88 protein-coding genes and 1 pseudogene (1 of these 89 running past the window's edge) are annotated in these 115343 nt (G+C 58.3%); 36 read left to right on the top strand and 53 right to left on the bottom strand.

The features are described from left to right. On the top strand, positions 1-707 hold the 3' portion of the coding sequence (locus tag WM40_RS11880) for a TetR/AcrR family transcriptional regulator (protein ID WP_024905278.1). 7 nt of this gene lie to the left of the window's left edge; only the last 707 of its 714 coding nucleotides appear in the window; its start codon lies beyond the left edge, outside the window; it ends in the stop codon at positions 705-707. A 44-nt stretch (positions 708-751) separates the two neighbouring features. Here the strand turns inward: WM40_RS11880 and WM40_RS11875 are convergent, their stop codons facing one another. Next, complete coding sequence (locus tag WM40_RS11875; protein ID WP_024905277.1) at positions 752-1918, bottom strand: 4-hydroxybenzoate 3-monooxygenase; 1167 nt, start codon at positions 1916-1918, stop codon at positions 752-754. Between the two features lie 144 nt (positions 1919-2062). On the opposite strand from WM40_RS11875, the gene WM40_RS11870 reads away from it, so the two are divergent. Next, the gene (locus WM40_RS11870; RefSeq protein WP_024905276.1) at positions 2063-2974 is read left to right on the top strand and encodes a helix-turn-helix domain-containing protein; all 912 of its coding nucleotides are present in this window, start codon (positions 2063-2065) and stop codon (positions 2972-2974) included. Positions 2975-3030: 56 nt separating this feature from the next. Here the strand turns inward: WM40_RS11870 and WM40_RS11865 are convergent, their stop codons facing one another. The 5 genes from WM40_RS11865 to WM40_RS11845 all read right to left on the bottom strand — a co-directional run bounded on the left by WM40_RS11865 (position 3031) and on the right by WM40_RS11845 (position 8501). Further along, on the bottom strand, positions 3031-4119 hold the full coding sequence (locus WM40_RS11865) for a porin (protein WP_046152975.1): 1089 nt from the start codon (positions 4117-4119) through the stop codon (positions 3031-3033). Positions 4120-4242: 123 nt separating this feature from the next. Further along, positions 4243-5136, bottom strand: a complete 894-nt coding sequence (locus WM40_RS11860; RefSeq protein WP_024905274.1) for an acetoacetate decarboxylase family protein — start codon at positions 5134-5136, stop codon at positions 4243-4245. Positions 5137-5165: 29 nt separating this feature from the next. Then, the gene (locus WM40_RS11855; RefSeq protein ID WP_096349173.1) at positions 5166-6623 is read right to left on the bottom strand and encodes an aldehyde dehydrogenase; all 1458 of its coding nucleotides are present in this window, start codon (positions 6621-6623) and stop codon (positions 5166-5168) included. Positions 6624-6667: 44 nt separating this feature from the next. Continuing rightward, positions 6668-7531 carry a fumarylacetoacetate hydrolase family protein gene (locus WM40_RS11850; protein ID WP_046152943.1) on the bottom strand — a complete coding sequence of 288 codons (864 nt, stop codon included), beginning with the start codon at positions 7529-7531 and terminating at the stop codon, positions 6668-6670. A gap of 37 nt (positions 7532-7568) precedes the next feature. Further along, on the bottom strand, positions 7569-8501 hold the full coding sequence (locus tag WM40_RS11845) for a VOC family protein (protein WP_024905271.1): 933 nt from the start codon (positions 8499-8501) through the stop codon (positions 7569-7571). Positions 8502-8711: 210 nt separating this feature from the next. Here WM40_RS11845 and WM40_RS11840 point away from each other — a divergent pair, with 210 nt between their 5' ends. From WM40_RS11840 to WM40_RS11825, 4 genes are all read left to right on the top strand, one after another. Beyond that, positions 8712-9431, top strand: coding sequence for a GntR family transcriptional regulator (locus WM40_RS11840; protein WP_236693481.1), 720 nt, complete (start codon positions 8712-8714; stop codon positions 9429-9431). A 179-nt stretch (positions 9432-9610) separates the two neighbouring features. After that, a complete protein-coding gene (locus WM40_RS11835) occupies positions 9611-10855 on the top strand; it encodes an MFS transporter (RefSeq protein ID WP_024905269.1) in 1245 nt (414 codons plus the stop codon). A gap of 65 nt (positions 10856-10920) precedes the next feature. Beyond that, positions 10921-12537, top strand: coding sequence for a bifunctional 3-(3-hydroxy-phenyl)propionate/3-hydroxycinnamic acid hydroxylase MhpA (gene mhpA, locus WM40_RS11830; RefSeq protein ID WP_024905268.1), 1617 nt, complete (start codon positions 10921-10923; stop codon positions 12535-12537). Further along, the gene (locus tag WM40_RS11825) at positions 12537-12929 is read left to right on the top strand and encodes a nuclear transport factor 2 family protein (RefSeq protein ID WP_046152972.1); all 393 of its coding nucleotides are present in this window, start codon (positions 12537-12539) and stop codon (positions 12927-12929) included. Before mhpA ends, WM40_RS11825 begins: the two co-directional genes overlap by 1 nt. A gap of 89 nt (positions 12930-13018) precedes the next feature. Here the strand turns inward: WM40_RS11825 and WM40_RS11820 are convergent, their stop codons facing one another. From WM40_RS11820 to WM40_RS31370, 6 genes are all read right to left on the bottom strand, one after another. Then, positions 13019-13612 (bottom strand): malonic semialdehyde reductase, encoded by a 594-nt coding sequence (locus tag WM40_RS11820; protein WP_024905267.1) that lies wholly within the window; start codon positions 13610-13612, stop codon positions 13019-13021. A gap of 64 nt (positions 13613-13676) precedes the next feature. Further along, positions 13677-14108 carry a nuclear transport factor 2 family protein gene (locus tag WM40_RS11815; RefSeq protein ID WP_046152942.1) on the bottom strand — a complete coding sequence of 144 codons (432 nt, stop codon included), beginning with the start codon at positions 14106-14108 and terminating at the stop codon, positions 13677-13679. Positions 14109-14154: 46 nt separating this feature from the next. Further along, complete coding sequence (locus WM40_RS11810) at positions 14155-15756, bottom strand: carbohydrate porin (protein WP_024905265.1); 1602 nt, start codon at positions 15754-15756, stop codon at positions 14155-14157. A 72-nt stretch (positions 15757-15828) separates the two neighbouring features. Next, entirely contained in the window at positions 15829-17124 is a 1296-nt protein-coding gene (locus tag WM40_RS11805) for an MFS transporter (protein ID WP_024905264.1), read from the bottom strand. Between the two features lie 80 nt (positions 17125-17204). Next, on the bottom strand, positions 17205-17807 hold the full coding sequence (locus WM40_RS31375) for an acyl-CoA dehydrogenase family protein (RefSeq protein ID WP_236693480.1): 603 nt from the start codon (positions 17805-17807) through the stop codon (positions 17205-17207). Next, positions 17747-18499, bottom strand: a complete 753-nt coding sequence (locus WM40_RS31370) for an acyl-CoA dehydrogenase family protein (protein ID WP_236693479.1) — start codon at positions 18497-18499, stop codon at positions 17747-17749. The genes WM40_RS31375 and WM40_RS31370 overlap by 61 nt, the downstream gene beginning before the upstream one ends. 305 nt (positions 18500-18804) lie before the next feature. Here WM40_RS31370 and WM40_RS11795 point away from each other — a divergent pair, with 305 nt between their 5' ends. Next, positions 18805-20655: a tetratricopeptide repeat protein gene (locus WM40_RS11795; RefSeq protein WP_046152941.1), complete on the top strand. Its 1851-nt coding sequence runs from the start codon at positions 18805-18807 to the stop codon at positions 20653-20655. On the opposite strand, the gene WM40_RS11790 is transcribed toward WM40_RS11795, so the two are convergent. Together WM40_RS11790 and WM40_RS30915 are read right to left on the bottom strand one after the other, a co-directional pair. Further along, positions 20613-21164, bottom strand: coding sequence for a flavin reductase family protein (locus tag WM40_RS11790; RefSeq protein ID WP_024905261.1), 552 nt, complete (start codon positions 21162-21164; stop codon positions 20613-20615). The genes WM40_RS11795 and WM40_RS11790 overlap by 43 nt on opposite strands. A gap of 245 nt (positions 21165-21409) precedes the next feature. Further along, positions 21410-21658, bottom strand: coding sequence for a hypothetical protein (locus WM40_RS30915; protein WP_201779136.1), 249 nt, complete (start codon positions 21656-21658; stop codon positions 21410-21412). Positions 21659-21948: 290 nt separating this feature from the next. Between WM40_RS30915 and WM40_RS11780 the strand changes: the two genes are divergently transcribed. Continuing rightward, on the top strand, positions 21949-23244 hold the full coding sequence (locus tag WM40_RS11780; RefSeq protein WP_024905259.1) for an O-acetylhomoserine aminocarboxypropyltransferase/cysteine synthase family protein: 1296 nt from the start codon (positions 21949-21951) through the stop codon (positions 23242-23244). A gap of 113 nt (positions 23245-23357) precedes the next feature. On the opposite strand, the gene WM40_RS11775 is transcribed toward WM40_RS11780, so the two are convergent. Further along, positions 23358-24380, bottom strand: coding sequence for a LacI family DNA-binding transcriptional regulator (locus WM40_RS11775; RefSeq protein WP_046152970.1), 1023 nt, complete (start codon positions 24378-24380; stop codon positions 23358-23360). A gap of 202 nt (positions 24381-24582) precedes the next feature. Between WM40_RS11775 and WM40_RS11770 the strand changes: the two genes are divergently transcribed. The 6 genes from WM40_RS11770 (at position 24583) to WM40_RS11745 (ending at position 32216) form a co-directional block, all read left to right on the top strand. Further along, the gene (locus WM40_RS11770; RefSeq protein ID WP_046152940.1) at positions 24583-25722 is read left to right on the top strand and encodes an ABC transporter ATP-binding protein; all 1140 of its coding nucleotides are present in this window, start codon (positions 24583-24585) and stop codon (positions 25720-25722) included. Positions 25723-25841: 119 nt separating this feature from the next. After that, positions 25842-27095 (top strand): ABC transporter substrate-binding protein, encoded by a 1254-nt coding sequence (locus tag WM40_RS11765; RefSeq protein WP_046152939.1) that lies wholly within the window; start codon positions 25842-25844, stop codon positions 27093-27095. A gap of 65 nt (positions 27096-27160) precedes the next feature. Continuing rightward, entirely contained in the window at positions 27161-28066 is a 906-nt protein-coding gene (locus tag WM40_RS11760) for a carbohydrate ABC transporter permease (RefSeq protein ID WP_024905255.1), read from the top strand. Positions 28067-28085: 19 nt separating this feature from the next. Next, positions 28086-28937 carry a carbohydrate ABC transporter permease gene (locus tag WM40_RS11755; RefSeq protein ID WP_046152938.1) on the top strand — a complete coding sequence of 284 codons (852 nt, stop codon included), beginning with the start codon at positions 28086-28088 and terminating at the stop codon, positions 28935-28937. Positions 28938-28979: 42 nt separating this feature from the next. Continuing rightward, the gene (locus WM40_RS11750) at positions 28980-30944 is read left to right on the top strand and encodes a beta-galactosidase (RefSeq protein ID WP_046152937.1); all 1965 of its coding nucleotides are present in this window, start codon (positions 28980-28982) and stop codon (positions 30942-30944) included. A 111-nt stretch (positions 30945-31055) separates the two neighbouring features. Further along, positions 31056-32216 carry a glycoside hydrolase family 53 protein gene (locus WM40_RS11745; protein ID WP_046152936.1) on the top strand — a complete coding sequence of 387 codons (1161 nt, stop codon included), beginning with the start codon at positions 31056-31058 and terminating at the stop codon, positions 32214-32216. Positions 32217-32537: 321 nt separating this feature from the next. Here the strand turns inward: WM40_RS11745 and WM40_RS11740 are convergent, their stop codons facing one another. The 11 genes from WM40_RS11740 to WM40_RS11690 form a co-directional block, all read right to left on the bottom strand. Next, positions 32538-33008 carry an alpha/beta hydrolase gene (locus tag WM40_RS11740; protein ID WP_157685779.1) on the bottom strand — a complete coding sequence of 157 codons (471 nt, stop codon included), beginning with the start codon at positions 33006-33008 and terminating at the stop codon, positions 32538-32540. Positions 33009-33097: 89 nt separating this feature from the next. Beyond that, the gene (locus tag WM40_RS11735) at positions 33098-34057 is read right to left on the bottom strand and encodes a diguanylate cyclase domain-containing protein (protein ID WP_024905251.1); all 960 of its coding nucleotides are present in this window, start codon (positions 34055-34057) and stop codon (positions 33098-33100) included. After that, the gene (locus tag WM40_RS11730; RefSeq protein WP_269083089.1) at positions 34050-36539 is read right to left on the bottom strand and encodes a PAS domain-containing hybrid sensor histidine kinase/response regulator; all 2490 of its coding nucleotides are present in this window, start codon (positions 36537-36539) and stop codon (positions 34050-34052) included. The genes WM40_RS11735 and WM40_RS11730 overlap by 8 nt, the downstream gene beginning before the upstream one ends. Next, the gene (locus tag WM40_RS11725) at positions 36536-38572 is read right to left on the bottom strand and encodes a CHASE domain-containing protein (protein ID WP_052738294.1); all 2037 of its coding nucleotides are present in this window, start codon (positions 38570-38572) and stop codon (positions 36536-36538) included. Before WM40_RS11725 ends, WM40_RS11730 begins: the two co-directional genes overlap by 4 nt. Before the next feature lie 706 nt (positions 38573-39278). After that, positions 39279-39623, bottom strand: coding sequence for a hypothetical protein (locus WM40_RS11720; protein ID WP_024905249.1), 345 nt, complete (start codon positions 39621-39623; stop codon positions 39279-39281). A gap of 129 nt (positions 39624-39752) precedes the next feature. Continuing rightward, a complete protein-coding gene (locus tag WM40_RS31365) occupies positions 39753-39932 on the bottom strand; it encodes a hypothetical protein (protein ID WP_024905248.1) in 180 nt (59 codons plus the stop codon). Positions 39933-40428: 496 nt separating this feature from the next. Continuing rightward, positions 40429-41988 (bottom strand): methyl-accepting chemotaxis protein, encoded by a 1560-nt coding sequence (locus WM40_RS11710; RefSeq protein WP_024905247.1) that lies wholly within the window; start codon positions 41986-41988, stop codon positions 40429-40431. Positions 41989-42312: 324 nt separating this feature from the next. After that, entirely contained in the window at positions 42313-43095 is a 783-nt protein-coding gene (locus tag WM40_RS11705; protein ID WP_046152935.1) for a response regulator, read from the bottom strand. Positions 43096-43126: 31 nt separating this feature from the next. Beyond that, positions 43127-44332, bottom strand: coding sequence for a two-component system response regulator (locus tag WM40_RS11700; protein ID WP_186303557.1), 1206 nt, complete (start codon positions 44330-44332; stop codon positions 43127-43129). Continuing rightward, positions 44325-47975, bottom strand: coding sequence for an amino acid permease (locus WM40_RS11695; protein ID WP_024905245.1), 3651 nt, complete (start codon positions 47973-47975; stop codon positions 44325-44327). Before WM40_RS11695 ends, WM40_RS11700 begins: the two co-directional genes overlap by 8 nt. Before the next feature lie 2 nt (positions 47976-47977). Further along, the gene (locus WM40_RS11690; protein WP_046152965.1) at positions 47978-49654 is read right to left on the bottom strand and encodes a hybrid sensor histidine kinase/response regulator; all 1677 of its coding nucleotides are present in this window, start codon (positions 49652-49654) and stop codon (positions 47978-47980) included. Here WM40_RS11690 and WM40_RS30640 point away from each other — a divergent pair. Further along, on the top strand, positions 49653-49844 hold the full coding sequence (locus WM40_RS30640) for a hypothetical protein (protein WP_052738292.1): 192 nt from the start codon (positions 49653-49655) through the stop codon (positions 49842-49844). The two genes, WM40_RS11690 and WM40_RS30640, sit on opposite strands and share 2 nt — an antisense overlap. A gap of 116 nt (positions 49845-49960) precedes the next feature. Here the strand turns inward: WM40_RS30640 and WM40_RS27875 are convergent, their stop codons facing one another. The 5 genes from WM40_RS27875 to WM40_RS11665 form a co-directional block, all read right to left on the bottom strand. Continuing rightward, entirely contained in the window at positions 49961-51334 is a 1374-nt protein-coding gene (locus WM40_RS27875; protein WP_052738291.1) for a sensor histidine kinase, read from the bottom strand. Positions 51335-51511: 177 nt separating this feature from the next. Next, on the bottom strand, positions 51512-53734 hold the full coding sequence (locus WM40_RS11680; RefSeq protein ID WP_157685776.1) for a hypothetical protein: 2223 nt from the start codon (positions 53732-53734) through the stop codon (positions 51512-51514). A 67-nt stretch (positions 53735-53801) separates the two neighbouring features. Then, positions 53802-55736, bottom strand: coding sequence for a hypothetical protein (locus tag WM40_RS11675; protein WP_046152933.1), 1935 nt, complete (start codon positions 55734-55736; stop codon positions 53802-53804). Positions 55737-57040: 1304 nt separating this feature from the next. After that, positions 57041-57277 carry a hypothetical protein gene (locus tag WM40_RS11670; protein WP_036012496.1) on the bottom strand — a complete coding sequence of 79 codons (237 nt, stop codon included), beginning with the start codon at positions 57275-57277 and terminating at the stop codon, positions 57041-57043. 325 nt (positions 57278-57602) lie between these two features. Continuing rightward, complete coding sequence (locus WM40_RS11665) at positions 57603-58664, bottom strand: DMT family transporter (protein WP_046152932.1); 1062 nt, start codon at positions 58662-58664, stop codon at positions 57603-57605. Positions 58665-60433: 1769 nt separating this feature from the next. Here WM40_RS11665 and WM40_RS11660 point away from each other — a divergent pair. Together WM40_RS11660 and WM40_RS11655 are read left to right on the top strand one after the other, a co-directional pair. Continuing rightward, positions 60434-62071 (top strand): methyl-accepting chemotaxis protein, encoded by a 1638-nt coding sequence (locus WM40_RS11660; RefSeq protein WP_024905239.1) that lies wholly within the window; start codon positions 60434-60436, stop codon positions 62069-62071. A 207-nt stretch (positions 62072-62278) separates the two neighbouring features. Further along, positions 62279-64879, top strand: coding sequence for a 2-oxoglutarate dehydrogenase E1 component (locus WM40_RS11655; RefSeq protein ID WP_082102618.1), 2601 nt, complete (start codon positions 62279-62281; stop codon positions 64877-64879). Positions 64880-65006: 127 nt separating this feature from the next. Here the strand turns inward: WM40_RS11655 and WM40_RS11650 are convergent, their stop codons facing one another. From WM40_RS11650 to WM40_RS11635, 5 genes are all read right to left on the bottom strand, one after another. Further along, positions 65007-66137: a porin gene (locus tag WM40_RS11650; protein ID WP_046152931.1), complete on the bottom strand. Its 1131-nt coding sequence runs from the start codon at positions 66135-66137 to the stop codon at positions 65007-65009. Positions 66138-66598: 461 nt separating this feature from the next. After that, a complete protein-coding gene (locus WM40_RS11645) occupies positions 66599-67096 on the bottom strand; it encodes a P-loop NTPase family protein (RefSeq protein ID WP_046152962.1) in 498 nt (165 codons plus the stop codon). 93 nt (positions 67097-67189) lie between these two features. Beyond that, entirely contained in the window at positions 67190-67735 is a 546-nt protein-coding gene (locus WM40_RS32080) for a pyridoxal-phosphate dependent enzyme (RefSeq protein WP_269083088.1), read from the bottom strand. After that, positions 67708-68175, bottom strand: a complete 468-nt coding sequence (locus WM40_RS32075) for a pyridoxal-phosphate dependent enzyme (protein WP_269083087.1) — start codon at positions 68173-68175, stop codon at positions 67708-67710. The genes WM40_RS32080 and WM40_RS32075 overlap by 28 nt, the downstream gene beginning before the upstream one ends. 292 nt (positions 68176-68467) lie before the next feature. Next, positions 68468-69412, bottom strand: coding sequence for a LysR substrate-binding domain-containing protein (locus tag WM40_RS11635; RefSeq protein ID WP_036012522.1), 945 nt, complete (start codon positions 69410-69412; stop codon positions 68468-68470). Positions 69413-69651: 239 nt separating this feature from the next. On the opposite strand from WM40_RS11635, the gene WM40_RS11630 reads away from it, so the two are divergent. The 9 genes and pseudogenes from WM40_RS11630 to WM40_RS11580 all read left to right on the top strand — a co-directional run bounded on the left by WM40_RS11630 (position 69652) and on the right by WM40_RS11580 (position 78467). Then, the gene (locus WM40_RS11630) at positions 69652-70314 is read left to right on the top strand and encodes an aspartate/glutamate racemase family protein (protein WP_024905234.1); all 663 of its coding nucleotides are present in this window, start codon (positions 69652-69654) and stop codon (positions 70312-70314) included. Positions 70315-70363: 49 nt separating this feature from the next. Further along, on the top strand, positions 70364-71359 hold the full coding sequence (locus WM40_RS11625) for an N-carbamoyl-D-amino-acid hydrolase (protein ID WP_024905233.1): 996 nt from the start codon (positions 70364-70366) through the stop codon (positions 71357-71359). A 382-nt stretch (positions 71360-71741) separates the two neighbouring features. Then, positions 71742-71999, top strand: coding sequence for a helix-turn-helix domain-containing protein (locus WM40_RS11620; protein WP_024905232.1), 258 nt, complete (start codon positions 71742-71744; stop codon positions 71997-71999). Then, the gene (locus WM40_RS11615; protein WP_024905231.1) at positions 71992-73242 is read left to right on the top strand and encodes a type II toxin-antitoxin system HipA family toxin; all 1251 of its coding nucleotides are present in this window, start codon (positions 71992-71994) and stop codon (positions 73240-73242) included. The genes WM40_RS11620 and WM40_RS11615 overlap by 8 nt, the downstream gene beginning before the upstream one ends. A 797-nt stretch (positions 73243-74039) precedes the next feature. After that, a pseudogene (locus WM40_RS11605) lies at positions 74040-74474 on the top strand (nitrilotriacetate monooxygenase); the annotation flags it as partial. 176 nt (positions 74475-74650) lie between these two features. Beyond that, complete coding sequence (locus WM40_RS11595) at positions 74651-75754, top strand: ABC transporter substrate-binding protein (protein ID WP_046152928.1); 1104 nt, start codon at positions 74651-74653, stop codon at positions 75752-75754. Between the two features lie 92 nt (positions 75755-75846). Continuing rightward, a complete protein-coding gene (locus tag WM40_RS11590; protein ID WP_024905226.1) occupies positions 75847-76668 on the top strand; it encodes an ABC transporter permease in 822 nt (273 codons plus the stop codon). 73 nt (positions 76669-76741) lie between these two features. Further along, positions 76742-77602, top strand: coding sequence for an ABC transporter permease (locus tag WM40_RS11585; protein WP_081765147.1), 861 nt, complete (start codon positions 76742-76744; stop codon positions 77600-77602). Between the two features lie 79 nt (positions 77603-77681). Continuing rightward, positions 77682-78467 (top strand): ABC transporter ATP-binding protein, encoded by a 786-nt coding sequence (locus WM40_RS11580; RefSeq protein ID WP_024905224.1) that lies wholly within the window; start codon positions 77682-77684, stop codon positions 78465-78467. 99 nt (positions 78468-78566) lie between these two features. Here the strand turns inward: WM40_RS11580 and WM40_RS11575 are convergent, their stop codons facing one another. Further along, the gene (locus WM40_RS11575) at positions 78567-79541 is read right to left on the bottom strand and encodes a LysR family transcriptional regulator (RefSeq protein WP_024905223.1); all 975 of its coding nucleotides are present in this window, start codon (positions 79539-79541) and stop codon (positions 78567-78569) included. Positions 79542-79635: 94 nt separating this feature from the next. Here WM40_RS11575 and WM40_RS11570 point away from each other — a divergent pair, with 94 nt between their 5' ends. After that, positions 79636-81147, top strand: a complete 1512-nt coding sequence (locus WM40_RS11570) for a CoA-acylating methylmalonate-semialdehyde dehydrogenase (protein WP_046152927.1) — start codon at positions 79636-79638, stop codon at positions 81145-81147. Between the two features lie 157 nt (positions 81148-81304). Here WM40_RS11570 and WM40_RS11565 read toward each other — a convergent pair whose 3' ends face one another. The 3 genes from WM40_RS11565 to WM40_RS11555 are packed head-to-tail and all read right to left on the bottom strand — an operon-like array spanning position 81305 to position 84196. Beyond that, the gene (locus tag WM40_RS11565; RefSeq protein ID WP_024905221.1) at positions 81305-82324 is read right to left on the bottom strand and encodes a Gfo/Idh/MocA family oxidoreductase; all 1020 of its coding nucleotides are present in this window, start codon (positions 82322-82324) and stop codon (positions 81305-81307) included. Further along, positions 82321-83325: an inositol 2-dehydrogenase gene (gene iolG, locus WM40_RS11560; protein WP_024905220.1), complete on the bottom strand. Its 1005-nt coding sequence runs from the start codon at positions 83323-83325 to the stop codon at positions 82321-82323. Before iolG ends, WM40_RS11565 begins: the two co-directional genes overlap by 4 nt. Continuing rightward, entirely contained in the window at positions 83315-84196 is an 882-nt protein-coding gene (locus WM40_RS11555) for a MurR/RpiR family transcriptional regulator (RefSeq protein WP_046152926.1), read from the bottom strand. Before WM40_RS11555 ends, iolG begins: the two co-directional genes overlap by 11 nt. Positions 84197-84390: 194 nt before the next feature. On the opposite strand from WM40_RS11555, the gene WM40_RS11550 reads away from it, so the two are divergent. From WM40_RS11550 to iolB, 7 genes are all read left to right on the top strand, one after another. Further along, positions 84391-85440 (top strand): sugar ABC transporter substrate-binding protein, encoded by a 1050-nt coding sequence (locus WM40_RS11550; RefSeq protein ID WP_024905218.1) that lies wholly within the window; start codon positions 84391-84393, stop codon positions 85438-85440. A 156-nt stretch (positions 85441-85596) separates the two neighbouring features. Next, on the top strand, positions 85597-86754 hold the full coding sequence (locus WM40_RS11545) for an ABC transporter permease (RefSeq protein ID WP_046152925.1): 1158 nt from the start codon (positions 85597-85599) through the stop codon (positions 86752-86754). 14 nt (positions 86755-86768) lie between these two features. After that, positions 86769-87578, top strand: coding sequence for an ATP-binding cassette domain-containing protein (locus tag WM40_RS11540; protein ID WP_024905216.1), 810 nt, complete (start codon positions 86769-86771; stop codon positions 87576-87578). A 33-nt stretch (positions 87579-87611) separates the two neighbouring features. Beyond that, the gene (locus WM40_RS11535; protein ID WP_024905215.1) at positions 87612-89606 is read left to right on the top strand and encodes a bifunctional 5-dehydro-2-deoxygluconokinase/5-dehydro-2-deoxyphosphogluconate aldolase; all 1995 of its coding nucleotides are present in this window, start codon (positions 87612-87614) and stop codon (positions 89604-89606) included. Beyond that, positions 89603-91471, top strand: coding sequence for a 3D-(3,5/4)-trihydroxycyclohexane-1,2-dione acylhydrolase (decyclizing) (gene iolD, locus WM40_RS11530; protein ID WP_236693476.1), 1869 nt, complete (start codon positions 89603-89605; stop codon positions 91469-91471). The genes WM40_RS11535 and iolD overlap by 4 nt, the downstream gene beginning before the upstream one ends. A 4-nt stretch (positions 91472-91475) precedes the next feature. Further along, positions 91476-92381, top strand: a complete 906-nt coding sequence (iolE, locus tag WM40_RS11525) for a myo-inosose-2 dehydratase (protein WP_024905214.1) — start codon at positions 91476-91478, stop codon at positions 92379-92381. Continuing rightward, on the top strand, positions 92378-93196 hold the full coding sequence (gene iolB, locus WM40_RS11520) for a 5-deoxy-glucuronate isomerase (protein WP_024905213.1): 819 nt from the start codon (positions 92378-92380) through the stop codon (positions 93194-93196). Before iolE ends, iolB begins: the two co-directional genes overlap by 4 nt. Before the next feature lie 57 nt (positions 93197-93253). On the opposite strand, the gene WM40_RS11515 is transcribed toward iolB, so the two are convergent. From WM40_RS11515 to WM40_RS11475, 9 genes are all read right to left on the bottom strand, one after another. Then, on the bottom strand, positions 93254-93781 hold the full coding sequence (locus tag WM40_RS11515; protein ID WP_024905212.1) for a DUF3237 domain-containing protein: 528 nt from the start codon (positions 93779-93781) through the stop codon (positions 93254-93256). A gap of 23 nt (positions 93782-93804) precedes the next feature. Next, on the bottom strand, positions 93805-95553 hold the full coding sequence (locus WM40_RS11510; protein ID WP_157685775.1) for a tannase/feruloyl esterase family alpha/beta hydrolase: 1749 nt from the start codon (positions 95551-95553) through the stop codon (positions 93805-93807). Between the two features lie 82 nt (positions 95554-95635). Then, entirely contained in the window at positions 95636-96724 is a 1089-nt protein-coding gene (locus tag WM40_RS11505; protein ID WP_024903987.1) for a porin, read from the bottom strand. 275 nt (positions 96725-96999) lie between these two features. Continuing rightward, positions 97000-98205: a 3-(3-hydroxy-phenyl)propionate transporter MhpT gene (gene mhpT / locus WM40_RS11500; RefSeq protein ID WP_024903986.1), complete on the bottom strand. Its 1206-nt coding sequence runs from the start codon at positions 98203-98205 to the stop codon at positions 97000-97002. 175 nt (positions 98206-98380) lie between these two features. Next, the gene (locus WM40_RS11495; protein WP_390174011.1) at positions 98381-100264 is read right to left on the bottom strand and encodes a feruloyl-CoA synthase; all 1884 of its coding nucleotides are present in this window, start codon (positions 100262-100264) and stop codon (positions 98381-98383) included. A 14-nt stretch (positions 100265-100278) separates the two neighbouring features. Then, a complete protein-coding gene (locus WM40_RS11490) occupies positions 100279-101727 on the bottom strand; it encodes an aldehyde dehydrogenase (RefSeq protein ID WP_024903984.1) in 1449 nt (482 codons plus the stop codon). Between the two features lie 170 nt (positions 101728-101897). Next, the gene (locus tag WM40_RS11485; protein ID WP_024903983.1) at positions 101898-102728 is read right to left on the bottom strand and encodes a p-hydroxycinnamoyl CoA hydratase/lyase; all 831 of its coding nucleotides are present in this window, start codon (positions 102726-102728) and stop codon (positions 101898-101900) included. Between the two features lie 172 nt (positions 102729-102900). Next, positions 102901-103374, bottom strand: coding sequence for a MarR family winged helix-turn-helix transcriptional regulator (locus WM40_RS11480; RefSeq protein WP_024903982.1), 474 nt, complete (start codon positions 103372-103374; stop codon positions 102901-102903). Between the two features lie 121 nt (positions 103375-103495). Further along, the gene (locus WM40_RS11475; RefSeq protein WP_024903981.1) at positions 103496-104374 is read right to left on the bottom strand and encodes a hypothetical protein; all 879 of its coding nucleotides are present in this window, start codon (positions 104372-104374) and stop codon (positions 103496-103498) included. Positions 104375-104707: 333 nt separating this feature from the next. On the opposite strand from WM40_RS11475, the gene WM40_RS11470 reads away from it, so the two are divergent. Continuing rightward, entirely contained in the window at positions 104708-105913 is a 1206-nt protein-coding gene (locus WM40_RS11470; protein WP_024903980.1) for a glycosyltransferase family 4 protein, read from the top strand. Between the two features lie 13 nt (positions 105914-105926). Then, positions 105927-106670 carry a polysaccharide deacetylase family protein gene (locus tag WM40_RS11465; RefSeq protein ID WP_236693486.1) on the top strand — a complete coding sequence of 248 codons (744 nt, stop codon included), beginning with the start codon at positions 105927-105929 and terminating at the stop codon, positions 106668-106670. A 25-nt stretch (positions 106671-106695) separates the two neighbouring features. Here the strand turns inward: WM40_RS11465 and fhuB are convergent, their stop codons facing one another. The 4 genes from fhuB to WM40_RS11445 form a co-directional block, all read right to left on the bottom strand. Further along, positions 106696-108831, bottom strand: a complete 2136-nt coding sequence (fhuB, locus tag WM40_RS11460) for a Fe(3+)-hydroxamate ABC transporter permease FhuB (RefSeq protein WP_236693475.1) — start codon at positions 108829-108831, stop codon at positions 106696-106698. A 16-nt stretch (positions 108832-108847) separates the two neighbouring features. Continuing rightward, positions 108848-109996 (bottom strand): ABC transporter substrate-binding protein, encoded by a 1149-nt coding sequence (locus WM40_RS11455; RefSeq protein WP_052738288.1) that lies wholly within the window; start codon positions 109994-109996, stop codon positions 108848-108850. Between the two features lie 6 nt (positions 109997-110002). Then, positions 110003-112330: a TonB-dependent siderophore receptor gene (locus WM40_RS11450; protein ID WP_236693474.1), complete on the bottom strand. Its 2328-nt coding sequence runs from the start codon at positions 112328-112330 to the stop codon at positions 110003-110005. Positions 112331-112492: 162 nt separating this feature from the next. Continuing rightward, positions 112493-115343, bottom strand: a 2851-nt coding sequence (locus tag WM40_RS11445) for a condensation domain-containing protein (protein ID WP_046152923.1), incomplete at its 5' end; no start/stop codon positions are given.

The following is a 115343-nucleotide window of genomic DNA, read 5'->3' as shown; positions in this document are numbered from 1 at the left end:
GTATCCCCAAGATCGTCAATAAACCGGAAACCACCGGTTTACCCAAATCGCTTTTTTCTCGCAAGCCAGGTCGACCGCCCAACGCCATGGCGGGAGACGTGGATGAGCGGATACTGAATGCCGCAACAGCAACGTTTATAGAGCGTGGATTCGGTGGGGCGTCACTGGATCGTATTGCCGAGGCAGCCGGCGCAAGCAAGGCAACGCTTTATAGCCGATATGACGGCAAGGACGCGTTGTTCGCGGAAGTCGTACGCCGCAATTGCGAACAAAGCTTGCAACTTGCTTACGAGAAAAAGCGTTCGGGAACGCTCCCGGAGCAACTGGTGGCGATGACCCAGCTGTTCGCGGCACGACTGATCAGCGATGAAGTCATCGGTCTGATCAGGATGGTGGTAGCTGAAGCGCCCCGATTTCCGGCACTTGCCAAACTCACTCATGATGCCGGGCGAGCTCGCACGATCGATGCGGTAGCGACGACCCTTGCCGAGTACGGCCAGCGCACGAAGACGGAAGGCACGCGTCAGGCGGCAAAGCAACATGCACAGTTACTTGCTGTCCGTATTCATGAAGCCGTCGTCTCGCCGATGATTATTCGCGCCTTGCTTTCCGAAAACCTCGCTGAAGTCCGCGCGGAGATTCCCCAACACGCAAAAGAGACGGTTGATGTGTTCGCCGCCGCAGGCGCGTTGGCAGAATTTATGTAACCGGCGTTGACCTTCGCTTTACTAACGGCGCGTTCGCATGGCGGTCAAAATGCGCCTACGTAGTTCTCAGCGAGTGCCGTCGACAAAGCCCGGGAGTTCACGACGTTTTCAAGCTCCGCACGTTGTATCTGCTGCTGGAACGGCGAGGCGTCCGAGAAAGTGTGGAGCATACTTGTCATCCACCACGAGAAATATTCGGCACGCCAGATACGTTTCAAGGCGGTGGCGGTATAAGAATCCAGAAGATCGCTACGAGATTCCTTGTAAAACGCCTCAATGGCTTGTGAAAGCAGCTTGACGTCCCCCACCGCGAGGTTCATACCCTTGGCGCCCGTCGGCGGGACGATATGCGCCGCGTCTCCTGCCAAGAACAAACGACCATACTGCATGGATGACGAAACGAAACTACGCATGCCGATAATGCCCTTTTGAAAGATCTTCCCCTCTTTCACCTGCCACCCATCGGCGTTCTCCAATCGCGTATGAAGCTCGTTCCAGATGCGATCATCCGACCAATTGTCGGTATTGTCTTTCGGGTCACACTGGAAATACAAGCGCTGCACCGTAGGGGAGCGCGTGCTGACCAACGAGAATCCTCTTTCATGCTGCGCATAAATCAGTTCTTCGGAAGACGGGGCCGACTCCACAAGAATACCGAACCAACCAAACGGATAAACGCGCTGGTAGTCTTCGCGCACGGCACTGGGGATCGCGGGACGCGAAACACCATGAAAGCCATCGCAGCCAACGACGAAATCGGCATGCAGCTGGTACTTTTCCCCTTGATCGGTAAAGCAGACTGACGGCCTGTCCGTTTCGATTCCCACCGGCGCCACGTCGCTGACGTTGAATAAGATTCGGGCCTGCGCCGCCAGGCGCGCTGCGACAAGATCCTTGATTACCTCATGCTGCGCGTAAACCGTAATGGCCTTGCCAGTCAGTTCGGATAGCGCGATACGATGGCGACGTCCACCAAAAGAGAGTTCGACACCGCGATGCAGGGCGCCTTCCGCCTTCATGCGCTCGCCCACCCCGGTTTCGGTGAGGATATCCATCGTACCTTGCTCCAGCACACCCGCGCGGATGGTGGCCTCGATCTCCTCGCGACTGCGGTTTTCCAGTACGACGGATTCGATGCCGTTCAAGTGCAGCAGATGCGAAAGAAGAAGGCCGGCGGGACCGGCGCCAATGATCGCTACTTGGGTTTGCATTGCCACGTCTCCTTATTTACGGGATATCCCCTTACTTGGACCCATGGTAGACGTGCGGTTTCGAATTAGAAATGGATGATTCCGAAAAATACTTGTACTATTTTCACATCCTAAAAATAACAGATTCTCCGGAACGGAGGAGACATGATCGTGGGTAGAAACAAAACCAGCATCGGCGAGATACCGCAATTCTCCCTTTATGGCGAGATTGCCCGGCCAGATGGCGCCGAGTCCGTGCATATCGAATTGATCGAGACCCGCAGCCGGATACACGACTGGCACATCCTGCCGCATACCCATGCCAACCTGTTTCAGGTACTTTTTTTAATGTCAGGCCGTGTTACGGCACAAATGGAAGAGGATGTCTGGGAGCGCGACGGGCCCGTCGTCATCACCATTCACCCGTCGGTGGTGCACGGCTTTGACTTTTCGAAAGATGCGGTTGGCTTCGTGCTGACGGTCGACCCACCGGTGATATTTTCACTGGGCGACGGAAACGACCATAGCAGTCTTTTCTCGCCGCTTTTCCTGCGGCCGATGGCAATCGACCTGACGCGCGTCCCGGACCTGTGCCTGCGACTGGAATCTCTTTTGCGCCTCTTGATCGAGGAATCGGCATGGCCGCGCACCGGCCATACTCTGATGCTTGAATGGCTGGCGCGTAGCGTGTTGCTGCATCTGGTTCGGCTGGAGGCCGATCACCGTTCCGCCGCGCTTTCGGGGAACGGGGAGTTCGAACTGTTTAGCCGCTTCCGTGCACTCGTGGAAGAACACTTCAAGGAACAATGGCAAGTTGGCGTTTATGCCGCGAAGCTCCATGTGACATCCAGTCGCCTGCATCGGCTGTGCGTAAAACTGTGCGGCCAGTCCGCCTTTGATCTGATACAGCAGCGGCTGATGCTTGAGGCCTGTCGTAAGCTTACCTACGTGCCGTCAAGCATTTCGTCCATCGCATACGAGCTGGGTTTTCAGGATCCGGCGTATTTCAGCCGACACTTCAAGCGGCACATGGGGCTCACGCCAAAAGAATACCGGCGCACTAACGTACTGGATTAACGCAAACGCTGGTGCGCCAACAATCTATCTTACATCGACCGTGGCGCGGTTTGCTTTCAAAACATGGTGTGAACGCCCACGCGCGCAATGGCTTGAGATGCATTGCTCGACGAGCCTGACGTATCCATGATGCCATTGATCGCCGCTTGTGCGCCAGAGTTGGCACGCTGATAGATGCCCTCGACGTATACCGTCGTTCGCTTGGACAGCGAGTAGTTCGCAATTGTACTCACCTGATGCGCGTGGTTGCCATCAAGCACCTCGTTTCCTTTCATGTACATATAGCTAGCCCCGAGCGAAAACGCTGGGGTAAGATGCCAACTGGCTCCAGCCTGGGCGGCCCATGCCGTTGCACCGGACAATGCGTTTCGAACAGTTACAAGGTCTGCGACCAGATAGACCGGGCCAAGTACATAATGCGTGCCGACTCCCCAATTCCTGATGGGAATCTGAGGCGATCCGCCAGACGATCCGGCATATTTCTTCTCCGTGTAAGCAGCGCCGAGTCCGAACGGCCCTGCCACATAGTTCGCACCGAAACTCATGCCTGAATTCGCGCCAAACGATCCCGAAACACCCCCCGGCGCATACAATGCGCCAAAGGAGAAACCTGCAAAGACGGGTGACTCGTATTTTATGGAACTGTTCATCTGGATACCGCTCGCCCTGCTCCAGTCGAACCAACCCGTGGAGTTTTGCGGGATACCGAGTTTTTGAAAGGGTCCGGCGGCGAAGCTGTACAACCCACCGGTAAGCGCGCTGGGATTGTTTCCCTTGTCCAGCAACGACGCAGACATGAAGTCGTATACGTTACCCAACGTCAACTGTCCGAAGCGACTGCTTTTCAACCCAACATACGCATTGCGGCCGAAAATCCCTTGCTGAAGCACGCTTCCCGTACCTAACTGGAATTGACTCTGCAGGTTGAAGATAGCGCTGGTTCCGCCGCCCAGATCCTCGTTCCCCGTCAGGCCGAACATGCTTGGCGTATAGATCCCGTCATCGAATTTCGTAACCGAATGCCCCCCCTGATTCGATACGTATGAAATGCCTCCGTCGATCAGACCGTAAAGCGTGACATTGCTTTGTGCGTACGCTGTCGAACACATAAGTATACCTAAACATATTCCAACGAATCGCTTCATTTCCGTCTCCATTTTATTAGTATTTTCGACTACCTTTACAACGACATTTTTCGTACGCACCGTGCCATACGCCTTGTTTCACCCCCAACCCTGGCGCATTGGCACGCTTTGCAAACTCCCGCGTCAGCGGGCCGGCTCGACTGCACGCAGTACATTGGCCGACACGGCAATACCCGGACCACTGAACTCGACCATCTCAACGCTCAGATAGTCGAGAATCTCCAGATCCGCAACTCCATTGACGATATGAAACGTCGTGGGCAACTGCGCGAAGGTTGCCCGGTTCCATTTCACGACACCGCTCTCGCCCTTCCAGCGTTTAAAGTTCGCGTCGTTAAACTTGATTGGTGACACATCACCGGCTGCTTGCGGCAATGGCTGCGACGTGGTTGTGTAGGCGACATCGCAGCCACCACTTCCGTAGCTTCCGGTGCGCGGCATGTACTTGTAGAAAAGCGCCGCGCCGCCGGGTCCAGGTAACTTCTTTTCACCGCCCGCCTCAGTCAGCCCTTCAATCTGCATCTCAAAAAATTTGAAGTCGAACCATGATGCGTCCCCGCCCGCCAGACCGGTCTTGAGGTCGACACGCAAATCGGGCATATCAGCAAACAATTTTGGAAATCCCAACTCCTCGCGCCCGGTCATGATCGCATCTGGACGACCTTCCCATAAGACAGGGCAGAACGAACCGTCAATCGTTTCGTCCTTACCGGTATAGACGGCCGGCACTTCGACCATCAGAATGCCGTACCCTCTACCAGCCAGCCAATACAGATCGCTGAACTGGGCAAGCGAGACATGTACTTCAGGCTCACCGCGTAGCGCGAAGCCCGGCGGCAGAATGCGTTCCAGTTGCGCGCGATTCGTACGGTAGCTTACCGTCATCCATCGTGCATTCATCGTTCCCGATTCCTCGAGCGTCCATGGCGTGCCGTCCGCCTTTTGACGGGGCCCTGGCGCCGGACCGAACACGGCAGGCATGCGATAGCGTACGCCTGGCTTGAATTCTATGGTCATCGTATAACTCCTTATGTTTGATTGATGGGTCAGAACGGGTAGTGGCGCGGCGTGGTCTGCAACGTGATCCAACGCAGATCAGTGAATTCATGCACACCTGCTTGACCGCCAAAACGCCCCATGCCGCTTGCCTTCACACCGCCGAACGGCATCTGCGCTTCATCGTGCACCGTCGGTCCGTTGATATGGCAGATGCCTGACTCGATGCGCCTCGCCACTTCGAAGGCGCGGGCCGCGTCGCGGCCGAATACCGCCGCCGACAAGCCATACTCGTTGTCATTGGCGCAGGCGATTGCCTCTTCGACGCCCCGTACGCGCACAATAGGCTTCACGGGACCAAACGATTCCTCGCTGTAAATTCGCATTGCGGGGGTGACATGATCGAGCAGTGTTGCCGGCATCAGCGTGTTCGTGGATTTGCCTCCGCACAGCAGCGTCGCGCCTTTCGCCAGCGCGTCGTCGATAAAGGCATTGCAGCGTTCGACGGTGCTGACGTCCACCACCGAACCCAACACCACCGGCACCTGGCCACGCGGATCACCTACCGGCAGTGCACCGGCCTTCGCCGCGAGCCGTGCCACGAATGCATCGGCGATCGTTTCGTCGACGATGATCCGTTCGGTCGACATGCAAATCTGTCCCGAGTTGGCGAATGCGCCGAATGCCGCGCCGTTCACTGCGGCGTCGATATCCGCATCATCGAGCACGACAAGTGGCGCCTTGCCACCGAGTTCGAGCACCACCGGCTTTAAGTACTTGGCGCACGTGAGCGCAATGACGTGCCCCACGCGCGTCGAACCCGTGAAATTCACCCGGCGCACGGCGGGATGGCCAATCATCGTCTCCACGACCGCCGCCGCCGCGTCGGGCGCGTGGCTGACAAAATTGACGACACCGGCCGGAAAACCGGCGTCCCGGAACGCATCGGCGATAAGCCAATGCGTGCGTGGGCAGAGCTCCGAACCCTTGAGCACCACCGTGTTGCCACATGCGAGCGGGGCTGCAATCGCACGCACCCCAAGAATCACTGGCGCGTTCCAGGGCGCCATGCCGAGCACCACACCGGCCGGCTTCCGCACCGACAACGCGAGCGAACCCGGCAAGTCTGATGGGATCACCTCGCCATTTACCTGGGTCGTGAGCGCCGCTGCTTCGCGCAGGAAGCCAGTCGCGACCTCCACGTTGAAACCGGCCCATGCGGCACTCGCGCCGGTCTCGGCAGTCATTGACTCGACGAACTGCGGAAGTTTCGCTTCCAGCGCGTCAGCCGCCGCCGTCAGGAGTTTGCGTCGGGCGCCCGGCCCGAGTGTGGACCACGCGGGAAACGCCGTTCCGGCGGCCTCGACTGCCAGCGTGGCGTCCTCGACACCGGCCGCGGCCGCCTGCGTTACCGTCTCTCCGGAAAGTGGATTGCGACGCTCAAAGGATTTACCGCCCGCAGCCGGCACGGCCTTTCCGCCGACCAACAAATTGACTTCGTACACCATGTCTCGTGTCCCCTGATTTTTATAGGCCATGCCTCATCGGCCGTTCAGGCAATTTCGGCTGCGACCGCGTTCTCGATATGGCCTAGTCGTTCGATTTCGACCCGTACAACGTCACCGGGCTCAAGGAACTTGCCGAGCGCAATGCCCACGTTCGCGCAAGTGCCTGTCGCGATCAGATCGCCGGGCTGGAGCGTCATGACTTGGGAAAGCTCGTGAATCTGCTGCCAAATGTTATAGATCATGCCGCCAGTGCTCGCGCTCTGGCGCAAATCTCCGTTTACCCAGAGCTTCATTTCCAGGGCGTGCGGATCGGCAATCTCATCGGCGGTCGTGATCCATGGTCCGATCGGGCCATGCGTGTCGAACGACTTGCCCAGCGTGAAGGTGGGGCTTTTGAACTGCCAGTCGCGCGCGGTCACGTCGTTCGCCACAAAGTAGCCGCCGACCACGCTTGCAGCATCCTCGACGCTCACATAGCGGCAACGTTTACCGATGACGACGCCCAACTCGGCCTCGTAATCCATCTTGCTGGACACTTTCGGCTTGTATATCGGATCGAACGGGCCGGTAATGCAGGTGACCTGCTTGTTGAACCACAATTGGTTGGTCGGCACCTGTATGCCCGCTCGCGCCGCTTCCTCCGCATGATCGTGATAGTTCATGCCGATGGCCAGGTATTTCTGGGCATCAGGAATCGGCGCTTCAAGCTTCACGTCCTTAAGCGATACGCCACCCGACGCGTCGGAAAGCGCCTGTTCGAGACGCGCTAGCAGCGCCGGGCCAGCTGCAAGCACTTCGCGGATCGAGGCGGGTGCGGAAGCGTCGAGCGCCGTCAGTGGAATGACGCGGTCGCCGTCGATGACGCCGATGGTCGTGACGCCGGCGAGGGTGTAGCGGGCAAGTTTCATACTAAGCGCTCCTGCGGAATGCGTTTTGATGTAGGGTTCATTCAAAAAATTCTGGCGTCATGGGGGGAGCCCATTGACGTAGCTCGTCTGGCGACATCGGGGCATGCCCCACGGGCATGTTGTCGTTGACGAGATCGCCATCCGTCCAATGCTCTATCTTGTTTCCAAAAGGGTCACGCCAGTAATCAAAGATCTGGCTACCCTGAACGTGCCGGCCCACGCCCCAGGAATGTTGATAGCCGCACGACTTCAGGTACTCACCACCCAGCATGACGTCGTCGATATCCAGTACTTCGAAGGCGGCATGGTCGAACCGGGAGCGCCCGTCCTGAGCGGCAATCACCGCCACCGTGTGATGGTCTGTCCACTCATCGCCCAGTCCGCAGTGCATGAACGCCGCGATCGTGTTCTGTTGAGTGCCGGCCCAGTAGGTGTCCGACGCACGCAAGCCCAGAACATCGCGATAGAAAGCATGGGATGCCGCGAAATCGCTGACTTGAATGGCGATGTGTCCAAGCCGCATGACGCCGCTAGGACGCGGCTTCAGACGCACCGGCTTGCCCAGGCGTTGGGGCGCCCCCCCGAAGTTCACGGCGACCGACTCACGCAGCGGCAACGGCGCGTGCTGCGCCCCCCCATGTAATACGTCCACCAGGAACCCACTCGGATCGTGCATCCGCACGCGACGGCCACCACCGGGTTCCGGGTTATCTTCCACCTGCAGGCCGAGATGTGACGCGAGACGCTCCAGGTCCGCCGCATCGCGGGCATACAGTCCGAAGCCAACCGTCTGGTTGCTATCCCCAAGTTCACTGATATGCACGTGATGCGCGGGACCGGCGGCACGCATATAGAGCGCCCTTTCCGTGCGAGCGGCGCGATGCAGACCAAAATCGAGCAGAAAACGCTCCATGCGATCGAGGTCCGTGACCTGATACCGCACGAAGGCAATGTCTTGCACTGTAATCACGAAAGCGTCTCCTTCTTTTGTCATCCGACCGGTGTACCTCGACATGACGTCGGACACCCGAACAAATCCATGAAATCCGTGTTCACATATTATTCTAAATAAAATCGATAAAACATAGGGAATTCCATAATCTTGACCAACATGCATGATCAAGGCGAGAATCAGCCTACGCTTCATCACCTTGGAATCATTCATCTCATGCAAAACACCGTGTCATCTCCGAACGGCAAGAGCCTGACGTCGCTTGCGGTCGAACGTTTGCGCGGAGATATCCTTTCTGGACTGCTGCGCCCGGCGGAACGACTGCGGATCCAGGCGCTCAGTGAGCGCTATGAGATTGGTGCCACGGCCATTCGGGAAGCACTGTCACGCCTTGTGACCGATGGCCTCGTGGACTCCGAGGATCAGCGCGGTTTTTGCGTGACGCCGGTCTCGCGTGAAGATCTTGTGGATCTCACCGAAACGCGCGTCCAAGTGGAATGTGCCGGCCTGCGTCAGGCCCTCGTGCGTGGTGGCGTAGAGTGGGAATCGAATGTGCTCTCCGCGTTTCACCGTCTGCAAAGGACGCCGACGCCCAGTTCGCCGGATCTGCATGAAGCGTGGGCATCCGTGCATCGGCAGTTCCACGAAGCGCTGTTGGTGGGATGCGTATCGCCGTGGACGCTCCGCCTGTGCCGCTTGCTCTACGATCAGTCGGAGCGCTATCGCAATCTGGCTGAGCAACACACCTCCGGAGCAAACCGGGACGCCATGACCGAACATCGTGAGCTGATGGATGCGGCGATGGCCCGGGACGCCGATCGCGCGACACAACTGCTTGGCGAGCATTTCTGGGCGACCACGGGGATCATTCTGAAGGCGGTCTTCAACGAAGGCGAAACACCGGGTGACGTACAACGTCGCGGCGGCCGCAAAAAGCACAATCCATGATGCGGGAGCACTGATCCCGCAGGGTGCAGCCGCACCCTTCTATGTAAAGCCATTGACATGCTGCGCGACGTGCGGCAGGGCTCAATCTTGCCCGCGATTCGCTGACGAACAATAAGAATCATCTTGCAGGGCCGGATCAGGTGCGGAAGCGCTAGCCTGCCCAACACAGGAGACCTGTAATGCAACAGCATCTTCCCGCCACTCCCGATTCGGCTTATGAGTTCAAGGCCGTTGGCGTGCTGGCACTAGGCCTGGGAATGGTCGGACTCGATCGCTTTATCATCAATCCGCTGTTCCCGGTAATGCAGAAGGAACTCGGGCTCGATTACCAGGACCTGGGCATGATCTCGGCGGCGCTTGCGCTGACCTGGGGATTCGCATCGATCGTTAGCGGCCGGATCACGGATCGATTGGGACCCGCACGCGTGCTGGTGCCGGCCATGGTCATTTTTTCGCTGCTGGTGGCGACGACGGGATTTGCGACCGGCCTCGTGAGCCTGCTGGTAATTCGTTCGGTCATGGGACTGGCGGAAGGTGCCTATCTGCCCGCCAGCATCGTCGCCACGGTCAATGCGTCCAAACCTGAGCGGATCGGACTCAACGTCGGTCTGCAACAAATGGCGCAACCCCTCGTCGGCCTGGGTCTCGGGCCCGTCATCGCCGTAGGCTTGCTCAAGGTAATGCCGAGTTGGCACTACGTGTTCGCGGCGGTCGCGGTGCCCGGGCTTTTGCTCGCGTTCGTCATGGCCCGCGTGCTGCGCAACGCGCCGCGAGCGGCGCCCTTGCCGCGCGAGGCGCCCACACAATGGCGCAGCGTTCTGACCCACCGCGCGGTATTGATCAACACGGCGACCATGCTGTGCTATCTGACCTGCCTCATTACGTTGTCGGCCTTCATGCCCAATTACCTGACGGACCACATCAAATTAAGCCTGGACCAGATGGGCCTGGTGCTAAGCGGCCAGGGCGTGGGCAGTCTCGTCGGCATGGTCATCATTCCCGCGCTCTCCGACAAATTCGGACGCAAACCGCTGTTGCTGATTGCACTGATCGTGGAAGTGGTCGCGCTATGGGTTCTGCCATCAATCGGCGCCGAACCGCTCAAGCTTTTCGCCATCCTGTTCATTATTACTTTCATGAACGCCGGTGCCATTGCGATCACGGTCGGCCCCCTCACGAGCGCTTCCGTTCCCGCACCGCTGGCAGCGTCAGCCACCGGCGTGGTGGTCGGTGTCGGAGAGATTGTCGGCGGCGCACTGTCCCCGGCCATGGCCGGGGCCCTCGCGCACCAGATGGGTATCACGGTGATTCCGGTCATTGCCCTTATCGCCACCGTGTTCGGTGCAGCGATCGTTGCGATCGGGGTACGCGAGCCGCATCGTTCGAACGCCATCGAAGAACACGTGGTGAACACCTTGCCTTGACACATTGATGGCGAGGACCTGACATTGTCTTCGCCACATTTATGAAGACCTATTGGAGAAAGACAGTGGCATCCATCTCACAACATCGCGATGACGGCCTCTCGCCAAGCCAGGTGGATATGGCAGACGTCGCCATCGTAGGCTACGGGCCAGTGGGGCAAGCGCTGGCGCTCAAGCTCGCGCAGTGCGGACATCGCGTCGTCGTGGTCGAGCGTTGGTCGACTTTGTATGGACTGCCGCGCGCCGTGTGCCTGGATCACGAAGCAATGCGCATGCTGCAGTCACTTCGCGTCATGGAGGAATTCGAGGCCGCGACGTGCCTGAGCGAGCGGTACGAATGGCGCAACGGCGACGGCGAAGTATTGAAGGCCTTCCCGGCGCTCAATGAAGTGGTCGCCTCCGGTTGGCCGAGCCGCTGCGCGTTCAGCCAACCGGACCTCGAACGGCTGCTCGACAAGAAAATCCATGAGGGGTATGGCGAGCAGGTAACGGTGCATCACAATGTCACTGTCACCGGCGTCGTGGAGCATCTTGACCGCGTCGTCCTCGAAACGCACGTGACGGGCGACAATGGCGGCGAACCAACGTATGTCGCGGCGCGTTACGTCGTGGGATGCGACGGCGCGGGTAGCTTTGTCCGACAGGCAATGGGCTCGTCATTAGAGCGCATCGGCTTTGCCGCGGACTGGCTCGTCGTCGACCTGCAACCGCGCGACCCGTCACAATGGAACGCGGATGTCATCCAGATATGCGACCCTCAGCGGCCCACCACGGCGGTGCCGGGCGGACCCGGCCGCCGTCGCTTCGAATTCATGATGCTCGAGAGTGAACGCAAGGAAGACTTCAACAATGCGCAAGCCGTATGGCCGCTTCTGGAACGCTGGGGTTGGACACCCTCCAATGCGATTCTTGAACGACACGCCGTCTATACGTTCGGCGCTGCCGTCGCGCAGACATGGCGACGCGGCAGAATGATGATTGCCGGCGATGCAGCGCATCTCACGCCGCCCTTTGCAGCGCAAGGACTTTGCGCGGGCCTGCGCGACGTCTCGGCGCTTACGTGGCGGCTTGACGCCGTTCTGCGTGACCAGGCGCCGGACGGACTATTGGACAGCTATGGGGCCGAACGGAAGGAACACGCAACGGTATTTGTCGCGTTTGCCGTGATGCTGGGCAAGATTATTTGTGTGCTCGATCCCCGTCAAGCAGAGGAACGGGATCAGCAATTGCGCAACGATACCGGCCGAAGCGAGCAGCGCTGGCCGGCGCCGCGCTTGGGAGATTCGCCGTTCATTCGCGAGGGCGACGACCACACCGGTCTGCTTGGCGTGCAAGGGCGCGTTGCCTATCAGGGCAAAATCGGCCGTTTCGACGATATCGTGGGATCGGGCTTCGCCCTGATCGGCCATGAACACGATCCGTCGAATGCATTGAGCGAAGCACAGCGTCAGTTCCTGAGCGATATCGGGGCCATCGTGATCGGAGTCGGCGAGCACTGTGCGGCGCAGGACATCGACGGCACATACGCGCGCTGGTTCACGGAATTGGGCGGTAACACGGTTCTCGTGCGTCCGGACTTTTATGTATTCGGCCAAGGCGATGCGGCAAGCGTCGTGGATGACCTGATGAAGACGTGGCAACACTTGGCTGCGTCTCCCGTACGGCAAGCGCTGGAAGTATGATGACGACCGCCGCCCTGCGTCCCGGTCCAGCCATGGCCGCGGAGGACCGCCGTGTCGCACTTCTCGCGCAAGGCCAGTTGTCCGCGCTGGCTGATCTGTTCGACGACACGTTGATCTATGTTCACTCGACGGGCCTGGTTCAAGGCAAGGCTGACGTTCTGGAATTTTTCGCGAAAACGCTGCGTGTCGTTCGCATCGAACGTCAAATCGAACGGGTGACCGAGGACGGTCACCTCACCAGTATCGCCATGATCCAGACGATGCATGCCACGCTGCACGCTGATGAATCCAAGCACATCGCCACGCGCAGTTACATCCACACGCTCTGGCGCCTCACCGATGGCGATTGGCGCCTGCTGCACTTCCAGTCCACCGCCCTGCCGGCCCAATAAAGCCAACCGCCACGCAAGCCGGCGCTGGCAGGCCGCTGCGCGATGCACCTTGCCGACCATGGCGTTGGCGACATGCGTCTCGCCGTGCGTTATACGATACGCGCGACCTCATCGAAGGACAGGCGCGGTCCACGCGGGCGGAAACCGGCGGGATCGGCAACGCCCAGATTGAACAGGAAGTTGGCGCGCCACTCGGTGCCGGCGAAAAAAGCCGCGTCCACGCCGGCGCGGTCGAATCCGCTCATTGGCCCGACGGAGAAGCCAGCGAGGCGTGCGGCGATCATCAGATAGGCACCTTGTAGCGTGGCGTTGCGTAGCGCGGTCTCCTCCGCCAGCGCGGGGTTGGCCGCAAACATGCCCGCGGCGTTCGGCATGGCGGGGAATTGGCTTGCCATCTGCTCGTGGAACTGCTTGTCCATCGCGACAATGACGGTCACCGGCGCGGCCATGGTCTTCTCCACGTTCCCTGGTGCGAGTACGGCACACAGACGGGCCTTGGCCTCCGCGCCGCGGACAAAGATCAATCGCATCGGCTGGCAGTTCATCGATGTCGGCCCGAACTTGGCAGCCTCGTAGAGCATGTGCAGGGCATCGTCTGACACTGGCTCGTCGGTGAACCTGTTGGCCGTGTGGGCCTCGGTAAATGGCCGTGAAAAAATAATGGGGTCGATCAAGATGGTCATGATATAAGGCGTGGAAGAAAACGACGGCGCCATGCTTTCGCATGGCGTACGTGAAAACCTGCTATCAGGCGGACTCGGGATGCCGAGGCGGCGCGATCTTGTTAATACTGTTCCAGTGCTCGCACAGCTTGCCATCGCGTAGCCGGAAAGCATCGAAGACGTAATAGTCGTACATCGTGCCGGGCGCGTCCGGTTCCGGTTGTGGGGCGTAGCCGGCAATGACTACGAGATCGCCCTCGGCCACGAATATTGCCGGCGGGAACCTCATCTCGTCCTGAACCGGCAGCGGCGGCGCATCCCCGAACAGGCCGCGCAGGTACTGCTCCAGACCATCCGGGCCGTTTGGGATATGGTTGCAGTGCTGCTTGTAGTCGTCGGTGACGAACTGCCTTACGGCCGCCGGATTGCGGGCCTCGAGCACATGCCGGAAGAAGTCGAAGACGACCTGACGGTTCTTTTGCTCCAGCGTAGGCTCTGGCGAGGAATTCACGCTCATAAATGACGTACCTGTAGGTTAGGATTTAAGAAATGGCGTGCCGCGTTCACATTTTCGACAGACCGGTGAGGCGACCGATATCGATTACGAGAAATGCACCGACCATCCAGCCGCTGCGCGTCTGCGCTTGTGAAACGCTGGCCAGCACGGCCGTGTTGGGATGCAGAAAATATTGCGCGAAGCCCTGGACCAGCATGCCGGGCACGATGCCGAACTGCGCATGCACGTCGAACGTGAAGGTATTGCGCGCCACGCTGTTGTTGACCACGGGGACCGCCCCGCCGGTTGCGCCGTTGAGCATGCTAGTGAAGGCATACCGTGCTTGTTGCTCGTACAGCGCCCGCTCGCTGCTCAGACGGATGTAGCGCACCGTCGTACCGACCAACGCCACCGGATTGTTCTTCAGAAACCCGCCATATTCGATGCCGCTGTATGCTTCGATCGGATAGGCCTGACCCGGGCCGGGGGTGATGAACGCCCCGCCGTAAGCCGCGAGGTTGCGCGGCACCGGCCCCTTCGAGTCGCTGTCGCGCCAGAACACTTTCCGCCCCTGCCCATAGAAGCCCCACGTGCCACTGGTATGCTTGAGCGGCGTGCCGGTTGGATTGAGCGCCTGGCTCGTGCCGTCCGTGTTGTACAGTGAATCGGTGTACGGTGTGGTCTTGTGATATACGCCGACCTCGTATTTCGTCGGGAAGCGGCTGTCCTTGAAATCCGTATCGTGCGTGACGTTGGCGATGCCGATCAGGCCCGCGCGCGTTCTGGTGGTCCAGTTCCAGCCGCTCGTCGTGGTCCAGTTGTCGGAGTTGTCCTCAATGACGCCGAGCCCCAGCTTCGTGTACTGCGTCAATTGCCAGGCAACGCGTGCACCCCAGACCGACTTTGTCACCCCGGGTGCGTCGAGCGTGATGGCGGGCGTCGAGACAACGCAGCCGCTGCACATCGTGGGCACCATGAAGTTGTCGTTCGTATTCATGCGCCCATACTCGATGTGCAAGCGCTTGTCGAACAAGTCATGCGACAACGTGAACTTGACAAGATCGCTACTTTCCGACTGTACCGGGAAGGCAGTGAATGCCGAACCCGTTTGAAACAGGTAGGTCTTGGTATTGTGCGCCGGTCGGTTCCAGGCCTCGACAAAGTTGATCTGGGTATCGGGGATACCGATCAGCTTATCCAGGTCGATCGTCGCAGACATGAAAAGCGAGCCATAGTTGGCCGACTTACCCGGCGAAACGCCGGTCGACGGGTTATTGAAATAGCCGTTGGTGAGGAGCAAACCGAGGTCGACACCGTACTTGCCGAGCCAGTCGCCGAACCCGGCGAGCGGCCCCTGCCGTAGCCCCGGTGCATCACCATGCCCTCCCGAGGGAAGCGGCATGCCAATATTCGGCGTCGTGTCCGGCGTGACCACATTCTGGGCATACTGCGTGCCTTGCGCCGTAGTGCCGCCATGACCGTTGGCGACTCCCGTCGCGCTGGCGGCAGCAACCGGCGCAGCCGGCGTCTTGACCAACTGGGTTGCCCTGGTAGCCGGATCGGATGTACTGGCATCCCCGCCCTGGGTGAGCGCGTTCGATTGCGCGTTGGCCGTAACGGCGGCGAGCAACAGTACCTTTGTCGCGAGGACGTTATTGACGAATTTCATTATGATTATGGACTTCGCGTAGCGTTGTTTTAGGAGTAGTCAAAGCATTGGAAGATGCCCGGCGCGGCGTTATCAGACCTGGCGTTTCGGTTCGGGTTGCGCGGCCAGGCCTACCGCGATGGTGGCAAGCACCGACAGCGCGATGCACAGAACAAACACGGGCGAATAACTGCCTGTCTTATCGAACACCGCCCCTCCCGCCCCCACCAACAACGCCGCCGAAGCCGTACCGACGGCGAGCATCAGGCCAAACACCTGCGGGAACGCACGCGCCCCGAAATACTTCGCGAGCAGGGCCATCAGACAGACTTGGGACGCACCATAGCCAAGCCCCACCGGCACGGCGAAATACCATAGACCCGCATCCCCATGCGGATGCATCGCCGCACCCAGTCCGATCGTCAGCAAAAACATCGCCGCCGCGCCGATATACCGGGCCGAGATGCGATCCCCGAGCACGCCGGCAAGCACGTTGCCGGTCAGTGAGGCGGCCACCATGAGCGCCACCGCGAAGGCGGATGCTGACGATGAATATCCGCTGTCGTGCAGGTGGATCACGCCGTGGGCCATCATCAACATCCAGTCGAAGCCGGCCACGCAAGTGAAGATCATGATCATCCAGTACGCCCGGGTCCGCAGCGCACCACGGAACGTCCATTCCGCCTCGTCATCACGCAGAGGCACCGGCATGTCATGCACGCCGGTAGCCAGGGGGTCGGCTTCCCGCGCGCCATCGGGCCGGATCACCAAGGTGGTGATGATCAGCGCGATAAGTGCCGTAGCGGTCATCGCAAACCATCCCGCACGCCAATCGCCCCCGTTCAGGGCAATGAGTTTGTCGAGCGCGGGTGGCGCAACCATGCCACCGATGTCGATAGCGGACAGCACGATCGACGCCGCCAACGCGCGTTTGTCGGGGAACCATCGCGCCACGGAGGCCTGTGCGGGCAATACGCCGGCACAGGCGCAGCCAGCCCCCACGACCAGACCGAAAGCAAGCGGAAATTGCCAGCTACGCGTCACGCTCGTCGCCATGACGAAGCTGCCGACGGCCAGCAGGCTGCAGCCTGCCAGGAGAACGCGCTTGACACCAAAGCGGCGAATGGCCGCCGCAACGATGGGACCGGGTACCCCCATCGTCAACACGAACAGGCCGAAGCCGACGCCGATGACGGTACGATCGAAATGCAGTGCTTCGGCCATATGCGTGTTGACGACGCTCGCGCCCACGCTGGGTAATGCGACGGCGCAGACGATGATGATCCAGAGCGCGCAAAGCAGGCGCCATCGGTAACGCGTATCGTGTTGCAGCATGTCGGCCGTGGTGGGACGATCCTGTGCCGCGGCACCATCGTGGATGATGTCCATGCCTGTCTCCGAATTTCTTAAAGTTTTATAGGGGTACTGGGTGATGCCCGGCGTACCCGCGCCGTGTCTTGTCCTGGCGATCACCGCGCCGGTGGCGGTCCTTTCGCGTCCTTGGGGCCGGCCACGTCAGGCAACCCACCAGCGAACATGCCGAACGGCGGACGACCGAGCAGATGCCGACCGTGAATCTCGCTGAGCGGATCCACCCGCGTCGCGCCGTGCAGATTCGCAACGCGGATGTCGCGTACGAAGCGTTGGATAGGATTACTATCGCGCGCGGTGGACGAGCCAAGGCACAACTGGATCATCCCGACCGCGTCATCGCACATCTTGGCGCCATAGACCGTGTGCATCGTCATTTGCGCCTCGGTCTCCGCCGGTATCGCCGTGCCCTCGATGCCCGCGCGGTCCACCACCTCGGCATAGCGATGAATCATCGCCTGCGCCGCGCTGATCAGTGCATCGGCCTTGGCCGCCACCATCTGTGCCGACGGCATATCAGCCACCGTGGGATACGGCAGGTTAAACGGCTGTAACCGTTGCGTCTGCTCCATGAAGCACTCAAGCGCGCCGCGCGCCATGCCATGCACGACCGCCATCACCGTCAAGTGCGTGACGAGCATCAGACCTCGCATATCCATGCGGTAGGCCACGCCCTCGTACTTGCCACGCAGTGCGTCCATGCGCGGACCCAAGTCAGCCATGTCGAGGAAACGGTGTTGCGGGACGAAAACCTCCTCCCGCGCGGCAACGCTGTTGCTGGACGTACCCCGCATGCCCATGACGTGCCAGTCATCGAGAATCTCATATTGATCACGCTTGAGCAGCACCATACCGCGCCGCCCGTGGTCTTCGGCATCCTTGAGTTCAACACCGACAGTGGTCCAGCCCGCATGCTTGCAGCCGCTACCAAAATGCCAGACACCCTTGACCATGAAACCACCGTCGACACGACGTGCATCGCCGACCTTGGTCGAAAAACCGATGCGCCGGCAGCCAACGGGCCGACCCAACTGTCGCGTTCAGCAAAGACCTCCTCGACCGCCTGTGCCGGGAACGGCAGCAGGTTACGCGTACCACCTGCGACGAACGCCATCCAACCCGCCGCGCCATCCGCACGGCCGACTTCCGACACGATGTCAACCACGTCGCGAATGCCCAACGCATAGCCGCCAAGCTCGACCGGCGTCGTCAGCTTGAAAACGCCGGCTTCTGTCAGCGCGGCCACGGTCGGATCGGGAAGCGCACCCAGCTTCTCCCCTTCCAACGCATGCTTGCGAATCAGCGGCACCAGTTCGGCAACCCGTGCACGGATGTGACGCCCTCGTTCGGTAGTCAGGGCGGGGGCGCCATCGGCGGGAAACAACTCGGTCATGGTCATTACATTCCTCTCGGTCGGGCTGCCACTCGCCACTGCACACCGCAAGGCGAATGCGAGACCCTAATTTGCGCCAGGTCAAAAGCGACATGAAGTTACAAGATGTCTAATCAATGTTCCCGACTCCGATCAACAACGTCACGTCGTTCACCGCATCTCCGTGAGAACGCTTGCGTCATGCGCAGAGACAGGCGGCGTTGTTTATATGTCTACCGATGTGGGGTTTTCTCGGGGTAGTGGGAAACGAGGGGGCGCCCTAATATAAAAACATTGCCGATTATCGATTTTCCGGGGAAATATCATTGAAACGTGATGAGAAAATCGATCACGCATGTCACGGCGCTGGCACGATGCCCGACGCGGCGAGCGTGCGCGGCGAACTTGCCCGAATCCTTGTCAGCCAATGCTTCGCGACGTCCGAACGCATGCGCGCCTTGATCGAATACCTGGTCAACCAGACCCTCGACGGGCGGGCGGATCGGCTCAAGGAATATACGATCGCGGTCGAGGTATTCGGACGGGGCAAGGACTTCGATCCGCGCATCGAGACCGTGGTGCGTACCGAAGCGTGGCGCCTGCGCGCCCGCCTTACCCGTTATTACGAAACGGAAGGCGTTGCCAATCCAATACGGCTGCAATTGGCCAAGCGTTCTTTCGCGGTGCTGGCGTGGTCGATCCCCGAGCCATCACGTTCATTGAGCTTCGCGCCACGGAGCGTTTCGACGGTTGCACGCGTCGCGGTCCTGCCGTTCATGGCCACGGGCGACGACCCCTTGCTGCGCGGTTTTGGTGAAAGCCTGTCCGACGAATTCAGCCATGCCTTAAGCCGTCTTCCACGACTCGAAGTCGCCGCGCGATCGTCCTGTCGCGCCATGACCGCGCAGCCGATGGTCGATATCCGAGAGGCCGCACGACACCTTGGCGCAACGCTGCTCTTCGAAGGTAGCCTGCGACGAACCGGCAACGACATCCGCATCTTGTTGCAACTGATTGACGCCGTCACCGGCTGCCAGTTGTGGACGCATGCCAAGGTAGTGTCATGGTGTGACGAGGCCGGCTTCCTGGAAGATACCGCTGCCAGGCTTGTGACTGATTTGATGCGCAGTGCGCCTGTCTGGCAGACGTCGTTGGCTGAAACGTTCATCGAAAGCGTGCGGCTGGACTCGGACCTGCGACAGATCTTGCTCGTCGGGATGGGCTGCACGCCGACCGTGCTCGACATCATGCGACACAGCATCGGTTGGCTCGAAACACGTCTGCGCGACAACCCGAACGACGCCGAAATGCAACTGACGCTGGCCAATCTGCTGGCCGCCTTCATCACCATCGTGCCGGGCTCCGGTGCGGATCTCATGCCGCGCCTGCGACACGTGGCGCAGATGAGCACGACAGAGCCGCACCTGGCTACACAAGGCCTGATCGCATGGGGCATGGCATCGTTGTTCGTTCTGGATCTGGCGACAGCCCATGGTGCCCTGACGCGCGCGGTCACGCTTGCGCCGCAGGACTGCGGCGCACGCATGGCGCGCGGCCTGCTGCATCTGCAAGTGGGATGCCTGGACGGTGCGATGAACGACATTCGCCTGGCGCGCGAGTTCCATCCGCTGTCGGCCACCGTCACCGGAATGGCCGCGGCGGTGCTGATCAACTGTCGCCGCTATGGCGAAGCGGTTGAACTGGCGCGCCGGGCCGTGGCGCTCGACACCGAATTCAAGCCCGCGCAGGCGCTGCTTGCGGACGCGCTGTTCTGGGACGGACGCGTTTCCCAGGCACTCGGCCGATTCGAGGAACTGACCGAGATCGGGGGGCGCAGCGCCTACGCGCTCGGCAAGCTCGGGTACGTCAGTGCCCGCGCGGGTCTGACCGACAAGGCACGCGCGATACTGGAAGAACTCAACGATTCCGATGACGATCCTGCACGGGTGTCGATGGCACGCGTGCCAATCCAGCTCGGACTGGGCGATCACGACGCCGCGCTTTCCGCGCTGACTGTCGCGCTCGAAATGCCCACGGCGCCCGAACTGCTGCTGTGCAGTGCGCCGCAATTCGATCCCCTTCGCGGCGATAAACGCTTTGCCGCGCTTCTCGCGCGCCTGGGTGCGGGTGTGCATCAAGCGGCCACGGCCTGCGAGGCAACGCCCACGGCGGGTTGACCAGCGGCGTCGGCTGGCGTGGCCAGGCGGCGGTATCGTCCGCCGTGGAACACCAGCGGCGCGGCAGGCGCGTGCTGTTCCACCGCCAGCACCTTACCAATCAAAATAGTGTGATCGCCGCCTTCATGGAGCGACGCAGTCTCACACTCGAAACGGGCAGCGCAGCCGACGAGCAAAGGCGTTCCGCCATACCCGCCTAGCATGTCGAGACCGGCGAACCGGTCGATATCGCGCGTTGCAAAACGCCGCGACAGCGCTTCCTGCTCCTCTGACAGCACATGGACGGCCCAGTAGCGTGCCGACGCGAACACGGCATGCGATGTTGCCCGTCGAGCAAGGCTCCAGAGGACGAGCGGTGGATCAAGCGACACGGAGTTAAAACTGTTGGCAGTCATGCCGACAGGGCGGCCATCGACGTCGCGCGTCGTGATGACGGTGACACCCGTTGCGAAGTGGCCCAGCACGCGACGGAAGGTATCGGCATCGAAAGAAGGATTGATAGAGGTCATGATCGGAGAATCAGCGTGGTCTTGAACGTCATCATTTGCCCCGGCGGCGATGAACGGAAGTCACATGATGTCTCACGTCATCAGTGCGCATCATCCTCCGCGACCGCTTAATGACGCGTGCTAGCCGCCGTCGCAGGCGTAGGCGGCAGTGCTGACGCAGGGCTGGAGAAATCGCCGAGCTCGATCAGAATGCGCAGATCCGAGACGAACTTCTGCGCAATGGTCACCGACTGACGCGGATCGCTCTAACTGTCTTCGAAGGTATAGGCAAGCGGATGCCCCCGCACACCACCATCCGCGTCGAGCTGGGCGAGCGCCAGATCGAACCGTGCTCGCCATTGTTCGCCATACTGTGCATTGACATCGGTCATCGGGCCGCTGACACCCAGATAGTATGGCGTACCGCTTACTGTTACCGCCGCAACGGCTATCGCGCTGGTGATCAAGCCGGTTCGAGCTAGTCGCGCTATAAAAGACGCAATGCTTGCAGGCATTTCTTAATTTCCTCTTCTATTGTCGCGATTGCTTTTCGTCACCGTCCGAAATTCTAGGAGCAGGCGGATACCGCCTCTAAACAACAAATCGTTCCGTCGATAGCAGTGAGGGTCGTAAGCAGATATGTGACTTTGCTTATCTGCCTTCAGCAAACACATCCGTGTTTCGCCGCATGAAATCAAATCAGCTAAGCAAGCGACAAAACGTGCTAAAACGCACTGGCAAAGCGTTCAATAATCAGCTCCTACCACCGTGCCTCGACGGAGGACCTCACCACTGGAGACCGAACATGAGCGAGCCTGCATCCGCCAACTGGCGCCTTGAAACGATCGCCGTGCACGGCGGATACCAGCCCGACCCCACTACCCGCGCGGCAGCCGTACCGATTTATCAGACGGCCGCCTTCGCTTTTGACGATACCCAGCATGGCGCGGATCTGTTCGATCTGAAGGTGCCGGGAAATATCTATACCCGGATCATGAATCCGACACAGAACGTGCTCGAACAGCGCGTTGCCGCGCTAGAAGGCGGCGTGGGCGCACTAGCGGTCGCGTCCGGCCAAGCAGCGGTCACCTATTCGATCCTTACGATCGCCGAAGCGGGCGACAACATCGTTTCCTCGAGTACGCTGTACGGTGGGACCTACAACCTGTTCGCGCACACGTTGCCGCAATATGGCATCACCACACGTTTTGCCGATTCGCGTGAGCCAGCCTCTTTCAGCGCCGTGATCGACGATCGCACCAAAGCGATTTTCGTCGAATCAGTTGGCAATCCGCTTGGCAATATCACGGACATTGCCGCGCTCGCCGAGATCGCGCATCGTCATGGCGTGCCACTGATCGTCGACAACACCGTGCCCTCTCCCTATCTGCTGCGCCCGTTCGACCATGGCGCGGATATCGTGGTGCATTCGCTGACCAAGTATCTTGGCGGTCACGGCACCAGCATCGGCGGCGCGATCGTGGACTCGGGCAAGTTTCCGTGGGCCGAGCATGCGGATCGATTCAAGCGCCTGACCACGCCCGACGTGAGTTATCACGGCGTCATCTACACCGAAGCGCTTGGACCCGCTGCCTATATTGGACGGGCGCGGGTGGTACCGCTGCGCAACATCGGGGCCGCCATCTCTCCGTTTAATGCATTTCAAATCTTGCAAGGAATCGAGACACTGGCACTGCGCATGGATCGAATCAGCGAGAACACGCTGAAGATCGCGCAGCATCTGCAAAAGCACGGAAACACCGAATGGGTAAGCTATGCAGGCTTGCCAGACCATCCGGACCATGCGCTCGTCAAGCGCTACCTGTCAGGGCGCGGCCCCGGCATCCTGACGTTTGGCGTCAAGGGTGGGCGTGCCGCCGGTGCACGCTTCCAGGATCGGTTGAATTTGTTCACCCGCCTGGTCAATATAGGCGATGCGAAATCGCTGGTCACGCACCCGGCTTCCACCACGCACCGGCAGCTTTCATCGGAAGAACTGGCGCGCGCGGGTGTGCGTGAAGAGACGGTGCGGCTGTCGGTGGGTATCGAACATATCGATGATCTGCTGGAAGACCTCGATCAGGCATTGGCCACGCTTTGAGCGACGGAACCGCTTTCTCGAGGTGGGCGGCATTTGCTGGGGCGTGAAAGATGGACCATCCCGACGCCATTCGGAAACGCATAACGCGCGGTTGCATGGGCCCTCGCCCTGCCTCAGCGCGACCGGTTCGACTTCGGCCCCGTCGACGCACGCACGACCAGTTTGGGTGATGGTGCCAATACCATTCCCGGATGCATCTCGTGTGCATCGATCAGACGAATCAGACTGCTGACGGATAGCTCCGCGATCGCCGCCGTCTGGATCGCAACCGTGGTCAGCGCCGGATGAACCTGATGCGCAAGCTGAATGTCGGTGATGCCGATGACCGATACGTCGCCCGGCACGGACCGGCCGAGCGTGATCAAGGCCTGCACCGCCCCGATGGCCAGCAGATCATTGGTCGCGAAGATCGCGCTGAGGTGCGGGCAATTCGCCATCAATTGCATGCAGGCTGCGTATCCGGCATCGATCGAATCGCGAATTTGCAATACCGCGCCGGCATCCGTTTCGATACCGGCCTCGCGCATGGCGGCGCGAAAGCCGTTCGAGCGCGCATCCTGCAGGCCACCGCAGCCGTCGCCGATCAGCAGGCCAATTTCACGATGCCCAAGATCGAGCAGATGACGCGCGGCGAGCGCGCCCGCATGCGCGAAGTCCACCGCAACGCAGGGTAAGGCGGGGGGCGTCTCGGGATGTTCCCACATGGCGAGCAGAATCGGCGCGCTATGTATCGCCGACGCGCACAGATCATTGATCGCGATGTCCGTGTTCATCACAAGCACGCCGTCGGCCAGCGTGCCGGCAATCTGGTTCAAGTAGGCGCGGCCAATCTCGGCGTCGTCGTCGGTATTGCAAACCATCAGGAAACGGCCCGCCTTGCGCGCAGCACGCTCGGCCGCCAGCACGAACTCCGGATAAAACGGATTCGAAATATTCGACAGCATCAAGGCCAGCGTCGACGAGCGCCCCTCGGCGAGCGCGCGCGCGTTCAGGTTTGGCCTGTAGCCAAGATCCGTAATCGCTTTCAGCACACGTTCGGCGGTTTCAGGACGAACCTTTTCGCGGTTGCGCAGCACGTTCGACACCGTAGCGGCCGTCACATGCGCCCGTCTGGCAACTTCGGAGAGGGTAACCATGATCTCGCTATCCCACATTCAGGGAACGTTATTCAAATATTGCAAAGGATGGACAAGGTTGTGATATCTTGCTGAAAAATACAGCGGAGACACGCATTATGCCTTCTTCCACCGCCCTCGAATTTAAGCGATTAAATGCCGATCCTGCAAGGGTTTTCGTACTATTTTCGACAAAAATTTAAGCGGTTAAATCGGAGGGAAAATGGCGACAATTCGTCTGACGAACGTGCAGAAGTCGTACGGTGCCCATGCGCCGGTAATCCGGCAGGTCAACCTCGACATCGCACAACACGAATTCTGCGTGTTCCTCGGCCCATCGGGCTGCGGCAAGTCCACGCTGCTGCGCATGATCGCCGGGCTGGAGGATCTCAGCGAGGGTGAGTTGCACATCGGCGGCCGTCTCGTGAACGACGTGCCCGCCGCTGCCCGCGGCGTGGCGATGGTGTTCCAGAGCTACGCGCTGTTTCCGCACATGACCGTGTTCGACAACATGGCATTCGGACTGCGGCTCGCGAAACACCCCAAAGACGTGATCGCCCGGAAAGTGCGCGAAGCCGCACGCATTTTGCAACTGGACAGTCTTCTGGAGCGTTACCCGAAAGCGCTATCCGGTGGCCAGCGTCAGCGCGTCGCCATCGGCCGGGCGATCGTGCGCGAACCCGGCGTGTTCCTGTTCGACGAACCGCTGTCGAACCTCGACGCGGCGTTGCGCGGCCAGACGCGCGTCGAAATCGCACGTTTGCATCAGCGCTTTACCAACGCGAGCGTAGTCTATGTGACGCACGATCAGGTCGAAGCCATGACGCTCGCGGATCGCATCGTATTGCTGCACGCCGGTGCCGACGCGGAGCGCTTCGGCAGCATTGCACAAAGCGGCGCGCCGCTTGATCTCTATCACCATCCGACATCACGCTTCGTGGCCGGCTTCATCGGCTCGCCGCGGATGAATTTTATCGATGCCGTCGTCGAATCGAAGCTTGCAGGCGGCGTGCGCGTCAAGCTCACCGGAAGCGGCGAGCACCTTGAGGCAGCGGTGGACGGCCACCGTCTGCAAGCGGGACAGACCGTCACGCTCGGCGTGCGGCCCGAACATCTGCGGCTTGCCGGCGACGGACAGTTCATCCAGTGCGTGACCGTGCTGTCGGAACGGCTCGGCGAGCACAGCTACATTCACGCCGACCACGCCGACGGGTCGCTGATCGCCAAGACCGAGGGCGACACGTCGATCGGCGCGGGCGAGCACGTTCGCGTGCACGTCCCGCCATCCGCCTGCCACTTGTTCGACGCGGACGGAATCGCGATGCCACGCAACGCTTTCAAGCGTGAGCAGGCCGCCGCATAGCACGACACGCTGCCAGTGCATGGCGCGCGGGCAGCGCGCAAATGGATCCCGCCAGAGAGCGGGTTACATCGTCTGGCAGCGCCGAGTTGTCAGAGAAAAGGTAGTCAAGGAGACAAAACATGATTGCTCTTCGCCTTCGCCGTCTAGCGCAATGTTTCGCGGTCGCCGCGTTGGTTGTCGGCGCGTTTTCCAGCAGCATGGCCGACGCCGCGACATTGAACGTGAACGTGTCGGCACGCGGAAATCAGCGCTCGACCTGGCAAGAAGCGTTCGACAAGTTCAAGAAAGCCAATCCGGGCATCGACCTGAAAGTCACGTATGTCACCGAGGAAGTGTACAAAGTGCAGATGAGCGGTTGGCTTGCCACCGATCCGCCGGACGTTCTGTCGTGGCATGGCGGCGAACGCATGGCGTATTACGCACAACGCGGCCTGCTCGAAGACCTGTCCCCGGACTGGAGCAAGAACGGCTGGTCGCAGCAATATGCGTCGGTCAAGGAAGCCTCGACCTATAAGGGCAAGCAGTACGCCGCGCCCCTTGGCTATGACGCGTACGGATTTTTCTATCGCAAGGATCTGTTCGAGAAGGCGGGGATCAAGGGCGAGCCTAAAACATGGGACGAACTGCTCGACGCCTGCAAGAAGCTGAAGGCAAGCGGTGTCGCGCCGATCGCCGTGGCCGCGCGCGATAGCTGGACGCTCGCCGCGTGGTTCGACTATCTGGATCTGCGGATCAACGGCAACACGTTTCACCAGCAATTGATGGCAGGCGACGTTCCGTATACCGATCCGCGTGTGAAAAAAGTGTACACCGCATGGAAGACGCTGATAGAAAACCACTATTTCATCGATAACGCGCTCTCTTACGACCTCGATTCGATTGCGCCGTTTCTCGTCAATGGCAAGGCGGCGATGATGCTGATGGGCACCTTCTTTTCGGCGAGCATTCCTGCGTCGATCAAACCCGAGATCGGTTTCTTCCGTTTTCCCGTGATCGACGCGAGCGTACCAATGGCTGAGGACGGTCCGGTGAACGTATTGCTGATTCCGACAAAAGCAAGAAACAAAGCCGACGCGCGCAAGCTCCTGGCTTTCATGGAGACACCGGAGATCAATGCGGAGCTCGCGAAGGGTTGGGGTACGCTGCCATCGAACAATAAATCGCCCGAACCCGAGGACGCGATTTCGAAAGTCGGCTTCCAGACACTCGCGAATACGCAAGGCGGCATTGCGCAGTTCTACGATCGCGACATGACCAAGGAAATGGCCGACGAAGGCATGAAGGCGATGCAGCAGTTCTACAACGACCCGTCGCAGCTCGATGCCCTGCTCGCCCGCCTCGAAGCGACCCGCAAGCGCATCTACAAGAAGTAAGCCCCGCAGCGCCGGCACGACTACCCCGTCCGGCGCTCGCCATCGCATTCCGACGAGGCTTGATCATGTTCCATCCCGTAGCGCGCCGCCTGCCGGCGGCCCGGCATCGTCACGTCTCGACGACGCACCGGCATCAACATCGCGCGGCATTCTTCTTCCTGTTACCCGGCTGTGCACTGCTGTGTCTGTGCGTGATCTATCCGATCATCAGCAGTATTTCGCTCAGTTTCTACAGCTGGGACGGTATGACGCCGAAAAGCTTCGTCGGCTTCAGCAACTACGTCGAACTGTTTCATGCGGACACGTTCTATACGGCGTTGAAGAATAACCTGCTCTGGCTCGGGCTGTTTCTACTGGCACCGCCGCTCGGGCTGCTGTTCGCGCTTTATCTGAACCAGCACATCCGTGGCATGCGTGTTGTGAAATCGCTTTTTTTTGCCCCTTTCGTGTTGTCCGGCGTAGTAGTAGGGCTTGTGTTCAGTTGGTTCTACGATCCCGGTTTCGGACTGCTGCGTCTGCTCGTGGGACATGGCATTCCGGTGCTCGGTGATCCCCATACGGTGACTTTCGGGATCATTTTCGCCGCACTCTGGCCGCAAACACCGTTCTGCATGGTCCTGTATCTCACCGGTCTTACCGCCATCAATCCCGAAGTGGTGGAAGCGGCCCGCATGGAAGGCGCGAAGGGTGTACGTCTGCTGTGGCACGTGATCCTGCCGCAACTGCGCCCTGCCACGTTCATGGCTGTCGTGCTTACCGTGATCGGTGCGCTGCGCAGTTTCGACCTGATCGCGGTGATGAGCGGCGGCGGCCCGTTCGACAGCTCCACCGTGCTCGCCTATTACATGTACGACCAGGCCATCAAGTACTACCGCGAAGGCTATTCCGCGGCGATTGCCGTCGTACTGTTCGCCATCATGCTTGTCTACATCGTGTTCCATCTGCGCCGCATGCTGCGCGAAGAACGCTGATTTCAAGGAATTCCGTGCCATGTATCCGCTTCCCATTGAACGCTGGAAACCGCGTAATCGCGCGCTCTATAAAGCCTCGCTGCCGATCGCGCTGCTGATCTGGCTGCTGCCGATGCTCGCAGTGCTGGTCACATCGGTCCGTTCGTCCGACGAACTTTCGCGGGGCGACTACTGGGGTTGGCCCAGGCATTTCGCGTTGATCGAGAACTACGGCACGGCGCTTACGCAGACGCCGATGCTGCACTATTTCGCGAATAGCGTACTGATCACCGTCCCTTCGGTGCTTGGTGCGATCGTGCTAGCTTCGATGGCGGGCTTTGCCCTGGCGACGTACCGCTTTCCCGGCAATACGCTGGTGCTGTTCGCGTTCGTCGCGGGCAATTTCGTGCCGATCCAGATCCTGATGATTCCGGTGCGCGACATGGCGCTGAAAGTAGGGTTGTTCAACAGCGTGTGGGCGCTGGTGATTTTCCATGTGTCGTTTCAGACCGGGTTCTGCACGCTGTTTCTGCGCAACTTCATCAAGCAGTTGCCCTTTGAAATGATCGAAGCTGCGCGCGTGGAAGGCGCCGGCGAGTGGACCATCTATTTGCGCATCGTGTTGCCATTGATCCGTCCCGCACTCGCGGCACTGGGAATTCTGGTCTTTACATTCGTGTGGAACGACTACTTCTGGGCCTTGTGTCTGACGCAAGGTGACGACGCCGCACCGATCACGGTGGGTGTCGCCGCGTTAAAAGGACAGTGGACCACCGCCTGGAATCTCGTGGCGGCGGGCTCCGTTCTGGCAGCGCTGCCCTCCGTGCTGATGTTCTTCGTGATGCAGAAACATTTCATCGCCGGCCTGACGTTCGGGGCAAGCAAGGGTTGAGCGACTCGGCTTGCACCTTCACCTCTTCAGGAGACTTTTCTCATGCAACTTGGTGTCTGTTATTACCCGGAACAATGGCCCCGTTCGATGTGGGCCGACGACGCGACCCGAATGGTCGAAATCGGTATGACCCATGTACGCATCGGTGAATTTGCGTGGAGTCGCATGGAGCCGCGCGACGGCGAATTCGACTGGACATGGCTTGACGAAGCGGTAGACACGTTGTCCGCCGCGGGGCTGAAACTCGTGCTCGGCACGCCAACTGCATCGCCGCCGAAATGGCTGATCGATGCGCATCCGGACGTCCTCCCGGTACGCGCGGACGGCACGCGCTGGCACTTCGGTTCGCGTCGGCATTACGACATTTCAAGCGAGACATACCGGCGCGAATGTTTGCGTATCGTCACGGCGATGGCAGCCCGTTATGGACGACACCCGTCGATTGTCGCGTGGCAAACGGATAACGAACTCGGCTGTCACGACACCGTGCCAAGCTATTCGCACGCCGCGTTGCAACGGTTTCAAGCGTGGCTGCGGCAGCGCTACGAGCGCATCGCCGTACTGAACGAGGCATGGGGCAACGTGTTCTGGAGCATGGAGTATCCATCGTTCGAGGCAATCGAATTGCCGCATCTCACGCCGACCGATGCCAATCCGATACACCTGCTCGACTTTCGCCGCTTCATGTCCGACGAAGTGGCGAGTTTTCATCGCGAACAGATCGCGGTGCTGCGCACACATGCGCCCGGTGCGGATCTGCTGCATAACTTCATGGGCTTTTTCACGACTTTCGATCACTACCGCTTTGCTTCGGACAGCGCGCTTGATATCGCCGCCTGGGACAACTATCCGATTGCCCGCACCGAATCGATCGCGCTGCCCGAGGCGCAGAAAGCGTATTACGCAAGGACCGCGCATCCGGATGTATCGGCATTCGACCACGATCGTTATCGCGCGATCGGCGGCGGACGCCTCTGGGTGATGGAACAGCAGGCGGGTCCGGTCAACTGGGCACCGTGGAATCCGGTGCCGGCACAGGGCATGGTCAGGTTGTGGGCTTACGAGGCATTCGCACACGGCGCCGAGCTGGTGTCGTATTTTCGCTGGCGCCAGTGTCCGTATGCCCAGGAGCAGATGCATTCGGCCCTGAACCTGCCGAACAACGAATTATCGCCGGGTGGTCTGGAAGTACAGCAAGCGGCGCGCGAGATCGCGGGATCGGCGGTGCTGTCCAAGCTTGGCAAACCCTCCCGCGCGAGTGTGGCGATCGTCTTCGACTACGAAACGCAATGGATGTTCGACATCCAGCGTCACGGCACGCACTTCGATTATCAGACACTGGTGTTCGACTACTACGAAGCGCTGCGCGAGTTGGGGCTCGATGTCGATATCGTATCGGGTGGAACCGATCTCTCGCCCTACCGCCTGGTGGTGGTGCCCAGCCTCGCGGTGATCGACGACGCACTCATCGACCAGTTCAAAACCGGAGCCGCGCAATGGGTCTTCGGACCGCGCAGCGGCTCGAAGACCAGCGCGTTCGCCATTCCATCCAACCTGCCGCCGGGCGCGCTGCAACACGTTCTGCCGATGCAGGTGCTGGAGGTCGAATCGCTGCGCCCGACGCTCGCGCCTGCCGTGACGATTGGGGATACGCCGGGTGTCGCGCTGCATTGGCGCGAACACGTGCGTGCCAACGACGACACGCGCGTCGAGGCGCTCTTCGACGATGCGTGGCCGGCGGTGCTCGCGCACGCGCGCGTGCGGTATGTGGCGGGCTGGTTATCACATGCATTACATCGTGCGGTGCTTGCACAGGCTGCGCATGATGCCGGCATCGCGACACGACTTTTGCCGGAAGGCTTGCGCGTTCGCCGTCGCGACGGGTTGGTCTTTGCGTTCAATTTTGGCGCGCAAGCGGTGGAAGCGCCGGCGCCATCGAATGCGGCCTTCGTGCTCGGCAACGCATCGTTGAAAACCGGTGATGTCTGCGTGTGGAGGGACGCTTGAGAAAGGACGGTGCAACAGGCTGGATGCAATCGGGCGCAGCCATCGTGGCGCGTCAACCCGGAAAAGGCGGCCGTGTCTGAGAGCCGCCATTCAATCAATGGAGGATGACAAATGAACCGAAGAGACATGCTTGGATGGCTGGCCTCAGCGAGCGCCGCGGCCGCAACGGCGGGCGTAGGTACCCCGGCCTTGGCCGGCGGACTGGAACAGCTGATGGGCAGAAGGAACCGTTTTGCGATGGGAGCGGACGTGTCCACCCTCCTCGAACTGGAGGCGAATGGCGCGACGTTCTATGATCACCACGCACCACTGGACTGTCTGCGGATCCTGCGCGCGCATGGTGTCGACGCGATCCGCATCAAGGTCTGGAACGATCCCGGCAACCCGGATTTCTTTCCGGCCAATCAAAGTCCCGTTGCCGGCTACAATAATGCCGAGCATGTGCGCACGCTCGCTCGCCGCGCAGCAGCGCTCGGCATGCGGATATTGATCGATTTCCACTACAGCGACTGGTGGGCCGATCCCGGCAAGCAGTATCCCCCGCATGCGTGGGCCGGCAAGGACCTCACTGAAACCTGTGATTTGCTGTCCGCTTACACGTCGACGGTGCTGAAGATGCTGCGCAGCGACGGGGTGCATCCAGAATGGGTGCAGGTCGGCAACGAGATCACCGGTGGCATGCTCTGGCCGCTCGGTAAATATGATCAATGGGACAACCTCGCGCAATTACTGAAAGCCGGGCACGACGCGGTCAAATCGGTGGACGATCGCATCAAGGTGATGCTCCACCTGGACAGCGGCGGCAATAATGCAACGAGCCGATGGTGGTTCGATAGCGCCACGCAGCGCGGTGTCACGTTCGACGTCATCGGGCTGTCGTATTACCCGCAATGGCAAGGCTCACTCAACGATCTGCAGACCAACGCGAACGACCTCGCAACGCGTTATGACAAGGACGTGATTGTTGTCGAGACCGCTTTTCCGTGGACGACCAGTGACGGTGATTCGGAACCCAACGCCATGACCAACGTCGGTTCGTCGACCTATCCGCAGACGCCAGCGGGACAAGCGCAATTCCTGAACGCGCTGACGGATATCGTCCAGTCGATTCCCAACGGCCATGGCAAGGGCGTGTTCTGGTGGGAACCGGAATGGATCCCGACGCCGAACGTCGGCTGGAAACTGGGCGCCGGTGATCAATGGGACAACAACACATTGTTCGATTTTCACGGGAACGCACTGTCTTCGCTCGATGCGTTCCGCAGGCGCTGATCTGATTGGCACGTGGCGGCGGATAGGTCAGCCCTCGCGGATCGACCTTGAATGCCGAAAAAAGCTTCTGAAGCTGCCGCTCAACAGTGCGTAGTCGCAGCCGAGGGTGCCGTCGATCAGGCCATCTTGGCGTGTTCGCTGCTGCCGATTTCTCTAATGGTGCAAACCTCTCTATTTTCCTACGATAGAGTCTGATGCACACCCATGGTTGCCACCTAACAAATAATTAACACGACAGCGCCGCGACCCGGCGCGACGTCGCATACTCCAGTGTTGCAAGGCTATACAGTTCATGCAAAGCGTGTCAAAACACCCAATACGTTATTGCGATGCCGTTCGCGCGGCGTGATCGATCAACCTTGCAACGTCGTCGGGGCGAGATCGCATCAACATGTGGCTGGAGCGAATGGACATGACCGTGGCCCCAATGTGCTGCGCAACGGCTTGCTGCACGGCGGGCCTAAGCGCGTTGTCGCTGGTGGTGCGTAAATACCAGCTTGGCTTGTCGTGCCAAGCCGCGTGCTGGATCTTGCCAGTAAAGCACCCCGCAGCGATAGGCTGCTGAACCGATGCCAGCGAACGCCCGTCTTCGAACGGAATATCTGCCGCCATAATATGCTGGAACCGTCGAGGATCGTCGAGCCAGATCATGCCCTCCGCATCCGGCTCGACGCCCGACATTTGCGCGTCGAGCCGCTGCAGCAGGTCAGCGACGGACTGGTCATCATCCGGTACCAGCTCCGATAAATAGACAAGGCCCTTCACCTTGGCGGCATTGCCTTCCTGAGTGATGTAGGTTTAGCTAAGGACCTACCTGTAATAACAAGAAAGGGTTAGTCGAGTTCGACTCGGGCATCGAACTCGATTAGCAACTGTCCTGCTCACTCGAAGGCTCGGCTATATTCAGTAATGTCACAGATTCTAGCTTGGTTACGTCCCAAATTCTTTGCACGATACAGCGCGAAATCCGCAGCGGATTTCAGCCTCTTCGAATCAGCCGTGTCAAATATCGCTGCTTCAGCAACACCGATCGAGATGGTCGCATTTCTCGATACATCGGATCTACGATGTTCGATTTTCAAATTTCGTACTGCTTCTAACATTTTCTCGGCCACCAGACCCGCTTCTGCTCCACCAGTGCGCGGAAGTATAACGACAAACTCCTCTCCACCGTATCGTGCAATAAAGTCGTGAGGACGCTTGATGGCAGATGACAGGGTCGCAGCAATTCTTTTCAAACAATCATCACCCGCTAAATGACCATAAGTATCGTTGTAGCGTTTAAAATAGTCGACATCAATCATCAGCAGCGAAAGCGGCTCGGAGGTTCGCATGAAATGGCGCCACTCCTTATGAAATTGTTCTTCAAATCGACGGCGATTGGCAATGCCGGTCAGACCGTCAGTTTCCGCGAGGTCTCGTAAAATATCCGTCTGAAATTTTAATGCTAGATGATTGAGCAGTCTGGCTTTAAATATTACGGGATTAATTGGTTTATAAATAAAATCAGCCGCACCAACCTCAAATCCGGCAATTTCGTCAACCTCCTCGCGACTAGACGTAAGAAATATGACTGGTATGGTAGACGCATTATTGTCTTCTTTGATTGAGCGACAAACGTCCAACCCATTCAAATCTGGCATCTTAATATCCAGAATTACCAAATCAGGCAATGCTTCCTTGCACATCTTGAGTGCGTCACGTCCACTTGTCGCGAAAAATATCTCATAATGACTATCAAATATCGTTTGCAGAGAATAAATGATCGCAGGCTGATCATCAACAATCAAAATGCGTGGCAACTGACCACGTCGTTCAATTAATTCATTAAGATTACTCACGATGACCTTCGTTCAAATAATTTTCCAGAATATCAATCGCCTGATTAAAACGCAATTGCGATGTATGATTGCACAATTCTTGCATCCAAGCTTGATTGGTGACGTTTGATAATTTTGACAATTGCTCTGCTTCACTAATTGCCTTGATATTCCCTGTTTTCAACAAAGTCGTCAACATCTTCAGCCTATCTTTGAACTTCTCTTCCGATAATTCCAGCGGCGAATTTACCTCACTCTTTTCTTCTGCAACAGATATACCCACCTGAGCATGTAATGCCACTATAGTAGGTTCGACGAGAGCGCAAATCTCGTTACTTAAATCTCTTGCGATTCTCATGTAGGCGTCAGCGTCGCGCGCATTCCTGAGAGTCACTTCCGCGCTGCTTGCAACGGAGGCAATCTTTATCGCACCGACAGTTGCCGCAGCCCCCTTCAGGGCATGAAACTCATCGGCACTACTTCCTATATCAGCATTCTCTAAATGAGCTAGAATTTTATCGATTAGCAAACGGGCTTGCTCCGAAAAAGATTTCAGGGCAAGCCTGTACACTTTTGTATTTTGATTAAATCTTCTGGCAATACGTAACCAGGATTCAACCAGTGTTTGCGCCTCATCTTCCCTCGGATCTTGTTGCATATTGCGCTGCGGTGACAAATCCGAACTTAAAGGACGCTTCACATAGCGCAGCAATGTTCGCTCTACCTCTTCGATGTCTATTGGCTTTCCGATATGCGCATCCATCCCAGCGGCAATCGATGCCTCAACATCGGAAGGTGCGTTGTTTGCGGTCATGGCAATAATAGGAACGTTAGCACCAAACTGATGTGAACGAATACGCCTAGTTGCCTCGAATCCATCAATATCCGGCATTTGTATATCCATTAGGATAACTTCGAATTCCGAATCGTGATGTGTTGCAAGTCGGACACCGGACAGCCCTCCTTCAGCAAGCGTCACCCGCGCTCCTGATTCAAGAAGTAAACTTTGAATCACCTGACGATTCAGTTCATTGTCCTCAACGACCAAAACGCTTACGCCAGGAAGCTTCGGTCCGGCTAGCGCTTTGGTCGGCAATAGCACATTACTCTGGTCAGGATGCAGGCGAGCATTGGTTACCGCCCGTAATAAATCATCCCTCAGAATAGGCTTGGTCAAGACATCACTAAACGGCACCGATCTTTGCTTGAGCACATCCAACAGATCTTCATGTCCAAAAGCCGTTACCATAACGATAGGAGGACAATGCTTTCCAAGCAAATGGCGCAGCTTTTCAGATACCTGGATACCGTCCATGCCTGGCATCCGCCAATCCATGAAAATCACATCTTTTTGAGGCTGATCGCCATCCGCGATCCGCAAAAATCGATTAAGCGCTTCGTAACCACTTTGTGCAGTATCGACCTCCCAGCCCAATGAATGGCACATTGAGGCCAAAATACTCGTTGCTATCGCGTTGTCATCAACGATCATGACACGCAACGGCTCTTCAGTTCTTAACGTTTGGACAGGCGAGATATGGAGAGGTAGTTCAAACCAAAAATGGCTGCCTTTCCCGAGCGCACTGCTTAAGTGCAAGTCACCACCCATTAAATTGACTAGCCGCTTGCTTATCGCCAGCCCAAGCCCCGTGCCTCCATAATGTTTGGTCGTAGACGATTCAGCTTGTGAAAAAGCATCAAAGATAAATGCCTGCTGCTCTTCCGAGATCCCAATACCAGTGTCTTTCACCGAAAAGCGAACATGCGTTTGGCCGCCAACAGTTTCGACATAGGCAAGTGCGAGCAAAACGTAACCATGCTCAGTAAACTTTATCGCATTGCCGCAGATATTGACCAACACCTGCTTCAGGCGTAGCCGATCGGCAATAATCTCATCGTTTATTCGTGGATCAATGTCAAACAAGATCTCTAAGTTCTTGCCCGCGACATTGCCACTCAAAACAACATTTATTTCCTGCAAAAATTCACTAAGAGAAAATCGGTGAACATCTAGCTCTATCTTCTCTGCTTCAATTTTTGAATAATCCAAAATATCATTGAGCAGGTCCAGGAGCGATTGGGCCGCGCTTTTCGCTTTTTGGACATAGTCACCTTGGCGTTGGGTCAACATAGAACGTTCTAGTAATTGCAACATCCCCAACACCGCATTGAGTGGAGTGCGAATTTCATGACTCATATTTGCCAAGAATCGTCCCTTGACCCTATCTGCTTGCTCTGCTTGTTGCTTAGAATAAATAAGAGACTGCTGATATATATGATTTTGGGTTACGTCAAGGTTGATGCCTATCAAGCGTACCGCACGACGCTCGTGATCTCGCTCGACCATTCCCGCCGCTTGGATATATCTTACTTGTCCATTTCTGTGGAGCGCCCTAAACTTCGGATCGTAGATTTCGTCCTCTTCGATTGCACGGCGTAAAGCGCATTCCACGTATTCGATATCATCTGGATGAACCCGGATGCGCCATTGCTCGTAATCTATTTTTCATCACGTGATATTCCCTCGCAATCGTAGAGCTCGAACATTAACTTGTTCCACCTGAGCTCACCGGTGTCGATATCCCAAATCCATACACCAAGACGTGCGATTTGCGCTGCCAATTCGAGCTGCTCGTTGGCTGCACGAAGCATGTCTTTTTGAAGCTGATTTGTATGAAGCGCATCGGACAATTCAGCGCGTTGCTGGCTTAATTCAGTCACGTCATGGACGATTACAAAGAAGCCGCGTACTTCGCCATCTATTTTATCGGGGAGATAATGAGCAAGGGCAACTTTGGTGCCATTAGGTGTGACGATTTCTCGCTCAAACGTTTGAGGCTGACCAGCTAGAACGCCTTCAACATGCGGTATATTTTGGGTATATAAATCAAGGCCAAGAAGATCAGGAAGTCGTCGTCCTAATAGCTCGCCTGGCGTCACGCCGAACCAGTTGTGATACGCGATATTCGCCACTTGATTGACCAAATTCTTGTCCCAATAACCAATCATCGATGGCAGGGCGTCCATGACCGTACGCAACGTACGACGCGCTGACTCTAATTCGGACGTTCGTAACTTAACCTCATTTTCTAACGCGTCCTTCGCATCACGTATTGCCCGTTCTGCTGCCTTCTTGGCAGTGATATCTCTGACAGTCTTTGAGGCCCCTAGAATTACCCCTTGTGGTCCGAATATTGGTGACACGGAGACAGAAACATCGATCAGTTCGCCGCTCTTTGTTCGCCGCTTCGTCTCAAAATTCAGGCGACTTTTACCTTTTGATATGTCATCAAGGATATGTGCCTCTTCATCTTTCCGATCTAATGGCACGATCAGATCGAGCAATGGCCTCCCTATTGCCTCGGCAGTTGAGTAACCGAATATCTCTCTTGCACCTCTGTTCCAGGTGGTGATGACTCCGTTTAGATTCTTTCCAATAATGGCATCTATCGAGCTGTCTACCAGCAAAGCTAATTCCATACGGGCTTTGAAAAGTTCTGTCGCCTTACGGGCTTGTTCAAATCTGAAAAACAAGAATCCGTTGACCAGTGACGCTATCGCTACAAGAAATCCGAAGAGTGGCCACAGCGGGATAATCGACTGTTGTGCAATGTACGATTTCGAAAAATGCAGATCGATGGTCCACCTCCTACCATAAACGTTTATATCCCGTCGAATCTCTCCTCCATTTCCTTTGAACGTAGGGGAAACGATAGATTCGAAAAATGGAACGGGACGTCCAGGTTCCGAGGAATCAGACAAATTAAGTCGAACTTTGTCAGCGTCTAAACCTCCATTACACAAAACTTCGGCCATGGACAGCGGAGCATACGACCAACCGCGAAGGGAGCGGATTCGCTCATCCTCAGTTTTGTTCCCATCACCTGAATATACCGGCAATAGAAACAAAAAGGACTGTGTCGTTTTCGTTGGGTCTTGGACCAACGTGATCGGTGCGGTCAAGGTCGCTAGGCCGGTCTTGGCAGCCGATTCCGCTGCCTGGCGACGGCTGTGCTCCGAAGCGATATTCAACCCCATTGCATTAGCATTAGATTCGCGTGGGAAAATGTATTGAATAATAAACTTGTCACCCGAAGATTGAGATAAATCCCGAATTTCAATATTAAAATGATTTTTTTGAAAAAACTCTTTTTGAAATAAAAGCACGTCGCCTGCTTTGACAAAATTAATATAACCTATTCCTTTTGCCCCAGGGAACTCTTTTGGAAGATCTCGGGTTTTGCTATAGTCATTTAATTTTTTTTCTGTCACGATACCAGAGTCTGCGACAACGATCGCACCCCGCATACCGCGCAGACCATATTCGTATCTACCCAACCTTTCCAGAATATTATTTTCTGTTTTCCCAAGCGTTTCATGAAATGATTCTTGTACTATTTTTTTGTTGTGGTACCCAGCAAATACCATTGTTATGGTCAATAGCAACACTGACAATGCCAACGACACAACGATCTTCCGAAGGTCATTTAGGTCAAGCTTCTTGATTCTGCTAAAAATCGATACTCTTGCACTCATGCCTTCTCCGCTTCTATTTTCAAACGGCAAAATTGAATAACAGCGAAATTTATCCTAGAACAAATAACACGTTGAAATTGTCGATGTCAGCCATAGGCACCGCTGCTTTTACGCTATCCATTTTTGCCCCGTGAGGCATCTCGTTAATACCGACAAACAACAGTTGACCATTCGAAACAGCCAATCCAGTAAACTAAAAATTGATCCTTGAACAACATAAAACATAGCCTCGCCGTTCCTCTAATTTTCTTAGCAAACCTCATGTCTTGCATCAGCACTTTGCAATGAAGTATATCCTTCTATCCAGTTTCCGATACGAAGGATGCTTTAACGAAACGCGTTTGTTGCCTTCCTGCATGTAAACATATGTTCTTTTTCGAACCTAGCGTTGCGCCCGGGAGATCAACAGCGTTTCGTAAAAATCACAATAATGTGTCAGGCCAGACTTTACCTCGAAATTATTTAAGGCGATCTTGCGCCCGCCAGTAATAACGCAGCGCCGTAAGCAAGGGCGAGAGTCGCATATTCAGGCAAAAGCAGTTCTACAGCACGAATGCGTTCAGATTAACGGATAGCGGAATCATGGATGCGTTCAAGCCTGCGGATGCCAGGACTGCATGACCGGAAACTTGCTGAAAACTGGGCATCAGCACCACAATGCTCACACTCGTCACGTGCCCTTAGATAATGGCGAGCGCCGCAGGCGTCAGTCTTCAACGGCTCGGCAATAATGCAATTCGCGCCACCGTTCTTCCCTCTCCGCGCACTGAATCGTGTTACAGATATCCGACAGGATTTTACGTTCATTAGCCGATAAGCTTTCATGACATATCTCCGCGATAATGCGCAGGCGCACCAGCGCATCCGAAAGAGATAGCATATTGATCAACGTCGTCTCGACCGTGCCCACCGAATTCCATTTTTGTTCGTTTTGATGATCCGCGCAATTCTGGTCGTCCCCAAAACCCAGAATGCAAGCACAGTCTGCAAGTTCAAAGATGTGCGTAAGATCGCAGTCGGTCAAATAGCGATTATCGCGTTTGTTATCCATGTGTCTCTCCCGAAGCGCCGAAACGTATTCCAGCATTTTTATGTGCTCATCAGGCGGCGTCAAAAGTAGCCAAATATCGCTCACGCGTAAGTTACTATGCTAAGCGTCCCGAGCGTCGCTGGCTTTATGCTATCGGCTCCAGTCAACCCGTCCGAATTCGAGATCTCTGACGCACTCTGTAACACGTCGTTCGATCAACACATTCAAGTAGTCGACAGCGATAAGCGCATGATGTGATACCGCTTCCAGATCTTGTTGACCATCTTTCCTTGCAAACGATACGACGTCGTTCTCAGATTCCCGATACATGGCTGATACCCTCAGATCGATTACAGGCGTCAAATACGCACTGCTCTTTATGGGTAACGGGTGATCCTAAACTTGCTGAAGGAAACGAGCTATCATTGCGTAATACATACAAAGCGAAATGAAAAGTCTTCCCGTTCGGCGTCGGTAAGTGAGTTGCATTGAGCTTTCGCGTACAATCGCGTCAGTCTTGCGTTAATAATGAGTTTTACTAATTTCAATCTCAATGGCACGACGACGTAGCAACGCCAACCCCGAAATTGCTCGCTCCTGCCGATGCTTCTCGTAATTTCGAGTCTTTTCGCCCGTCTACATACGAGAAATGTGTGGGGATGCGCTTCACCGTCAAGCCAATCGGATTCTCGCGAGTATCCAAACACCCCATATAATTGACCTATTCGACCAGTAGTGCACGAGGCTAGAACACGTTACCTACCACGCAATTCAGCACGATAAGGCGCTTTCGTTAGCATCGGCGAAAAGATGAGGAATTTCGAACTCATGTTGGAAGCGTGAACAGCCTTACTGCCTCGTCAAGAACGTTGGCCTGATTTGAAAGACTTTTCGCAGTAGCGGCGCTTTGTTCCACCAGCGCCGCATTCTGCTGTGTCGCGTCGTCAAGTTGCGAAACGGCCGAATTGATCGCATCGATACCAAATGATTGCTCCTGACTCGCCATGGCGACTTCCTTTATCTTGGCGAGCACATTGGTCATCGTTTCTGCTGCCGAAGCCATCTGCGCGGAGACCGTTTCCACACTTGCGGTCCCTTCTTTCGCCGCGACCGAATTGGATTCAACGATTCCCTTTATTTCTTTCGCCGAAGCAGCGCACCTATGAGACAAATTGCGTACCTCTCCCGCGACCACGGCGAATCCTTTGCCTGCCTCGCCTGCCCTCGCAGCCTCGACCGCGGCGTTTAACGCGAGAATGTTAGTTTGAAATGCAATGCTGTCAATTGCGGAAACAATGGCCGTGATTTGTTCTGAGCGCGCCGCTATTCCTCTCATGGTCTCTTCAGTCATCTTCACTGATTCGCATCCCTGATTTATGGTCATTTGCGCCTTCTCAACAATCAGATTTGCTTGCTTCGCAGACTCCGCATTACTCTTGACTGTTGCTCCCAACTGTTCGAGAGATGCGGCAGACTCCTCCAGTGATGCAGCTTGCATCTCGGTACGAGTCGTGAGATCCATGTTACCACTGGCAATCTCACCGGTCGCGAGCTTGACCCCGTCAATTTGTTTTCGTACGTCTGATACAATCGCCACGAGGCTGACGCGTAGTTGAACCAGCCCTCTCAAAATACCCTTTGCGTCGCTGTTCCTTGATGTTGGTATTGCCGCCGCCAAGTCTCCGGCCGCCAAACGACGTATAGCTTTTTCGATTAGGGCAATCTGCTTTCCTGTGCGGCAGGCCATAAGCAGTGACGGTATCGATGCCGCAAGCATGCAAAGCACAAATGTTATAACCCCTACTGCACCGTCAAACGCTTCTGGGAACGTGACTCTCAGAGACGTTACCGCAACCGTAAAGCACGCGGCGACTGCCATCATTCTTGCAGCTAGTTTGGCGTCAAGTATTGCGTCAATGAACCGCCGCGGACCCGTTCTTTTTATTTCCCCAGACCTTATAGTGAATCCTTTTGCTTGACCTAAACGCATTTGCCGATAAAGGGTCTCGGCACGTTTAATGTCCTCGCGAGAAGGTTTGGTGCGGACGCTCAAATAACCAATGGCGGTGCCGTCGCGTACGATCGGCGTAACATTTGCACAAATCCAATAGTAGTCACCGTTCTTTCGTCTGTTTTTAACAAGAGATGTCCAGGGCTTACCAGATCGAATCGTTTGCCACATGTCTCCAAATGCCTCACGCGGCATATCTGGATGCCGAATGATGTTGTGCGGCTTGCCTATAAGCTCTTCGCTGGAATAGCCCGACGCCTCGATAAATGCTGGATTGCAATATAGGATGTTGCTAGCCAAATCCGTCGCGGAAACAAGCATGTCGTTCTGACTTATCTCATATTCCTGACCAGCTATTAACTTGGAATCATTCATCAGTCCCATTCCTAATAGAATTTACGTCACTCAAAACCAAATCAACGATGCCGCTCTTCGAGTGATAACGGATGGGTGTCCTGCTACTGAAGTCCGATTCATCATTTTGCGTACATCGTGTTGAAACACGCTCTTTGTCCCAGAAGATGTACACCGGAAACTTAGCGGGGGCAAAAGCGATGCGGAAATCTTTCAACGTATGTTGTTTGCAACAGATAAGCGAAGTCAGGACGCGTGCAATCGATGCCCGCGACCTTAACATGCAAATTATCGCGTCTCAGGCATAGGCATCGATTAAATTTTTCAAGCCTGGACCTGCCGTTGTCAACCCGAGAGAGATTCCACGGCTTGCTTGAATTGTTCGAGCTTGACTGGTTTATCCAAAAATACCGCAGCATACTGTTGCACACGATCGCGAATACCGCTGGAGCCATGTCCGGATACGAAAATAACCGGGGTCTTTGCCAGATGCGCTTGACTGCGCATCGACTCGCAGAAATCGAGGCCATCAATTACGCCTCCCAACACCACGTCTAAAATCACGATGTCCGGCACTTCTGTTCGCAATAATTGGAATGCCGGCTCCGCTTCGGCCAAAGACTGCACGGCACATCCCTCCCGCCCTAACATGCGGGAAATCACGCGACGCGACACCACGTCGTCGTCGAGTACCATTGCCGTCTTACCACCCAGGATCGCCGAAGGAGGCGCGCCGCGCTTTTGCACCCCAGCCGAACGCGAGGGAGACGAGAGGACGACATGTGGTTCGGATTGGATATCCACGTGTCCCAACATCGAAATGTCCGTAATATCCGAAGGCGGGTAGACGCCTCTAGCCTCATAGAAATCCAACATTTCCTCGGCACCTAGAAAGAGGTCCAACCGATTCCCAACGCGCAACAGCAGACCGCTTGCTTTTACCATATGGGAAAATTGCTTGACGAAATGCTCGGGACGATCTCGCGCGAACGTAATACGAAACAGACGCCCGTGTTGACTACATGCCGACACCACGCTGCTCCAAGACTCGTAACCGCGCGCTCGCCAAGCAGTGGCGATACGCGCATAGGTATCTTCGTATTCGACGTTATTTAGGCTCAGAAGCATGACTTACTCGTCGTTACCAAAACAAGGCGATTCAAGCAGATTGCGTCATGGTCCCAATTCGGTGTCGGAGCCAGGAAGAGAAAGCGGTTTCGCTCATCGCCGGCGCCCACCACCATCCTTGTCCAATGCCGCATCCATAAGCTTTCAACCGCTCCGCGACATCATGGCACTCCACCCCCTCCGCCACGGTTCTTAATCCCATTTCACGTCCAAGCGCTACGAGGGACTTAAGTATCCGTTGCGCATCGACTTCGACCAGGGCCGATGCGACGAATAAACGATCGAGCTTGAGTTCGTTGAACGGCATTCTAAGAAGCGATGCCAAGTTGCCATATCCCGTCCCGAAATCATCAATGCTTAACGAGATGCCATCGATGCGCATACGCGTCAATATACTCCGTATTGCATCAGTGTTAGGCAGCGAGATACTTTCTGTCACTTCGACAGTTAGAGCATTGGCAGGCACGCCATACTGAACCAAGGCCGAACGAATGGACTCGTACAACGTCTGGTCGATATCGCTCGCCGATACGTTAATGGCCACACCGACCCCGGGAAACGCCTGACGCCAGCGGGCACATGCCTTCACGGATCGATGCAGAATCGTCTCGGTAAGCCGCCGCATTTGACCCGACGCTTCGGCAACAGCAATAAAGACATCAGGTGCAACGTCGCCCATTGTCTTCGACCGCCATCGCGCCAACGCTTCAGCGCCTATTGGCACCCCAGTCGCGAAGGAAACCTTCGGCTGAAACTCCACCACGATTTCATTTCTATCAAGCGCCTCTGCAAGCTGTGGTGCCTCGATCGACTGTTTCGGCCTTGCGAGAGTCGGTTTTGGCTTGATCATCGGCAGATCAAGTAAATGCGCCAAATCGGCCAGATGCGCCGGCTTCTCGATGGATCCAGCCACATGGATTCCCAGCGCGTCGGCGATTTGCGTCGTGGCAATCCGCGTTCGCTCGTCACAACCACTCACTAAGATGACCGAGCGCGGCAGCAAACCAGCGCCCATTGACTGCAAGACATCCAGTCCGTTTTCACGTCCAAGTTGCAAGTCAAGTAAAATCGTCCTTACATCGCGCTGTGCGAGTTCCTCGCGCGCCTGTGCCACAGTAGTCGCGCCATAGCTTTGCACACCGAGCGACTTCAGCATCGCGGTGAGAATCGACAATTGAACCGGATCATCTTCCACAACCAATATGGAAGCCGCCGCAACATGCATTGCCTCAGACATCATGCCCCCGTTGTGCAAAGATGCGATTCAGGCTTTCCTTCACAAATTGAAATGCAATCGGAAGGCGGCCCCGGTAATCCATTAGATCTTTCTGGGATATATTCGCGGCGTCGCGCTCCAAAGCGCGCATCAAGGTCGAAAAGCCACTAGCACCGACATACGCGCTGCTTGATTTCAGCGAATGCGATATCTGTTTGATCTGGTCCGAGTCATTGTCTGCAAGCGCCGCCATCAGGGCGTCTAGTTGAGCCGTCGCGTTGTGCACAAACGTTTTGACGAGGTCGTCGGCAAAGTCGGGGGTGTCGTCATCCGCAAGCGCCTGCAACGCTCGCACACTCTGTTCGTCGAATATCAAGTCGCCAGGGTGTGCCGCCTCGCTGCCGCTACGCGCGGCTGGTAAGGCAATCGTATCCGGTCTAGCGTTCGTGAAAAAAGGGTTGCTCGACAAGCCGACGGCGGATCTCGCACCCGGGTAAGGCTCCGGAAGAAATTCGACAATGCAGGCCTCGAATTCCCTAACCGTAAACGGCTTCGAGAGAATATGATTCATACCGGCGCGTCGGCATCGTGAGATATTCCCAGCCGTCATATCTGCTGTGATCCCAATCACCGGGACGGGCGATGTTCCACGGGCCTTCTCAAGTGCGCGTATGGCCTCCGTGGCGGCAGCACCGTCGACATAAGGCATGTGACAATCCATCAGAACCATGTCGTATTCCGCCAATTCAAATCGTGCCAAAGCAGCACGTCCGTTAACGGCAAGATCCGCTGTCAGACCGATACGCTTCAATGACGCCATGGCCACTGCCTGATTCACGGGATTGTCCTCGGCAAGCAGAATGCGCGGTCGGTGCCAGAGTGCAGGCTCGGCTGGTTCAAGGGCGTCGACAGCCTCCCCTGCGTTATAAGCGTCAAGCCCTTCCCGCTGCCCGTGCTCGACGCCTGGTTTCGAATCCTTCCTTGGTAGTATGCCGACAGGCAAGGTCAGCGAAATGTCGGTGCCAGCATCCATCTCGCTTCGCATCGTCGTCTCGCCATCCAGCTTTTTCACCAATTCCCGCACTAGAAAAAGGCCTATTCCTGCACTATCAACTATCCTTGCGGATCCTTGCTCCGCTCGTAGAAAAGATGCGAAGACTTCCTCGGCGCGTGCGAGATCGATCCCGCTTCCGCTATCACGCACGGTAAGAGAAAGCTGGTTGACATCGTTTGCGAGCGTTAAGAGCTCCGCCTTGAAAACGACGTAACCGATATTCGTGAAACGTACCGCATTTGACAGTAAATTATTGACGATCCAGTATATTTTTTCGCGATCGACGGATATAAGATATCGCTCGAACCCTGTCGTTTCGGCAGTGAATGACAAGCCTTTCCACTTGGCCTTACGCTGATATTGCCGACATAGCGCGTTTAACATAGCGAGCGCGTCGAACGTAGTCGCGTTCAGCGTCGCTTCATTACTCTCCGTTGTCGTGACCTCAATCATATGATCGACCAGATTCAATAGTGCGCCTCCGCACTCTTGAATCGTATGTGCCAGTTGCGTAGCATCGTGGTCGAGACCCCGGAGTTCCAGGAGCTCGGCGCTGGCCAGCACACCATGCAAGGGCGTACGAAGCTCGTGGCTCATCCGTGCCACGAAACGATCCTTTGCACCATTCGACATCTCAACAATCTGCTTTGCGAGCCGTAGCTCCTCAATCAATTTTCGCTCTTCCAAAACCTTCGCCTCTAACAGGCGATTTGACTCGATCAATCCACTTCGCGTCTTGTCGAGTTGCCCTCGCGCCATGTCGATACCCTCGACGGCAATAAGTACGTGTCGATGTATGGTGTTGAAGCTTTCTGACATCAGGCCAAGCTCGTCCCGCGAATAAACCGGAAGTTGGTCTTGGCTGGCATTGATCTTCACCATACCGGTATCCCCCTCCCCGAGGGTCCGTATGGCCGATGCCAGTTCATATAGCGTCACGCTTGCCAAGCGTTCAGCAGCATCACCAACGCTTTTTGCGGTCTGGGAAATGGTGCCTGGCAAAACGATCCCGACCACCATAGTAAGAAGTGCGACAGCGGTAAAAATATCGGCCAATGCGCTCGACATCGGCGCTGGTACGGGTAACTGTGACACTGCCAGTAAATAACCCGCTCCATCCAAACCGAGCACAAGCAACATCGCCCCAGTCAATTTGACGTGCAGATTCATCGTAAAGCCGTGAAGTCCATTGCGGCGACGGTCTTGCCATTTTCGAAAAGCGTGTAGCAACGCACCAGAATAGGCCATCGATAACCCAGCGAGAATGGTCGGCACGCCGAACTGCTGGAATCCCAGAACCGTTGATGCTATCCAGATTGCCGCGACAAGCAGGCCAAGGCCCAGTGTGAAACGGGGCGCTTGATAAAGCCGGGGCGCTTGTGGTGCGCTGCGGCGCAGCAGCCATACTGCAAGACTCGGCGCGGCAATACCGATCAGATAAGTGAAATTTGCGGCGGCAACAAGCCAGATAGGATCGCCGAATAACAGGAAGGCTATCGCGGTCGCGGCCGTCATCAGCGTGGCTGCCGTTGGCACCTGTTTCGCGGAAAGGCGTCCCAGAAAGGTTGGTAGAAGGCCGTCATCGGCCATTTGCCATAACGTACGCGACGCACCGGCGAGCGGTTGCATCGTTCCATGAAACATATTAAAAACCATGAAACCCAGCGCTGCCGACTTTGCAAAGCTGCCAAAGAGTGGCGCGAAAGTCGGGCTCAAGGAGCTGCCTAGATTTCCAGCCAACTCGGCTTTGCCAATCGTTCCTAGCCAGATAAATGGAAGTGCCACAAAAAAAATCGATGCCATACCGGCGCTAACTTTTATCGCACGCGGGACGTTTCGAGCCGGGTCTTTTGTTTCTCCGACATGGCATGCGACTGCCTCAAATGCCGGTGCGGCAAAGCCGACCAGATAAAGCCCTGCCATTAGCGCCGTGACTGTGCCAAACCAACCCGGGAACGGCGTCTCCAAACGCAAATCGAACGATTGATGCCAATCTACAGCGCCCGTCGTCACCGGTAGAAGAGCAGAGATAAATGCAAGAAGTCCCGACAATATCGCTATCGGGATGGAAAGTCTGGCGACATGCTTGATGCCTGACAGATTCAATAAAGTACAGAATCCAACCAGCGTACAGGCCATCAGAGTGACCGATAGCTGTGGCAGAAACCATTGATGTATCGCAGACGCACAGAGAATCGCGGTGATTCCACATGTGGGAATCCATCCCCACCAGTAACATATCCCTACCAACGCTGACGGCATGTCACCATACCGCCTGAAAGCATCGGTACATACCGCTGCGATCCCTCCAACTTTGCGCGGATACATCAGCACAAGTTCCGTCCATCCGGGCAAGGCCGCATAGCTCAGCAAGATACCCACGACAAATAAAGCCAGTCCTAAAGTCCCGATCCCAGGAATGTGCTCCCCGCCGACAAGCAAGGCGGCGATGAGAAAAAGGCTCTGATTACTTCCCCCCATCGCAAGCGCGGAAAGGCTAGCCCATCCAAGAGTACGAGGAAACCGGCCGCCCTCCTGCGCCGCGTCGTCGTTGGTTACGGAACCCGACTGTGCATGATCGATCGTATGTATGGGGGGCTGCAGCTTCATTCTCAGCCCCCTTTGATCGTCTTGAATCCACGCCGTCCTTGCATGAGTTTCGCGATGCTTGCCTGCAGTGTGTCCATCGATACGGGTTTAACCAAGTAATCATCGAATAAAGCAAGTCGTGCATCACCATCTGCCGGATCCGCACCTGATACAGCAATGAGCGTGGCGACGTCATCCGGTGACTTACCTTCAAGATATTGCTGGGCGATCGCATAGCCGTCCAATTCCGGGACGTTGATATCCAGGAATGCCGCGTCAAACGGCGTGGAACTGAGCCGGGCCAACGCTTCGCCTCCGTTCAATGCAAACTCGACGGCATGCCCCATGTGTTTGAGCAAAGCGCAGAAAACCTTGCTGCTAATAACGTCGTCATCGACAACGAGGACGCGCAGGGATGCCGTATGGGTTGCCGGAGACATCGGTGTAGCAGATACGACATTGAACCGGAGGCAAAAGCTGAAACGCGTCCCGACGCCAGGCTTGCTCGACACCGCTATCGTGCCACCCATTGCTTCAACCAGCTTACGAGAAATAGCGAGTCCGAGGCCAGTTCCTTGTTGGTCATCGTCACGACTCAGGTGCAATTGCGAAAAGCATTTGAAAAGTTGATCTTTGGCTGTTTCGGGCAAACCCACCCCGCTATCCGATACGGAAAATGCAATCTCGACGCATTGCTCTAAATGTGTCGCTGTAGCCTGTACATGCACACCGCCGGCTACGGTGAACTTGATGGCATTATTTAGCAGGTTCAGAAGAACCTGGGATAGCCGGGTACGGTCTCCGACAATTAAGTCCGGAATGCTCTCTGATAGCGACAGTTTCAGGGACAGCCCTTTTGCCTCCGCTTGGGGTCGTACAATCTCGACAATACTTTCCATTTCAAGGCGAAGACTGAACGGCGCCAAAACAAATGGAAATCCGGTGGCTTCCAGCTTCGCGAGATCGAGCACGTCGTTGATCAATCGGACAAGATGCTCCGTCGATGTCCGAAGGTCGATCGGAGAAAACGGTTTCTGCGCCTGCTCACCTTCCAACGACAAAAGCGTTACCATGCCAAGGATCGCATTCAGCGGAGCACGTATCTCGTGTGTCACCATGGCGAGAAAGTCCGCACGATCCTTTTCGGCCGCAATACTTTCGTTCAGGTTGTGATAATACCTATCGAGTTGTGCTTCAACCTTGACTGCGCGTAGGCGAAGGTGTAATTCATCGACAACTAAAGACGCATAATCCTTCAACGCGTCGATCTGGTTCGCATCTAATGTTCTCGGCTTGGTATCAAGTATGCACAGTGTGCCAACCTTATTACGCCCCTCGAAAAGCAACGGTACGCCGGCGTAAAAGCGAATTTCCGGCGCCCCGGCAACTGCCGGGTGATCACGAAAACGTATGGATTGTGATGCATCAGTCACAATATAAACGTCGCTTTGCTCAAGTGCGGCCTCGCAAAACGACGCTTCGCGCGGAAAGGTATCTAAGTCCACGCCAACTTTCGCCTTAAACCATTGATTCTCAGCATCGATCAAAGAGATCAAGCATATAGGAACGTCAAAGTAAGCACTTACACGCCGAACAATTCGATTGTAGGATTCTTCTGGTATCCTATTTAATATTCTGGAATTTTCCAAAAATCCTATTTCACTGCAATGAGCATCACCCGTACATTTGAACGGCGCCATGATGCTACTATTCGATGTTGCGGATACCGGGGCGTTCGCATTCGGCATTGCATTATCTCAATCCAAGGGTCATATCGGGTTTACGGCACGCCACGGATTTTCTGAAGTATCCATATTTGATTTCGATCAACCTGAAACACTTTCAGATGCAAGCAATAAAACGAATGATTCAGCTCCCTTTCAAGAGTGACTGTCGTGCCACTGAAAATCATAGCATTAGCCACGTTCTCGCTCCATCACACGGATCCGCATGACAGTTAATCAATCGTATGAACAGCATTTCTAACTACGATTAATTCGCTGCTGCTAGAGTGACGTCGCGCCTGGATGCAACTCCACTTGCAAAAACGGGAGCGCGATGTAGAACGTCGATCCGCGCCCGCTTTCACTCTCATAGGTTATCGTGCCACCCATTGCGTCGACGAGACGCCTACAAATCATCAGGCCAAGACCGATTCCGCCTTGCTGCCTCGTCGATGAAACATCAATTTGCGAGAAAGGGGTAAATAGGATCGATTCTGCATTTTGCGGAATACCTATCCCGGTATCAATCACCGCAAACGTCAACCACAGGACGTTCTCAGTGCTGCCGCATTTTTCCACACGCACATCGATCCGGCCTTGCTCAGTGAATTTCCCGGCATTTGATAGTACGTTATCAATGACCTTGCGAAATTTACGCTCGTCACCCATTACCATTGCAGGAATGTCGTCGGGAATCGAGAGCCCAATCTTTATGTTTTTTTCTTCGATTTTTAGGCGAAGTGACGTCACGCTCTCGTGCAATAGTTTTCTAATGCTAAACGCCGAACGTGCTAGCGACAGTTTTCCATTGTCTAACTTCGCGACATCTATTATGTCGTTGACGATTTCAAGCAGTGTGCAAGCGCTAGCGCAAATCACATTGGCCAACTCGACTTGCGCCTCCGACAGCTCGCTCTCAGCAAGAAGGCTGCTCATACCCACAATGCCGTTCATTGGGGTCCTGATTTCGTGGCTGATCATGGCAAGGAAGTCACTCTTTACATTCGCCGCATTCAAGGCCGCGTCACGCGCGGCGGCGTGCGAACGTGCCTCATTCGCGTAGCGCACCTCAAGTACGATCGCCTTCTGAATTTGTTCATAAAATTGTCGCGCACACAGGAGCATGCCCAAAAGAAAAAGCACGACAGCGGCGGTAACTTGAAAACGGAGCGCAAGAGTATTCGTAAAGAATTGAACAATCGCCAGCGTAAGCAACGGCGTTAATGCAAAAGCAACGAACGCGGAAGGGACAGGAGCCAGCGTGGTCACCGCGCCAGCGACTGCGCCAGCCAATATGAAAGGTACAAACATGGCAACCGCTGGGCTCGTTTTCCACGTAAGTATCACAATACCGACGGACCATGCCATCCCGCTTATTGCTGCGGCAACAACAGCGTACCGAGACCAAACCGTGACGTCAGGATTGACTGAGTGCCTGAACCGGGCTGCGAGCAGAACGCGCCATAAGGCAATTGTGATCATCAAAAACAGCCAACCTACTACCTCTTTGGGCTTTTCTTGAAAAGAGATACTGGTTAGCAGGATCGCCAGCAGCACGGCAACGGACTGGGTCAAGAACACCCGATCGAACAACATTGCGACCAGACGCGCGCTGACAACGCCCCTCTCATCGTTCGTCTTGACTATCGCGTCCATAGGTCAGTTTTGCCGATTTTGCTGTTGACCTCCATTCAACGGATGCTTTGTGTGTTGCTGAAGGGGGCTTCCATACTTTTTCGACGAGCGTGACACTGCCTCGAAACGACATACAGCAGAAATGATAGAGCGGGCTTCCCCCGGTACGGCGCCCAAGGTGGCGGCATCCGACGCCCACTAACTTTGTTCTCCGGTTTTTGGAGCGCCCCTACGTTGCCCGAACAGCCTGCGGGAGAGATCGCCAGACTTTTTCGGAGCAGGCGCAATGCCAGCCTTCACATCCATTTGCTGTTTCAAGCGCTCCAGATGCGCGCGAGTATCGTCGGGCCGCGATTCCGGCTGCGAACGCGACGAAGACCTGCCGAACATGGCGGCAAGCGAAGTAGGCCGGTAAGCCTCGCGCGTCGGCACCGAAACCGGTTCGCTGACGGGCTCTTCGTCTGCCAGTTCGATCTCGGATCGTGCGCCTTGCGCGCTCGGACGTGCCAGGGTGTCCAATGAACCCTCGCGCCGCAGCGGACGAGGCGACGGAGGCACGGTGTCTGAAGCCTCGGCCTGGGTTGGTTGTTGCGGCGCGTTTTGTCTTGCTGTCAGCTCGGCTTCGTACTCCTTGAGCAGCTTGGCGTCGATGGTGTCGAACACGATCTGCCGCTCGACCTTCAAGCCGGTGCTCTGCGTCAGGCGCAGCCCCGCGTTGACATTGAAACCATCGGCCTCATTGTATTTTTCATAAGCACGCAAGCCGATCGGCATCCAGGAGTCGGGAGCATTGATGGTCTTGGTGTAAGACGCCGCCAGTTGCGTGCGCAGCTCCGTCTCGCTTTGCGGCGTCACCTCCGAAAGCTGCTGCAGATGGTTCAGCGTTTTCGCGGCATCTGTCGTGAGGGCTCGCCGCACAAAAAATGCATTGTACGGCGTGTCGAGGAGGCGGGCCGTATCCAGATTGTCGCTGACTGCCTTAAGTCCCTTAGCCAGTCCACCGTCGGGATCGTTCTTGTGTGGATAGGCGAAAAATTTTACCCACTCCTGCTTGGTCGCCTCCACGTACCGGGCGTAGTCGTTGACGCTGTCGAATTCGAAATCGGCCACCGACTTGATCGGCAGCACGTTGTCCCGATCGATGGCCAGGCGTAACTTCACGTTCGTGCCGCGCTCTCTGACCACCGCACCACCCAACAGATCGGCCGACGTGTTGCCGATCTTGCCGGTCGTGGCCGAGGTAGTGAGTCCAAGGCTGAGCTTGTGCCGGCTCAGCTTTTGCTCGCGCAGGTTGGCGATTCGGTAAGTGCCGGTGGCGTCGAGCTGCTTGAAGGTCGACAACCATTGCTTCTCAAACGAGTAGCCCAGGCCCGTACCAAGGGCGCCGGTCTCTTGCTGGCTTTTTCGTTGTTGGCTAGGGTTGAGCAGCTTGGTGACGGACGCAGCGATCCCAGCCGACATCTCGCTGCGGTGGGCGCGTGTCTTCTGGTTGATCCAACTGATCGACAGATCTTGCTCGGCGTAGAACTCGCTGGCGAAGGCACGGAACAGCGCATCGGCGTCGGGCATGCCCTCGGGCGTGCGGTGCCGTGCATCCGCCGCCGAAAACATGAAGTCGGTCACGCGCGAGAATAGCGCGCGGACTTCCGCCTCTTTTGCCGCTGTCCGGCGCGGGATCCGGACTATGAGGCCATTGGCATCCGTGCGCTCGTACTCGTACGGATTCACATCCACGTTGGCGCCGGCGCGGCCGCATTTGAATAGCTTGGCGCCAAAGAAGCAGCCCGCGCCAATGCGTGCTCGGTGGCGCTTTTCCGTGCCAATGAACAGTTCGGCGGCGTGCACAGGGTATGACATCGAGACGACCGCTTCACGTCCCTTCTCATAACGCAGATCAATACGGGCATTGCTCGCCACTGGCACGCCCAGCAGACGCTTCTTGGCATTGACGAGCGATCTCGTAACGCCCTTGGTGCTAAACCCGCCATTGGTACCGCGGCTGAAGCGGACCGTATTGCCACCCGGAATCGTCTTCAGGAAGTCGACCACCATGGCGCGTACGCTCTGCTGCGATCGGTCAGCGGGGCCAAGCGGAGGGGCGGCCGCAATTTTCCGGACAGTTTCCATGGCCTTCTCGTAAGGCTCGGAGCGCTCGATATTGAAGAAGTTGGCCAGCGTATGCACGTCTTCAAAGCCCAGGTGGACCTTGCCAAGATGCTGCCGAACGTTGGCAACCGCCTGTTCCAGGGCTTCGGAGGAGCCCGATGTCACCTTTTGTACGGCGTCCTCTGTGAACTTGCGAATGCGCTGCTCCACATCTTCCGGCAATGCTGCAGGCGAGAACTCGCGGCCCAGCACAAGTTGATGCCCCTGACGCGCAGCGCTGTGCTCCGGCATCCAGTCATCAAGCGCGACCCGCAAGGCAATCCATTGGCAATGGGTTTCAGTCAGTGCATCCGCACGAGGCGTTTCCCCTCTTCGGCAGCGGCTAGCAGCGATGGGGGGTGGCGTAAAGGCGTTCCATCTCTGCGGCAACCGCCTGCACTACCTCGGTGACCGCCGGCTTCGCAAGCTCGGCCATCAGTGCCTTCTGCTCGTTCGCCAAGACGGCGCGATCGCCCTGTGCCATCCCCATGCGTGCAGCGGAGAGCGGCGATTTGTGGTAGCTCGGCAGTGACGCATGCCGGTCGTCGCCCATTCGGTTGACCCAAGTAAGCGACTTAAACATACGCGCCTTAAGCTGGCTCAGGTCGGAACCCGGTGCGTCGTCGGTGAAGCCGTTGCGCCATGCGACTAGATCACTTTTGTCGCCGGCGCTCAGGGTGGCCGGCCCGGCGCCATGGATCAGCTTGGCGCTTGCATCGGAGACGCGCTGGGCGAAGTTCGTCGCGCTCGACACCGTCTCGTGCGGGGCAAGCCGCGCGGCAATCAGCGCCTCCGGCGTCGGCTTGGCCTTCAGTGCGGTTGCAATCGCGGCACCAGCCTGTAGATGGACGCGGAGGTTGGCCTGTTCGATGGCGCCAAGGCTATGATTACCCGTAGCGGCGAGCATAGCCTCGAAGTTGCCGGTGGCTGCGGCGTGCTGCAACGCGCCCCATGCTACGGCCCTTCCCAATTCGGCATGCTTGAGCTGCTCGTCGTGTGTGTGCAGGTGCCTCGGCGTAGAGACAACCGCGATCATTGCCTCCTGCGCGTCGCGGATTTTCGCGACGGTTTGCGCCGAAACCACAACCGGCCCCTTTTGCCCGTGCGCGGGCTGTTGCGGACCGATTTCGTCGGCCACCGCTTCGAGCGTGGCCAGGCAGGCTGCGGCTGCCTCGGCATTGTGTGCATCGAACTTCCCTAGGCTGTCGCGGACCCCTGGCCAATCGGCAAGGGCCTGCGGCGCATGACGCGCGGCCTCACGCATGGTGATAGGAAAATCCCGCACCGTTTGGATGAATGCCTGCAGAGCCTCGACGTGTATGGCGTGGGACGGTGCCGACGAAGACGCACCATCCACACCAGCCGAATCGGTAGCAGTGGTGCACCGGTTTGCCATCAGAGCCTCGCGCGTCTGCTGCAGCGCGCCACGCAGCGCGAGGATATGGGTATCGCGCGATGTCTCGGAATGCGTTTTCGCGTTGCCGATTTCAGCCCCTAGGTCTGCATGCTTCAGGTACGAAAAAATGTCGCCATTCAGCTTTGTGGCGTTGTCCGGGTCGAGACGTTCCTTGGCAGACACGAGCGCCATCGAGACCGCCGTGGCGACCGCAGGCGAATGCGCAGCAGCCATCTCCCGAATCCCCGTCACGAACGCATCGGGTTCGCTACTGACTTTCCCGGCCAACCCTTGCCCTTCCGGCGACGCCCAGTAGGCAATGACGTCATCAACGTGTTGCAGCGTTTGCGCTGGTTGCGCGTTATCGCCGTGGAGGCTAGCGCTGGCATTCGCGATCGCCGAAATCTGAGTGCGCAGGCCGGTCATTGCATGATTGAGCGCCTCATTGGTTCTACGCCCGGAACGCGACGGGCTGCCGGGCTGAGGCGCATCGCCGCGCGTGCCCGCAATCCGCTCGGCAAATCGCTTGACGTGAGTGAAATCTCGCAGCGTGGTCGGTTTGCCTGTCCGCGAATGTGTGCTGAAGGGTGTGTTCCAGTCGAGTCGGCTGGCACCGTCTTTGGTCATGCAGCTGAATGTGTTCTTGACTTGCGCACGCAACGCCTTACCGACCCGCTTCGCCATGCCGACGTTGGGTTGAGGCGCGCCTGGCAGCGCAGGCGGTGCCGGGGGGGCTTTCTTCAAACCGTTAAATTCGCCGCGCTGCCTGGACGCTTTTCTGGCAGGCGTGGACGGCGTGGCGGCCTCGCCTGTGCCCGCTTGTTGCGACGAAGGACGCGAGACGCAAACACTAGTCAAGATGCTGGGGAGTTTGGGCGGCATGGGATGGCATCGGTATGTTGAAACATATTGGAACCCAAGCGTAGTTACGGCGGAGTGTGTATGGCGTACGCCGCACGAAAACCCGCTCCGCAAAACGAAACCAGTAGTTCGTTTCCCTTATCAATGTAATCGCTTCTCGCAATCCGCGCGTGTGACAGTGGGATATTCCAGCAAAGGGAGTTTTATAGAACAGAGAAGTCGAAGTTCACGGACAGTCAGATCAAGGACGCGCTCAAGCGAGTAGAACCTGGCTGGGCGGTAGCGGAGATGTGCCGGGAGTGACGTATCATCGTGGCCACGTTTTACAATTGGTGTGGTAAATACGGCGGTGCGGGCGTCTCGCTGATGGCGAAGATGAAATAGCAGACAGCGGATAGCGCCCAGCTTCGCAAGATGTATGTAGTGAAGAAGATCAAGGCTGACATCATCGCTGAGGCGATAGCAAAAAAAGACTGAGGCCATCTACTCGCCGCGAGATAGCCAAGGACGGGGTGGCACGCCGACGGGGGTCGATTCGGCTTGCAGGCGAGGTGCCAGGCATCATCCAGACCTGCTATCGATCTAAGGCGCGACGTAATGCGGCGGACGCGCTGATTGGGGGGTGTAGCCCAAACCGCCAAAAGTTCCCACGGCCTACGGTGCACGTTCCGGGTGATAGTGGAGAGCGCATTTCGCGCCGCTGTTTCCGTCATTCCCAGGCCAGGCTCTGAATGCTGGTGTCCAGGTCGATGGCCTATGCGCCGCAGGGGAACGCATAGTGGCGGCCCATATCGATATGCCGCTAGGCGGCTGGCGATGTCGGTTGCACGAGTTCCGGCACCTTCTCATTACGGCGCTAGTGCAAATAGCTCGTCTGGCGGAAATATTTGGTATATGTATGAATGCCTTATAGATTAGCTACTGCCACGTCGCCTTTGGCCCTGAGCAAGAAGTCCACCGTCTGTCCATCTTGATCGACCACTCGGTAAAGATGCATCCGGGCATATGCTGGTTGAAACGCACTATCGCAAACCCCTCTGCGGATTGGGACCGGTGCAATTGCACTTTTTAAACCGGAATTTCGCTGTCGATAATAAACGATTCTATGTCTTGAACACTTATCCATTGGCCAAGCCGCGGCCAATTCATTCCGTCATAGACGGTTAGTTAATCGACCACAACGGATATCGCGCCCATGATTTGCCAAACTTCACACTACCGAAGCTTCTTGCCGCAGATCATTATGACGCCAAGCATTTCGCGAACAATGTCGACATGACGAGAAAACATCTGGTGTAGCACGCGGCGCCTTTGTCATCGTGCATTCAACCATAAAGATCCGCTTTCTGAAAACCATACTCGGCAATGGCGTCTCTGACTTTCTCTATTGCTCGAATACGCCCCACGGCCCGCTCTTCTTCCGCTCTCAAGCGTGCCTCGGCAAGCCGTTGCGTATGCGTGTCGCGTTCTACTTCGTCAGCGCTTTTAAAAAGTGCATTAAATTTGGCGATGGCATCATCGCGCTTCTGGGGAGGAGAATAGGGGCGTTGATTGTGGTGCATGCGGATCCTATAGCAAAGGCATATGCTGTTTCTTTTCGGCTCGGAAGCGATAATGGATGGCGCGCGTTTCATTAAAAGCGCATTTCGCTTATATCAACAAATTAACGTGGCTTTGTCAACGCGTATACCTCCTTAGCAGAACTTGTTCCTGCCCCCTCAGCCGATCAGATTTGCATCTCTGAACGAGGAACCACAAAGCACTTCGCCTCGACATAACCCAACATATTCTAATATTCATGGCACGTCATAACCCTATGCCACGGCTTTTTTAACGTGAAGCGAATACTCCGATCGGCCATGCTCACACACAACAAAACGTACCGCATTAGTGCATGTGACGATGATGCACATCAGGAAAATGGGCATGCATGTGTGTGATCGGTTCATGTTGATGCAGATGGGCATGTGGTTCATGACCATCCCACTCGAAGTCGTGCTTATGTTGATGGTGCGCATCGTGGCGATGTCGATGATTATGCGTGACCACTTCATGCGTGTGCTGATGCGCATGCCGTTCTCGAATATGCAACCAGATGCCTAATCCCATGAGTGCCGCCGCAACCCAGAATAACGGTGACGGCATTTGCGGCCATAGATATAGCGACAATGCGACGCCAAATAAAGGGCCAACGGAGAAATAGGCGCTAGTTCTTCCCGTGCCAAGGTTACGCAGCGCCACGACAAAGAGCACGAGACTGATACCATAGCCCACGAAGCCGGTAAGCATGGCTAGCGTCATCGTCTCTGCATTCGGCAGATGCGCACCCATGGAAAACGCGATACCCAGGTTTACCGGACCGGCCGCAAGCCCTTTCGCGCATGCAATGACCACCGCGTTGTTTGTCGATACTTTTCGCGTCAGGTTATTGTCGATCGCCCACGCGAGACAAGCGCCAACCACAAGCCATGCCCCTGAGGACACGTCCGCCCCGCCGGATTGCCAAGACAGCGCCACGCCACCCGCCACGATCGCAACCATCCCGAGGACGATCTGAAGATCGGCATTCTCGCGAAATACGATCCAGGCAATCATTGCCGTAAACACGGCTTCAAAATTCAGTAGCAAGGAACTCGTCGCCGCGGACACCGTGTTCAGGCCAAGCATCAACAGCGCAGGTCCGGCCACGCCACCAGCGGCAATCGCGCCTACGAGCCACGGCACATCTTCAAACTCAATGCGGCTGCCGTCCAAACGTTCAGGTGCAGTCGCGCGGCAACGCTGGATCACAATCCCCGCCGCCAGCCCAATGCCGCTACCCACGTAAAAAAGGCCGGCAACCATGAATGGGGACAACGAGCCCAAAAGGACCTTGGCGACCGGCGTCGCCGCACCAAACAAAGCAGCCGCAAGAAGCGCAGAGCTGGCAGCCTTATAACGAGAGTACATTGCGTGCCTTTAAGATAGCATGAAGCAAAAATGAACGTGATTCGTGGGCGTGTCGATAAGACACCAAAAGGCAAAAGCGGAATTACTTGGTCATATCGTCAATGCTCGGTCTGTTCTGATATCTGTCCTCTTGCCTGTCAATACTCGTGAACATTTTCTGTGGAATATTAATTGACATGGCATTCCGACAGACCCACCGATGGCATTTTTGCAACGACATTTGATGCTTTTAGCTGCACAGCACATGTTTCTCAAAATAAAACGCCGTTCACGATGCCACCTGGTTCAAGACATTCTCATATGGTTTTAACGATAGCGCACGATACGGCATGTATCTTGAGCGATCCGCTTTCCTTCAACACGTCGATACGTCGCAAGTATGTTTTTCAACGAAATACGCGATTACTACCATGTCACGCCTATATCTGCCAGGGCATCAGTCATTGCCACATGCCCCAGGGACCAATCCCGTCCCTATCTCTAAATGTCCGTCAGATCAGAATATTTCGCGTGTCAACCGGGATTTGATTCAGCATTGCAGTGACTTATTCATGCTGCATCACCGGCATATCAAAAATAAATATTAAACATTGATTATTGTCTAAAAAACAGAAACACCTTACTTAAACCAGTCAACTTCCTCATGAGACTCTATATTGGCCGTGATCTTTAGAACATATTCCAAAGTCAGCAAGCAACATATAAAAATTAATTATCAAAAAATCTTCTCTAATTATCTTGATCACCACAGATAGTGACAGCATTCAACTGGCCTCATGACACCAGTTATCGAAAGCACTTCTTATACTATTAAAATAGTATAATTAAAAACCGAATGATGTTGCCTACGAGTAACCATTCTATTTCTTGTTTCAACTTCGCCTTTGATACGGTCGTCGTGAAGAATAGTACAAGTGTGCCTGCCGGCATGTAGACCGCGTCTCATGCATTTCACGCTGCTATCCAGCCGTCACTTCCGTTTTGTATAGCGCGCTGAGCGTTTTTCACTTGCATTGTGGCAGTTCCCTCTGCCACCAATACGCTCAGGTAGAAGCTCACCGCATCAACGATGCAAACGCACCCCCCCTGTCCTGTACTCCTTGCGCTCCGGGGGTAAGCTCGTCACACCAACGCATCGATAAGGGATGCAATGCTTATCCCGGACGTCACCCAACGACCGCATATGCTGGCACGGCGGATACGTCAATGATGACAGTCACGTGTGCAACCCACCTGACATACACCGACAGCACCCGATCAGCTTGTTGCACTTGCGGCTATCAGTTGAGCGTCTTCCCGGACCAATTTTGTGCAAGTGCCAACACCTATCTAGATGCTTTTCTTTTGCAATATCACAATATCGTCACAATTTCCAGGACGGTCTGTCGATTTTACGACACCAGTGGACATCATTTTTTATTCTTTGTGGCACATAAACGTATGATTCTTTATGCATAATTAACTAGCCAAATAAAATTTCTCAAGTTTCACAAGGTGTGTGCCGTAAGGACACTAGTCGCTTCGTGAAAACGTATTTATCAGCATGGCTATAGACGTATTAGTACCCGATCGCCTCACAGGCGCATTGCAGTAATCAAACGACTGAGCGAATTGGCCATTAACTACGCTGAGCCGATGTCAGGCTCGCACAGGATCGTAAAGCGCGCGGCAAGTGCCAACGTCCTAGGAGTTTTGCGAAATCAGATCTAGATGGTTACCGTCCCCTTCGGGGGGGTTCAGTTGAAATTTTCGAAACAGATACTCACCAAATGAAACTCTTAAATTTCAGAATTGGGGTCCGACTAGGACTCGCATTCGCCTTGGTCGTGTTCCTTTTGATCGCCGTCGCGTTGCTGGGGACCCAGCACCTGAATGACAATACGGAGAAGATGAACAGCGTGATCGACGAGCATTATCAGTTGATTGCGTTGAGCAACAAGATCAAGAGCAACGGCGACAGGGCAAGCAACATTCTCAGCAATCTGTTGCTGTCATCGTCGGCCGAACAGTCCCGTAAGTACATGGACCAGTACGCGCAGATACGGGAAGCCAACGCCAGCGCCTACGCGAAATTCGAGAAATTGCCACAGGATGCGGAGAGCAAGGCGCTGTACCAACAGCAGTTCACCGCACGTTCCGCCTATGGCCAAGCCGTTCGTGACTTCTTCGCATTGGTCAAGGATGGCAACATTCCTGAAGCGCGCGACCTCTATCAAGGACGCATGGCAGAACTACAGGCCAGCTACTATGCACTCGTCGACAAGATGGTCGACTATCAGTCTGCTCAGATGAGCCGCAACGTCGCGGACGCGAACACCGAATCACAAGGCGCCCAGCTCCAAATGGTCTTCTTGTCGATCGGCGCGATTGTGCTAGCCAGCGTGATCAGCGTATATATCACGCGTTCTATCACCGTTCCAGTACAGCGCGCCGTTCAGCTGGTCGAGGATGTGGCGGCTGGCAATCTGACGTGCAAGGTGGAAGTGACGTCGAACGACGAGATCGGGCGCCTGCTCACGGCGTTTGGACAAATGGTACGCAACCTGAATGCCATCGTCTCCAAAGTGCGGCTTAGTACCGACACAATTGCAGGCGCCTCGAGCGAGGTTGCTGCCGGCAACATGGATCTGGCCAATCGTACCGAACAGCAGGCCAGCGCGTTGGAGCAGACCGCGGCCGCAATCGAGCAATTGACCGCAACGGTCAAGCAGAACGCCGATCGTGCGAAGCAGGCAAACATGATGGCGGAATCGGCATCGGAAGTGGCGGCACAAGGTGGTGGCGCGGTTGAACGTGTCGTGCAGACGATGACCGGGATCAATACGTCGTCAAGGCGTATTGCCGACATCATCGGCGTGATTGACGAAATCGCCTTTCAAACGAATATTCTCGCGCTGAACGCGGCGGTCGAGGCCGCGCGTGCCGGCGAGCACGGACGCGGTTTTGCCGTCGTCGCCAGTGAGGTGCGAGGACTCGCGCAACGCAGCGCGGTAGCAGCGAAGGAAATCAAGGAGCTGATCGGCGAGTCGGTTGAGCAAGTGGAGCAAGGCGGCAAGATGGTGGGAGACGCCGGACAAACGATCCTCCGGATTGTCGACAGCATCAAGAGCGTGACCGATGTCGTCTCGGAAATCACGCTTTCCAGTCGCGAACAGAGCGAGGGGCTCGAGCAGATCAACCAGGCGATTGCGCAAGTCGACCACGCCACGCAGGAAAATGCCGCATTGGTCGAGGAAAGTGCCGCGGCGTCACGGTCCATGCAGGACCAGGCAGGCGAGCTGGCGGAATTGGTCAGCGCCTTCCGGCTTGACGAAACAGGGGCGGCAGGAGCATCCCCGACTGCGGGAGCCGCGGCTTTCAACGCCCTTCCCAACGCGGGGCATCGCGCCGTGCTGGCCGGCGTTTGATGGGAGGCATCTCGTAAAGCGGAATCAAGCCAGGCAAAACAGAGAGACAAACTAGGCACCGAAGGGACGCGGGGAGACAAACGATAAAAATGAAGCGACGAAACCATCGCGGATTTATCGCGGTGGGACGTCGGGCGGTCCAACGCTCCAACTGAAGCGGTGGGCTGCACTAACCGATCAACGGCTGCTTATCACACATCGACCGACATGCCCAACACACCATTCGAGTATCCTGATGTATTGCATTCTCCAGTGATAAAGGGCTCGTCGCCGGCGACGCGCGGTCTCCATGAGGCACTTGCATCGCCGCAACAGACGCAAAGCCTCGCGGATGCCTACCGGCAACATGGCTATCGCATCGCACGACTCGACCCGCTTGGCCTCTCTCCCGCTCCACGTCTCCGGGAACTGGCGCCCGCCTTCCACGATCTCGACATCGATCAAGCGCGCGGCTTTGATCCAGACTTGCTTCCCGGCGCATTGACCGTGCGCGAACTGGCGCACTGGTTGCATCGCACCTATTGCGGCAATATCGGCTTCGACTGTACCGGCCTGCGCGACGAGATACGCCGTAAATGGCTGTATGCACGCATCGAATCCGAAAGTCAGGCGGACCCCGTTGCACCCAATTCACGAGAAACGCTGCTGCACCGTTTGTTGGCGGCGGAGGCATGGGAGCGGTTGGCTGCGCAGACCGTGCCGGATGGCAAGCGCTTTTCGCTGGAAGGCTGCGAAAGCCTTCTGCCACTCATGGATGCGATGGTCGACAATGCCGGGCGTAATGGGGTGCGCCATCTGTTTGTCTCCATGCCGCATAGAGGGCGACTCAACATTCTCGTCAATCTCTTCGGCGTACCGGCCCAGCATATGCTGGAATGTCTCGACCCGCTGTCAGATACCGCCGCCACGCAGACCGACCTGCCCTATCATCTCGGTGCGCAAACCACGCGCGCGACAACATCAGGCCATGTCGACATGACGCTGGCCAGCAATCCATCACATCTGGAAAGCGCGTTTCCTGTAGTCAGTGGCATGGCGCGGGCGTGGCGCGATGACCATCCGGAATCCGACGGCGCATTAATCGTCGTGCACGGCGATGCCGCCTTCGCGGGACAAGGGGTCGTACCCGAGACGCTTAATATGACGCGTCAAGCAGGCTATTCGGTGGGTGGCACAATTCATGTGATCGTGAACAACCAGATCGGATTCACGACACCCAACCGGATGAATGCCGAATCACCGCTTTTTTGCACTGACGTGACGCGGATGATTGATGCCCCCGTAATACACGTCAACGCGGATTATCCTGATGATGTACTGCGAGCAGTCCGAATCGCGTTTGACTACCGGATGCATTTTGGCACGGACGTCGTGATTGATCTGATCGGCTATCGACGCCTGGGGCATTCTGAACATGACCTCCCTGCGGTGACGCAGCCGCAGTGGCAGAAACAAATCGATGGGCATATCCCGGTATGCGAGCGATATCACGCGATGATTCCCGGCGTAGCCGCACTTGAATCGCTACGCACCGAGGCGCTAAATCGCCTTGGCGAGGTGGCGGTAGAAAACACCAGGATAAAGCGCACGGACTCGGCGTCGAACCGTTTGCCGTTACGAACGGGAGCGACACAGGGATGCCCGGAAGTGCAGCTGCACGCGACCATCGCGGCATTAACTACGCTTCCTCCGGGCCTGCGGGTACATGAAAAGGTCCGGCGGCTGATCGACAACGGGAAAGCGGCAGCGACGCAGGAAACGTCTCCAGTTAACTGGACACTCGCGGAAAACCTGGCTTACGCCACCCTGTTGGACGACGGCGTGGGTTTGCGCATTTCCGGCATGGACGTCGGTCGCGGCACGTTCATGCACCGGCACGCGGTCTGGCATGCGCAAGGGGATTTGCCAGAAGATGAAAGCACCTATGTCCCATTGCAGCATATTGGTGCGCAAGGCCAATGCGACATCGTCAATTCACCGCTGACAGAGGAAGCGGTGTTGGGATTCGAGTACGGATACAGCGTACAGACACGATCCCGCCTGACCATATGGGAGGCGCAGTACGGCGATTTCGCCAACGGCGCGCAGGTGATGATCGATCAGTTTATCGCCAGCGGCGAATATAAATGGGGGCAGCAGTCCGCCTTGACGGTGCTGCTGCCACATGGTCACGAAGGCGTTGGGCCCGAACATTCGAATGGCTATCTGGGCCGCTTCTTGCAGTTATGCGCGGCAAACAACCTTTGCGTCACCGTGCCGAGCACGTCCGCGCAATGGTTTCACTTGCTGCGTGAACAGGCTGCATCGAATGCTATCCGACCACTGATCGTAATGTCGCCGAAGTCTCGCCTTTATGAAGACCCAGCCTCGCACGGATGTGTACGTGATCTCGTGGAAGGCCGTTTTCTTCCCGTGATCGCCCCTGAGGATCGTGGTGCTTCCGAGAGCGTCACGCGCGTCGTTTTGTGCAGCGGCAAGTTCTATTACGAACTGGAAGCCAGCCGCGCTGCGGAGAACGACGGCACGGTAGCCCTGGTGCGCATTGAACAATTGTATCCATTCCCGTCCACGGAACTAGGCGCGGCATTCGCCGCTTATCCGAACCTGCGTGACGTGGTGTGGACACAGGAAGAAGATGCGAATCAAGGCGCGTGGCGAAGCGTGCGTGAAGAAATAGAGGCGGCGTTACCTTCGAGGTGTGCGTTGAAAGCGGTCTGCCGCACGGCGACCCCGTCGGGAGCGCATGCCTCACAGCGTGCGCATCGGACGGAACAAGCGCGGCTCGTACGCGACGCGCTCGGCTACTGAGGCCACTCGCTAATCCGTCTCGTTTTAAACGGTTGCGGAGCCGGCGGCTTTTTCCGCCGGCTCCATTCCCTTTTTGCCGTCACGGCATGGTTACCACCGTCTTTAATGCCGACGAGACCGCACGACATTAGAATCTATGTCGCATACCAACAACCACGGCTGCCTGCGAGCTCGCTCCGGAATCCACATCCAGTGAGCCGATGACGGCCTGTGCTTTACCTGTTCCGTTCGTACCGCCGGCGTGCGCATAAGCGGCTACAGCGTAAAAGTCAGTCCGCTTGCTCACGACGTAATCCGCGCCGATCGTAAACTGATTTTGCTTGGCGGACGAATCACCGGTCGATTTCAGATAATCGTAACCAATCTGCGTTTGAATCTGTGCAGAAACATTCCAAACCGCATAGACCTCGGCGTTGTGATATTTTTCCGCACGCGTAAACGTCGAACTCGCATCGGGATTGTATTGAGAGAAACTATAATAGCCGCCGAGGATCACTGGGCCAATGGCGTAGTTGGCACCTGCGCGAGTGATGTTAATCGACCGCGATGAGGCGTACGCATTGTTGACCGAACTGTTAAAAAGTGAGTCGGCACTGGTCGTCGTACGTGCCGAAAGTGCTGCATTGCCGTTATCGATATGGAGATAACCTACAGCAAGCGACACCGGGCCGCTTTTGTACCCGGCCGCACCGCTATACGTCTGCCCCGATCCAGTCGACCCGGCGATCCCGCTAAATGAATACATGGCCGACAATTGCAGCCCGGACCAGGTCGGACTGACCCACTTCAGCGAATTACTGATGCGAACGCTATTGTCAGCGTTGTCGATGTCGCCGGGGGTCGTAAAAAACCCGCCCAGGAAATTATCACCCTGAACCGGTTGCACTAATGTAATCAGCGGATCATATTGTCGACCCGCGGTCACCGTACCCCAAGTCGATCCCGTCAGCCCGACGAATGCCTGGCGCCCAAACATCCGGCTGCCCTGCCCCAACTTTCCGGTTGTAGAATTGAAGCCGTTTTCCAGCTGGAAGATCGCTTTCAAGCCGCCTCCCAGGTCCTCTCCGCCTTTGAGGCCGAAACGTGAACCCGATTGTGTCCCACTGACCATCGATATCTGGGTGGACTGTACCCCACCGTTATGCACGTACTGCAACCCGGTGTCCACAATGCCATACAGCGTCACCGAATTCTGAGCCTGTGCATGTGCTGCAAGCGTGGCGAGGCCAATTGTTACTACTGCCGCGGATATCTTCACCGATCATTCTCCAGACGTTTTTATATTGAATTAAATATCAGGATGACTTGACGTTATTAAAAATAACTCTTTTCGATCATTCAACGTGAAGAAATGCTACTTCTACCGATACATAAAAATTAGCCCGCCACGCTAGCCAGGATCGACATGCACATTCGCTGCATCGTGCATGTCGATCGCCATGGTAAACATCGCTGGTGACAAATTAGTTTCAACACAGCCCTCGCGAGACGGTTGCGGCAATGCGCAATGAAGTGGGCTGTCGATACGTATGATTGAATAGGATAACTACGGACTTATATCGTCACGGCACGAAATTATTGACCTGACCATTACATGCGTATTCGCTACGCTATTTCCCAGAAAAACGTGCCATGCCTACTTCTTCGCAGTCGATCTCGTGCTTTTTGTCGGACCATGGCGATGGCATTGCGCTAGAAGGTGCTGTGCCGGACGGACATTCATCGATAGAAAGCGCGAGCGAATGTCGTGACTTGGTCACGCGTTTTCAGACATGCTTTGTCTCGCGTGAATGATTTGAACAGCGACGCATGGGCGGTATGCGCACTCGAACCGCTTCGCGAACGGTACGTCATCGCCCATTCCAGTAATGCTTTGAAAGATTGCGTGGTCGCGCCACGCCGCATGCCGCGCTGGTGAATGTTCGCGACGCATTCGGATTCGTCGATGTTTATCCATACCAACGCGGTGGACAATGGCAGGATTTCGGATGCGATCCAGCCGTAAATGCCTTCCATCACCCAACCCTCCCCACTTGCCGCTGCACGCGCCATGGCAATGACATCTTCTCGTTTTCGAGACACGTTGTAACCGCCGGGCTCCCAGTTGAACAGGTCCAGGTCGACCCAGGTGTTCCCCCGAGCGCTCGCCAACCGCTCGGAAAGCCAGCTTTTCCCCGCGCCCGTGTTTCCGATCACCAAGGTTTTCGCCAGATTCATCGCAAGACTCATTGTTTTCATCTACGCATGTTGACGGCTGCAAGCTGTTTGACAGGTGCACTGCCATATCGCTTTCCCCTGCCTGGCGTACCGCTAGGCGACGGAACGGATGCAAGACGCGAACAAGTCCGCATCGACATTACCGCCGGAAGCAACGATGATGACGCGCTTGCCCACAAGCGCATGGGCTGCCGGGTCGCTCATCATCGCCGCCAGCGCCACCGCGCCGCCCGGTTCCACGACGACCCGAAAAGCCTCGAAACAGAATGCCATCGCCCGGCGCACCGCATCGTCGCTCGCTGTCAACACCCCCGCCAGGCGCTCGCCATTGATTGAGAAAGGCAGCGCCGCCGGCACGGGGGCGAGCAAGGCATCGCAAATAGAGACACCACCGGATGCATTCGTTTCCCGTCGACCGCTCAAAAGTGAACGCCGTGTATCGTCAAAGTCACGCGGTTCGGCCGCCCATACCTGAGCGCGCGAACCTGCCGTCTCCACCGCGAGGTTGATCCCGGCACTCATTCCGCCCCCACCACACGGCGCGATAATTGCGTCGACATCGCCGCCAACTTGTTCGAGTGCTTCCAAAGCCAGCGTACCTTGTCCGGCGATCACGTGATGATGATCGCCCGGCGGCACGACCTGATATTGCCCTTCGCACGCCAGCGCTTCCGCAACTGCTTCACGACTTTGTTTTCCCGGTCATACCGCACGATACGCGCACCGGCGATACGCGCTTTTTCGACTTTATTTTCCGGCGCATTCGACGGCATGACGACAATCGTAGGGATCGACAGCATGCGGCCGACCGTCGCGATCGCTTGCCCGTGATTGCCCGTGCTATAGGCAACCACGCCGTCCGGGCAGGTGGCACGGTCCAGGCGCGCCATGCAGTTATACGCGCCTCGAAATTTAAAGGCACCCGTATGCTGTAGACTTTCCAACTTCACGAACACCCGAGCGCCGGTCAGTGCATCCAATGCATCGGAGCGTACCACCGGCGTTCGCACGGCCACGCCTGCAAGCAATTCCGCCGCGTCTCGAATATCCTGCATGGTGGGCATGCGATAAGACAACATCTTGTCGACCTTAAAAGAAACAGCGCCTGACGGCCTTGCTGGCTGCGGCGCGGTACGATTGAAAAGAACGGTGCGCCACGCGCCCTGACAGGCACGGCATAAGCGTTTTTGCGTCCGTACGTTGCCCCTCCCAATCCACGCTGACGCGAAAGTGCAGGAGGAATGCAGAAGCAGGCTAGTTCAGATACATCGCACCGGTGCATTTCTCATATTGTCGTCAGCACCGCTTGTTTTGTCCCATTCCAATTTGGGTTGCGTGTTTAACATAAGGTTAAACATGGCCGTCGCGCGGCTAGAGGCTTTCTGCGCTTAGCGGTTCAGCGTCACCGAGCAAAGCGAAACCATGGCGATCCAGCAGTCGACGAAGTATTGCCACGAAACTTTGCGTGAGTTGCGACACAGGCTCATAGCGAGGATGGACCAGGCTCGCCTGAAGTTCAGGCGCGTCGATCATCGGGCGAACCATGACGGGCCGGGACGACGACCCACTGCACGCCGAGAACGCATCAACCAGCGCCAGGCCCATCCCAATCTCAACCAGGCTGACGGCGTTCTGCGGCGAGGCAACTTCCACTGAATAGCTTTGCTGGAATCCTTTCGCAGCGTAATAATCAGCCACCTTGCGTTCCAGGCGTGTGCCATAACCATAGCCAATCATCGGGTAGGCCAGGACATCGTCGAGCGTTAATTGCGCTTTTTCGCCTAACGGATGATCGTCTGGCAGAACGCACATCAACCGACTGACGCACAGCGGAACGATAGTAAGATTGGGATGCTCAATCGGCATGCTCACCACGCCGAGATCCGCTTGATGCTTTAGCAACCGATCACTGAGATGCTCGTAATTATGGCAGCCAAACGTGATTTTGCTATCCGGGTGTTTTTGGCGGAATTGGGAAAGCGCCTCTGGAATAAAACGCTGGCCCACGCTTGGACTGGATACGAGGTTGAGAATGCCGTTGTGGTTTCGCGCCAAGTCCGCCGCGAGTTCATTCACCCTTTGTACGCGCCCATAGACTTCCTCGACCTCATGGAACAGGCGCTTTGCTTCCGGCGTAGCATACAGCCGCCCTTTTATCCGCTCAAAAAGGGCAAAGCCGATGCGCTGCTCGGTGTGGGAGAGTAATCGGCTGACAGCCGGCTTTGACACAAAGAGCATCTGCGAGGCGCCCGCGATGGTGCCAGCCGTCATCACCGCGCGAAACACCTCGATTTGTCTTAAATTTAACGCCGTCATTGCCGATCCCACACCGCCAGGCCAAGTCCCATCCGTTAAAAGCATGCCGGATAGGCCGCAGTACGCAGTATAAAGGCAGCGCCTCCACCTAAACAGAAGACAGGTGCGAAAAGTGACCACAGGCGCGTGCAGCGCCCATGCGTAACGTAAAGTTAACGCTCACGAATATATCGGTACTTTCGCTCGACGGAAAGTGTGACTTACATTCGCCATATTGCTCTTTTTTGATGGAATGCGTCATGCCATCCACCATTTACGTCATCAATCCCAATAGCACACACGCCGTGACGCGCGGAGTGGACGAAGCATTGGCGGGTTTGCGCATTCCCGGCGGCCCCCGCATTGTCACGCTGACACTTGACAGCGGGCCGCCGGGAATACAGACGCAATTAGACGTGGATAGCGTCGTGGTACCGCTGGTCGCGCATTGTCAGGCGCTTCCCGATGACTGCGCGGCAATCGTTATCGCCTGTTTCAGCGATCCGGGATTGGAAGCCGTTCGTGAGGTCATGCGGGCGCGTAATGTTCCCGTATTCGGCATCAGCGAAAGTGGCGTCTTCACGGCGCTGACGAAGGGTCAACGCTTTGGCGTGATCGCTATCTTGAAAACATCCATTGCACGCCATTATCGTAAATACGGCGCCATGGGCGTGCTCGACCGTCTTTCAGGCGAACAGGCGATTGGCCTGGGCGTGGCGGAACTCGGCGACCGCGACCGCACGCTGGCGCGCATGCAGGAAGTGGGCAAACAACTCGTCAGCGACGGGGCCGACGTCCTCGTGATGGGATGTGCCGGCATGGCCACTTATCGTGACGCCCTTGAACAGGCCACCGGCGTTCCCGTCGTCGAACCCACGCAGGCCGCAACCGCGATGGCGCTAGGACAAGTTTTGCTCGGATAAACACCGTCTTCACGCGTACTTTAACGTCACTTAACCGCTTTCAGATAATATGACACGTCTCATCACTGTCGCCGCGGCGCAACTCGGCGCAATCCAAAGAGCAGACACCCGTGAATCCGTTGTCGCGCGCATGATTGCGCTACTGGAAAATGCGCACCGGCGTGGTGCCAATGTGGTGGTGTTCCCCGAACTCGCGCTCACGACGTTTTTTCCGCGATGGTACGTCGAGGACCTGGATGAAGCCGATCACTGGTACGAAGAGACCCTCCCCTCGCCTGCCACCCAACCTCTGTTTGATGCGATCCGTCGCTATCAGATGACCTGCTATCTCGGCTACGCGGAGATCGCGCATGAGGCTGATGAAACAGGCGTGGTACGTAAGCGCCGCTTCAATACGTCGGTCATCATCGCGCCAAACGGCGAGATCGTTTTGAAATATCGCAAGGTGCATCTGCCGGGGCACAAGGAGTTCTCCCAGATTCGAAAAGTGCAGCATCTGGAGAAGCGCTATTTCGAAGTGGGCAATCTGGGGTATCCGGTCATACGCGCACCGGTCGGGAATGTCGACGGCGTGAACCTGGGGATGCTGCTGTGCAATGACCGACGTTGGCCTGAAGCGTGGCGCGAGCTTGGTTTGCAAATGGTCGAACTGGTCATGCTCGGCTACAACACTCCCGCGATGAACCAGGAGAACCGCGGTTTTGAGGCCCACTATCTGCGCAATTTTCACTCGCAACTATCCATTCAGGCCGGCTGTTACCAGAATGCGACTTTCGGCGTGGGCGTGGCGAAAGGCGGTATCGAAGATGGCTTCGAATTGATGGGACACTCGATTATCGTGAATCCGCAAGGGGAAATCATGGCGATGGCCACCGGTTGCGAGGATCAGGTGATCGTCGCCGATTGCGATCTCGGCATGTGTGAGTTGGGCCGCAATACGATTTTCAATTTTGCGCAACACCGCCGTCTGGAAGCGTATAGCCGTATCACCACTCAGACAGGAAGCGTCGCGCCACCAGTGTGGACGCCTTCTGGCAACAGCTAACGCCCCCTCAGGGCGGCCTCACTGGCATCCATACCCCCCTCGCGCGATTCCGCTGAATCCTCTTCGCGACGCTAAGCATCGCACTACTATCGCCGGCATTTTATTTCCGCCCAGCGGTTATCGTGACCTAGGCGCGTCGCACGTTCGCGCCTTTCGCCAGTCTTGAATCATTACCGAAGCACCCGTCTGGAGTAGGCGTAGGCATTGGGGAACCGACGCGATGACGTTACTGTTTCGCCATGCCCTAAGATGTACGCCAAAACCGACATTTTTTCATATAAAGCACAATTTGTCGTATATAGCTAACATTTACTATTGCACTCACGGGATTTCATGTAACCTATAGATAACATATTTAGAAAATAAAAGATAAAAGTAAGCCATGGCGTACATTCCAACCTCGGTCTTGCCTGCACAGTTTGGCGAATGCTTTCGCAAAGAACGCAAGGCGCTTGCGTTGACGCAGGAACAACTGGCCCAGAAAGTAGGACTTGCGAGGCAGACAATAAGCCAGATCGAAAAAGGCGAAAACGTTGGCCTACATACCATTCTTGCTGCGCTGTCGGGATTAAGAAAAGGGTTGCGAATCGATACGGCACGAATCAATTACGACGAGATCGGACAGCTCGACGATGCTTAGCGCGAAAATCAAGCTTTTGAACGTGACTACGCCACAAGGCTCCGCGGGCGAGCTGCATAAAGCGTCACGCTATGCGTTCAACTACACGACGTCGGATGAAAGGCGGGAAGTGTCGCTTATCATGCCGCTTCGTGCCGAAAGTTACGCCGACACCGTATTGCCAACGATCTTTGCCATGAATAAGCCCGAAGGCTATCTGGCGGATAAGTTATGGGAACGCTTTGGCAAGGTATTCGACCTCGATGACATGCGCTTGCTCGCCATCACCGGCGCGAATCAGATTGGGCGGCTGCGCTATGCGGAGCCGGGCACGGAGCGGCAGCACACCCATGCGGAAGTTGGCCTGGAAACCTTACTCGCGTCCGGCGCAAGTGAGGAACTCTTCGAATATCTGGTGAATGCCTACATCACATCGGGCATATCGGGTTTCCAGCCAAAAATCATGATCCCGGATGCAAACGCGCTGAATAATATACCTGCCGCACCGACCGATGGTGATATGGCAGGACGATCCACCGCGATTACGCCGGACCTGATTGTCAAATCGGCCGGGCAGGACTACCCCTGCCTCGCGCAAAACGAATTTCTCTGCATGAGCGCGGCTAAAAAGGCCGGGCTGCGCGTCCCGGACTTCTGGCTATCCGATGACGGTTCACTGTTCGTCATGCGCCGCTTCGATCTTCTTGGACCAGAAAAGGTACAGCTCGGCTTTGAGGACATGGCGGTGCTGCTGCGCAAAAACACATTACAGAAATACCAAGGATCCTACGAACAGATCGCAGAGATGATCGCCCTGACTTGCCAAGAGCATTCGTCCGAAAGCCTGCGACGCTACTTCGACTATCTCGCCCTCTCGATATTTGTCAGGAACGGCGATGCCCACCTGAAGAATTTCGGCCTGCTGTACGACCATCCAAACGGCGCAGCGCCAGCGTTGTCTCCGCTCTACGACGTCGTGACAACCAGCGCCTATGATATCGAAGATCCGCAATCAGGCCGGACGTTGACGGATAGAAAGCTCGCGTTGAAGTTGAACAAGACGCTTGGCTATCCGACCAGAAAAACCCTTTTGCAGTTTGCACACCGCCATTGCGGCATTCGCCTGCATGAGGCTGAATCAACACTTGATCGAATTGCAACGGCGGTCGAGGAAACCGCGCGCGAGCAAAGTCATCGCGTCGAGCCGACCTTCATGCGACGACTGAAGGAGGAATGGAACAGCGGTCTCTTCTCGCTGCAATAAAGGCACGCACTCATGTGACATACGCATCATGCTGACTGTCATCTTGCATGACGTCCCTGGGCCTCTCCACGCATGCCATATCATGCTCAGGCTGTGTTTGATCTCCGCACCACCACGCGATGCACCACCTCATTCAACCGTGGGACGTTTTCACTGGCGTCGCATAACCATAAAACGTCGAGCTGAAGGATCTCGCACAACCGCCGACAATCATTCGAATCCGGCAGAACAACGCCTCTTCTCCAGAATTCAACAACATTTTCCGCTACCTGCAACGCCTTTGCGAGCCTGCTCGACGTAAAACCGCTACGTTTCAATGTCGCGTTGAGTCGCGCGGCGAACGCACGCTTGCCCCTGTTGCTTTGATTCGTAATTTCCAGATGCCGCACCAGATTGGTTCTGTCTCGCATGATGACGAAAAGATCTTGTGAACAATAGACGCTACCGTATCAAGTGCCCCACGGGATTCAAACAAAGAAATCGTGCTGCGCTTAGAATTCGAACCTTATCTTTTTTCGTCATATTCAGTCTTCCAATCAATGCTGCATCGCTCGCTCTCGGCAGAACACTTCGTTTTTCGGAACGGATGCGCCCATCGCCAAACGACTATTTGATATATCGATACACAAAAATTGGGAAGTCATCACGCACGGCGTCTTCTCCCCGGATGCACCTTGAGCCAATGAGCTGATAAGCAAACCAAAATAGATTATTTGGTATCCGCACGAAAATCTCGCACAATCGTTCCAGCATTGAGAAAGCGCCATGCATCAGCAACGCCGTTTCTTATCAGACAAATGGAAAACATTGTGAGCACAGCGTCGACAAGTAATCCGCGCCGTATGAAACTGGGCGCTTTCCTGATGGAAACGGGGCACCATATCGCCGCCTGGCGCCACCCTCAGACAGACGACGCGGGCGACCTCGATTTTTCGCATTACGCCGAATTGGCCAACGTAGCGGAACGAGCCAAATTCGATGCGGTATTTTTCGCCGATAATGTCGGCATCAACAACTGGGACGACGATGCCTTTCTTCGCGACAAAGACAGCGGCCGCTACTTCGACACGGAAAAAATGCATGTCCTGAATTATTAGGGCAAGTATTTTCAGGTACGCGGGCCGCTGACCGTCGCGCGTTTACCGCAGGGTACACCCGTGGTCGTTCAGGCAGGCGCATCGGAAGCCGGCCGGGAACGCGCTGCGGAAACCGCGGAGGTCATCTTCGTTGCAATCTTGGCCTGCCACACCCCGGCATTCGATACGAACAACGCCGCGTTGCCTGAATGTCAGTTGACAAGAGACAGTAACACGTCATTCGAGCGTTTTGCCAATGCCATCGGCTTCTGGAAAGCGCATTCCTCAAGATACGCCCATTTTTCCGTAAGCCAAAATAGGTTCCGCTTTATATGAAACCATGCCTGCCGACTCGCCGTCTTTTTTCACCTGCCATCGTGCGCCTCATCTACAGTACGCTGTTTGCTTCGCTTTCTTTTTGCACCGCGAATACTTTCGCCGCGGATTCTCTGGTTGTACGGATTGGCGTGGCAACCCAGGGCAGTGGTGATCCTCCGACGTATGGCGGGTCCCCCAACGCCACTGCCCGGATCCAGCGTCGATACGAAGATGCCCTGAAAGCACAAGGCATTCAAGTGAAATGGTTTTTTTTCAAGGGAGCAGGACCCGCGGTCAATGAAGCATTGGCGAACAAGCAGATCGACTTCGCGGACCAAGGCGACTTACCGGCCGTGCTGGGCCGCGCGAACGGGATAAAGAGTCATATCATCGTCGCCAACGGTGTTCGTACCGGCATCTATCTGGCGGTACCGCCCGGTTCCGATATCAAGACCGTGAAGGACCTCAAAGGTAAGAACGTCGCGCTTTTCAGAGGTACCAATGCCCAATTAGTCGCGGATAACGTATTGAAAGCCAATGGCTTAAGTGAACGTGACCTGCATGTCATCAATCTGGATACATCGGCCGCGCAAGCGGCATTGGTCGCCAAGGGCGTGGATGCGGCATTCCTGGACTACACGTTGTTTACTTTGCAACGCCAAGGTTTGGCGAAGATCATCTATTCCTCTCGAGAGGCCGGCCCGCAATACACCCGTCAATCGCACTTGCTTGTTCTGCCAGAATTCGAGCAAGCGCATCCGGATGTCGTGCAAGCAGTGGTTACCGCGTTCGTTCAGGCCGCGCAGTGGACCTCCGATGAGCGGAATCGGGCGGCACTCTTCGTGCTATGGGCAAATAGCGGCACCCCTGTGAGTTCCTGGGAAGACGAATTCAAAGGTCAACAACTAAAGGAAAGAGCGTCTCCCCTGATTGATCCTTTCTACATCTCACGTTACCAAAAGGTCGCGGATGAAGCGCTCGCATTGCACCTGATCCGGACGCCTGTCAAGGTGGATGGATGGTTCGAAACAAAATATCTCGACCATGCCTTGCAAACGTTGCAGCTCCAGAAGGAATGGCCACGCTACGACACCAATGGCAAGGTTATTCCTGGATGATCGACCGATGCCACGGCCGGCCCTTGATCCATCAGTACACAATCCGCTCTCCATCACGATAGCTGAATGCTGCTTTCACGGAGTTTCCCTTGATGGCTAATGCCCGTATTCGCGCCGTTCTGCCGATAGCGACCAAACGATCCCAGGAACGTACTGAAGGTCCGTCACCCCTGCGGCTGGCCTGGCATCTCGCCCCATGGCTGCTTCCGGGCGTGGCGGTATTGCTCTGGGTTCTCGGTTCTGAGCAGGGATGGATTTCGCAGCAGATCCTGCCACCACCGGCCCTGGTGATTGCGACGCTTCACGATATGGCATACAGCGGCGATCTATGGACCAATGTGAGCGCGAGCCTGACCCGCATCGCTATCGGATTCGGGCTTGGCGTCGCCGGTGGGTTGGCACTCGGGGCCATACTCGGTTTATCACGGGTCGCCGAGACATACGTATTACCCACCTTCAATGCCATCGTGCAAATTCCGTTGCTTGGCTGGTTGCCCTTTCTGATGCTGCTGGTCGGCATCGGCGAGCCGCTGAAATACCTATTGATCGCACACGCAGCGTTCGTCCCCGTCACATTGAGTACCTTGCAAGGTTTCCGTGAACCACCGAAAGGATTGATGGAAGTGGCGCGGACGTTTCGGTTATCACGCTGGCAAACCATCATATCGGTGATATTGCCGGCGGCAGCGCCCGTAATCGGCACCGGCATCCGACTGGCGTTTACGAAGGCATGGCTGGCTCTGGTCGTTGTCGAAATGCTCGCCGCGTCATCCGGCTTAGGCTATCTGGTCGGTTATGGGCGTCAGTTGTTCCAACTCGATCTGGTGCTTGCATCGGTGTTGATCATTGCGCTGATCGGCTATTGCGCGGACCGCCTGCTGACAGTCTTGGAAAGCAAACTACACCGCGGTTAGACAAGCCGTTGTTACACCAGCCACTCCGGGTAAGTAATTTCAATACGTATTAGTCCATACGAGGCCTGACGTCATGCCACCGCCCTCCGATACATCCGTCATCGCCGAACTGCCAAACACCCTGTCTGCGCGTGCGTCAGCGTCAGGCAGTCGCGCGAGGAACGCAATTGCACGGCGAGCAGCATGGCGGGCCTGGGTCCTTCCGGTCGCCCTCCTCGCGGTTTGGTTCATTGTCGTCCCGGATTCGCTAGCGCCTCACGGAATAGCCGTATCGCCGGCTCAGGTCTGGCGTACCGGTGTCGAACAAGTACGCTCAGGCGCCCTTGCACGGGCGCTGTCGGCGTCCCTAGCACGTGAGTTCACCGGCTTTGCCATCGGCGCGGCGCTGGGTCTGTTGCTCGGTGTGTCAATCGGCATCTCGAAATGGACGGACCGCGTGATTTCTCCGTCGTTTAATGCTTTCAAGCAAGTATCGCTTTTCGCATGGATACCGTTGATATCGGTATGGTTCGGATTGGGCGATGCGGCCAAGGTCGTCTTTTTATCGCTCGCGGCCTTGGTTCCTGTTGCCGTTCATACCGCCGACGGCATTCGCGCGATCCCAGTCGAACAGCGCGAGGTCGCTCGCGTCTTCCGCTATCGACCATGGCAAACGATGGTGTACGTCGTGCTGCCGAGCGCATCCTCGTCCATTTTCACAGGTATTTATCTGGCGCTAATCTATTCCTGGCTGGCCACATTGGGTGCCGAGTACCTCTTGGTCGCGGGAAGTGGGATCGGCAATCTGTTAGTGGATGGGAGCGAGCATTTCCGCATGGATATGGTGCTCTTCGGCGTGCTCGTCGTCGGTGTCATTGGCGCGCTTCTCAACGCGATCGCGCGTTTCATTCAGCGCCGCTTCGCCTGGCAACATCCGACCTCATCGCAACCATAGACTGATCACCATCTGACGCTTGATTGTCTTGCGTGAGACACATCGATCCACCACCTCTTCGTCGACACACACGCCATCCATGTCATCCAATACTTTATCGTCCGCCAGCCCGACGCCGTCCGAGGCGCTGTTAGCCCTTTCGCACGTCTCCAAACGCTTCGATACCCGGAGCGCACACCCCGTATTGGATAGCGTGAATTTGCATGTCCAACAGGGAGAATGCATCGCGATTGTTGGCGCGAGCGGCTGTGGCAAGTCAACCCTGCTGCGGCTGGTGGCAGGTCTTGATACCGAATACGATGGCGATATAACGTTCAATGGCGCACCGGTCCGCGACACGTCGCTAGAGCGCGGAATCGTGTTTCAAGACCATCGGCTCTTTCCCTGGCGCACCGTTGAACAGAATATCGCGGTGGCGTTGCGCAATGCCGGCTTGTCGCGAGAAACAAAACAGAAGACGGTGGCCGAGCATATCGAACTCGTCGGACTCAAAGGGTACGCACACCATTTTCCGAATCAGTTATCGGGCGGCATGGCGCAGCGTGTGGCAATCGCGCGCGGCCTGGTCAATCGCCCCAAGCTATTGCTTCTCGATGAACCTTTCGGCGCACTGGATGCACTCACGCGCGCGCGGATGCAACAGGAACTGCAACGTATATGGGAAGCGGGAAACATCACCATGGTTCTCGTCACGCACGATGTCGACGAAGCTGTCTTTCTTGCTGACAGAGTCGTGGTCATGAAGCCCCACCCGGGGCATATCGCGCGAATCGTCGACATCAAGCTGCCCCGCCCAAGACAGCGCACACATCCGCTTGTAAGCCGTATTCGCGAAGACATTCTGTCGGATTTCAGCGAAGCCTGAGTTGTCGCACCCGCACCGCTCGAACGACCCGTTGACACCGGCGACGAACTTGCCGCACGCGTGTCCCCGTTGCCGCACCGAACACAGGCGTCCTCAAAGTCAGGGCAATGTGCCGTAGCGCAAGGGAAAACCACCGACAAACGTCTCGCGAAGATAGGTCGTGAATAAATCGATGGCTCTTGGAACCTGTGACGCGTAAGGTCTTACGACGAATAACTGGTCGGCAAAGGCATTGGTCAGATACCAGTCATCGAGCAATATCTGCAGCCGTCCATCCCGTATTGCCGCTTGCGCCGTGAAATCCGGAAGCAGCGCGATACCAAGACCGTCAAGCGCCGCATCGCGTAGCGACTCACTGTTATTTGCCGCAAATGCGCCGTCCACTTTTACCACGTGAACCGACTCCGGGGTTCGTTTCTCCGATTTCGGTTGAAATGCCCACTCGGTGGGTCCGCGCGCACGAAGGTAAAACAGGCAGTCATGCCGGGCCAAATCACCGGGATGCTCAGGACGTCCTTTTTGCTCCAGGTATTCCCGCGTTGCCACAATCACCGATTTCGTCTCACAAAGTTTCAGGGCGACATGCGTATCCGGGACGTGCGCGCTATGACGGACCGCCAGGTCGAACCCTTCCGTCGAAATCGCGCTGAGTCGATCCGAGACTTCAAGCTCCACTTTCACCTCGGGATTTTCCCGCAGGAACGACGCCATTTTCGGCACCAGTTGCTGACGGGCGAATGCCACCGGCGCGGTCACCCTTATCACCCCTCGCGCCACGCCCGCCATCTCCCGCACGTTCAAAAAGTGTGAGGCAATTTCCTCGAACTGCGATTTCGTGCTTTCCACCAGTCGCTCGCCCGCATCGGTGAATCGCACGCTACGCGTGGTTCGTTGCACCAGCGCGATACCCGCGGCACGCTCCAACTCGGCGATTTTCTGGCTCATGGCGGCTTTGCTGACGTGCAACCGTGCGGCGGCCCGGGTGTACGATCCCTGCTCACTGAGTACCACAAGCCAGTGAAGATGGACCCAAAGACCTTCGACACTTGCCATTTCATTCACGCGATTGTTCATAGGAAAAAACAATGTGTTTTGAAAACGCCGCTTTTCGGCCTGGTTTTTCGGTCATAGACTACCAATACTGAACAGTCAACCCGAAAGGTGTCACATGCAAAGTTATCAGGCAACCGCCGACGTCACGCATTTCATTGGGGGCGTCGAGGTTCGTGGTGCAGGCACTCGGACGCAACCCGTTTTCAACCCCGCGACCGGCCAATCACACCGAAAACTCTTGCTCGGCGACACCGCCGATGTCGACGCCGCCGTGGCAGCTGCAAAAGCGGCCTTCCCCAAGTGGGCCGACGTGCCGCCAATTCGCCGCGCACGCGTCATGCTCGCATTTCTCGCGTTGATGAATCAGCATAAGGACGAATTGGCAGCCATCATCACCGCCGAACACGGCAAGGTTTTTTCAGACGCACAGGGAGAAGTCACGCGCGGCATCGACATCATCGAATTCGCATGCGGCATCCCGCAATTGTTGAAGGGGGACTATACCGAGCAAGTATCCACGGGCATGGATAACTGGACGGTGCGACAGCCTCTCGGCGTGGTTGCCGGCATCACACCGTTCAATTTCCCTTGCATGGTACCTTGCTGGATGTATCCGGTCGCCATCGCCACCGGCAACACATTTATTCTGAAGCCCAGCGAGCGCGACCCGTCAGCGGCTATTTTCATGGCGCGATTGCTGAAAGAAGCTGGGCTTCCGGACGGCGTATTCAATGTCGTGCAAGGCGACAAAACGGTCGTCGATGCTCTCTTGCAGCACCCGGAGGTTCACGCAGTGAGTTTCGTCGGCTCGACGCCGATTGCGAATCATATCTATGAAACCGGTGCAAAAAACGGCAAACGCGTTCAAGCCCTGGGTGGTGCCAAGAATCATATGGTGGTGATGCCTGACGCCGACCTGGACCAAGCAATCGACGGTTTGATTGGCGCAGCCTATGGCTCGGCCGGGGAACGATGCATGGCGATTTCAGTGGCCGTCCTGGTCGGCGACGTTGCCGACAAAGTCATGCCGCGCCTGGCCGACCGCGCGCGTAACCTGGTCGTCAAGGACGGCATGGCACCCGACGCGGAAATGGGACCGGTGGTCACGCGGCAGGCGCTCGAACGCATAGAGAGTTACATCGACATCGGTGTGCAAGAAGGCGCGCAACTTGTCGTCGATGGACGCGGGCTGAAAGTAGCTGGCCGGGAGGAAGGTTTCTTTACCGGAGGCACTCTTTTTGACCATGTCACCCCGGAAATGCGGATTTATAAGGAAGAGATTTTCGGCCCGGTCCTGGCATGTGTACGGGTCAAGGATTTTGCGGCGGCAGTGGCGCTCGTCAATAATCATGAATTTGGCAACGGCGTGGCATGCTATACCCGCGACGGGAATATCGCGCGCGAATTCGGGCGGCAGATTCAGGTTGGCATGGTCGGGATCAACGTCCCTATTCCGGTTCCCATGGCGTGGCACGGCTTTGGTGGCTGGAAACGCAGCCTGTTCGGCGACATGCATGCGTATGGGGAAGAAGGCGTACGCTTCTACACGAAGCAAAAGTCGATCCTCCAACGCTGGCCGGAGAGCATCGGGAAAGGCGCCGAGTTCGCCATGCCAATCTCGAAATAATAGATCGACGTAACACGTCGCGTTTCGAGCGCCGGCCCGGATCGGTCGGCGCCGCCGTCACGTATCGCGCCCGCGCCCGACATAGATGGGCATTACCTCTGCCCCCAACTTACAAGGGCGGTGCGCAGAAGTATGCACGGTACATGAAGCCCTCGCCCTAAAGCCGCACCACTTGTCCACCTTGCAACGCCTCACGCAACGCAATGCCGATACGGGTGGCCTCACGCGCGTCATCCAGCGTGAGGCCTGTCGCGGGGCCGCCCCGCAATGCGCCGATGAACGCCCGCGCCTCGTGCAAGAAGGCAGCCTCGAAACGTTCGAAGAAGGTCGGCGTACATTCGTTGCGCACACCATGCTCGTCGGCAATCTCCACGCGATTGGCCCGGGGATTGTGTCCCACAGCAAGCACTCCACCCGTGCCGATGATCTCCGTTTGTGCATCGTGCCCGTGCGACATCGTCCGCGAAGCATAGAACACCGCCAATTTCCCGTCTTCAAACTCGCAGACACCCACACCATTGTCGATATCGCCGCATTCGCGCAGACCCTCGTGCAAGGCGATCGTCCCGCTCGCGAAAACGCGTGTCGGCTTTGGATTACCGAGTAGCCAGCGCACCAGATCGATGTCGTGGACGCTGCAGTCGAGAAACAGTCCTCCCGAGGTCGGTGCGAAGCGCACGAAAAATCCATCGGGATCATTCTTGTCGCACGTTTGCGAGCGCACCATGAATGGCCGGCCGATCATACCCTGCCCGAGCTTCTCGAAAGCGTCGCGGTAGCTCGGATCGAACCGCCGCACAAAGCCGATCATCACCTGGAGATGAGGATGCCGTGCATGCTCCGCTATCACAAGGTTGCAGTCGGCGAGATCAAGCGAGAGCGGCTTTTCGCAGAAGACATGCTTGCCCGCGCGCAAGGCGTCGATGATCTGCGCCGGATGTAGTGACGTCGGTGTGACGAGCCAGACAGCGTCGATCTCGTCGTCGGCGAGCAGTGCGGCATAATCACTGTAAAGCCGAAGCACGGGCAGATTCGCGCTTGCCCACTCACGTTCCTCCTGCAACGGGCTGCATGCGGCCGCCAGCACCGCGCCCGGCACCTGCCAGGCAAGGTTTTCCGCGTGGCGTCGACCGAGCCGTCCTAGCCCGACAATGCCAACCTGAACGGGCACGCTCATACCGCGCGCTCCCCAAACGTGACGATGCGGCCTTCCTTCCAGGAAAGCGTCGCGGCTTCGGCAAGTTCAAGCGCTTTCATACCGTCCGCAACGGTCGTGCGCACGGGCTTGGCCGTCGTCACGGCGTCAAGGAAATGCGCGATTTCGAGGGCGTACGCGGCGCGATAACGTTCGAGGAAGAACGCCTCGGGCACGTCATTCGATACCGCCTGCTTCGTGTACGCCGTCACTTCGGTCGGTCGCACGTTGCCTGCCTGCAGCATGCCCTCGCTACCAAGCAGTTCAAAGCGCTGATCGTAGCCGTAGGCCGCCCGCCGCGTCGTATTGATCTGGCACAAACGCCCGCGTTTCGTGCGAATCGTGACTGCCGCGGAGTCGATATCGCCCACCGCGGCAATGGCCGGATCGGTCAGGCAACTGCCGGTTGCGTGCAACGTATCGGCTTCATCGTCGAGCATCCAGCGGAAAATGTCGAAGTCATGGATCAGCATGTCCTTGAAGATGCCACCAGAATGGCGGAGGTAATCGACCGGCGGCGCACCCGGATCGCGGCTCGTCACCACCAGCATTTCCGGCACGCCGATCTCGCCCGCGTCTACGCGTGCCTTGAGGGCGGAAAATGTCGGATCGAAGCGGCGCTGAAAACCGATCATGCACACGACGCCGGCCTGCGCGACCGCATCGGCACACGCTCGCGCACGCGCGAGCGTGAGATCCACCGGCTTCTCACAGAAAACATGCTTCCCCTGCGCCGCCGATTGCAGGATCAGGTCGGCGTGCGTATCGGTACTGGAACAGATCACCGTCGCGCCGATCGCGGCATCGCCCATGGCCCCGTCCCTATCGGCAACCCGCGCGCCGTGTCGAGCGGCGAGCGTCGCGGCGGCGGCGCTGTTCACATCCACCACGTATTTAAGCCTTACGCCCGGCTGGCGCGCGAGATTCGCCGCATGGATCGTACCAATCCGCCCCGCCCCGAACACCGCCACATCAATCGTCATAGCCGCCGGTCTCCTTGGATTCTTCCACGTTCAACTCGAGCCGGTACGCAAGCGCAATGAAAAGCGCCTGGCACAGGCAGATCGTGCTCGTGAGGGAACGGAACGCGAACGCGCTACCTTCCTTCACGAACAAATACGCGCTCGCGTGACGCGCGAGCGGCGAAAGCTGGCTGTCGGTGATGACAAGCGTGCGGGCGCCATGATGCTGCGCCGCGCGCACGCAGTACTGCGTCTCCTTGCCGTAGGGCGCGAAACTGATGGCAATCACCACGTCGCCTTTTCTCACGCTGCGGATCTGCTCGCGATACATGCCGCCAAAACCGGAGATCAAATGCACACGCTTCTTCGTGTGCTGCAATGCGTAAACGATGTAGGTTGCCACCGGAAACGAGCGCCGCACCCCGACCACGTAGATGTTTTCCGCTTGCCGGAGCATTTCCACGGCAGCCTCGAACTGCTTGTCGTCGAGACCCGCCTCAAGTTCTCCCAGCCCGCTACGAGACGCCTCGATGAACTCACGCGCCACGGCCACGCATGAAAGCTTGCCGGGTTTCTCGTTGATGAGTTTGCGGATGCGCTGCTGGTAACTCTGTGCGCCCCCCCCTTGCCCCGTGTACGCCTGGCGAAACACCGCCTGAAGATCCGAGAAGCCGGAAAACCCGAAACGTTGGGCAAACCGCACCACGGCGGACGGGTGCACGTCACACGCCGTCGCAATGTCGCTCGTGCGATCCATCATCACGTTCGCGCGGTGCTGGTCGATATAGGTCGCGACGCTCTTCAACTGGCGCGGCAAGGTGTCGAATGCTGCCGTGATGCGCTGCATCAGTTCGTCGACGCCCAATTGCTCCGCTCCGTTCTCTTCCTGCATGGTGCTTTCTCAAAATTGCAACGATGCTCGGAAGTATAGGGAAGTCGCAGCGCAAATGGAACGTATTTTCTATTTATGAGATGGTTAAACTTCCTATTGCAAAGCCGTCACCGTTGCCCTACTCTTGGTCGTGAACGGCCTCGCGGACACATCGACCGTTCCATTAAAAAGACAACCGAAACAGGTGGAGACAAATGACATTCTGCAACGGCCGGGCTGCGCTCCGTGCGCTGGCGGCTGCCGTCGCGTTGTGCGGCGCAGCGGCAATAACCTCGCCGACGGCAACGGCCGCCGACGCGAAGTTCGTCCTGATCAGCCACGCGCCCGACTCGGACTCGTGGTGGAACACCATCAAGAACGCCATCAAGCAGGCGGATGAAGACTTCAACGTCCAGACCGACTACCGTAACCCGCCGAATGGCGACCTCGCCGACATGGCACGTCTGATCGAGCAGTCGGCGGCACGCAACTACGACGGCGTGATCAGCACGATCGCAGACTACGACGTGCTGAAAAGTTCGATAAACAAAGTAACGGCGAAAAAAATTCCGCTGGTCACGATCAATTCGGGCACCGAGGAACAGAGCGCGCAGCTGGGTGCCATCATGCACGTCGGCCAGCCGGAATACGTGGCGGGCAAAGCGGCCGGCGAAAGGGCGAAAGCGGCCGGCATCAAATCGTTCCTGTGCGTGAACCACCTCGCCACCAACGTCGTGTCATTCGATCGCTGTCGTGGCTTTGCCGACGCGATCGGTGTGGACTACAGGCCCGCCACGCTCGATTCCGGCCAGGACCCAACCGAAATCCAGTCCAAGGTGAGCGCGTACCTGCGCAACCATCCGAACACGCAGGCCATCCTGACGCTCGGACCCACACCGGCCGCAGCCACCCTCAAAGCCGTGCAACAAATGGGCCTTGCCAACAAGATCTGGTTCGCCACCTTCGACTTCTCCGACGATATCGCCAAAGCCATCCAGGCCGGCACGATCCAGTTCGCCATCGACCAGCAGCCCTATCTGCAAGGCTACATTCCGGTTGCGGTGCTGGCCATCGTGAAAAAAGACAAGACCACTGATCCGGTAAAGATCCGCCAGATTCTCGAGGCGAATCCGAAATTCCAGGCGCGCCTGGCGACTTATGGCCTGCAACCGTCATATGGGCCGAAGAACATCCGTTCGGGCCCGGGTTTCATCACGAAAGAGAATATCGACAAGGTACTGAAATATGCGGGCCAGTACCGCTGACCGGTTGATCCGTCCGTTGCCGGAAAAACGCGAGCCCGGGCCGTCCTCGAACGCGCGTCGCATCCGCTGCAACCGCACGCCTGATTCCCATGCCGAGAGGCATGGCTGGCGCGCGCGTATCAACGCACCGCATTGAATAGGTTTCAAGGAGCCATCATGGGCTTAGCCGGCAAACATTACCCTCCCCGGTACCCAAAGTCGTCCGGGGTGGTTGAAAAAGACGCGCAGGACGACGAGCGCGTCCGGCGCGAATCGTGGTTCGGCCATCTGCTGAATCGCCCCGAATTCGCCGCCATCTCCGGCACCGTGCTCGTCTTTGCGATATTCGGGTTCGGGGCAGGCAGTTCGGGCATGTTCAATCTCGATGGCGTGATGAACTGGTCGCAGGTCGCCGCCTATCTCGGGCTGCTTGCGGTAGGTGCATGCCTTTTGATGATCGCAGGAGAATTCGATCTCTCCATCGGATCGATGATCGGCTTTAGCGGCATGATGGTCGCGATTCCCTCGGTGTACTTCCATTGGCCGATCTCACTCGCGATCCTCTTCGCGTTCATTGCCTCCATGCTGCTCGGTGCGCTCAACGGCTATATCGTGATGAAGACGCGCCTGCCGTCGTTCATTGTGACGCTCGCGTTTCTCTTTATCCTGCGCGGCCTCACGCTCGCGCTTTCCATCTTGTTCGCTGACCGCACCATCGTCTCGGGCGTCGGCGACATCGCACAGGCGGACCGGATCACAAACACGCTTTTTCATGGCGTCGCGTTCCACGGCTTTTTCACGGCGCTCGCCCACATGGGCCTGCTTCAATTGCTTGATAATGGCGAGCCACTCGTGCCAGGCATTCCAAAAGTGCTTCTCTGGTGGTTCGCGCTTGCAGCGGTCAGCGCCTTCGTGCTTGCCAAGACGCGCTACGGCAACTGGATTCTCTCGGTGGGTGGCGACGCCAATGCGGCAAAGAACGTGGGCATACCGGTCAAGCGCGTGAAAATCTCCCTCTTCGTGCTGACCGCCTTCTGCGCATGCCTGTTCGCCGTGCTCCAGGTATGCGATATCGGCTCGGCCGCCGCCGATCGCGGCTTGCAAAAGGAGTTCGAAGCCATCATCGCTGCCGTCATCGGCGGCACGCTGCTCACGGGCGGCTATGGGTCGGTCATCGGGGCATGCTTTGGCGCGCTGATCTTTGGCGTCGTGCAGATCGGCATCACCTATACGAACGTCAGTTCCGACTGGTTCCGTGTGTTCCTGGGCGTGATGCTGCTGCTCGCCGTGCTTTTCAACCACTACGTGCGCCGCCGCGTGTCGCAGGCACAATGAGCGAGGAAATCGTCATGTCCACCGACTCTTTCACGCCAAGCGACGATGTCATTCTTGCGCTTGACAACGTCAGCAAGTTCTTCGGGAAGGTCATCGCACTCAATGGCGTCACCTTGCATCTGCGGCGGGGAGAAGTGCATTGCCTGCTCGGCGACAACGGCGCTGGCAAGTCCACGCTGATCAAGATGCTCGCCGGCGTGCATGCGCCCTCCTCCGGCCAGTATCTCGTCGATGGCAAGCCGGTGATGTTCCAGTCCCCCAAGGAGGCGCTGGACTTAGGCATCGCGACTGTCTACCAGGATCTCGCGCTCGTGCCGCTCCTGTCCGTAGCGCGCAATTTCTTCATGGGCCGTGAACCACAAAGAAAATATCTCGGCCTCTTCAACGTGATGGACCTTGATCTTGCCGCCGAAACCGCTCGCGCGAAGCTTGCCGAAATGGGCATCCACGTACGCGACCCGCATCAACCCATCGGCACCATGTCCGGCGGCGAAAAGCAGTGCTTGGCGATTGCACGCGCGATCCACTTCGGCGCGCGCGTACTGATCCTCGACGAACCCACTGCCGCACTCGGCGTGAAGCAGAGTTTCAACGTGCTGCGGCTGATCCATGCGGCGCGCGCCAAAGGCATCTCCGTGATTTTCATCACCCACAACGTGCACCATGCCTATCCGATTGGCGATTCCTTCACGCTGCTCAATCGCGGGCGCTCGCTCGGCACGTTCACCAAGGACACCATCACGAAGAACGAAGTGCTCGACATGATGGCGGGAGGTGCCGAAATGCAGCGGATGATCGAAGAACTGGAAGGGGCGACGGTCTGACCGTTGAACAAGGATTACGCACCGGAACGCGACATGTCAGTGAAAAACGAATCACGCGCTGAAATCCATTTTGACCGTCACCGCGCGCTCGACATCATCTGCCTGGGTCGACTTGGCGTCGACCTTTATGCACAGCAGGTTGGTGCGCGTCTCGAAGACGTCTCGACGTTCGCGAAGTATCTCGGCGGTTCATCGGCGAACATCGCGTTTGGCGCGGCGCGACTTGGCCTGAAATCGGCAATGCTCACGCGCGTCGGTGACGACCATATGGGCCGCTTCCTCCTGGAGACACTCCAGCGCGAAGGCTGCGACACGCGCTACATCAAGGTGGATCCCGAACGGCTTACGGCGCTCGTGCTCCTAGGCATCGAAGACCGCGACACCTTTCCGCTCGTGTTCTATCGCGAAAACTGCGCCGACATGGCGGTAGATGAAAGCGACGTCGACGAAGCATTCATCGCGTCCGCGAAATCGCTGCTGATCACGGGCACGCACTTCTCCACGCCGCAGGTTAACCGCACGAGCCGCCGTGCCCTCGAATACGCGCACCGCAACGACGTGCGTACCATACTCGATATCGACTACAGGCCGGTGTTGTGGGGGCTGACCGGCAAAGCGGATGGCGAAACACGCTTTATCGCGAACGAAGGCGTGACCGCGCATCTGCAAGGCATCCTGCCGCTGATGGATCTCGTGATCGGCACCGAGGAAGAGTTTCGCATCGCAGGAGGACACGACGACCTCGTCGACTCCCTCGCGGCCGTACGGCGTGTGACCGGCGCCACGCTCGTGGTCAAGCGGGGACCGCTCGGCTGCTCGATCATCGACGGCGCGGTGCCGCCGACACTCGACGCCACACTGATCCATCGCGGTGTGCAGGTGGAAGTGCTGAATGTGCTGGGTGCGGGTGACGCGTTCGCCGCGGGCTTTCTTTCCAAATGGCTGCGTGACGCGTCACCCGAGGCGTGCGCACGCACCGCCAACGCCTGCGGCGCATTGGTGGTGTCACGCCATGGATGCGCGCCGGCCATGCCCACGTCCGCGGAACTCGATTATTTCCTCGACGCCGCGAGCCGTGAGCCTGAACGCATGCGTCGTCCGGACCGCGATGCCCACCTCGCGCGCCTGCATCGCACCAGTCCCGCACGCAGGCAATGGGACGAAGTGCTTGGCTTCGCCTTCGATCATCGTCCGCAATTCTTCGAACTCGCACAGCAGAGCGGCGCGGGCGAGGAGCGTATCGCGACACTCAAGCGCCTCTTCGTCGAGGCGGTGGCCGAGACCGAGCAACAATGCGGACTCGCAGGGCGCATCGGCGTGCTGATCGACGGGCGCTATGGTCAGGATGCCCTCAACGCGGCGACCGGGCGCGGATGGTGGATCGCGCGACCCGTGGAGATGCCAGGGTCGCTGCCGCTCGTATTCGACCAAGGTCGCTCGATCGGCACGACGCTGGCCGATTGGCCGCGCGAGCATATCGTCAAATGTCTCGTGCAGTTTCATCCCGACCATCCCCATGATGTGCGGCTCGAACAGGAAGCGCAGATCCGCGCCCTTTATGACGCGACGCAGGCAAGCGGTCACGCGTTGCTGCTCGAAGTGATCGTGCCGAAAACCGGACCGATCGCCGAGGAGGACAGCGTTTATCGTGCGCTCAAGCGCCTCTATAACCTCGGCATCTATCCGGATTGGTGGAAGCTGGAGTCCATGAGCGCGACGCAATGGCAGGCCATCGACGCACTGATCGCCGAGCGCGACCCTGCCTGCCAGGGCGTGGTGCTACTCGGGCTGTCGGCGCCAGTCGAGCAGTTAGGCGAGGCATTCGTGGCGGCGGCGGCATCCGCGACATGCCGTGGCTTCACGGTCGGACGGACCATCTTTCATGATCCCAGCCGCGCATGGCTCGCCGGCGAAATCGACGACCGCGAACTGATCGCGCAGGTACGGCATACGTTCCAAACGCTGGTCGACGCATGGCGGAAGGTCCGCGCACCCGGAATGCCACGACGTCAGGAGCAGGCAGCATGAGCGCGCAGGCAACGACGGTCCGACTCACCACCGCCCAGGCGCTCGTGCGCTATATCGCGGCGTTGCGGGTGGCCACGGGCGAACCGCTCTTCGGCGGCGTCTTCGCGATCTTCGGACACGGCAATGTGGCAGGCATCGGCGAGGCGTTATACGCAGCGCGCGACACCCTGCCGACCTATCGGGCGCATAACGAACAGGCGATGGCGCATAGTGCCATCGCCTATGCAAAGGCGCATTTCCGCCAGCGCATGATGGCGGTCACCACCTCCATCGGGCCAGGCGCCACCAATCTCGTGACCGCGGCGGCACTCGCGCATGTGAACCGATTGCCGGTCTTGCTATTGCCGGGCGACATATTCGTCTCGCGTGCCCCCGACCCCGTCTTGCAACAGATAGAGGACACGCACGACGGCGGCATCTCGGCCAACGATGCCCTCAAACCGGTGTCGCGCTACTTCGACCGCATCATGCATCCGGCGCAATTGCTGAGTGCGCTACCGCGCGCGATTCGCGTGCTGACCGACGCGGCGCTGTGCGGGCCGGTAACGCTTGCCCTGCCGCAGGACGTGCAAGCAATGGCCTACGACTATCCGCTCGCGTTTTTCGCACCACGCACGATATCCTTCCATGCCCCGGCGCCGGTCGCACATGAAATCGATGCGGCCGCGCACGCCTTGCGTGAAGCGTACACGCCGCTGATCATCGCGGGCGGGGGCGTGCTGTATGGCGACGCAAGCGCGGCGCTTCGGCGCTTCGCGGAGCGCCATGGCGTGCCCGTCGCGGAAACACAGGCGGGAAAAAGTGCGCTCGCATGGGATCACCCGCTGAACGTGGGCGGCATCGGCGTAACCGGTTCGGCGGCAGCGAACGATCTCGCCAATACGGCAGACAGCGTGCTCGCCGTCGGCTCACGACTACAGGATTTCACCACCGGCTCGAATACGCTTTTCTCCCAAGCGCGCATCGTCGCGGTCAATGCGAATGGATTGGATGCGTTGAAGCAAGGCAGCATCGCCGTGGAAAGCGACGCGGCACCCGCGCTCGATGCGCTGAGCGCCGCGCTCGGGGACTGGCGTGCCGCGCCACAGTGGACCACCAGCGCGAAGGCCCTGGCCGGCGATTGGCGCGCCACCGTAGCTCGCGTCACCGGCACGCCCCCCGCAGACCACGCGCTGCCGCGCGAAGCCGACGTGATCGGCGCGGTGCAGCGCTCGCACGCCGAGTCGCCCGTCAACGACATCGTGGTGTGTGCGGCCGGCACACTTCCCGCCGATCTGCAGAAACTCTGGCGCGCGGGCGTGGCCGGCGCTTACCACGTCGAATATGGTTACTCCTGCATGGGCTATGAGATCGCGGGGGGCCTCGGCGTGAAGCTCGCGCGGCCGGACCGCGAAGTGATCGTGATCGTGGGCGACGGCAGCTATCTGATGATGAACAGCGAGCTGGCCACGTCCGTAATGCTCGGATGCAAGCTGATCGTGGTGCTACTCGACAACCGCGGCTATGGTTGCATCAACCGGCTGCAACAGGCGTGCGGCGGCGCCCCGTTCAACAATCTTATCGACGACTGCAGACAAGGACCGGACGGCGCGCCCTTCATCGATTTCGCAATGCATGCCCGCGCGCTCGGCGCGAGCGCCGAACACGTCTCCAACATCAGCCAACTCGAAGCCGCCATGCGACGCGCACGCGCCGCACATTACAGCTATCTCATCAGCATCGACACGGACCCGGCACGTCCGACGGAGGAAGGAGGCTGGTGGTGGGAAGTCGCGGTGCCGGAGGTCTCGGCACGGGCCTCGGTAAACCAGGCACGCGAGATCTACGAACGCGCCGTTGCAGCACGCGGACGCAAAAAGGACTAACACCATGAGCAGATTCGACGTACGCATCGGCATCAATCCGCTGTCGTGGATGAACGACGACCTGCCTTCGCTCGGTGGTGAAACGCCACTCGCCACGGCGCTGACCGAAGGCCGGCGGATCGGTTATGACGGTTTTGAGCTCGGCAACAAGTTTCCGCGCGAACCGCATGCCCTGAAGACGCTGCTTGACGCATACGATCTCGCGCTCGTCTCGGGCTGGTACTCGGGGCGCCTCGCCGAGCGCAGCGCCGAGGCGGAAATAGAAGCGGTCGGCCCTCATCTGGCTCTGCTGGCGAAGAACGGCGCGCGAGTAATGGTGTATGGCGAGGTCGCCCATTCGATCCAAGGTGCGCCACAACCACTTTATAAACGCCCACGCTTTTTTACCGATGCGCAATGGGACACGTACGCCGAGCGCCTCGACACGTTCGCGGCCTACACCCTCTCGCACGGTGTACGCGTCGCTTACCATCATCACATGGGCGCCTATATCGAAACCCCCGACGACGTGGATCGGCTGATGAGCCTGACCGACGATACGGTGGGCCTCCTGTTTGATGCGGGACACATCACATTCGCCGGGGGAGATCCGCTCGCCGTGCTGGATCGCCATGTCGCACGCGTATGCCACGTCCACTGCAAGGACGTGCGCACCGAGGTCGTCAAGCTGGCACGCAATCGCAACTGGAGTTTTCTGGAAGCCGTGGTCAACGGCGCGTTCACGGTTCCGGGCGACGGCGACATCGACTTCCCCGCGCTCATCGCACGCCTCAAAAAGCACGGATACCGCGGCTGGCTGGTGGTGGAGGCCGAGCAGGACCCGGTCATCGCGCCGAGCTACGCCTTCGCGCAAAAGGGGTATGACACTTTGCGCGCGCTCGTCGATTCCCATTCGAAGGAGGCAGCATGAACCTACTCGTGAAGGCTTCACGCGACGGCAAGACCATCGCGTGCGTGACACCGCAAAGCGCGGCGTGGAAACATGTCGGTTTTGCGGCCTACCGGCTTGCACCCGGCGAGAGCCTGTCACTCTACGAGACGGCGCGTGAGATGTGCATCGTGGTCTTGTCAGGCACGGTGACGATCGAGGCGGGCATGCACCGCTGGGAAAACATCGGCACGCGCGACAGCGTGTTCGAGGACACCGCACCGTACGCGGTCTATCTACCGCCCACCTTGACGGCTACCGTGCACGCGTCGCGCCACGCCGAGATCGGTGTCGCGAGCGCGCCCGCGACCGGCATGTATCCCCCACGCCTTATCGATCCGTCGCACATGAGCCGCTCGACGCGCGGCAAAGGGGCGAATACACGCTATATCTGCGATATTCTCCCGCAGACCGAGCCCGCCGAGGGATTGCTCGTCGTGGAAGTGAAGACGCCTGGCGGGCACGCATCGAGCTACCCACCGCACAAGCACGACCAGGACAACGTGCCGGTGGAAAGCGCGCTCGAGGAAACCTATTACCACCGGCTGAATCCGCCGCAAGGCTTCGCGTTTCAGCGCGTCTACACCGACCAGCGCGACCTCGACGAAACGATGGCCGTGGAAGATCATGACGTGGTGATGGTGCCGCGCGGCTATCATCCCGTGGTGGTGCCGTACGGCTATGACAACTACTACCTGAATGTCATGGCCGGCGACAAGCGCACCTGGCACTTCAAGAACGATCCGACGCACGCATGGATCGCCGAACGCGACGCGCGCGGCAACAGCGACACCTGATCAATGCCCCGGCAATGCGGGGCGGCAATCGTCGCGAATCGTCCGGCCGCGAAAAGCCTACTTAAGTCGATACACGCGAATCAGCACCGCATCGCGTGCCGGACGCAGGCTGTCGAGCGTTCCGACATACACGCCCTCGTTGATCCAACCGTACCGCCCCGACGGCGCAATCAGATCCAGATTCGAGAACACAGCCTGGCCGGGCGCACGCTGCGGCGGCGCAAGTACGTGATTCGACACGCTGATCACTGCACCGTCGTCGGTCTTCAACTCATAGGTGGCGGATAGTTGCTTGTAGCCGTCGCGACGCACCAGTTGCCGATCCGCCCCACCCGCCAGCACGGTTCCGTGAATATGCGGGCCGGTGAACGTGCCACCGACGATGGGCACCATCCGCCGCTCACCGATCGGCGATTCACCGAGTGACATCGTCGGCGCGAGATCACAGGTGATTTCCATCACGAGTTCGGTCGAAGGGGGATGCTCCGGCGGCGGTGACGGTATATCGGCCGCCTGGGCGGCCGCCACGGATACCAGCATCAGCAAGACGGCCAACCCCCGCGGTTTCAACCAAGTCGTTTTCATCGCATGTCTCCTGTTCATCGCGCTCACGACCCGACGCACACAAAACTCGACGCATCGTTCACGTCACCTTTCACATATCGCGCGGTCTGCGGATAGGGGCACAGTGGACGCGTCATCCCGGCCGGCAACTGCGACCCGGACTGACTACCCGCATGCGCGACGAGCGCACCCGGCGGGGTGCCACGCTCGACCCAGCCCACTATCGCCGCAAGCGAATCAAAGCTGTCGAGCGCATAGTCGCCACCCGCGCAATGGTTCATGCCCGGCACGATGTACAGGCGCGCGAATGCATCGGCGCGTGCACGGTATTTTTCGGAAAGCCGCCGATAGTAGTCGATGGAATCCAGCACGGAGAACACCGGATCGCTGCCGCCGTGATACATCAACAGCTTGCCGCCACGCGCCCTGAAACCGTCGAGATCAAGTGAATCAGCGTCCATGAATTCGACGGACGACTGCGGATATTCCGGGGTCTTCCGGTAGATTGAACGATCGAGATCGTCGAGCGACACCGTCTGGATATCAAACGTATCGCGGGGCGGCGTCGAGAACACGTACTGCATCGATCCAGCACCCAGCGTTTCGGCGAGCGACGGATTCGTGCTGTCACCCAGCTTCCATTGACGCCAGTTCGCACTACCAATCCCCGAGTCATACGGCCAGCGCGCATACAACGGGCGACCATCGGATGATTTCGCACCATCGAACACCTCGTGCAGCGCGGTAACCTGCGCCGGGCGCAAGCACTGCTCGGTCTGACCCGCCCGGCACTGCAGTTCCACCGGATCGAACCGGCAGGTGTCCGGCCGGTAATCGAAGCCGTCGCTGTTGCCGCAGCGCGCGCGCGCGGCCGTGGCGACGAGATTAAGATCCGCATTCGAGAACGCCTGGCCGAGCAACACACGCCCGTCCGAGGCGCGCGGCGCGGCGCGGGAGAAAGCCTGCGTGTCGGCAACCTGCGCGATGGCCGCGTGCGGTAAGCGGAAACCAGGATCACCTGCGATGATGCCATCGTATTCGCTGCCATAGCGCTGCATCGCTTCCATCGCTTCCTGGCCGCCTTTCGAGCAGCCGGCGAAATAGGAATGCTTCGGCCCGATGCCGTAGAATGCGCCAATCAATTGCTTCGCGGCGCGCGTGACCGGGCCGATCGATGCATAGCCGTAATCCACACGTGCCTGGGGATCAACACCGAAGCCGACGTTCTGGTCGGCGGTGTGGCCGGCATCGGAACTGACGACGGCAAAGCCGCGCGCCAATGCACGCGGACCGTCTCGCCACGACGGGATCGTGCCGGTAGCCGGCAGCACCACGCCATCACTACCGCCGCCGCCCTGGTAGAAGAAGCGTCCCGCCCATACGAGCGGCAAACGCAATTGGAAGTGAATGCCGTATTGCGCATTGGTCGAAGCGGCGCCGTTCACCGTGACCGGCGCGGGCCGGCCGGTGCGCGACGCGAGCACGCCCTCGACGAGGCAATGCGCCGGTAGCGTCTCGGAAGGCTTGCCGTTGACCGCGTCGACCCATTTCGCCGACGTGACCGTGCCATCGGGTATCGCGCTTTCAGCAAGGCGCGCGCACATCTGTGCGCTACTATCGGCGTCGCGCCGCGCGACCGACGAAGCCGAGCCGGACGATGCCGATGCCGACAGGGCCGCCCCCGAATAGCCAGCCACGCCAGCGGCCAGCACGACCATCCATGCAACCTTGCCGGCCGATACTTTCGCTACGCCGGCGCCACCCGGGCGATGCACCGCGTTATCGTGATCCATCTGCATTTCGTGTCGTCTCCCGCTTGTCGTCGTTACGCACGCGACCACTGCGTGCGTGGTTGCATTGTGCCGCTACGCGTGGTCAGAACTTATGCGAGATGCCGACGCCGACTGCCGTCGTGTTCTGTCCTGCCACGCCGCCCGTCAGCGATGCGGTCATCAGATTCGTTAGCCCATTCGCGCCTTTCTTCGCATTCATCCAACCAACATAGCCGTATACGCTGGTCGCCTTCGACAGCAGATAATCATCGCTCAACACGACGGTGGTGGTCGCATTCTGCGTGTTCTTCCGATCCTCGGCCCAGTAGTAGGCGAGTGTCAGCCGCGTCGCGGGCGTCACATTCCAGTTAGCGCCCGCTTGGAGCACGCGGATGTCGGACGGACCCGTCACCCCGAACTGTGAAATGGCATTGCCCAACGGCTGGTCGTAGTCGGTCCACGCCGCCTTCAGCGTGACCGTGCCAAGCCGGTAGCCGCCACCGAGCGACCATACACGCAGGTCACGCGTGCCGGTCGTGTCGTTCTTCTGCACGTATGCCACCTCGGCGATCAGCGGGTCGCCCGTATAGGCAGCGCCGGCCGACACCGTCTGCCCTTGCGCAAGGCTGCCGGACTGGTTGCCGAAGTGGTACAGCACGCCAGCGTAGACGCTATCAGTGCGATACGTATACGCGAGTGAATTGGATTCATACACGGTGACAGCTGAGCTCGTGCTCCTGCCTTCGTTGAAATTCCAGAAGCCGGCCGCGCTGAACGCCTGCTTCAGGTCGCGCGGGTCGACACGACCGAATGCGTAATACGCGGGATCTTGCTGCAAACCTGCGGTCACCTGGCCGTACGGCGTGCGCAAAAACACGTTTGCATAATGGCCGAACAACGTATTGGTTGCCGACAGCGCGCCCGTGCCGAGACTGAACTGCCCTTCCAACTGGAAGCCAGCCTTCAGGCCGCCGCCAAGATCCTCGATGCCGAGCAATCCGAAGCGATTGCTCGTATTGCCTCCCGAGCTGAACAGAAAGCTGCTATGAGAAGTCGGACCGCCCGCTCCCGGACCGCCGTTCTTGTTCTGGTAAAGCAGGCCGCCATCGACGACCCCGTACAACGTCACGTTGCTTTGCGCGTGCGCGACGCTGCCGATCGCACAGGCCGCGATGCAGACGAGTTTCTTCATGCTGTCTCCAATCTCCAAACCATCTGGCAGGATGGCAACTGTCCGGTATGCCCGGATGCCGCCTTTTTAGTTGCATCGCAAAGTCTGCCTTCTTGACATCCGCGACGTGTATTGCCCGATTCGACGTTGGCATCGGGCGCGCCAATGTCCGTTGTCGTGAAGCGCATCTTATATCAGGAAGCCTGATATTAAATCGCCAATGCGTACGGTTTAGTACAAACACCTAGCGTGGACCACACGGGTGTCGGGATGCGCGTACCGCCCTCATCCGCGACTCATTCATCGGCCGGTTGACGCCTCACGAGCAGCAGCGCGGCGAGCGCGGCCACCACCGTGACAGGGATGCTCGCGCCAATCACGACGGAGGTACTGCGTCCCATCGCAAGCAGTTGCGCGGCGGCGAGCGGTCCCACGACCGAGCCGACCCGCCCCACGGCAACGGCCGCCCCGACGCCGGTACCGCGCATGGCCGTGGGATAATAAATCGCCGCTAGCGCATACAGCACCGACTGTCCACCGATCACGAACATCCCCGCGGCAAATGCGGCCGCCGCCAACGTCGTGAAACCGGGTGCGAGCGCCAGGGCCGCGAGCGACACGACGATTGCGGTGTACATGCCACCCACGACGCGCGCCGCGCCGAGTCGGTCGGTCAACATGCCGATGCCGAGCGCACCGAGCCCTCCGCCGATATTGAAGCAGATCTGCACCATGCCGACCTCCGCGCGGCCGAGTCCGCGCGCGGCCATCAGCGACGGCAGCCAGTTCAACAGGAAGTACAGCACGATCAGCGTGCAGAAGTAGCTGAGCCACAACGCCAGCGTCGCAGGCGTGCGACCGCCGCCGAACAGCACGGTGCGAACACTCGCCGGTTCACTGCGTGTACTGGCCGCGTCGAGATACGCGCGCGACTCAGGCAGCATCAAGGCAAGAAGCGGCACCAGCAGCAGCGGCCCGACGCCGCCGACATAGAAGATATGACGCCATTCGGTATCGCTTGCCAGCAGGACACCGATCAGCGAAGCGATTACACCGCCGAACGGAATGCCGCAATACATCGCGCTGACCGCCGTGCCGCGCCGATTCGGCGCAACCACCTCCGATGACAACGCGATCAGGTTCGGCATCGCGCCGCCCAGACCGATCCCGGTGAGAACCCGCACGACCGTCAGCATGGCAAAGCTCGACACCTGTGCGGTCGCGAGCGACAGCAACCCGAACAGGCAGACCGATGCAATCAGCACGCGCTTACGGCCGTAGCGGTCCGCAAGCCGTCCCCCGAGCATCGCGCCCGGCAGCAGTCCGAACGTCCCTGCGCTGAAGGCCCAGCCCATCTGCCCAACCGACAGGCCGAATTCTCGCGCCATCCGCGGCGCCGCGACCCCGACCGATTGCAAGTCGAGCCCCTCGAGCAAGGCAATCGCGAAACACAGCGCGAGCGTCGCGGCGGTTCCTTGCCGCTGCGCTACATAGGTATTCATGCGTCGGTCTCCATTTGCACCGCTTGCGGACGTATGATGTGCCGCGGCAATGTCTGTTATCGGTTTTCTTTCATCATACGGATACCTAATTTTTCCTTTTCCGTATGCCCGTTGTGGCAGTGCGGCGCGACGGTGAGATCCGCCGCCCCGTCCGCCGATCGCGTTTCATGGGGTGTCACTGTTGTGCGTCGTGTATCGCAAGAATCGCCAGCGGATCGTCGGCCGCCGCCGCGTATAGCCGCTCGATCAGCGCCGCACGATGCCGTTGCACCGCACCCTGATTGATCGACCCCTTGTCCGTTGTTTCCCCAAGATCCAGTGACGGTGGCACTTCCAGCAGACGCACGCGCGCAATCCGCGACGCGCTGCCGGTCGCGGTGGCGTTCAACCGCGCGAGCCACGTCGCGCACCAGTCACGCACCGCCGGCGAAGCGAGCACGTCGGCCGCCGGAATATTGGGGGCTAGACCCGCCAGTTGCCGGCACGCGTCGAGTCGTGGAAACACCAGAAAGCCGATGTCGTCACGATCGATACCCGTCACCACGATGTCCTGCACATAGGGGGCGCCCTCCGATACCGCCCGCGCGCGCATCGGTCCGACGCTGACGAAAGTCCCTGAACTGAGCTTGAAATCCTCCGTCAGCCTCCCGTCGAACATCAGCCCGAGCGCCGGACGATCAGGATCGACGAAATATGCCGCATCGCCGCTGCGATAAAATCCGTCGGCATCGAAAACGCTGGCGGGATCTACCTCCGCATTGAGATAGCCACGCATGACGTTCGGCCCGCGAAAACGCAACTCGAACTTGTCGCCACAGCGTGCGAGCCGCGCCTCGCAGCCGGGTGCAGGCAAACCGATGTAGCCCGAACGTCGCACCGGCCCGGTCGTGAACAGGCATGACGGCGACGTCTCCGTCATGCCGAGCCCCGCCATGATGCGAACGCGCTCGCCGCAATGTGCCTCGGTCACCCGTTCAAGCCGGTCCCACGCAGCCTGTGACAGTCCCGCGCCACCGAAGAAATACAACTTCACGCGCGAAAAGAATGACTCGCGCAACGCGGAATCACGCTCCAGGGCGAACGTCAGTTCCTCCCAGCCCTTCGGCACATTGAAATAGATCGTGGGCGCGATCTCGCGCAGGTTTCGCACGGTTTCGTCGAAACGACCTGCCACCGGCCGACCGTCATCGAGCCAGATCGTGCCGCCGTTGTACAGCGCGATGCCGAGGTTGTGGCTACCACCGAATGTGTGATGCCATGGCAGCCAGTCCACCAGTACCGGTGGCGTGCGCGCAAGCTCGGGCATGGTCTGGCGCAGCATCTGCTGATTGCTGCACAACATCCGGTGCGTCGTCGGCACGGCCTTCGGCTGCTTCGTCGAGCCGGAGGTAAAGAGGATCTTCGCGAGCGTGTCGGGGCCCACCTGCGCATGGACGGCATCGATCGTCGACGGGACCGTGTCGAGGAGCGCATCGAACGCGACGACGCGCGCGCCAGGCGTCGCGAGGGCTCCGGCATTGCGGCCGACGATCACGGCCGCGTCGGCCGGCGCGGCCGCTGCAATCGCTCGTGCGAACGCCGCGCCGTCATCGACGAATACCGCGCCAGGCGTCAGCACGCCAAGCGTGTATTTCAGTTTTCCATGGTCGGTGGATACCAGCGAATACGCTGGCGAGATCGGCGCGACGGGCACACCGGCCAGCATCGCGGCGAACATGAGTTGCAGATGCTGCAGGTCGTTGCCGGACAGGATCGCGAGCGGTCGTTCAGCGGATAGTCCGAGCCCGATGAGCGCCTCGCCAAGTGATCGGGCACGCTCGAGCATCGCCGCGTAATGCAGTTGGATCCACTCGCCGTCCGGTCCACGTTGCGCGGCGATTGTGCGAGACGGATGCGCCCGCGCCCCGGCGATCAGACAGTCGGTCAGGCGATCCGGATAGGCGCCGAGCGGCTCGACCGCACGCAGCAGCCAGCCGTCACCGTCGCGCTCGATATGCGCGGCGCCCTCGGCGACGTCGGCCGCGCGATAACGCACGGATGAAACAGGCGTGGCAAGCACGGCAGTCTCCTTGCTCATACCGGATAGTGACGTGGTGAGGTCTGCACGGTAATCCAGCGCAGCTCGGTGAATTCGGCGACCGACGCGCGGCTGCCGAAGCGGCCATGACCGCTCGACTTGACGCCACCGAACGGCATCTGCGCCTCGTCGTGCACGGTCGCGCCGTTGATGTGACAGATGCCGGACGCTATCCGGTTCGCAACACGCATGGCGCGCGCGAGGTCGCGGCTGAATACCGCCGCGGATAAACCGAACTCGCTGTCGTTCGCGAGCGTGATCGCATGCTCGTCATCCTCAGCGCGCAGCACGGCGACAACCGGCGCGAACGACTCATCGCGATAGAGCCGCATCGAGGACGTCACACCGTCGACGATCGTCGGCTGCATGATGGCGCCATCGACACGACAGCCAACCGGCAGTGACGCGCCCTGCAACGTCGCGTCCTCGACCAGCGCCGCGGCGCGTGCCGCCGCGTCGGCGCCGACCATCGCGCCAAGCGGATGCCCGTCACGCGGATCACCCGCCACGAGCGTCCGCGCCTTCACGGCAAGCCGCTCGACGAAAGCATCGGCAACGCCCCGCGCGACAATCGCGCGCTCCGTCGACATGCAGATCTGCCCTTGATTGAAAAATGCACCGAAGGCGATCGCGTCGACGGCGGCATCGAGATCGGCGTCATCGAGAACGATCGCCGGCGCCTTGCCGCCAAGTTCGAGCAGTGCCGGCTTCAGATGCTCCGCGGCAAGCCGCGCGACAATACGGCCGACCCGTGTCGAACCGGTGAAATTCACACGGCGCACACGCGGGTCCGCGATCAGCCGCTCAACAACGGCCGGCGCGTCGGCCGCCGTATGGGTAATCACGTTGATCACCCCCGCACCGATGCCCGCGTCGTTCAGCACGCCCCCGATCATCAAGTGCAGTGCCGGACATAGCTCGGACGCCTTCAATACCACCGTGTTGCCGCAGGCAAGCGGCATCGCGACCGCACGCGTGCCGAGGATGACCGGCGCGTTCCACGGCGCGATGCCGAGTACGACGCCACACGGCACCCGCAAGCCCATCGCGAGGCTGCCGGGCGTATCGGACGGAATGACATCGCCCTGAATCTGCGTGGTCATCGACGCCGCCTCGCGCAACATGTTCGCCGCAAGCATCACGTTGAAGCCGATCCAACCGGGCGTCGCACCGGTCTCCGCGACGCCCATGGCGATGAAGTCCGCGGCGCGCGCATCCATCAGATCGGCCGCTTGCAGCAACTTTCGCCGGCGCTCCGTCGGGGCGAGCGCCGCCCAAGCGGGGAAGGCGGCGTGCGCGGCCGCCACCGCCGCCGTTGCATCGTCGACGCTTGCGGCACCGGCGCGCGAGGCCAGCGCCCCCGTTACCGGATCGTGTCGGTCGAACGTCGCACTGCCCGTGGCCGCGCGCCATTCGCCGCCGATCAGCATCTTTCCGTCGGTCATGTTGTCTCCTGTCCGTCTCTTCACCCCGCCCTTGCCGGCGCGGGGCGAGATGGGGTCGTTATCGTTTTCATCACGTCGGCGTGACGGGTACGTCGGACACGCCACGCCGCGCAAGACGGCATACACGCCTTTCGGCTCGCCTTGCGCCCGGCACCAGCACACACTGTCAGTCAGCGCTTGTATGCCTGCAGGCCCGGCTTGATGGCCTTGTCATCGAGGAACTGCTTCAGCCCCTGCTCGCGACCATGCTCCGGGTCGCGCAATTGCGCCTGATCGAGCTTGGCGTACAGATAATCCTCCGACTGCTCCCACGTGAGTTCACGGCAACGCTTGAACCCGTGTTTCGCCGCGCGCAGCACGACGGGATTCTTGTCGGTCAGCTTCGCGGCGATCGCAATCGTCGCATCGCGCAATTCGGCGAGCGGCACGCTGCGATTGACGAGCCCCATCTCCGCTGCTTCGGCCCCGGTGAACGTGTCGCCCGTCATGATGTAGTACAGCGCCTGGCGATGACCCACCGTATCCGCCATCGCCTTGCTGACCAGATTGCCCGGCGGAATGCCCCAGTTGATTTCCGACAGCCCGAACACCGCATCGTCGGCGGCAATCGCCAGATCGCACGCGACCAGCGGGGAAAATCCGCCGCCGAAGCACCAACCGTTGACCATCGCGATCGTCGGCTTGCTATACATCCGCAACCGGCGCCATTGCCACTCGGACGCGTCGCGACGTACCCGCTCCTGCAAGGCGTCCGAGCCGCCATCGATCTCGCGAAAATACTCCTTCAGGTCCATGCCGGCCGTCCACGCGGTGCCCGCACCGGTCAGCACCAGCACCTTCGCCTCGTCGTCGAACTCGACCTCATCGAGCACCTGCAGCATTTCGCGATTGAGCGTCGGGCTCATCGCATTGCGCTTTTCCGGTCGGTTCAGCGTGACCCATGCGATACCAGCCGATACCTCCACCTTCACCGTTTCCCAGCGATTTCCATATTTGCTCATGTCACGTTCCCGTTATTCGTGTGGATCAGTGCATCGCATCGCGGTGCCACGCCGACGCGATTGCAACCAGAGGTGATTTATATCAGGTTACCTGATATTGCGTGCGCACGAGTTCGGTGTATACCCGAAACCAGCAGGATATGTCGGGCAAGGCTGCGTGTCCGAAACCGAATCAGTTGCGCAGGTTGCGCACCAGGACGTCAAGCCAGCGTTGCACTACCGCGCGATCGGCATCCTGCATGCCGTCGAGCATTTGCAATTCGAGGGGTTGAAATACGGTCTCGCAGCGACGCAGCATCGCGCTGCCTTCCGCGGTCAGTGTCAAAAGGATCAAGCGGCCGTGGTTCGGATCGGCATCGCGCCGGATCAGTCCTCGCGTGGCCATGGCACTCATCACCTCGTTTGCGGATTGCGGCGTGATAAATGAGCGCTCGGCAACCTTCGCATTAGATAACGGCCCACGCGCCTCCAGTACGGACAACGCCGTGTACTGCGCCAGCGTGATGCCCAGCGGGGCAAGCGCGTCGGTCATGTGACGGCGCAGCAGGCGATCGAGGTTGCCGATCGAATACGTCAGGCGCTGCGCGGGGCGAGGGGTGATTCGGGTTCCGATATCCTTTCGGGTCGGCTTTGCGGCTGGCTTCATCGGTGGAAGGGAGACGGGCTGATGACTGTCCCGCTATCTTACCAGCCATGCTCGCGAACACCCGTCCGGCCGATACATCGCCGCCATGGGCACAGCCGGCCTGACCGATAGGATCGTTTTTTTACTGCGAGCAAAACGACGGCTGGTAGTTGTACACCCACGCCGTCTTCGTCGTGCTGGGCGACAACGTCCAGTTCGTCATCCCTTGCAAGGTGCTGAAAATTAATTTCGACCGCGACGTCACCTTGTCCGTAAATTGACCATCACCATTCACGTCGACTTCGAACGATATCTCCACCAATGAGGGAGTCGATGCCCCGTTTGCGTACCACACCGTGAGCGTGAAATCCGCATCGGACTGACCAATATCACTGGTTGGCCCGTCATAGGTCACCTCATGGATCGACAAGCCGCTGACTGGCGATAATGCCTGGCTGCTGACGCTATCGAAAACAGTCGTCGTCGGGAACAGATCCTTGATGTCACTCAGGTGATTGAGGTTTTTACTGCTCTTCAACGGTTCTGAAGTCGAATGCGAAAACTGCTCGTGATACGTCGGCGTGATATCGTCCTCAAGCTTGCTTTCGGCTTTTGACGAACTGCCGGTGACATCGGTATTCGCCGCCGTACTTTCATCGGTGGAACCAAACTTCAACTCGATTTCACGGTCACCACTATCGTCTCGTTCGCGCATCGAATATCCTGCGGCCTTCACTTCACACGTTCCCGGTGAATCGTAATAGAGCACGGTGCGATCGTGGTCGGCGGCGAACGTCTTTTTCACGGTCGAATCGAAACCATTCGACGCGAGGCTGGCCTGCAAGTCGGTCAGGAACCGGTTCGCCGCGTCCAGTGGGTCGCTGTCGAACGCGGCCGGATTCAAGAGGACCTTGAATTCCCGACTGCCAACTGTCGGGGTTTTTGCAAACGCATCGTGCGCGACCAAGCTCATTGCAACCATTGCAACGCCAGCCGCATGATGCCAGTTGATCTTTGTCATTTGGGCTCTCATGGGATAAAGAAGTGAAGCAGCCCCAGACTAGTCACCTGTCATGACGGCACCATGAATGTCGACCATCTCGCCTCGCTACGCCTTCTCGTTCGCGGTAAACAGATAGTCCATACCGCTGCATGTTGTTTAGTGCCTAAGCAATAATTCGTTTGACCGCCTGCTGATATCGCTGTGAGGCGTCGATATGTCACGTTACGCGACGTTGCGACGTTGCGACTTTGCGACTTTTGTATATTTCGGACTGACGGACAGTTGTAAGCAGATTGCATGTATTAAACTCGGCGCGGAAAGTAATAATCGGTAACGCCATACGGTGCCAGCGTGAACATCCTATATACGAATTTCCACAGCTTGAATGGTGGAGGCCACACTACGTACATCGTGACGCTGGCGAAGGCGTTGTCCAAGGAACACCGAATCAGCATTGCCACGCCGGACACCAGTCAGTTATATGCATGGCGTGACGCGCTGCCCGATATCGCGTTTCTCCCGTTTGACTTCAAACCGCGCATCGCCGAGTGGGCCACTACGATCATTCACCTGAGAAAACTGATTGTCGCCGGCAAGTTCGACATCATCCACGTCAACGGATCGGCCGATCACCGCTTCGTTATGCTTGCCTGCGCATTGATTCGCAAACGCCCTGTGATCGTTTTCACGAAACATAATGAGCATCGCGCGTGCTCGATCGGAAATGCCATTCGTGCCCGCTTCTTCACCGATCACACCATCGCAGTAAGCGACTACGTCAAAACCTTCCTTGCCAACTCCGCTTACCGCAAGGTTTCAGTCGTCAAACACGGCATTGATCTCGACGCCGGACATCATCCCGAACTGGCACGGCAATGGAAAGGGCTACGCGACATCTGTTACGGTGCCTCGGGCCGGTTGCCTCATCTGGTTTTAGGCAGCACCGCGGGGACGGGCGCGCACAAGGGCTGGATGACACTGGCCAATGCGCTCGTCTTGTTGCGCCCCGAGGAGCGCGCGCGACTGTCCGTTGTACTGGCCGGGGAATTACCTTGTGACTTGACATTGGCGACACTCGACGCGCTGGACGTTCGCCGTCATTTTCATTTCACCGGGCTGATCACGGACAAAAACGCCGTATTAGGCTGTAGTGACATGGCATTTGTCTTATCGCAAAAAGAAACCCTGTCGTACGCCTGCCGGGAAGCAATGGCCGCGGGTCTCCCCGTGATGGTGGCTGCCAGCGGCGGCCTACTGGAGAATGTCGATGACGGTATCAACGGCTGGGTAGTCCCACCAGGGGATGCCGCGGCTGTCGCTGGCGTGCTGCGCCAGATATTAAACGACCCGGACCATCGACTGGCGCTGGGGCGCGCAGCCCGGAGCAAAAGTGTCGCGCAATTCGGCATGGAAGGCTTTCTTGTCGAAACGATGTCGGTCTACCATTGCGCCATTGCAGCACGCGGCAAGCAGACCAAGGACACACGGACAAGCATGGACACGGCTACAGGCGTGAGCAAGCCGATCGTGCCATCCAACACGTCGCAGGCCCTTTGACACCATGCCCTCGATGACGCCGCGCGCCGCTATTCCGATTCTGATGTACCACCAGATCGACATCGTGCCGCCGCGCGATAACCCGTTATGGACGTTGCATGTCGCACCGTCGGCGTTTCGCGCTCAGATGCAATGGCTGCGACGACTCGGCTACCGCGGTCTGTCGATGCGCGACCTGCAGCCTTATCTGCACGGCGAAAAAACCGGCAAGGTGTTCGGGATTACTTTCGACGATGGTTTCGCGAACGTGCTTGAATATGCGGCGCCCGTATTGACGGCATTGCATTTCACATCGACATGTTATTTCGTGGCGGGAAAGCTGGCGGGGTCGAATGACTGGGACGCGCATCTCGGCGTCCCCGCGACGCCCTTGATGGATGCCGCGCAGGTGCGGGCGTGGCACGCGGCGGGCCAGGAAGTAGGCTCCCACACGATCGATCACTGTCATTTGCCGCAGTTGGACAACGCATCGGCCGAGCGGCAGATCGCCGGTTCCAAACACGCCTTGGAAACCGTGGTGGACGCGCCAGTCGACGCTTTCTGCTACCCCTATGGTGATTGGAACGCGAAACTTGCCGACATGACGCGTAAGGCCGGCTACAGCAACGCCACCACGACGGCGCGCGGCCGGGCGCGTGCGAATGACGATCTCTTTGCACTCCCTCGCGTAACCGTCAGCGCATTTACATCGGTCCCTAAATTACTATCGAAGTGCCTGCTTCCGCCAACGCTGCCGTCCGCGTTCGCGAGAACATAGCGGCAAGACGGCGCCGCAATGCTGTTTACCGCTTTTGCAACAACCACAGCAGATAAGGCCCGCCAATCAGCGTCGCCAGGATACCTGCCGGCATCTGCTGCGGGAAGATGACATTCCGCCCGAGCCAGTCCGCCAACACCATTAGCACCGCGCCAATCAGTGCGGCAATCCATAGCTGCGAGCGTGCTCGATTGAACCCCAGCAGCCGCGCAAGATGCGGCGCCATCAGGCCGACAAATGACATCGGCCCGACGATCAACGTCGCCGCCGCACTCGCCACCGCGGACAACAGCAACAACACGAGTCGCGCATGCCCGCTGTCCATGCCCAAGCCATCGGCAATGTCGCCCCCTAGTGGCAACATATCGAGCCAACGGGCACACAGCATCGCCAACAGCGTCAACAGCACCGCGGAGACGGCAACACCGACTGCGGTACCGGGGCTGACCAGATAGGTCGAACCGTACAGCAAGGGGCGTATCAACGTGGCATACGCGCCACCGCTGGCCGTGGCTAGCACAATGACCGCCTGTGCAAAGGCACTGAGCGCGATACCGCCCAACAACACATGCCCCGGCGCGAACCGACGGCGCCGCCCTATCGCGAGCAGTGCGGCCAGGAAAAGCAGCGCGCCAGCGGAGGCCCCCAGCAGCAGCCAGCCCGTGCCGGGGGCCATGCCGAGCGCCGCTAACGACAGCGCCAGCAATAACGTTCCCACCATTGCGCCACCGCTGACCCCGAGCAACTCCGGACTTGCCATCGGGTTACCGGTGACGCGCTGCAGGAGCGTCCCGGCCAACGCCAGCATGATGCCCGAAGCAAGCGATGCCAATAAGCGCGGCCAGCGCCAGTACATCAGTTGTGGCAGTGTCGACGCATCAGCCCATGTCCATCCACCCTGCCCGCCACCGCCGCCGACATCACGCCCCAGGTGCAGGGACAGCCATACGCCGATCAACAGCAAAATCGTCAGTACCCATGCCGGCCCGTGCAGCGCGCGACGCGGCGCGGCGGCGTGCAGCGTTTCCGGGCGCGCACCGTCCAGTCGGAACCGATGCAACATCCACAACAGCAACGGCCCCCCCAGCAAAGCGATGGCGGCACCCGTGGGCAACTGCGCACCGAGCGCCGGAGGCAGCGCTTGCACGACTTGATCGGCGATCAACAGCAAAAGCGCGCCAATTACCGGTGCCCACAGCAATTGGTCACGCAGGCGCCGCGCGCCGACCAGTCGTGCCAACGCGGGACCTGCCAAACCGATGAAACCGATCACGCCGACCGCGCTGACAACTGATGCGCTCAGCAAGACGGCAAGCGTCAGCGCCAATGGCCGGATCCACGCGAGCCGCAGACCCAGTTGCGACATTTGCGCGTCGTCAAGCGAAAACAGACGCAAGGGGCGGATCAACAGCGCTGCCAGCACCGCGCCGACGAGGACCCGAGGCAACAACCAGAGCACGCCTTGCCAGCCGCTTTGACTGAGGACGCCGCCGCCCCAGATAAAGACCGCGGTGAGTGAGCGCTCATAGACAATGGTCAACAGCACGGCCACGGCGCCGCAATAGAGGTTGACGATCATGCCGGCGAGAATGACAGACAGCGATGAAAAGCCGCGCCTGGCGGCAAAGGCCATCGTCAGCAGCATCGCCACCGCGGCACCGCCGAAGGCCACGGCGAATCGCGCATCCGCAACCAGGGCCGGCGCGACCACCGCCGCCACTGTCAGCGCCAGATAGCCGCCTGATGCCACGCCGAGCGTCAGGGGTTCGGCGAGCGGATTACGCAAGACTTGCTGGAAAATCACGCCCGCCAATGACAAGGCTCCCCCGGCAATCAGTGCAATCACCACGCGTGGCAGCCAGCCATAGCGGACCAGCAAGATCGACAGGGTTTCCACCGCCGAGGCCGCATGCGACGCGTGGTCTGTTACGGGCCTGCCGATGCCGCCGACGCTGGCACCGTGGTCAAAAGCCAAACCGAATAATCGTGGCCAGGTACTCACCGGCAACTGCTGCGCCAACCCGTGCGCCAGTAATGCCAGGGCGATGAAGAGGAAGGGCAACACCACTACCGGCATCGACCATCGTTCGCGCGACCGGACGGGCGCGGGTGGCGCGGGGGACCGTGCCGGATCACGTGAAGCGGAATCGTATCGTGTCATCAGGAATCGATTAGCGTCAGGCGCGGGGCGTCGCGGGCGACATCCGTGAGAGGGCGTGCATACTGCCGGAAGCCACGTTGTGAGAAGACGTTAAGTCGAGCACGCCAGTGAGCGCGCGGGCAAAACGAATCGCCGTCCGCAATCCGCCGAATGGCGCGAACGGATGACCATCGTATGTCATGCCGTTTAACTGCACGACACGCCCGGCCGTGGCAAACGGAAGAACTTGCCACAATCGGCTACCACGCATCGCGGCGGCCAATGGCGGCGGGGCGTCGATGGCAACGGCCAGCAATCGATCGACGTCATGGAGACGCGTGGCATCGGCCAAACCGGCGAGATCGGTTTGCCCACTGCCGAGCAAGTCCCCTTCTCCCGTCCAGGCATTTTGCAGACCAGCGCGGCCGGCCACCGCGCCGAACAAGCTGTTCTCGCCATAGACAGCCACATGCGTCGCATCGATCGGTTTGAAAAACAGCATCGGCGTCCCGACATTATCGGATAGCCGGGACGCCAGCGTGGCCCGGGTGGCCGCAATCACCTGCCCGGTTTCCGCCACCAATGCCGCGGCGGCCGCTTGTCGATTCAGCCGGTCGCCCAACTGCTGCGTGGCGGATTGCGCAAGCGCAAGCAAATCATGACGCGCGCCGAACATTGCCACCGTTTCCACCGGTGCGATGCGCCTCAATTGTGGTAGCAGCGGTGCATGCCATGGCGTGACGATGATCAGCTCCGGTGCAAGTGCCTGCAATACCTCGAAATTCGGTTGGTAGAGCAGTCCCGTGTCTGTTACCGCGACCGGCAACGACGGATCGCCGTCAAGCGCCCGATACCAGGTAGGTCGCGCAATCGCCAGCGGTGTCACGCCCAATGACAAGACAACCTCGGTCAGCCCCCAGTCGAGCACGGCAACCCGCGGCATGGTCCCCGTCGCCATCCGACGCGCGGCATTGCGATCAAACGGCGTCGCGGTGGACGTGGCATGGACCATTGCCGGGTCGGCCAATAATCCTGCTGCGCCGAGACACCCCATGCCAAGCATGCCCCCAACAGCCCGCAACCAGCGGCGGCGGGTCATCGGAACGGGATCGCCGAAGTTCGTGTCACCGCAATCCGGCATGGGCATAAGTATTGGTAGTTCCGGCAACATCAGCGGCCTGACCATTCAAGCTCACCATTGGTAACGCGCCGTTCCTAGCACGGTGCGGGTTGCACCCCAATAGCAGGCATAGGACGTCGTGCAGTAGGAAATATACTCGCGATCGAGCAGATTGTTGACGTTGATCGACAGACGCCAGTTCTGGATATCGTAATGCGCGCTCAGGTCAACCAGCATACGACCCGGCACACGGATCGTGTCCTGGTCGTCCCCGGCCGAACTGCTCACCGCCCGAACACCGCCACCAAAACCGAAGTTCCGCAAAGGTCCCTTGTGCAGTGTGTAATCGGCCCAAATCGACGCGGAGTGACGCGGCGCGATGGTAGGACGCTTACCGAACGCGGTGGTGCTCTGCGTATTGCGTTGATCGATGTACGAGTACGACGCGATCAGTTTCAGGTTCTCCGTCAAGTTCGCATTGGCCGATAAATCCATCCCGCGCGATAGTATCTGGCCGGTCTGGATGCTCGACGAGGTATGCGCCGGGTCCGTCGTCGTGACGTTGTTCTGCGTCAGTGTATAGAAGGCGGCGGTGAACAGCGCATCATAATCGGTGGGTTTGTAACGCACACCGACCTCGGTCTGCTTTCCGGTGGTCGGCTTGAACGCCGCGCCACTGTATGTCGCACCCAGCACCGGCGCAAACGATTTGGCGTAGCTGATGTACGGTGCGATACCGTTATTGAACTCGTAGGCGAGGCCCACGCGCCACGTGAAGGCATGGTCGTCCGCGTGCTGATGCTGGATACTGTTACCGGTGGAAATCAGCCGGTAATTTTGATCTGTCCCGGCCCAGTCCTCCCGAATGCCGTACGTCAGTACCCAGTTACGCCACCGTGCTTCGTCCTGCGCGTACACGCCCACCTGGCTCAAGGAATACGAGTCCTTGTACAGCGGATGGACGGAACTGAGCGATCCATAGTTCGGATTGAACAGACTGGTATTGCCCACAAACTGGGCAAGATTGGTTGCGTCGTTCAACGATGCCCGCTGGTAATCAAGACCAAATAACGTCGTATGCTGCACCTGCCCGGTTGCATACTTGGCGGTTGCATGCGTATCTATCTCGAATTGCGAATACCGTTCCTGGTCGACGTTTCCGTACATCGGCGCGGTTGCCCCATTGTTCAGCAGCGCTGCCCCCACCGACGTCTGATAGTACCGTTGGTCGACAAACAGATAGCGGGCATTTTGCGACACGCTGAACGTGTCGTTGAACCCATGCTGGAACTGATAGCCCAGCCAGTATTGCGAGCGATGCATGCCATCCTTGCTTGCGTCACCCAAGTACCGGTCCGAGGACACGGACCCGTTCGGGTTCGGCAGAATCGTCCCCGACGCCGGCACCGGATTGAACAGGCCACCATTGGGATCGCGTTGATAACCGCCCTGCAGCGTCAACGAGGTGTCGCGGCTCGGACGGATCGTCACCGACGGGGCAATCGCGATACGTTGGTCCTTGATCGCGCTTACCTGCGTCTCCGCGGTGCGCCCGATGCCGGTGATACGATATAAGATCGTGCCGTTCTTATCCACCGGGCCGCTGAAGTCATAGCCGATTTGATAGGTATTGTGATTCCCTATCTGCAGCATGATTTCGTGGTATGGCGTCTCCGTCGGCAATTTACTGACGAAATTCACGAGACCGCCGGGATTGGCTGACCCATACAGCACCGAAGACGGGCCGTGCAGAATGTCCATCCGTTCCATCAGATAGGCATCGACACGCGGCGTGGAGAAGCGTGGAGATGCCTGCAGCTTCAATCCGTCCAGATAGGAATCCAGTGTAAAACCCCGGCCGCGAATCTGGTCCGATCGAATATCGGTACCGTCTTGCGTATAGACGCCCGGCGTGTAGCGCAACGCCTGGTCGACGGTCATCGCGCCCTGGTCATCCATCTGCTGGCGGGTGACAACGCTTACACTCTGCGGATTCGTCATCAGCGAGCTGTCGGTCTTCGTGCCGGTCATCGATCGCGTGGCGACGTAGCCGACGCCTGGGCCTTTTGGATTTTCCGTCTTTCCGGTCACCGCGACCGTAGGCAAGGCAGCATTAACGGTCGCCTGCATCGCCGAGGTGGTTTGCGATGTGCTCGCGGCGCTGCTGGTGGAGCCCGTATCAACGGTGCCGTTGGATGGGTTGGCCTGTGCGTGCACACCGGGCGCCATTGCGGTGCCCGCCGCCGCGCCGGCCAACGTCAACGCAGAGACCACGTGCCGTGCGATCACCGTGCGCTTCGCGCGCAGCCGAGTGTGCATGCCCTGTTGCCGCCCTTTCTTGCCACCCCGCTCCCCATTCCCCACCTTGCCGCATTCCGCCCCGAATTGCTGCCTTTCCATCTTCTTATATCCTCGCCGTCAGTCAGTTTGATTTCAAGCACTGTGCTTGTGAAAACCGCGATGCAGGCGATATGTTAATACAAATGAGAACCACTATCATTTGTTAGAAGGACAGATTTTTCTTACACCCGCCTTTCGAATGAGATCGTGGTGGGTCGATGTTTAGCCTTCATGCGCGATATTCGCCAGCGTTTCATGAAGTTGCGCCAGAAACGTCGGATGGTGAACGATGCTCGTGTGCGTTGCGTCCACGCTGCGCTCGACGACAACGCCCGACGTGACATGCTGCCAATCGCTGCGGCGTACTGGCACGTCCTGATGGACTGCCGTCGGCGTTTGCGCGGACGTGACGGACGTGTCCCCCGCTTTTTCACCTACCGTCGGTTGCGCCACGCCGCTCCGCGCCGCACGCCAAAAAAACAGATTGGATTGTAACGACGGCAATAGGTGACCGTGCAGTAGTCGCGTATGCATGGCATCCGCTTCGAACGCCGCACGCAATAGCGACGGCGCGCCAGTGCGCACGCTGTCCGTCAAGCTTGGCGTCCCGGTACCGGCAGCCATCGGCGCGTCGGTGTCGGCGCCTCCGGAGGCCGCCAACTGCGTGGCCGTATCGACGATGCCGACGAAATCGAACGATATCGTGCCCGGCGCGGCGAGCATTGCCGCCGCCAGACGGCCACCGAACGACCAGCCTAGTAAACCGATTCGCCCTGCGCCGCGCGGGTGCCCACCGGGGAATGACACGGCCTTCGCCGCACCAGCGTCTGCGTCTGCGCACCAGGCGGCTATTGCGTCCGCATAGTGCGCCGCCAGCGCCTCGAGTGTCGCGCCGTCCCAGGGACATCCCCGCAGCGCCGGTGCTTGCACCCCGACAACCGTGGCAATCCCATTCAGCGCGCGGGCGACGCTACAGTATTCCGCCACCATCCCATACCCAGGATGCAGGCAAAACACAGTCCATGGCGCCCCCAGTGCATTCATCGGTATCAACGGGAGCGAATCGGCCTCCCGTGCGGCATCGCGTGCAATATCGAGAAGCGCCGTCCGCCTCTGTGTCGACCCGGACCACGTGGAAAATCCCGGCGATACGGCCGGTATCGACAACAGCGCATGCTCGATATCGGCACGCGTCACCCAGGCGCTGAGCGTTGGTTCGGACAGGGCCGCCTGGCGCAGATGATTCGGCACGGCAGGCAAGCGCACTGGCGACGGCAGCGCCGTGAGAAGCGCCTCCGCTTCTCGCGGCGCCCTGGGCGATGCAACAAGCGGTGTCGATGCCGCGTGTGACACATCGCCCGACCCGGCCATCTCATACGCTGACGCCCCGGGAACCTGATGCGCGACGTTGTGCGCTGCATCGGCATCGACCAACGCGGCGATAACGGCCTCGAACGCATCGGCGATCGATGTCACGCGGGCTTCGTCAAGATACTGCGGGGCATAGCCCCAGCTCACCGACAGACGGCCATTGCTGATCCAGGCGTTGAGGTCCAAAACACGATCCGGTCCCTGCGTTGATGGTGCCGTGGCGCGGCCCGCCGATTCCGCGGCAAAACCAAACCGCGATGGCGGCGACTCCGCCGTATCGGCCGCAAGCGTACTGTCGAAGCGACCGAGGTAATTGAAACTGACCTGGGGTTGCGGCAATGCCCGCACGGCGGCAATGCTCGCCGCATCAGCCTGTTGCGTCAACAGGCCCCAATGGATGCCCCGCGCAGGGACACGCGCCATGACGTCGCGGACCGACGCCACCATCGCCGCCGGCGCCAGCTGATGCGTGACGACAATCGGATATTGCGTGGTGAACCAGCCTACGGTACGGCTCAGGTCTGCGCCTCCCACCACATCCTCGCGGCCGTGCCCTTCGATCTCGACAAGCAAACGGCCGCGGTCCGCATGGGCACAGATCGCGGACGCGAATGCGCCAAGCAGGCAATCCTCGACGCGAATCGCAGGTCGCGTAGGTGACGGCGCCGTACGTATTCCACTCGGGGCGGAACGGCTGGTCAGCGCACCGGGTATCCGGAGCAATGCGTCGGTCAGCGTCGGCGACAGACGGCGTAAAACGGTTTGCTGAGGCGCAGCGGTGTTGGACAAGGTATGGAAAAGCGGTGCCGACAGGGACGCCGCGCCTTGTGTCGTCTCCCGTAGCGCGGTTTGCCACCACGGCAATTCCGCAAGACGCGCGGGCTCCTTCGCATACGCCGACAAAGCCCGCGTCCAGCGCCGCCACGACCAGCTTCGATTCGGCAAATGCGTGGCATGCGCATCCGCGCTTGCTCCCAGCATCGCGCCCGCATCCGTACCGTTGCTGGTCGTATTGCCCGCCACGATCTGCTCGTACGCTTGCCGCAATTCGTCCAACAGGATGCGCCAGGAAACGCCATCGACTGCCAGGTGATGGGCCGTCAGCAACAGTCGCGTATCCGCCTTCGGCTCCGCATCCGCCAGGGTGAAATACGCTACACGCCAGATCGGGCCATGTGTCAGGTCCAGGCTGCGCTGTACCGCCTCCCCTGCCTCGGGCAATGCATCCCAGCCGACGAGGTGTTGCCGCCATACAAGATCGCGCTCGGCTATCGACGCGGGAAGCACCGTCTGACGCCATGTGTAGCGCGGATCTGGCGACGCATGGGGTGTTCCCGGCTTGGCCAGCGCAGTCTCCGCATCGTGCTTTTCATCGCCATCGATCACGATGTCCCGCGTGAACCGCAGACGCAACGCATCGTGCCGACGTCGCAGCAGATCCACTGCCTGTTCCAAGGCGGCCAGATCGAGCGGCCCAGCCACTTGCAACAGCACGGACTGATTCCAATGCGATTCGCCATGGGGGTAGCGCAAGAAAAACCATTGCTGAATAGGCGTCAGCGGGAGGGATGTTGGCGCATCCCCTGCGTCCGCGTCATAGGCGTCCGCCACATCATCGACGTCATCGGCCGATGCCGTAGCGGATGCCGGAGTCCATTGCACCACTTGTTCCGCCACCGTTGGATAGTCGAAAATCTGGCGT

The organism is Robbsia andropogonis, assembly GCF_000970345.1.
GTDB classification, from domain to species: domain Bacteria; phylum Pseudomonadota; class Gammaproteobacteria; order Burkholderiales; family Burkholderiaceae; genus Robbsia; species Robbsia andropogonis.
Note: the sequence above shows the minus strand (reverse complement) of the source record. Positions and strands in the feature narration are given on the sequence as shown.

Bases quoted from the DNA above. Each gene is read 5' to 3' on its own strand.
- WM40_RS11770 (WP_046152940.1), top strand. From the start codon at position 24,583: ATGGCGACAATTCGTCTGACGAACGTGCAGAAGTCGTACGGTGCCCAT.
- WM40_RS11855 (WP_096349173.1), bottom strand. From the start codon at position 6,623: ATGGTGTACGAAGTCAATTTGTTGGTCGGCGGAAAGGCCGTGCCGGCT.
- WM40_RS11545 (WP_046152925.1), top strand. From the start codon at position 85,597: ATGGGCTTAGCCGGCAAACATTACCCTCCCCGGTACCCAAAGTCGTCC.
- WM40_RS11850 (WP_046152943.1), bottom strand. From the start codon at position 7,531: ATGAAACTTGCCCGCTACACCCTCGCCGGCGTCACGACCATCGGCGTC.
- WM40_RS11810 (WP_024905265.1), bottom strand. From the start codon at position 15,756: ATGAAATTCGTCAATAACGTCCTCGCGACAAAGGTACTGTTGCTCGCC.
- iolB (WP_024905213.1), top strand. From the start codon at position 92,378: ATGAACCTACTCGTGAAGGCTTCACGCGACGGCAAGACCATCGCGTGC.
- WM40_RS11660 (WP_024905239.1), top strand. From the start codon at position 60,434: ATGAAACTCTTAAATTTCAGAATTGGGGTCCGACTAGGACTCGCATTC.
- WM40_RS11775 (WP_046152970.1), bottom strand. From the start codon at position 24,380: ATGGTTACCCTCTCCGAAGTTGCCAGACGGGCGCATGTGACGGCCGCT.
- WM40_RS11615 (WP_024905231.1), top strand. From the start codon at position 71,992: ATGCTTAGCGCGAAAATCAAGCTTTTGAACGTGACTACGCCACAAGGC.
- WM40_RS11875 (WP_024905277.1), bottom strand. From the start codon at position 1,918: ATGCAAACCCAAGTAGCGATCATTGGCGCCGGTCCCGCCGGCCTTCTT.
- WM40_RS31365 (WP_024905248.1), bottom strand. From the start codon at position 39,932: ATGTATCGGGAATCTGAGAACGACGTCGTATCGTTTGCAAGGAAAGAT.
- iolD (WP_236693476.1), top strand. From the start codon at position 89,603: ATGAGCGCGCAGGCAACGACGGTCCGACTCACCACCGCCCAGGCGCTC.
- WM40_RS11635 (WP_036012522.1), bottom strand. From the start codon at position 69,412: ATGACGGCGTTAAATTTAAGACAAATCGAGGTGTTTCGCGCGGTGATG.
- WM40_RS11575 (WP_024905223.1), bottom strand. From the start codon at position 79,541: ATGAACAATCGCGTGAATGAAATGGCAAGTGTCGAAGGTCTTTGGGTC.
- WM40_RS31370 (WP_236693479.1), bottom strand. From the start codon at position 18,499: ATGACCGAGTTGTTTCCCGCCGATGGCGCCCCCGCCCTGACTACCGAA.
- WM40_RS11675 (WP_046152933.1), bottom strand. From the start codon at position 55,736: ATGCCGCCCAAACTCCCCAGCATCTTGACTAGTGTTTGCGTCTCGCGT.
- WM40_RS31375 (WP_236693480.1), bottom strand. From the start codon at position 17,807: ATGGACGCACTGCGTGGCAAGTACGAGGGCGTGGCCTACCGCATGGAT.
- WM40_RS11700 (WP_186303557.1), bottom strand. From the start codon at position 44,332: ATGTCTGAGGCAATGCATGTTGCGGCGGCTTCCATATTGGTTGTGGAA.
- WM40_RS11725 (WP_052738294.1), bottom strand. From the start codon at position 38,572: ATGAGTGCAAGAGTATCGATTTTTAGCAGAATCAAGAAGCTTGACCTA.
- WM40_RS11540 (WP_024905216.1), top strand. From the start codon at position 86,769: ATGTCCACCGACTCTTTCACGCCAAGCGACGATGTCATTCTTGCGCTT.
- WM40_RS11835 (WP_024905269.1), top strand. From the start codon at position 9,611: ATGCAACAGCATCTTCCCGCCACTCCCGATTCGGCTTATGAGTTCAAG.
- WM40_RS30640 (WP_052738292.1), top strand. From the start codon at position 49,653: ATGATGCTACTATTCGATGTTGCGGATACCGGGGCGTTCGCATTCGGC.
- iolG (WP_024905220.1), bottom strand. From the start codon at position 83,325: ATGACGATTGATGTGGCGGTGTTCGGGGCGGGGCGGATTGGTACGATC.
- WM40_RS11750 (WP_046152937.1), top strand. From the start codon at position 28,980: ATGCAACTTGGTGTCTGTTATTACCCGGAACAATGGCCCCGTTCGATG.
- WM40_RS11865 (WP_046152975.1), bottom strand. From the start codon at position 4,119: ATGAAGCGATTCGTTGGAATATGTTTAGGTATACTTATGTGTTCGACA.
- WM40_RS11630 (WP_024905234.1), top strand. From the start codon at position 69,652: ATGCCATCCACCATTTACGTCATCAATCCCAATAGCACACACGCCGTG.
- WM40_RS11580 (WP_024905224.1), top strand. From the start codon at position 77,682: ATGTCATCCAATACTTTATCGTCCGCCAGCCCGACGCCGTCCGAGGCG.
- WM40_RS11455 (WP_052738288.1), bottom strand. From the start codon at position 109,996: ATGGTCAGGCCGCTGATGTTGCCGGAACTACCAATACTTATGCCCATG.
- WM40_RS32075 (WP_269083087.1), bottom strand. From the start codon at position 68,175: ATGTTGTCTTATCGCATGCCCACCATGCAGGATATTCGAGACGCGGCG.
- WM40_RS11570 (WP_046152927.1), top strand. From the start codon at position 79,636: ATGCAAAGTTATCAGGCAACCGCCGACGTCACGCATTTCATTGGGGGC.
- WM40_RS11555 (WP_046152926.1), bottom strand. From the start codon at position 84,196: ATGCAGGAAGAGAACGGAGCGGAGCAATTGGGCGTCGACGAACTGATG.
- iolE (WP_024905214.1), top strand. From the start codon at position 91,476: ATGAGCAGATTCGACGTACGCATCGGCATCAATCCGCTGTCGTGGATG.
- WM40_RS11510 (WP_157685775.1), bottom strand. From the start codon at position 95,553: ATGGATCACGATAACGCGGTGCATCGCCCGGGTGGCGCCGGCGTAGCG.
- WM40_RS11585 (WP_081765147.1), top strand. From the start codon at position 76,742: ATGCCACCGCCCTCCGATACATCCGTCATCGCCGAACTGCCAAACACC.
- WM40_RS11820 (WP_024905267.1), bottom strand. From the start codon at position 13,612: ATGACCATCTTGATCGACCCCATTATTTTTTCACGGCCATTTACCGAG.
- WM40_RS11480 (WP_024903982.1), bottom strand. From the start codon at position 103,374: ATGAAGCCAGCCGCAAAGCCGACCCGAAAGGATATCGGAACCCGAATC.
- WM40_RS11790 (WP_024905261.1), bottom strand. From the start codon at position 21,164: ATGACCTCTATCAATCCTTCTTTCGATGCCGATACCTTCCGTCGCGTG.
- WM40_RS27875 (WP_052738291.1), bottom strand. From the start codon at position 51,334: ATGGACGCGATAGTCAAGACGAACGATGAGAGGGGCGTTGTCAGCGCG.
- WM40_RS11535 (WP_024905215.1), top strand. From the start codon at position 87,612: ATGTCAGTGAAAAACGAATCACGCGCTGAAATCCATTTTGACCGTCAC.
- WM40_RS11765 (WP_046152939.1), top strand. From the start codon at position 25,842: ATGATTGCTCTTCGCCTTCGCCGTCTAGCGCAATGTTTCGCGGTCGCC.
- WM40_RS11690 (WP_046152965.1), bottom strand. From the start codon at position 49,654: ATGGCGCCGTTCAAATGTACGGGTGATGCTCATTGCAGTGAAATAGGA.
- WM40_RS11695 (WP_024905245.1), bottom strand. From the start codon at position 47,975: ATGAAGCTGCAGCCCCCCATACATACGATCGATCATGCACAGTCGGGT.
- WM40_RS11710 (WP_024905247.1), bottom strand. From the start codon at position 41,988: ATGAATGATTCCAAGTTAATAGCTGGTCAGGAATATGAGATAAGTCAG.
- WM40_RS11780 (WP_024905259.1), top strand. From the start codon at position 21,949: ATGAGCGAGCCTGCATCCGCCAACTGGCGCCTTGAAACGATCGCCGTG.
- WM40_RS11450 (WP_236693474.1), bottom strand. From the start codon at position 112,330: ATGGAAAGGCAGCAATTCGGGGCGGAATGCGGCAAGGTGGGGAATGGG.
- WM40_RS11515 (WP_024905212.1), bottom strand. From the start codon at position 93,781: ATGAAAACGACTTGGTTGAAACCGCGGGGGTTGGCCGTCTTGCTGATG.
- WM40_RS11670 (WP_036012496.1), bottom strand. From the start codon at position 57,277: ATGCACCACAATCAACGCCCCTATTCTCCTCCCCAGAAGCGCGATGAT.
- WM40_RS11485 (WP_024903983.1), bottom strand. From the start codon at position 102,728: ATGAGCAAATATGGAAATCGCTGGGAAACGGTGAAGGTGGAGGTATCG.
- WM40_RS11705 (WP_046152935.1), bottom strand. From the start codon at position 43,095: ATGCTTCTGAGCCTAAATAACGTCGAATACGAAGATACCTATGCGCGT.
- WM40_RS11475 (WP_024903981.1), bottom strand. From the start codon at position 104,374: ATGACAAAGATCAACTGGCATCATGCGGCTGGCGTTGCAATGGTTGCA.
- WM40_RS11665 (WP_046152932.1), bottom strand. From the start codon at position 58,664: ATGTACTCTCGTTATAAGGCTGCCAGCTCTGCGCTTCTTGCGGCTGCT.
- WM40_RS11645 (WP_046152962.1), bottom strand. From the start codon at position 67,096: ATGAATCTGGCGAAAACCTTGGTGATCGGAAACACGGGCGCGGGGAAA.
- WM40_RS11565 (WP_024905221.1), bottom strand. From the start codon at position 82,324: ATGAGCGTGCCCGTTCAGGTTGGCATTGTCGGGCTAGGACGGCTCGGT.
- WM40_RS11745 (WP_046152936.1), top strand. From the start codon at position 31,056: ATGAACCGAAGAGACATGCTTGGATGGCTGGCCTCAGCGAGCGCCGCG.
- WM40_RS11625 (WP_024905233.1), top strand. From the start codon at position 70,364: ATGACACGTCTCATCACTGTCGCCGCGGCGCAACTCGGCGCAATCCAA.
- WM40_RS11870 (WP_024905276.1), top strand. From the start codon at position 2,063: ATGATCGTGGGTAGAAACAAAACCAGCATCGGCGAGATACCGCAATTC.
- WM40_RS11595 (WP_046152928.1), top strand. From the start codon at position 74,651: ATGAAACCATGCCTGCCGACTCGCCGTCTTTTTTCACCTGCCATCGTG.
- WM40_RS11655 (WP_082102618.1), top strand. From the start codon at position 62,279: ATGCCCAACACACCATTCGAGTATCCTGATGTATTGCATTCTCCAGTG.
- fhuB (WP_236693475.1), bottom strand. From the start codon at position 108,831: ATGACACGATACGATTCCGCTTCACGTGATCCGGCACGGTCCCCCGCG.
- WM40_RS11825 (WP_046152972.1), top strand. From the start codon at position 12,537: ATGACGACCGCCGCCCTGCGTCCCGGTCCAGCCATGGCCGCGGAGGAC.
- WM40_RS11505 (WP_024903987.1), bottom strand. From the start codon at position 96,724: ATGAAGAAACTCGTCTGCATCGCGGCCTGTGCGATCGGCAGCGTCGCG.
- WM40_RS11720 (WP_024905249.1), bottom strand. From the start codon at position 39,623: ATGGATAACAAACGCGATAATCGCTATTTGACCGACTGCGATCTTACG.
- WM40_RS11860 (WP_024905274.1), bottom strand. From the start codon at position 5,136: ATGACCATAGAATTCAAGCCAGGCGTACGCTATCGCATGCCTGCCGTG.
- WM40_RS11550 (WP_024905218.1), top strand. From the start codon at position 84,391: ATGACATTCTGCAACGGCCGGGCTGCGCTCCGTGCGCTGGCGGCTGCC.
- WM40_RS11815 (WP_046152942.1), bottom strand. From the start codon at position 14,108: ATGAGCGTGAATTCCTCGCCAGAGCCTACGCTGGAGCAAAAGAACCGT.
- WM40_RS30915 (WP_201779136.1), bottom strand. From the start codon at position 21,658: ATGCCTGCAAGCATTGCGTCTTTTATAGCGCGACTAGCTCGAACCGGC.
- WM40_RS11805 (WP_024905264.1), bottom strand. From the start codon at position 17,124: ATGGACATCATCCACGATGGTGCCGCGGCACAGGATCGTCCCACCACG.
- WM40_RS11620 (WP_024905232.1), top strand. From the start codon at position 71,742: ATGGCGTACATTCCAACCTCGGTCTTGCCTGCACAGTTTGGCGAATGC.
- WM40_RS11760 (WP_024905255.1), top strand. From the start codon at position 27,161: ATGTTCCATCCCGTAGCGCGCCGCCTGCCGGCGGCCCGGCATCGTCAC.
- WM40_RS11465 (WP_236693486.1), top strand. From the start codon at position 105,927: ATGACGCCGCGCGCCGCTATTCCGATTCTGATGTACCACCAGATCGAC.
- mhpT (WP_024903986.1), bottom strand. From the start codon at position 98,205: ATGAATACCTATGTAGCGCAGCGGCAAGGAACCGCCGCGACGCTCGCG.
- WM40_RS11590 (WP_024905226.1), top strand. From the start codon at position 75,847: ATGGCTAATGCCCGTATTCGCGCCGTTCTGCCGATAGCGACCAAACGA.
- WM40_RS11755 (WP_046152938.1), top strand. From the start codon at position 28,086: ATGTATCCGCTTCCCATTGAACGCTGGAAACCGCGTAATCGCGCGCTC.
- WM40_RS11490 (WP_024903984.1), bottom strand. From the start codon at position 101,727: ATGACCGACGGAAAGATGCTGATCGGCGGCGAATGGCGCGCGGCCACG.